At 67.5% G+C, this 111,859-nt stretch carries 97 protein-coding genes, 4 tRNA genes, 6 rRNA genes and 1 riboswitch (2 of these 108 cut by a window edge); of the genes, 57 read left to right on the top strand and 50 right to left on the bottom strand.

Annotation, left to right across the window (positions count from 1 at the left end; all coding sequences use genetic code 11):
• Together ACQZ13_RS04150 and ACQZ13_RS04145 are read right to left on the bottom strand one after the other, a co-directional pair.
• Positions 1–289 carry the start of a hypothetical protein gene (locus tag ACQZ13_RS04150; protein WP_431049965.1) on the bottom strand. Its footprint begins 398 nt before the window's first position, so 289 of the gene's 687 nt are visible here — the first part of the coding sequence; its start codon is at positions 287–289; its stop codon lies off the left edge, out of view.
• A gap of 96 nt (positions 290–385) precedes the next feature.
• Positions 386–1,225 (bottom strand): oxidoreductase, encoded by an 840-nt coding sequence (locus ACQZ13_RS04145; RefSeq protein WP_431049964.1) that lies wholly within the window; start codon positions 1,223–1,225, stop codon positions 386–388.
• 519 nt (positions 1,226–1,744) lie between these two features.
• Between ACQZ13_RS04145 and ACQZ13_RS04140 the strand changes: the two genes are divergently transcribed.
• From ACQZ13_RS04140 to ACQZ13_RS04125, 4 genes are all read left to right on the top strand, one after another.
• Positions 1,745–1,960: a hypothetical protein gene (locus tag ACQZ13_RS04140; protein WP_421037371.1), complete on the top strand. Its 216-nt coding sequence runs from the start codon at positions 1,745–1,747 to the stop codon at positions 1,958–1,960.
• An 85-nt stretch (positions 1,961–2,045) separates the two neighbouring features.
• The gene (infA, locus tag ACQZ13_RS04135) at positions 2,046–2,303 is read left to right on the top strand and encodes a translation initiation factor IF-1 (RefSeq protein ID WP_067278543.1); all 258 of its coding nucleotides are present in this window, start codon (positions 2,046–2,048) and stop codon (positions 2,301–2,303) included.
• Positions 2,304–2,379: 76 nt separating this feature from the next.
• Positions 2,380–2,589, top strand: a complete 210-nt coding sequence (locus ACQZ13_RS04130) for an oxidoreductase-like domain-containing protein (protein WP_431049963.1) — start codon at positions 2,380–2,382, stop codon at positions 2,587–2,589.
• A 222-nt stretch (positions 2,590–2,811) separates the two neighbouring features.
• A complete protein-coding gene (locus tag ACQZ13_RS04125) occupies positions 2,812–3,288 on the top strand; it encodes a hypothetical protein (RefSeq protein ID WP_431049962.1) in 477 nt (158 codons plus the stop codon).
• Here the strand turns inward: ACQZ13_RS04125 and ACQZ13_RS04120 are convergent.
• The gene (locus tag ACQZ13_RS04120) at positions 3,216–4,007 is read right to left on the bottom strand and encodes an HAD-IIB family hydrolase (protein WP_431049961.1); all 792 of its coding nucleotides are present in this window, start codon (positions 4,005–4,007) and stop codon (positions 3,216–3,218) included. The two genes, ACQZ13_RS04125 and ACQZ13_RS04120, sit on opposite strands and share 73 nt — an antisense overlap.
• A gap of 72 nt (positions 4,008–4,079) precedes the next feature.
• Positions 4,080–4,178: riboswitch (S-adenosyl-L-homocysteine riboswitch) on the top strand.
• A 115-nt stretch (positions 4,179–4,293) separates the two neighbouring features.
• On the opposite strand from ACQZ13_RS04120, the gene ahcY reads away from it, so the two are divergent.
• The 4 genes from ahcY to ACQZ13_RS04100 all read left to right on the top strand — a co-directional run bounded on the left by ahcY (position 4,294) and on the right by ACQZ13_RS04100 (position 8,112).
• On the top strand, positions 4,294–5,742 hold the full coding sequence (gene ahcY, locus ACQZ13_RS04115; protein WP_431049960.1) for an adenosylhomocysteinase: 1,449 nt from the start codon (positions 4,294–4,296) through the stop codon (positions 5,740–5,742).
• Between the two features lie 22 nt (positions 5,743–5,764).
• Complete coding sequence (locus tag ACQZ13_RS04110) at positions 5,765–6,496, top strand: TlyA family RNA methyltransferase (RefSeq protein WP_431049959.1); 732 nt, start codon at positions 5,765–5,767, stop codon at positions 6,494–6,496.
• Positions 6,493–7,341: a methylenetetrahydrofolate reductase [NAD(P)H] gene (gene metF / locus ACQZ13_RS04105; RefSeq protein WP_431049958.1), complete on the top strand. Its 849-nt coding sequence runs from the start codon at positions 6,493–6,495 to the stop codon at positions 7,339–7,341. The genes ACQZ13_RS04110 and metF overlap by 4 nt, the downstream gene beginning before the upstream one ends.
• 129 nt (positions 7,342–7,470) lie before the next feature.
• Positions 7,471–8,112, top strand: a complete 642-nt coding sequence (locus tag ACQZ13_RS04100) for an OmpW/AlkL family protein (protein WP_431049957.1) — start codon at positions 7,471–7,473, stop codon at positions 8,110–8,112.
• Between the two features lie 10 nt (positions 8,113–8,122).
• Here ACQZ13_RS04100 and pepQ read toward each other — a convergent pair whose 3' ends face one another.
• The gene (pepQ, locus tag ACQZ13_RS04095; protein WP_431049956.1) at positions 8,123–9,466 is read right to left on the bottom strand and encodes a Xaa-Pro dipeptidase; all 1,344 of its coding nucleotides are present in this window, start codon (positions 9,464–9,466) and stop codon (positions 8,123–8,125) included.
• Positions 9,467–9,508: 42 nt separating this feature from the next.
• A complete protein-coding gene (locus ACQZ13_RS04090; protein ID WP_431049955.1) occupies positions 9,509–10,102 on the bottom strand; it encodes a 5-formyltetrahydrofolate cyclo-ligase in 594 nt (197 codons plus the stop codon).
• A gap of 100 nt (positions 10,103–10,202) precedes the next feature.
• Between ACQZ13_RS04090 and ACQZ13_RS04085 the strand changes: the two genes are divergently transcribed.
• The gene (locus ACQZ13_RS04085; RefSeq protein ID WP_431049954.1) at positions 10,203–10,760 is read left to right on the top strand and encodes a TfoX/Sxy family protein; all 558 of its coding nucleotides are present in this window, start codon (positions 10,203–10,205) and stop codon (positions 10,758–10,760) included.
• On the opposite strand, the gene ACQZ13_RS04080 is transcribed toward ACQZ13_RS04085, so the two are convergent.
• Complete coding sequence (locus tag ACQZ13_RS04080) at positions 10,705–11,067, bottom strand: DUF2917 domain-containing protein (RefSeq protein ID WP_431049953.1); 363 nt, start codon at positions 11,065–11,067, stop codon at positions 10,705–10,707. The genes ACQZ13_RS04085 and ACQZ13_RS04080 overlap by 56 nt on opposite strands.
• Before the next feature lie 126 nt (positions 11,068–11,193).
• On the opposite strand from ACQZ13_RS04080, the gene ACQZ13_RS04075 reads away from it, so the two are divergent.
• Positions 11,194–12,177 carry a LysR family transcriptional regulator gene (locus ACQZ13_RS04075; RefSeq protein ID WP_431049952.1) on the top strand — a complete coding sequence of 328 codons (984 nt, stop codon included), beginning with the start codon at positions 11,194–11,196 and terminating at the stop codon, positions 12,175–12,177.
• A 68-nt stretch (positions 12,178–12,245) separates the two neighbouring features.
• Here the strand turns inward: ACQZ13_RS04075 and ACQZ13_RS04070 are convergent, their stop codons facing one another.
• Positions 12,246–12,863 carry a 5-formyltetrahydrofolate cyclo-ligase gene (locus ACQZ13_RS04070; protein ID WP_431049951.1) on the bottom strand — a complete coding sequence of 206 codons (618 nt, stop codon included), beginning with the start codon at positions 12,861–12,863 and terminating at the stop codon, positions 12,246–12,248.
• A gap of 11 nt (positions 12,864–12,874) precedes the next feature.
• Between ACQZ13_RS04070 and ACQZ13_RS04065 the strand changes: the two genes are divergently transcribed.
• Together ACQZ13_RS04065 and ACQZ13_RS04060 are read left to right on the top strand one after the other, a co-directional pair.
• A complete protein-coding gene (locus ACQZ13_RS04065) occupies positions 12,875–14,992 on the top strand; it encodes a transglycosylase SLT domain-containing protein (RefSeq protein ID WP_431049950.1) in 2,118 nt (705 codons plus the stop codon).
• A 91-nt stretch (positions 14,993–15,083) separates the two neighbouring features.
• Positions 15,084–15,785, top strand: coding sequence for a glutathione S-transferase family protein (locus tag ACQZ13_RS04060; RefSeq protein WP_431049949.1), 702 nt, complete (start codon positions 15,084–15,086; stop codon positions 15,783–15,785).
• Between the two features lie 69 nt (positions 15,786–15,854).
• On the opposite strand, the gene ACQZ13_RS04055 is transcribed toward ACQZ13_RS04060, so the two are convergent.
• Positions 15,855–16,130, bottom strand: coding sequence for a hypothetical protein (locus tag ACQZ13_RS04055; protein ID WP_088404723.1), 276 nt, complete (start codon positions 16,128–16,130; stop codon positions 15,855–15,857).
• Positions 16,131–16,289: 159 nt separating this feature from the next.
• Between ACQZ13_RS04055 and ACQZ13_RS04050 the strand changes: the two genes are divergently transcribed.
• Complete coding sequence (locus tag ACQZ13_RS04050; protein ID WP_431049948.1) at positions 16,290–17,531, top strand: multifunctional CCA addition/repair protein; 1,242 nt, start codon at positions 16,290–16,292, stop codon at positions 17,529–17,531.
• 15 nt (positions 17,532–17,546) lie between these two features.
• On the opposite strand, the gene ACQZ13_RS04045 is transcribed toward ACQZ13_RS04050, so the two are convergent.
• Positions 17,547–18,740, bottom strand: coding sequence for a histidine kinase (locus ACQZ13_RS04045; RefSeq protein WP_431049947.1), 1,194 nt, complete (start codon positions 18,738–18,740; stop codon positions 17,547–17,549).
• A gap of 181 nt (positions 18,741–18,921) precedes the next feature.
• On the opposite strand from ACQZ13_RS04045, the gene ACQZ13_RS04040 reads away from it, so the two are divergent.
• Entirely contained in the window at positions 18,922–20,970 is a 2,049-nt protein-coding gene (locus ACQZ13_RS04040) for an alpha/beta hydrolase family protein (RefSeq protein WP_431049946.1), read from the top strand.
• 54 nt (positions 20,971–21,024) lie between these two features.
• Here ACQZ13_RS04040 and ACQZ13_RS04035 read toward each other — a convergent pair whose 3' ends face one another.
• The 11 genes from ACQZ13_RS04035 to purE all read right to left on the bottom strand — a co-directional run bounded on the left by ACQZ13_RS04035 (position 21,025) and on the right by purE (position 32,737).
• Positions 21,025–22,110 carry a class I SAM-dependent methyltransferase gene (locus tag ACQZ13_RS04035; RefSeq protein WP_431053120.1) on the bottom strand — a complete coding sequence of 362 codons (1,086 nt, stop codon included), beginning with the start codon at positions 22,108–22,110 and terminating at the stop codon, positions 21,025–21,027.
• Positions 22,111–22,250: 140 nt separating this feature from the next.
• On the bottom strand, positions 22,251–24,356 hold the full coding sequence (locus tag ACQZ13_RS04030) for a putative bifunctional diguanylate cyclase/phosphodiesterase (protein ID WP_431049945.1): 2,106 nt from the start codon (positions 24,354–24,356) through the stop codon (positions 22,251–22,253).
• Positions 24,357–25,376, bottom strand: a complete 1,020-nt coding sequence (locus ACQZ13_RS04025; protein WP_431049944.1) for a uracil-DNA glycosylase — start codon at positions 25,374–25,376, stop codon at positions 24,357–24,359. It abuts the gene before it with no gap.
• On the bottom strand, positions 25,373–25,870 hold the full coding sequence (rimI, locus tag ACQZ13_RS04020) for a ribosomal protein S18-alanine N-acetyltransferase (RefSeq protein ID WP_431049943.1): 498 nt from the start codon (positions 25,868–25,870) through the stop codon (positions 25,373–25,375). Before rimI ends, ACQZ13_RS04025 begins: the two co-directional genes overlap by 4 nt.
• On the bottom strand, positions 25,867–26,649 hold the full coding sequence (gene tsaB / locus ACQZ13_RS04015) for a tRNA (adenosine(37)-N6)-threonylcarbamoyltransferase complex dimerization subunit type 1 TsaB (protein ID WP_431049942.1): 783 nt from the start codon (positions 26,647–26,649) through the stop codon (positions 25,867–25,869). The genes rimI and tsaB overlap by 4 nt, the downstream gene beginning before the upstream one ends.
• An 82-nt stretch (positions 26,650–26,731) precedes the next feature.
• Complete coding sequence (locus ACQZ13_RS04010; protein ID WP_431049941.1) at positions 26,732–27,430, bottom strand: OmpW/AlkL family protein; 699 nt, start codon at positions 27,428–27,430, stop codon at positions 26,732–26,734.
• A gap of 30 nt (positions 27,431–27,460) precedes the next feature.
• Positions 27,461–28,858: an alpha/beta hydrolase family protein gene (locus tag ACQZ13_RS04005; RefSeq protein WP_088404715.1), complete on the bottom strand. Its 1,398-nt coding sequence runs from the start codon at positions 28,856–28,858 to the stop codon at positions 27,461–27,463.
• A 254-nt stretch (positions 28,859–29,112) separates the two neighbouring features.
• Positions 29,113–30,051 (bottom strand): SGNH/GDSL hydrolase family protein, encoded by a 939-nt coding sequence (locus ACQZ13_RS04000; protein ID WP_088404714.1) that lies wholly within the window; start codon positions 30,049–30,051, stop codon positions 29,113–29,115.
• A gap of 22 nt (positions 30,052–30,073) precedes the next feature.
• Positions 30,074–31,081 carry an L-threonylcarbamoyladenylate synthase gene (locus ACQZ13_RS03995; protein WP_431049939.1) on the bottom strand — a complete coding sequence of 336 codons (1,008 nt, stop codon included), beginning with the start codon at positions 31,079–31,081 and terminating at the stop codon, positions 30,074–30,076.
• Between the two features lie 31 nt (positions 31,082–31,112).
• Positions 31,113–32,273 (bottom strand): 5-(carboxyamino)imidazole ribonucleotide synthase, encoded by a 1,161-nt coding sequence (locus tag ACQZ13_RS03990; RefSeq protein WP_431049938.1) that lies wholly within the window; start codon positions 32,271–32,273, stop codon positions 31,113–31,115.
• Positions 32,273–32,737: a 5-(carboxyamino)imidazole ribonucleotide mutase gene (gene purE / locus ACQZ13_RS03985; RefSeq protein WP_431053118.1), complete on the bottom strand. Its 465-nt coding sequence runs from the start codon at positions 32,735–32,737 to the stop codon at positions 32,273–32,275. Before purE ends, ACQZ13_RS03990 begins: the two co-directional genes overlap by 1 nt.
• A gap of 193 nt (positions 32,738–32,930) precedes the next feature.
• Here purE and ACQZ13_RS03980 point away from each other — a divergent pair, with 193 nt between their 5' ends.
• Complete coding sequence (locus ACQZ13_RS03980; protein ID WP_431049937.1) at positions 32,931–33,890, top strand: tetratricopeptide repeat protein; 960 nt, start codon at positions 32,931–32,933, stop codon at positions 33,888–33,890.
• 264 nt (positions 33,891–34,154) lie between these two features.
• Here the strand turns inward: ACQZ13_RS03980 and ACQZ13_RS03975 are convergent, their stop codons facing one another.
• On the bottom strand, positions 34,155–34,913 hold the full coding sequence (locus ACQZ13_RS03975; protein ID WP_431049936.1) for a DeoR/GlpR family DNA-binding transcription regulator: 759 nt from the start codon (positions 34,911–34,913) through the stop codon (positions 34,155–34,157).
• Between the two features lie 286 nt (positions 34,914–35,199).
• On the opposite strand from ACQZ13_RS03975, the gene ACQZ13_RS03970 reads away from it, so the two are divergent.
• From ACQZ13_RS03970 to ACQZ13_RS03940, 7 genes are all read left to right on the top strand, one after another.
• Positions 35,200–37,473 (top strand): TonB-dependent receptor, encoded by a 2,274-nt coding sequence (locus ACQZ13_RS03970; RefSeq protein ID WP_431049935.1) that lies wholly within the window; start codon positions 35,200–35,202, stop codon positions 37,471–37,473.
• A 4-nt stretch (positions 37,474–37,477) separates the two neighbouring features.
• The gene (locus tag ACQZ13_RS03965; protein WP_431049934.1) at positions 37,478–38,689 is read left to right on the top strand and encodes an alkaline phosphatase D family protein; all 1,212 of its coding nucleotides are present in this window, start codon (positions 37,478–37,480) and stop codon (positions 38,687–38,689) included.
• Positions 38,686–39,813: an ABC transporter substrate-binding protein gene (locus ACQZ13_RS03960; RefSeq protein WP_431049933.1), complete on the top strand. Its 1,128-nt coding sequence runs from the start codon at positions 38,686–38,688 to the stop codon at positions 39,811–39,813. Before ACQZ13_RS03965 ends, ACQZ13_RS03960 begins: the two co-directional genes overlap by 4 nt.
• Positions 39,810–40,784, top strand: coding sequence for an alkaline phosphatase family protein (locus ACQZ13_RS03955; RefSeq protein WP_431049932.1), 975 nt, complete (start codon positions 39,810–39,812; stop codon positions 40,782–40,784). Before ACQZ13_RS03960 ends, ACQZ13_RS03955 begins: the two co-directional genes overlap by 4 nt.
• A complete protein-coding gene (locus tag ACQZ13_RS03950) occupies positions 40,781–41,614 on the top strand; it encodes a hypothetical protein (protein ID WP_431049931.1) in 834 nt (277 codons plus the stop codon). The genes ACQZ13_RS03955 and ACQZ13_RS03950 overlap by 4 nt, the downstream gene beginning before the upstream one ends.
• A complete protein-coding gene (locus ACQZ13_RS03945; RefSeq protein ID WP_431049930.1) occupies positions 41,611–42,504 on the top strand; it encodes an ABC transporter permease in 894 nt (297 codons plus the stop codon). Before ACQZ13_RS03950 ends, ACQZ13_RS03945 begins: the two co-directional genes overlap by 4 nt.
• A gap of 67 nt (positions 42,505–42,571) precedes the next feature.
• Positions 42,572–43,645, top strand: a complete 1,074-nt coding sequence (locus tag ACQZ13_RS03940) for an ABC transporter ATP-binding protein (protein ID WP_431049929.1) — start codon at positions 42,572–42,574, stop codon at positions 43,643–43,645.
• 6 nt (positions 43,646–43,651) lie between these two features.
• Here the strand turns inward: ACQZ13_RS03940 and ACQZ13_RS03935 are convergent, their stop codons facing one another.
• A complete protein-coding gene (locus ACQZ13_RS03935; RefSeq protein WP_431049928.1) occupies positions 43,652–44,335 on the bottom strand; it encodes a glutathione S-transferase family protein in 684 nt (227 codons plus the stop codon).
• Here ACQZ13_RS03935 and ACQZ13_RS03930 point away from each other — a divergent pair.
• The 4 genes from ACQZ13_RS03930 to ACQZ13_RS03915 all read left to right on the top strand — a co-directional run bounded on the left by ACQZ13_RS03930 (position 44,334) and on the right by ACQZ13_RS03915 (position 47,236).
• A complete protein-coding gene (locus ACQZ13_RS03930; protein WP_431049927.1) occupies positions 44,334–45,656 on the top strand; it encodes a serine hydrolase domain-containing protein in 1,323 nt (440 codons plus the stop codon). The two genes, ACQZ13_RS03935 and ACQZ13_RS03930, sit on opposite strands and share 2 nt — an antisense overlap.
• Before the next feature lie 83 nt (positions 45,657–45,739).
• Complete coding sequence (locus ACQZ13_RS03925; protein ID WP_431049926.1) at positions 45,740–46,276, top strand: molybdopterin-dependent oxidoreductase; 537 nt, start codon at positions 45,740–45,742, stop codon at positions 46,274–46,276.
• Positions 46,243–46,803, top strand: a complete 561-nt coding sequence (locus tag ACQZ13_RS03920; RefSeq protein ID WP_431049925.1) for a nitrogen fixation protein NifQ — start codon at positions 46,243–46,245, stop codon at positions 46,801–46,803. The genes ACQZ13_RS03925 and ACQZ13_RS03920 overlap by 34 nt, the downstream gene beginning before the upstream one ends.
• Before the next feature lie 4 nt (positions 46,804–46,807).
• Positions 46,808–47,236: a TOBE domain-containing protein gene (locus ACQZ13_RS03915; protein WP_431049924.1), complete on the top strand. Its 429-nt coding sequence runs from the start codon at positions 46,808–46,810 to the stop codon at positions 47,234–47,236.
• 96 nt (positions 47,237–47,332) lie between these two features.
• Here ACQZ13_RS03915 and ACQZ13_RS03910 read toward each other — a convergent pair whose 3' ends face one another.
• Positions 47,333–48,448: a calcium:proton antiporter gene (locus ACQZ13_RS03910; RefSeq protein ID WP_431053116.1), complete on the bottom strand. Its 1,116-nt coding sequence runs from the start codon at positions 48,446–48,448 to the stop codon at positions 47,333–47,335.
• A gap of 19 nt (positions 48,449–48,467) precedes the next feature.
• On the opposite strand from ACQZ13_RS03910, the gene ACQZ13_RS03905 reads away from it, so the two are divergent.
• Positions 48,468–49,112 (top strand): YdeI/OmpD-associated family protein, encoded by a 645-nt coding sequence (locus ACQZ13_RS03905; RefSeq protein WP_431049923.1) that lies wholly within the window; start codon positions 48,468–48,470, stop codon positions 49,110–49,112.
• 35 nt (positions 49,113–49,147) lie between these two features.
• Here the strand turns inward: ACQZ13_RS03905 and ACQZ13_RS03900 are convergent, their stop codons facing one another.
• The 4 genes from ACQZ13_RS03900 to ACQZ13_RS03885 all read right to left on the bottom strand — a co-directional run bounded on the left by ACQZ13_RS03900 (position 49,148) and on the right by ACQZ13_RS03885 (position 53,831).
• Positions 49,148–50,344, bottom strand: coding sequence for a GGDEF domain-containing protein (locus ACQZ13_RS03900; protein ID WP_431049922.1), 1,197 nt, complete (start codon positions 50,342–50,344; stop codon positions 49,148–49,150).
• Positions 50,345–50,404: 60 nt separating this feature from the next.
• Positions 50,405–52,231: a carboxyl transferase domain-containing protein gene (locus ACQZ13_RS03895; RefSeq protein WP_431049921.1), complete on the bottom strand. Its 1,827-nt coding sequence runs from the start codon at positions 52,229–52,231 to the stop codon at positions 50,405–50,407.
• A 98-nt stretch (positions 52,232–52,329) separates the two neighbouring features.
• Complete coding sequence (locus ACQZ13_RS03890) at positions 52,330–53,127, bottom strand: DUF72 domain-containing protein (protein WP_431049920.1); 798 nt, start codon at positions 53,125–53,127, stop codon at positions 52,330–52,332.
• Positions 53,124–53,831, bottom strand: a complete 708-nt coding sequence (locus ACQZ13_RS03885) for an ArsR/SmtB family transcription factor (protein WP_431049919.1) — start codon at positions 53,829–53,831, stop codon at positions 53,124–53,126. Before ACQZ13_RS03885 ends, ACQZ13_RS03890 begins: the two co-directional genes overlap by 4 nt.
• A gap of 51 nt (positions 53,832–53,882) precedes the next feature.
• Here ACQZ13_RS03885 and ACQZ13_RS03880 point away from each other — a divergent pair, with 51 nt between their 5' ends.
• The 4 genes from ACQZ13_RS03880 to ACQZ13_RS03865 all read left to right on the top strand — a co-directional run bounded on the left by ACQZ13_RS03880 (position 53,883) and on the right by ACQZ13_RS03865 (position 57,116).
• Entirely contained in the window at positions 53,883–54,875 is a 993-nt protein-coding gene (locus ACQZ13_RS03880; protein WP_431049918.1) for a hypothetical protein, read from the top strand.
• Positions 54,872–55,219: an antibiotic biosynthesis monooxygenase family protein gene (locus tag ACQZ13_RS03875; protein ID WP_431049917.1), complete on the top strand. Its 348-nt coding sequence runs from the start codon at positions 54,872–54,874 to the stop codon at positions 55,217–55,219. Before ACQZ13_RS03880 ends, ACQZ13_RS03875 begins: the two co-directional genes overlap by 4 nt.
• A 189-nt stretch (positions 55,220–55,408) precedes the next feature.
• On the top strand, positions 55,409–56,599 hold the full coding sequence (locus tag ACQZ13_RS03870) for an acyltransferase family protein (protein WP_431049916.1): 1,191 nt from the start codon (positions 55,409–55,411) through the stop codon (positions 56,597–56,599).
• Entirely contained in the window at positions 56,592–57,116 is a 525-nt protein-coding gene (locus ACQZ13_RS03865) for a CreA family protein (RefSeq protein ID WP_431049915.1), read from the top strand. Before ACQZ13_RS03870 ends, ACQZ13_RS03865 begins: the two co-directional genes overlap by 8 nt.
• 55 nt (positions 57,117–57,171) lie before the next feature.
• Here the strand turns inward: ACQZ13_RS03865 and ACQZ13_RS03860 are convergent, their stop codons facing one another.
• On the bottom strand, positions 57,172–58,071 hold the full coding sequence (locus ACQZ13_RS03860) for an oxidoreductase (protein ID WP_431049914.1): 900 nt from the start codon (positions 58,069–58,071) through the stop codon (positions 57,172–57,174).
• 119 nt (positions 58,072–58,190) lie between these two features.
• Between ACQZ13_RS03860 and ACQZ13_RS03855 the strand changes: the two genes are divergently transcribed.
• Both ACQZ13_RS03855 and ACQZ13_RS03850 read left to right on the top strand, forming a co-directional pair.
• Positions 58,191–59,141, top strand: coding sequence for an AraC family transcriptional regulator (locus tag ACQZ13_RS03855; RefSeq protein WP_431049913.1), 951 nt, complete (start codon positions 58,191–58,193; stop codon positions 59,139–59,141).
• Between the two features lie 141 nt (positions 59,142–59,282).
• Positions 59,283–60,137, top strand: a complete 855-nt coding sequence (locus ACQZ13_RS03850; protein WP_431049912.1) for a hypothetical protein — start codon at positions 59,283–59,285, stop codon at positions 60,135–60,137.
• Here the strand turns inward: ACQZ13_RS03850 and ACQZ13_RS03845 are convergent.
• Positions 60,124–60,543 carry a rhodanese-like domain-containing protein gene (locus tag ACQZ13_RS03845; protein WP_431049911.1) on the bottom strand — a complete coding sequence of 140 codons (420 nt, stop codon included), beginning with the start codon at positions 60,541–60,543 and terminating at the stop codon, positions 60,124–60,126. The two genes, ACQZ13_RS03850 and ACQZ13_RS03845, sit on opposite strands and share 14 nt — an antisense overlap.
• A 100-nt stretch (positions 60,544–60,643) precedes the next feature.
• Between ACQZ13_RS03845 and ftrA the strand changes: the two genes are divergently transcribed.
• Complete coding sequence (ftrA, locus tag ACQZ13_RS03840) at positions 60,644–61,591, top strand: transcriptional regulator FtrA (RefSeq protein WP_431049910.1); 948 nt, start codon at positions 60,644–60,646, stop codon at positions 61,589–61,591.
• Between the two features lie 101 nt (positions 61,592–61,692).
• Here ftrA and ACQZ13_RS03835 read toward each other — a convergent pair whose 3' ends face one another.
• The gene (locus ACQZ13_RS03835) at positions 61,693–62,808 is read right to left on the bottom strand and encodes a lactonase family protein (protein WP_431049909.1); all 1,116 of its coding nucleotides are present in this window, start codon (positions 62,806–62,808) and stop codon (positions 61,693–61,695) included.
• Positions 62,809–62,882: 74 nt separating this feature from the next.
• On the opposite strand from ACQZ13_RS03835, the gene ACQZ13_RS03830 reads away from it, so the two are divergent.
• Positions 62,883–64,064, top strand: coding sequence for a GGDEF domain-containing protein (locus ACQZ13_RS03830; RefSeq protein ID WP_431049908.1), 1,182 nt, complete (start codon positions 62,883–62,885; stop codon positions 64,062–64,064).
• Positions 64,065–64,337: 273 nt separating this feature from the next.
• Complete coding sequence (locus ACQZ13_RS03825) at positions 64,338–64,970, top strand: GNAT family N-acetyltransferase (RefSeq protein ID WP_431049907.1); 633 nt, start codon at positions 64,338–64,340, stop codon at positions 64,968–64,970.
• A gap of 34 nt (positions 64,971–65,004) precedes the next feature.
• Here ACQZ13_RS03825 and ACQZ13_RS03820 read toward each other — a convergent pair whose 3' ends face one another.
• Complete coding sequence (locus ACQZ13_RS03820) at positions 65,005–65,841, bottom strand: TetR/AcrR family transcriptional regulator (protein ID WP_431049906.1); 837 nt, start codon at positions 65,839–65,841, stop codon at positions 65,005–65,007.
• Between the two features lie 49 nt (positions 65,842–65,890).
• Here ACQZ13_RS03820 and ACQZ13_RS03815 point away from each other — a divergent pair, with 49 nt between their 5' ends.
• Positions 65,891–66,418: a GNAT family N-acetyltransferase gene (locus ACQZ13_RS03815; RefSeq protein ID WP_431049905.1), complete on the top strand. Its 528-nt coding sequence runs from the start codon at positions 65,891–65,893 to the stop codon at positions 66,416–66,418.
• Complete coding sequence (locus tag ACQZ13_RS03810) at positions 66,409–66,918, top strand: GNAT family N-acetyltransferase (protein WP_431049904.1); 510 nt, start codon at positions 66,409–66,411, stop codon at positions 66,916–66,918. The genes ACQZ13_RS03815 and ACQZ13_RS03810 overlap by 10 nt, the downstream gene beginning before the upstream one ends.
• 47 nt (positions 66,919–66,965) lie before the next feature.
• Here the strand turns inward: ACQZ13_RS03810 and ACQZ13_RS03805 are convergent, their stop codons facing one another.
• Positions 66,966–68,135: a PQQ-dependent sugar dehydrogenase gene (locus ACQZ13_RS03805; RefSeq protein ID WP_431049903.1), complete on the bottom strand. Its 1,170-nt coding sequence runs from the start codon at positions 68,133–68,135 to the stop codon at positions 66,966–66,968.
• A 308-nt stretch (positions 68,136–68,443) separates the two neighbouring features.
• On the opposite strand from ACQZ13_RS03805, the gene fusA reads away from it, so the two are divergent.
• From fusA to ACQZ13_RS03775, 6 genes are all read left to right on the top strand, one after another.
• Positions 68,444–70,576 carry an elongation factor G gene (fusA, locus tag ACQZ13_RS03800; protein WP_431049902.1) on the top strand — a complete coding sequence of 711 codons (2,133 nt, stop codon included), beginning with the start codon at positions 68,444–68,446 and terminating at the stop codon, positions 70,574–70,576.
• Positions 70,577–70,687: 111 nt separating this feature from the next.
• On the top strand, positions 70,688–71,284 hold the full coding sequence (locus ACQZ13_RS03795; RefSeq protein WP_431049901.1) for a hypothetical protein: 597 nt from the start codon (positions 70,688–70,690) through the stop codon (positions 71,282–71,284).
• Positions 71,285–71,542: 258 nt separating this feature from the next.
• A complete protein-coding gene (locus ACQZ13_RS03790) occupies positions 71,543–71,728 on the top strand; it encodes a hypothetical protein (RefSeq protein ID WP_088407757.1) in 186 nt (61 codons plus the stop codon).
• A 66-nt stretch (positions 71,729–71,794) separates the two neighbouring features.
• Entirely contained in the window at positions 71,795–72,046 is a 252-nt protein-coding gene (locus ACQZ13_RS03785; RefSeq protein WP_431049899.1) for a hypothetical protein, read from the top strand.
• A gap of 117 nt (positions 72,047–72,163) precedes the next feature.
• Positions 72,164–73,087 carry an HDOD domain-containing protein gene (locus tag ACQZ13_RS03780; protein WP_431049898.1) on the top strand — a complete coding sequence of 308 codons (924 nt, stop codon included), beginning with the start codon at positions 72,164–72,166 and terminating at the stop codon, positions 73,085–73,087.
• Between the two features lie 4 nt (positions 73,088–73,091).
• Complete coding sequence (locus tag ACQZ13_RS03775) at positions 73,092–73,703, top strand: methyltransferase domain-containing protein (protein ID WP_431049897.1); 612 nt, start codon at positions 73,092–73,094, stop codon at positions 73,701–73,703.
• 61 nt (positions 73,704–73,764) lie between these two features.
• Here the strand turns inward: ACQZ13_RS03775 and ACQZ13_RS03770 are convergent, their stop codons facing one another.
• The gene (locus tag ACQZ13_RS03770) at positions 73,765–74,247 is read right to left on the bottom strand and encodes an Lrp/AsnC family transcriptional regulator (protein WP_088407753.1); all 483 of its coding nucleotides are present in this window, start codon (positions 74,245–74,247) and stop codon (positions 73,765–73,767) included.
• Positions 74,248–74,384: 137 nt separating this feature from the next.
• On the opposite strand from ACQZ13_RS03770, the gene hppD reads away from it, so the two are divergent.
• On the top strand, positions 74,385–75,509 hold the full coding sequence (gene hppD / locus ACQZ13_RS03765) for a 4-hydroxyphenylpyruvate dioxygenase (protein WP_431049896.1): 1,125 nt from the start codon (positions 74,385–74,387) through the stop codon (positions 75,507–75,509).
• 12 nt (positions 75,510–75,521) lie between these two features.
• Here hppD and ACQZ13_RS03760 read toward each other — a convergent pair whose 3' ends face one another.
• Positions 75,522–76,466, bottom strand: a complete 945-nt coding sequence (locus tag ACQZ13_RS03760) for an esterase/lipase family protein (protein ID WP_431049895.1) — start codon at positions 76,464–76,466, stop codon at positions 75,522–75,524.
• Positions 76,467–76,688: 222 nt separating this feature from the next.
• Here ACQZ13_RS03760 and ACQZ13_RS03755 point away from each other — a divergent pair, with 222 nt between their 5' ends.
• Together ACQZ13_RS03755 and ACQZ13_RS03750 are read left to right on the top strand one after the other, a co-directional pair.
• Complete coding sequence (locus ACQZ13_RS03755) at positions 76,689–78,383, top strand: long-chain-fatty-acid--CoA ligase (RefSeq protein WP_431049894.1); 1,695 nt, start codon at positions 76,689–76,691, stop codon at positions 78,381–78,383.
• A gap of 30 nt (positions 78,384–78,413) precedes the next feature.
• Positions 78,414–79,352 (top strand): MBL fold metallo-hydrolase, encoded by a 939-nt coding sequence (locus tag ACQZ13_RS03750; protein ID WP_431049893.1) that lies wholly within the window; start codon positions 78,414–78,416, stop codon positions 79,350–79,352.
• Between the two features lie 70 nt (positions 79,353–79,422).
• On the opposite strand, the gene rrf (ACQZ13_RS03745) is transcribed toward ACQZ13_RS03750, so the two are convergent.
• From rrf (ACQZ13_RS03745) to ptsP, 11 genes are all read right to left on the bottom strand, one after another.
• Positions 79,423–79,535 (bottom strand): 5S ribosomal RNA (rrf, locus tag ACQZ13_RS03745).
• A 168-nt stretch (positions 79,536–79,703) separates the two neighbouring features.
• A 23S ribosomal RNA gene (locus ACQZ13_RS03740) occupies positions 79,704–82,584 on the bottom strand.
• Positions 82,585–82,889: 305 nt separating this feature from the next.
• Positions 82,890–82,965 (bottom strand) — tRNA-Ala (locus ACQZ13_RS03735).
• Between the two features lie 18 nt (positions 82,966–82,983).
• Positions 82,984–83,060: transfer RNA gene (locus ACQZ13_RS03730), tRNA-Ile, on the bottom strand.
• Between the two features lie 180 nt (positions 83,061–83,240).
• A 16S ribosomal RNA gene (locus ACQZ13_RS03725) occupies positions 83,241–84,769 on the bottom strand.
• A 390-nt stretch (positions 84,770–85,159) separates the two neighbouring features.
• Positions 85,160–85,272, bottom strand: a 5S ribosomal RNA gene (gene rrf / locus ACQZ13_RS03720).
• Positions 85,273–85,440: 168 nt separating this feature from the next.
• Positions 85,441–88,321, bottom strand: a 23S ribosomal RNA gene (locus tag ACQZ13_RS03715).
• A gap of 305 nt (positions 88,322–88,626) precedes the next feature.
• A tRNA-Ala gene (locus tag ACQZ13_RS03710) sits at positions 88,627–88,702 on the bottom strand.
• Between the two features lie 18 nt (positions 88,703–88,720).
• Positions 88,721–88,797 (bottom strand) — tRNA-Ile (locus ACQZ13_RS03705).
• A 180-nt stretch (positions 88,798–88,977) separates the two neighbouring features.
• Positions 88,978–90,506: ribosomal RNA gene (locus tag ACQZ13_RS03700) — 16S ribosomal RNA — on the bottom strand.
• The 16S, 23S and 5S rRNA genes sit together here with 4 tRNA genes alongside, the layout of an rRNA operon.
• Before the next feature lie 499 nt (positions 90,507–91,005).
• The gene (gene ptsP, locus ACQZ13_RS03695; protein ID WP_088407725.1) at positions 91,006–92,784 is read right to left on the bottom strand and encodes a phosphoenolpyruvate--protein phosphotransferase; all 1,779 of its coding nucleotides are present in this window, start codon (positions 92,782–92,784) and stop codon (positions 91,006–91,008) included.
• A gap of 131 nt (positions 92,785–92,915) precedes the next feature.
• Between ptsP and ACQZ13_RS03690 the strand changes: the two genes are divergently transcribed.
• The gene (locus ACQZ13_RS03690) at positions 92,916–93,761 is read left to right on the top strand and encodes a GNAT family N-acetyltransferase (protein WP_088407724.1); all 846 of its coding nucleotides are present in this window, start codon (positions 92,916–92,918) and stop codon (positions 93,759–93,761) included.
• 31 nt (positions 93,762–93,792) lie between these two features.
• Here ACQZ13_RS03690 and ACQZ13_RS03685 read toward each other — a convergent pair whose 3' ends face one another.
• The 3 genes from ACQZ13_RS03685 to ACQZ13_RS03675 all read right to left on the bottom strand — a co-directional run bounded on the left by ACQZ13_RS03685 (position 93,793) and on the right by ACQZ13_RS03675 (position 95,117).
• Positions 93,793–94,062, bottom strand: a complete 270-nt coding sequence (locus tag ACQZ13_RS03685; RefSeq protein WP_431049892.1) for an HPr family phosphocarrier protein — start codon at positions 94,060–94,062, stop codon at positions 93,793–93,795.
• The gene (locus ACQZ13_RS03680) at positions 94,059–94,484 is read right to left on the bottom strand and encodes a PTS sugar transporter subunit IIA (protein WP_431049891.1); all 426 of its coding nucleotides are present in this window, start codon (positions 94,482–94,484) and stop codon (positions 94,059–94,061) included. Before ACQZ13_RS03680 ends, ACQZ13_RS03685 begins: the two co-directional genes overlap by 4 nt.
• Positions 94,485–94,598: 114 nt before the next feature.
• A complete protein-coding gene (locus ACQZ13_RS03675; RefSeq protein WP_431049890.1) occupies positions 94,599–95,117 on the bottom strand; it encodes a hypothetical protein in 519 nt (172 codons plus the stop codon).
• Between the two features lie 31 nt (positions 95,118–95,148).
• Here ACQZ13_RS03675 and ACQZ13_RS03670 point away from each other — a divergent pair, with 31 nt between their 5' ends.
• From ACQZ13_RS03670 to ACQZ13_RS03635, 8 genes are all read left to right on the top strand, one after another.
• Complete coding sequence (locus ACQZ13_RS03670; protein WP_431049889.1) at positions 95,149–96,414, top strand: CaiB/BaiF CoA transferase family protein; 1,266 nt, start codon at positions 95,149–95,151, stop codon at positions 96,412–96,414.
• Positions 96,411–97,175: an alpha/beta fold hydrolase gene (locus tag ACQZ13_RS03665; protein WP_431049888.1), complete on the top strand. Its 765-nt coding sequence runs from the start codon at positions 96,411–96,413 to the stop codon at positions 97,173–97,175. The genes ACQZ13_RS03670 and ACQZ13_RS03665 overlap by 4 nt, the downstream gene beginning before the upstream one ends.
• A 367-nt stretch (positions 97,176–97,542) precedes the next feature.
• Complete coding sequence (locus tag ACQZ13_RS03660; RefSeq protein ID WP_431049887.1) at positions 97,543–98,712, top strand: hypothetical protein; 1,170 nt, start codon at positions 97,543–97,545, stop codon at positions 98,710–98,712.
• A gap of 110 nt (positions 98,713–98,822) precedes the next feature.
• Positions 98,823–99,332 carry a TlpA family protein disulfide reductase gene (locus ACQZ13_RS03655; protein ID WP_088407718.1) on the top strand — a complete coding sequence of 170 codons (510 nt, stop codon included), beginning with the start codon at positions 98,823–98,825 and terminating at the stop codon, positions 99,330–99,332.
• A gap of 178 nt (positions 99,333–99,510) precedes the next feature.
• Positions 99,511–101,184 carry an MdtA/MuxA family multidrug efflux RND transporter periplasmic adaptor subunit gene (locus ACQZ13_RS03650; protein WP_431049886.1) on the top strand — a complete coding sequence of 558 codons (1,674 nt, stop codon included), beginning with the start codon at positions 99,511–99,513 and terminating at the stop codon, positions 101,182–101,184.
• Positions 101,185–101,209: 25 nt separating this feature from the next.
• Positions 101,210–104,422, top strand: a complete 3,213-nt coding sequence (locus ACQZ13_RS03645; protein ID WP_431049885.1) for an MdtB/MuxB family multidrug efflux RND transporter permease subunit — start codon at positions 101,210–101,212, stop codon at positions 104,420–104,422.
• The gene (locus ACQZ13_RS03640; protein WP_431049883.1) at positions 104,419–107,604 is read left to right on the top strand and encodes a multidrug efflux RND transporter permease subunit; all 3,186 of its coding nucleotides are present in this window, start codon (positions 104,419–104,421) and stop codon (positions 107,602–107,604) included. Before ACQZ13_RS03645 ends, ACQZ13_RS03640 begins: the two co-directional genes overlap by 4 nt.
• A gap of 15 nt (positions 107,605–107,619) precedes the next feature.
• Positions 107,620–109,107 carry an efflux transporter outer membrane subunit gene (locus ACQZ13_RS03635; protein WP_431049882.1) on the top strand — a complete coding sequence of 496 codons (1,488 nt, stop codon included), beginning with the start codon at positions 107,620–107,622 and terminating at the stop codon, positions 109,105–109,107.
• Between the two features lie 31 nt (positions 109,108–109,138).
• Here the strand turns inward: ACQZ13_RS03635 and ACQZ13_RS03630 are convergent, their stop codons facing one another.
• Together ACQZ13_RS03630 and ACQZ13_RS03625 are read right to left on the bottom strand one after the other, a co-directional pair.
• On the bottom strand, positions 109,139–109,966 hold the full coding sequence (locus ACQZ13_RS03630; protein WP_431049881.1) for a ferritin-like domain-containing protein: 828 nt from the start codon (positions 109,964–109,966) through the stop codon (positions 109,139–109,141).
• Between the two features lie 110 nt (positions 109,967–110,076).
• On the bottom strand, positions 110,077–111,078 hold the full coding sequence (locus ACQZ13_RS03625) for a hypothetical protein (RefSeq protein ID WP_431049880.1): 1,002 nt from the start codon (positions 111,076–111,078) through the stop codon (positions 110,077–110,079).
• 70 nt (positions 111,079–111,148) lie between these two features.
• Between ACQZ13_RS03625 and ACQZ13_RS03620 the strand changes: the two genes are divergently transcribed.
• A protein-coding gene (locus ACQZ13_RS03620; protein WP_431049879.1) for an extracellular catalytic domain type 1 short-chain-length polyhydroxyalkanoate depolymerase crosses the window boundary here: on the top strand, positions 111,149–111,859 show its 5' portion. The gene runs 303 nt beyond the window's last position; 711 of the gene's 1,014 nt are visible here — the first part of the coding sequence; it begins with the start codon at positions 111,149–111,151; the stop codon falls past the right edge of the window.

The raw sequence follows: 111,859 nt of genomic DNA, 5'->3' as shown, positions 1-111,859 counted from the left end.
TGGTCACCTCGGGCGGCGCGACGAAGATTGGCGCGGGCCTGTAATCGCGGCGTTGAAACGGCGTCCAAGGCGCCGGCGGGTCCACGACGATCGATCGATCTTCGATCTCTTTCGGAAGCGCGGTCACCAGGGCGATCTCGATCGAACGCGGCCTCGTGCCGACATCCAGGAACGCCTTGCCGTACCCGAGCCAGAGCAGCACGACGGCGGTCCCCTGCACGAGCAGCGCCGCCGTCCCCGCGATCCTGCGGCGGCCCCGGCCCGCCGGCTCCCAATGCGCCACCGTCATGACGGCGTGCCGCGTACCTGCATCGCGCCCTCCCCGGCCGACGTGTCCCGGGGCGGGATGGTAGCCGCGCCCGGTGACCGCCGGTGGGGTCGCGGATCAGACGTCGTCGCGGTCCAGCGATGCGGACAAGGCGGCGTGCGCCTCGATCTCCGCCGCGCGCAGTCCGAAGGTCTCGCGCGCCATGCCCAGCGCATCCGAGCCCGCCACGAAGTGAAGCGGCGGCTTCGGCATCGCGGCCAGTTCGACGAAGGCGCGTCCCAGCTTCGCCGGATCGCCCGGCTGCTGGTGGTTGTAGGCCTCGTAGGTGGACAGCGGCGGTGTGGGCAGCGTCGCGTAGTCCGCGATCGACGCCGTGCCATAACGGACCGAGCTGGCATCCAGGAAGTCGGTGCGGAAGAATCCCGGCTCGACGACCGTCACGCGGATGTTGAAACCAGCGAGCTCGGGCGCCAGCGACGCGGTGAAGCCGTCGACGGCGAACTTCGTCGCGCAGTACACCGTCGCGCCGTCGAAGCCGCGGAAGCCGCCGACCGAGGCGATGTTCATGACGTGCCCGTCTCGCTGGCGGCGCATCACCGGCAGCACCGCGCGGGTGACGTGCATCAGGCCGAAGACGTTCGTGGCGAACTGACGCTCGATGTCGGCGGCGCTGATTTCCTCGAACAGCCCGAGCTGCCCGTAGCCGGCGTTGTTGACCAGCACGTCGATGCGGCCGAAGCGCGCCACCGCCTGTTCGACCGCGTGGGCGGCCTCGGCTTCGCGGCTGACGTCCAGCGGGAGGCACAACACGTTCTCGCCGTGGTCGGCATACGCCGCCTTCAGCGCGTCGACCTTGCGGCCGGTGGCGACGACGCGGTCGCCGGCGGCCAGCGCCGCCCTGGCAATCTCGAGACCGAAGCCGCGGTTGGCGCCGGTGATGAACCAGATCTTGCTCATGGAGTTCCGTCCTTCAGGGGTTCAGAGGATTCAGGGCCGGCCGGCGGCGGGATGCCGGGGCCGGTGTGGGGGACGGATGAATCCTAGGAACGGGGCGGCGATCGCACGTGCCGGTTCCGGCACACCGCTTGCACGATCCGCCGAAGGCGTGCGCACCGGGCCCCCTCCGCTTCCCCGCACCCCGGGGTGATCCAGGGAGATGCGCGAATCTCGCGCTTGGGCTACAATCGCCGCTTGACTCGCACAAGACCACCCTCTTCAGGTCTTCTTCTGCAGCCCCTCCGGTCCCTCCCAAGGACACTTCTGCGAGCGGCTCGCACCAGCATCACCCCCCGGTTCGTGCGCTTGAGCGTTTCTGGCTTCGGCCTGTCTGTTCGCCATTCGGCTAATCGGCAACTGGTGCCACTTTCCGTGCCCCATCTGTTCGTATCATCGAATGGAGATGGCACACCTTCCCACACCGCGCCAAGACGGTTGCTTATTGCGATTGCCTGTCAAGGCGCACACCTCAAAATAATGATGCAGAACAAACGCATTGAGGTGGGGCGATTCCTTGTCTCACCGATGACCAAACCCCATGCCGACGGCGGCTTCGCCGCGGCCGTCTCGATCCAGTCGGGACGCGGCATGGCCAGCATTGATCGTGTCATGCGATTCGTGCCGACCTTCGAGACCCGCCGCGCCGCGTTGCGCTATGCGGAGACCGAAGGCACCGCCTGGGCGCGCAGCCACTGAGCCGCGCGCCGTTGATATCCAAGGCGAAGGCCTGCGGCAGACCGCGGCTGGCGCCGTTTTCATCTTCAAGCATGGAGCAAGCCGTATGGCCAAGGAAGAACTGATTGAAATGCAGGGTGTCGTCAACGAAATCCTGCCGGACTCGCGCTTCCGCGTGACGCTGGAAAACGGCCATCAGGTCATCGCCTACACGGGCGGCAAGATGCGCAAGCATCACATCCGCATCCTGGCCGGCGACGCCGTCTCCCTGGAAATGTCGCCCTACGACCTGACCAAGGGCCGGATCACCTTCCGTCACCTGCAGCGTTCGAACCACTCGGGCCCGCCGCCGGTCCGTCGCTGACGCGCCTTGCCGCGGGAGGCCTCCAGCCGACCGCGCGGGAGCATCGCCAGCCCAGACCAACGCCTTGACGTCTGCCATGACCGACGTCCAGTCCGATTCCGCCGCCGTCCCGGCCTCGTTCGAGGCGGGAGACGATCCGATGCCCGTGCCGCCGCCGCAGCCGGACATCGATGCGTGCTGCGGCAACGGCTGCGATCCGTGCATCTTCGACCTGCACGATCTGGCGATGGATGCGTACCGACAGGCCCTGCGCGCCTGGAAGACACGCCATCCGGACGCCGGCTGACGATTCTCCGAACCCCACCCGAAGGGCCGCCTCGCGCGGCCCTTTCCTTTTGGGGAAACGCCCCGTTCCGCCCCCTTCCCGACTCCGGGGGTGTTTTCGTTTCGTGACGTTTTCGGGGACATCCCCCGGTTCAGAACCCGCTTCCGAAGGCCGACATCAAGGACAGGCGCCGCGCTTGCCGCAGCGGTGCGGTGCTCCCGCCTTCCGGAGGTCTCGATGTTCATGACCGGCCCGTCCCGCTTCCATGTCGCGCATTCCGACGCGCAAGCCAACCTGCGCTTCGCGCTGGCGCGGTTGAGCACCGATTGGCGCAGCCTGGACCCGTTCGGACTCGAGATCCTGCTGCGGCACCTGCTGATGGCGGAACACCGCTGCATGCCGCATCCCAGCGTGCTGCGCGAACGTCCGACCAACCGCTGGCTGCTGCCGCGGTTGCGCCGTCGGCGGATCGAGGTGGCGGAACGCCTGGTCGCCGTCGGCGGCCGGGTCAGCCATGCCGCGCTGGCGCGTGTGTTGCCGCGCGGCCACGACTGGCCGGGCATCTCGGCGCTGGTCGGCCGGCATGCCTGGGATCCGGTCGAAGGACGCCAGCCGCGCCCGCATCGTCCGGTCGTCGACGAACCGGCCTACCCGCGCGCCGCCAGCAGCGCCCGCGCCACTTCCGCGAAGCCGTCACCGCGTTCGGTCGCGGTCACGTAAGCGGGCGGGTGATCCAGCATCGGCAGGAAACGCGCGATGTTGGCCACGCCCACGGTCAACGGCATCCGTTCGAACATCAGTTGATCGTTCGTCGAATCGCCGACGTACACCCACTCGGCGGGATCGAAGTCCAGGCCCGTCAGCCGCTTCACCGCCCACGACGCGGCCGTCCACTTGCTGTGGTCGCCGATCCAGCCGTTGACGTGGATGGAGCTGACCGTCGCCACCAGCCCGTGCGCGCGCATCCGGTCGCAGACGGCGGCGATCGCCTCGTCGTCCAGCATCGTGAATTCGCTGTGGTCGACGGCGATGTCGGTCAGCCTGCCAGCGCTGTCGCGCGCGAGCACGGCGCCGGGCACCGTCGCGACGATCTCCCGCGCGCACGCCTGCAGTCTGGCGAAATTCTCCAGTCGCGTGGCATCGTCCTGGGCGAATTCGGTCGACAGGCCGTCCCCCTCCCGATGGAGAAGCACCCCTCCGTTCTCCGCCACGATCCCCCGCACGGGCCAGGCCGTCGCGAAGGGCTCGCTCCAGCCGGCGGGACGCCCGGTGATCGCGATGACGGGCACGCCGGCGGCATGCAGCCGGTGCAGCGCGTCCAGCGCCGCCGGCGCGATGGCGCCTTCCGCCGTCAGGGTGTCGTCGATGTCCGTCAGCACCCCGCGCAGGGGGCGCCAGGCCGCGCGGGGGCAGTCGCTGAGCGGGGGGATCGTTCGCATGGGGGGCGATTGTGGCCCCGACCACGATGCCGTCATCCAACCGCCGCACAGAACATGACTACAATCCAGCCCTGTTCCGAGGAGCGTTGCGACCTCCCATCCCATCGAGGCCAGGCTCGGAACCGCCGCGCGGCGACACGTCCGCGGCAATGGCAACCGCGCTCACCCGTCGACCCTTCGCAGGCCGGGTGAGGACCGAGCGGCAGATGCCCCAGCACTTGCCCTCCAAACGCCTCCCCAATCCCCTGATCGCTGGCGTCGACGGCCCTTCCTCGCAGGAGTCCGCATGAACGCCCAACTGAAGCCGCTGGCCCAAGACCAGTACCTGATCAAAGACCTGTCGCTGGCCGACTGGGGCCGCAAGGAGATCAAGATCGCCGAGAGCGAGATGCCCGCGCTGATGGCCATCCGCGAGGAATACGCCGCCGCGCAGCCGCTCAAGGGCGCGCGCATCACCGGCTCGCTGCACATGACGATCCAGACCGCCGTGCTGGTCGAGACGCTGCAGGCGCTGGGCGCGGAAGTCCGCTGGGCCTCGTGCAACATCTTCTCGACGCAGGACCACGCCGCCGCCGCGCTGGTCGCCGTCGGCACCCCCGTCTTCGCCTACAAGGGCGAGACGCTGGAAGACTACTGGGACTACACGCACCGCATCTTCGACTTCGGCGCCAAGGGCACGCCGGGCGAAGGCCCGAACATGATCCTGGACGACGGCGGCGACGCGACGCTGCTGATGCACCTGGGCCAGAAGGCCGAGAAGGATCTCTCCGTGCTGGCCAATCCGGGCAGCGAGGAAGAGCGCATCCTGTTCGCCGCGATCAAGAAGAAGATCGCCGAGGACGGCACCTGGTACACCCGCAAGAGCGCCGAGATCATCGGCGTCACGGAAGAGACGACCACGGGGGTGCACCGCCTGAAGGAAATGTCGGCCAAGGGCACGCTGCTGTTCCGCGCGATCAACGTCAACGACTCGGTCACCAAGAGCAAGTTCGACAACCTGTACGGCTGCCGCGAGTCGCTGGTGGACGGCATCAAGCGCGCCACCGACGTGATGATCGCCGGCAAGATCGCCGTGATCGCCGGCTACGGCGACGTGGGCAAGGGCTCGGCGCAGGCGATGCGCGCGCTGTCGGCCCAGGTCTGGGTCACCGAGATCGACCCGATCTGCGCGCTGCAGGCCGCGATGGAAGGCTTCCGCGTCGTGACGATGGAATACGCCGCCGACAAGGCCGACATCTTCGTCACCACGACCGGCAACAAGGGCGTGATCCGCCATGAGCACATGGCCGCGATGAAGCACAACGCCATCGTCTGCAACATCGGCCACTTCGACAACGAGATCGACATCGCGTCGATCGAGAAGTACGAGTGGGAAGAGATCAAGCCGCAGGTCGATCACGTGATCTTCCCCGGTATTGATGGCAAGCCGGGCAAGCGCATCATCCTGCTGGCCAAGGGCCGCCTGGTGAACCTGGGCTGCGGCACGGGCCACCCGAGCTACGTGATGTCGTCCAGCTTCGCCAACCAGACGATCGCCCAGATCGAGCTGTTCGCGCACAAGGACGCCTACGCCGTCGGCCAGGTCTACGTGCTGCCCAAGCACCTGGACGAGCACGTCGCCCGCCTGCAGCTGAAGACGCTGAACGCGCAGCTGAGCGAGTTGACGGACGAGCAGGCCGCCTACATCGGCGTGTCGAAGTCGGGCCCCTACAAGCCCGATACCTACCGTTATTGATTGACCGACCCGAGACCCGACCATGCGTGCTGACCAGCTGCTTCTCTCCCTTGGCCTGGCGCCCACGCGCTCGGCCGCCCAGCGGCTGATCGACGCGCGCGCGGTCGAGTGGGAAGGTCCCAAGGGCTGGACCGTCGTGCGCAAGTGCGGCGAGGACCTCACCGAGACCACCCCCCTGCGCGTGACGGACGACGCCGAGCTGCGTTACGTCTCGCGCGGCGGGCTCAAGCTTGAAGGCGCGCTGGCCAAGGTCGGCGTGTCGGTCGCGGGCCTCACGGCGCTGGACATGGGCCAGAGCGCGGGCGGTTTCACCGACGTGCTGCTCAAGGCGGGCGCCACGCATGTGACCGGCATCGATGTCGGCCACAGCCAGCTGCACGAGACCTTGAAGGCCGACCCGCGCGTGACCGCCCATGAAGGCATGCACGTGAAGGACTACGTCCCGGCCGAGCCCTTCGACCTGGTCGTGGGCGACCTGAGCTTCATCTCGATGATCGGCACGCTCAAGCACGTGGTCGGCTGGCTCAAGCCGGAGGGCCAGGCGCTGCTGCTGATCAAGCCGCAGTACGAGCTGGGCCCCAAGGCCCTGAACAAGAACGGCATCGTCAAGGACAAGTCGCAGTACGTCGTGCTCAAGGAGCAGGCCCTGGCGGCCGCCGAGAAGCGCGACCTCGTCGTCAAGGGCTGGTTCGAAAGCCCGGTCACCGGCGGCGACGGCAACACCGAATTCTTCATCTGGGTCCAGAAACCATGACGACGCCCAAGACGCCTGTCAGCATCGAATTCTTCCCGCCCAACACGCCCGTCGGCACGGAGAAGCTGAAGACCGTCGTGCAGGAGCTGCGCGCGGTGAACCCGCAGTACTTCAGCGTCACCTACGGCGCCGGCGGATCGACGCGCGAGAAGACGCTGTCGACCGTCGCCGACATCGCCGCGCAGGGCTTCGATGCGGCGCCGCATCTGTCCTGCGTCGGCTCGACGCGCGAGAACATCGCCGAGATCCTGGCGACCTACCGCGACCAGAACATCCGGCGCGTCGTCGCGCTGCGCGGCGACCTGCCCAGCGGCACGGCGACGGCGGGCGAGTTCCGCTACGCGGCCGAGCTGGTGCGTTTCATCCGCGAGACGCAGGGCGCGGACTGGGACATCGAGGTCGCCGCCTATCCCGAGTACCACCCGCAGCAGCGCTACGCGGCGCGCGACCTGCAGTTCTTCGCCGACAAGGTGCGGGCCGGCGCCAGCGGCGCGATCACGCAGTTCTTCTACAACCCCGACGCCTACTTCCATTTCGTCGACGCCACGCGGGCGATCGGCGTGGACGTGCCCATCGTGCCGGGCATCATGCCGATCAACAACTTCTCGCGGATCGCGCAGTTCGCGCAGCGCGACGGCATCGAGATCCCGCGCTGGGTCGCGCTGAAGATGGAAGGCTACATGGACGACGCCGCCTCGGTGCGCGCGTTCGGACTGGATGTCGTCACCCGGCTGTGCGAACGCCTGATCGCCGGCGGTGTGCCGGCGCTGCATTTCTATTCGCTCAACCAGAGCGCGCTCACGCTGGCGTTGTGTGAACGCCTCGGCCTCGCCGCGAAAGCTTGATAAGGCGCAAACGCTTCGCGCTGTCGCAGGGAACCGCTCCGGTTCGCCACCGTTCCTTGTGAACGGTCAAGGTTTTCACGGCGCAGTCCGCGTTCAATCCCGGTCATCCCATTGATCAGGAGTGACCGCATGTCCCGTACCCCCACCCTCGCCTCTTTCCGTGCCGCGATCGTCGCCGGCGTCGCGCTCGCCGCCTTGGCCACCGCGATGGCGCCGGCGGCCCACGCGCAAAGCAGCCCCTGGGTGTTCCGCGCCCGCGCGGTGAACATCGACCCGGCGGAGAAGGACAAGACCGGCCTGGGCCTGTCGCTGAGCCGCAAGACCATCCCCGAGGTCGACTTCAGCTATTTCATGGCGCCGAACTGGGCCACCGAACTGGTCCTGACGGTGCCGCAGCGTCACAAGCTCTACAGCAAGGGCCAGCAGATCGGCTCGGTGAAGCACCTGCCGCCGACGCTCACGTTGCAGTACCACTTCAACCCGGAAGGCAGCTTCCGCCCCTACGTCGGTGCGGGCCTGAACTACACGAGCTTCTCCGACGTCCGCTTCGACCCCGCCGTGCAGACGTCGCTGGCGCCCACCATCAAGAAGAACAGCATCGGCCTGGCGGCGCAGGCCGGCTTCGACGTGATGCTCGACAAGCGGTGGTCGATCAACGTCGACGTGAAGAAGCTTCAGATGGACACCGAGGTCCGCTCCAAGGGCGTGAACCTCGGCAAGTTCAAGATCGATCCGGTGCTGGTGGGTGTGGGCGTCGGCTACCGGTTCTGATCAGCCCAGATCAGCTCAACGCCGCGAACGCATCCCGCGTGAGGTTCTCCGGCGCGCCTTCCGCGCGGCAGGCGACGTCGTCCTCGATGCGGACGCCGCCGAAGGCGCTCAGGTGCTTCACCAGCGCCCAGTCCACGTTCGCGGCCGCGGGCGTCGCGCGCAGCTTGTCCAGCAGCATCGGGATGAAGTACAGCCCCGGCTCGATGGTCACGACCATGCCGGGCTGCAGCACGCGCGTCAGGCGCAGGTACGGATGTCCGTCCGGCTTGGCGATCGTGCCGCCGTCTTCGCCGGCCATGAAGCCGCCGATGTCGTGGACCTGCAGGCCCAGCAGGTGGCCGATGCCGTGCGGCAGGAAGATGGCGGTCACGCCCTGCGCAAGCATCGCCTCCTCGTCCATCTTCACGATGCCGAGCTGGCGCAGCACGCCGGCGGTCTCGCGGTGCGAGGCCAGGTGGATGTCGCGGTAGTCGACACCGGCGCGCACGCGGTCGACCAGTCGCAGCTGCGCGGCTTCCATCGCATCGATCAGCGCCTGGAAGGTGGCGTCGCCGTTGCCGGTCGTGCGCGTGATGTCGGACGCATAGCCGCAGCTGTGCGCGCCTGCGTCCACCAACAGCGACAGCGACTGCGCCGGCGCGCGCTGGTCCTGGTACTGGTAATGCAGCACCGCCGCGTGTTCGTTGAGCGCGACGATGTTGCCGTAGGGCAGATCACGCTCGGCAAAGCCGCAGGCGTCGAGGTAGGCGTTGTGGATGGCCGCTTCGGACAGTCCTTCGCGGAAAGCACGCTGCGACGCGAGGTGCGCCTTCGCGCCCAGCGCCGATGCTTCACGCAGGCGCAGCAGTTCGTAGCCGGTCTTCGCGGCCCGTGCGTAGTGCAGCGGGTTCAGCACCTCGGGCGGGTTGTTCGGGACGATGTCGCCCAGCGCCGCATCCGCTTCGCCGACGATCGCCAGCGTGCCCGGCACCTGCAGGTAGGGCAGCGCCTCCTCCGGCTTGCGAACGACGATCAACTCGAAGTGATCCACCCAGAAGCCGCTCGGCGCCTCGGGCGGCACGTGCCAGTAGTCCTCGGGCTGCACGTAGACCAGTCGCGGCTTGTGCCCGGGACGGATCACCAGCCAGCTGTCCGGATGACGGATCAGCGGCACCCACAGCTTGAAGTGCGGGTTCGGCTGGAAGACGTAGGGACGATCGTCGAGGAAGGCGAACTTCTCGATCCCCGACGCGATCAGCAGGGCGTCGAATCCGCCGCGATGCAGCGCGTGTTCGGTGCGGCGCTGCTGCTCCGCGAGGTGGGCGGCGTAGAGGGCGCTCAAGGTGTTCGGGGCGTGGGGATCAATGGCGCTCATGGCAGGCTCAGGCGGGGCTCAGGGCGGAATTCGAGGCGGTACTCATGCGCGGGAATTCTCCCAGACCACGCCCATCTCGGTCAGCATCGCATCGAGCCGCACGTCGTTCGGCTGGGCGGTCAGCGTCGGTTGGAAACCGTGGCTGAAACCGACGCCGACGACCACCGGCCTGGGCTGGATCTGCGCGATCGTGCGCAGCATGAAGCCGCCGCCGTAGCCCATGCGGATGCCGCCCGGTCCGTAGCCGAGGCAGGGCAGCAGCAGCAGCTCCGGATCGAAGGCCTCGGTGTCCTTGGGCTTGGTGATGCCGGTGGCGTCCTCTTCCATCGGACAGCCGGGATACCAGACGTGGAATCGCAGCCGGCCTTCCTCGCGATCGACGACGGGCAGGCCGATGCGACGGTCGCCGTCGACCTCGCTCCAGCGGTACAGCGCCGGCAGCGGATCGAATTCGCCCTTGATGGGCCAGTAGGCGGCGATGCGCTTTTCCTTGCGGCCGACCAGCCAGACGCGCAGCACGCTCTGGACGACGTCGGCGAGTTCCAGGCGGCCCGGCAGGTCCAGGCGCTCACGGATGAGGCGCTCGCGCAGCGCCTGGCGGTCTTCGGAGATCGGCAGCTTGTCGTTCGGATCCATCCAGCCCATTCGCCTTCCCTTGCGGACCCGACGGGTCCTGGTGCGGGCCATTGTGGCCGCCTCGCGGACAGGGCGCCAGCGCTGATCTAGAGTCCACGCCATGGCACGCACGACCACCACGGGAACCGTCCGCCGCGTCACCGGCGCGGGCGCGGACTTCGCGAATCACTGCATGGAGTTGCTCGCCCCGCTCGGGCCGGTGCTGGCGCGGCGGATGTTCGGCGGCTTCGGGCTGTACGTGGACGGCCTGTTCCTGGCCATCATCAGCCGCGACGAGCTCTACCTGAAGGCGGACGCCGTCAGCCAGTCCCGCTACGTGGACGCCGGCTGCGAGCCGTTCCGGTATTCGAAGACCGGCAAGGACGGGCGACAGGACGTCGCCAGCCTGAACTACTTCCGGCCGCCGGAGGAGACGCTGGAATCGCCTGCGCTCATGCTGCCCTGGGGGCGGCTGGCGATGGAGTCGGCCTTGCGCTCCGCCAATGCGAAGCCGAAGGCCAGGACGCCGAAGAAGAGCGCCGGCACCAGCGCCGAGCCGAGGACCGACACGAAGGAGAAACCGGCCAGGGCGCTGAAGGGCGTCACGACGAAGTCCCCGGCGGTCAGGCGTTCGCCAGGCGCTGGCCGAACAGCTGCCCGAAAGAAGGCAGGCGGCTGACGACGCGGCGCGCCAGCTGGTTGGCGCAGGCCTGCGGCGGCACCATCAGCTGGAAGCGGGCGGTCGGCCAGGCTTCGACGACGAGTTCGGTGCCGCTGGCGACTTCCAGCGTTTCACCGGCCGACAGCCAGAAGTCCTGCGCGGGCAGGTTCAGGTCGCCGCGTTGCGTCACCCAGACGCGACCGTCGAGCACATGCAGTTCACGTCGGCCCGGGCCGATCGGCAGGCTCATGGCCTCGCCCTGTGACAAGGTCCACGCGGCGTCGTCGCGGCTGACCTGGATTGATGACTTTTGCATGACGTTCATGATCGACTCCCGGTCCATCGGGCGGTCCGCGCACCGGCGGCGTTCCTCGTGGACATGGACAGATAGTAGGGTTGACCCGCATGCCGGTCCAATGAGTCTTGCAGCATCGATTGATACCATCCGCTCATGAATCCGACCCGCCATCGCCCGCTCGCCGTCGGTCCGCTGCGCGCCTTCGAGGCGGTGGCCCGGCGGCTCAGCTTCAGCGCCGCCGCCGAGGAGCTCTACCTGACCCAGTCCGCCATCAGCCGGCAGATCCGGTCGCTGGAGGAGGAACTGGGCGCGACGCTGTTCAAGCGCGGCACGCGGCATGTGGAGCTGGCGCCGGACGGCAAGCTGCTGCTGTCGGCCGTGGAGCCCATGCTGGAGCGGCTGGACAGCACCGTGCGCCAGATCCGGACGACGCGCGGGCGGCGCGTGGTGAACGTGACGACCTTCGCGTCATTCGCGTCGTTGTGGCTGATCCCGCGGCTGGAAGCGTTCCAGCGCGAGCATCCGGACATGGACATCCGCGTCTCGGCGCTGGACCAGCTCGTCGAGATCGACGACAGCGAGTTCGACGTCGCGCTGCGCTACGCCGCGCCCAACCGGGTGGCGCCGACGGCGCGGCGGATGTTCGGCGAGATGCTGACGCCGGTGGTGAATCCGTGGGTCGCCAAGCAGGCCCAGGATGGCCAGGGACCGCCGCTGAGCCAGGCAGCCGACCTGCGGCAGTACACGTTGGCCGAAGAGGACGATCAGCGTCCCAGCGGCCTGTTCCTGAGCTGGCGGCGCTGGCTGGCGCTGCACGGCGCGCCGGACCTGCAGCCGCGGCGCTGGATGTACCTGAACTTCACCTACCAGCAGATCCAGGCGGCGGTGTCCGGCCAGGCGGTCGCGCTGGCGCGCCTGCCGATGATCTATGAGGCGTTGGAACGGGGCGAACTGGTAGAGCCGTTCGGCGAGGCCGGCCGCACCGATTGCCCGACGGTGTACTGGCTCATGATGTCGGAGCACGGTCGGGCGCGGCCCGAGGTCGCCGAGTTCGCGCAATGGATCAGCGAGCAGGCGGCGATCACCCGCCGCGCGATCGGCGAGCCGGACCCGCCGGTGGATGAGAACTCGGGCTGAGCCATACTGCCACCGCCGCTGGCCCTCACCCCTGCCCTCTCCCGCAAGCGGGAGAGGGAGTAAGAAGGTCAGGGCGCGATGAGTTCGCGCTCGGTCAGCACCACGGTCAATGCCTGGTCATGCGGCTGCACTTCGAACGCTGCTTCGCAGCAGCTCCAGCCCAAACCGATGGTCGTCACGCCGGGATGCGCCTCGATCCAGCGGTCGAAGTAGCCGCCACCGTAGCCCAGCCGGAATCCTTCCCGTGTGTAGCCCAGGCACGGCACCAGCAGCACCTCCGGCACGAGCACCGGGCCGGTCGAACTGGGGATCCCGCACTCATCCTTGACCGTCGGCTCCTGCCCGTCCCAGCGCCGGAAATCCATTGAGGCCGGTCCGCGATCGCCGGCTTTACGCGCGAAGGGCAGCGCCAATTGCATTTCCCCCCCGAGCTTGTGGGTCGAGGCCCAGGCCGCTGCGTTAAATTCACCCTCCAGGGGCCAGTAGAGGCCGAGGGTCAGCGGCTCGAGCTGGCGCAGCAGTGGAAGCAGCTGCTCGCCCAGCTTGTCGGCCGCGAGACGCGCCTCGGGACCGGCCCACCATTCACGGCGTCGCGCCAGCAAGGCGCGGCGCAATTCGCTTCGCTCATGGGGCCAGGTCTTGCCGGTCGTACCGGCGGCTTCGGGAGCCGTGGGGGAGTCACTCATCGCAGGTCGGCATGAAGTTCGCTCGGATCACTGTAACCGCCCTCGCCGCCGCCACCGTGACCGTCTCGGCCACCGTCGGCGCCCTGGGGGCCCTGGGCGGCCTTGGCCTGGCCGCCGGGGTCGCCGGCACGGCCCTCTTCACGGCGTCGCCCGCCCTCGCGCAGTCGAGCACGACCTTCAACGTCGTGCCCAACGCGCTGCCGCCGCTGCCGGATCTGGTCACCGACGCCCGCGAGGCCTGGCGCGTCCGGGACCGCTCGCGGCTGGCCGCGATGCGCCAGGCCGCCTTCGACCAGCAGCATCCGCTCGCCCCGTGGTTCGACTACTGGGAGCTGAACGCGCGGCTGTCCGAAGCCCAGCAGCCCGAGCTCAACGCGTTCTACGCGCGCTGGCCGGGAGCCTACGTCGAGGACCGACTGCGCAACGACTGGCTGCTGGAGCTGGGACACCGCCGCGACTGGGCCAACTTCCGCCGCGACCACGCCGCCTACAAGATGCAGGACGACCGCGAGGTCGCCTGCTACGTGCTGCTGGCCGACCCGCCGGGACGCGACCTGCGTGACGCCGCGCGCGCCGCCTGGTTCGCGCAACGCGACGCGGACGAGGGCTGCAACATGCTGGCCACCACGCTGCACGAGAACGGCCAGTTCAAGGATTCGGACGTCTGGCGCAAGCTGCGCCTCGTCGTCGAGACCAACAAGCCGCGCGCGGTGAAACAGGCGGGCGCACTGCTGTCCAAGCCCGACCAGGAGGCGCTGGCCGAGCTGATGGACAAGCCCGACCGCTACCTGAAGCGCAAGGCCGCCGCCTCCCCGCGCGCCAAGGCCGAGCTGACGATGCTGGCGCTGATGCGCCTGCTGGCCACCGACTACGACAAGGCCGATGACGACGTGCGCCGCTGGGCGGCCAAGCTGCCCAACGACCTGTCCGCGTGGCTCTGGGCCCAGTACGGCAGACAGGCCGCGCTGCGCCTCAAGGACGAGGCCAACGAGCACTTCGATCGCGCGGTGAAGCTGCAGGCCAAGCTGGGTCCGGTCGAATGGAGCGACGACACGATCAGCTGGATGGCCCGCGCGGCGCTGCGCGGCGACGCAGGCGCCAGCCGGCCCGAGCAGCTGATCGCCGCGATCGCGCTGATGAAGCCGTCGGACCAGAAGGACATCACCTGGCAGTACTGGCGCGCGAAGGCGCAGCAGCAGCTGGCGCCCAACGGCGCGGCCGGCGACGCCCAGCGCCGCGAGTCGCAGGAGACGCTGCGCGCGATCGCCTCGCCGCTGAGCTTCTACGGCAAGCTGGCCGCCGACGAATTGAAGCTGCGCCTGCCCTTGCCGCCGACCCCGGCGGACCTGACCGCGCCGGAGCGCGCGCAGGCGCTGGCGAATCCGGGCATCCAGCGCGCGATGATGCTGCTGGCCGTGGGCCTGCGCAGCGAGGGCCAGCGCGAATGGAACTTCAGCCTGCGCGGCCTGTCGGATCGGGAGCTGCTGTCGGTGGCGCAGGCCGCCTGCGAGCGCGAGCTCTGGGAGCGCTGCATCCAGACCAGCGAGCGCACGAAGACCGAGATCGACCTCGCCCAGCGCTTCCCGATGCCCTACCGCGCGGACGTGTTCAAGCAGTCGACGGCGATGGGCCTGGACCCCGCCTATGTCTACGGCCTGATCCGGCAGGAGTCGCGCTTCATGATGGATGCGCGCTCGCACGTCGGCGCCGGCGGCCTGATGCAGGTGATGCCGGCGACGGCGAAGTGGACGGCCAAGAAGCTGGGCGTCGACTTCAAGCCCGACATGCTGCACGACCGCGACACCAACCTGCGGCTGGGCACCGGCTACCTGAAGCTGGTGATGGACAGCTTCGAGGGCTCGCAGGCGATGGCCGCGGCGGCGTACAACGCCGGTCCGAACCGGCCGCGCCGCTGGCGCGACGGTCCGCAGCTCGATGCCGCGATCTGGACCGAGAACATCCCCATCTGGGAGACCCGCGACTACGTGCGCAAGGTGCTGTCCAACGCGACGATCTACGCGCAGCTGATGGGCCGCGAAGGCGGCACCGTGCTGCGCGAGCGGCTCGGCCGCGTCATCGGCCCGGCCGCGGCGTCGGCGCCGGACATCCCGGCCAACGGCACGAACTGACCCTCAGTCGCTCCACGCGCTTCAGGAACCCCGGGCGCTCCAGGTGCCGGAAGCGCGCGCGACGCCCCTCCTCCACGCAGAGAGATTTCACATGCAGCTGATCATCGGCAACAAGAACTACTCGTCCTGGTCGATGCGCCCGTGGGTGCTGATGAAGGCCCTGGGCATCGCCTTCGAGGAGCGCAAGGTGCGCTTCGACTTCACGCCCGATTCGGCCTTCTACCGCGAAATCGGCGCGGTGACGCCGGCCGGCAAGGTGCCGGTGCTGGTCGACGACGGACTGGCGGTCTGGGACTCGCTGGCGATCGTCGAGTATCTGGCCGACCGTTTCCCCGACAAGGCCGTCTGGCCGCGCGACGCGCGCCAGCGTGCGCGGGCGCGTTGCCTCTGCGCGGAGATGCACAGCGGCTTCGGCCAGCTGCGCAGCCACTGCATGATGAACATCGACGCGGACCTGGCGCCCGTCGGTGCGCGGCTGCTGCAGACCGAGGCCGGCCTGCGCAAGGACCTCGCCCGCATCGTGGAGCTGTGGACCGACGCGCTGACGCAGAGCGGCGGCCCGTTCCTGTTCGGCGAGTTCGGCGCGGCCGATGCCTTCTTCGCGCCGGTCGTGATTCGGGTGACGCGCTACGGGCTGCCGTTGCCGGCGCCGCTGAAGGCCTACACGGATGCCGTGCAGGCGGCGCCTGGGGTGCGCGACTGGATCGCGGATGCGATGGCGGAGAAGGACTTCCTCGACTTCGAGGAACCCTATCGGGACATCAGCGGCCCGGTGCCGGTGCTGAAGCCCTGAAATGAAAAACCGCTTTCGGCGACCTGTGCGGGCAGGTCAGCGAAAGCGGCGAGGTGGGCCGGCGCGAGATCAGTTGTCGCGGCGGCGGCGCACCATGAACCCTGCGGCGAGAAGGCCGCCGAGCATCATGGCTTGGTTCGTGGGCTCGGAAACGAAGGACGGCACGACGGTATCCGCGCCCTCTTGTTCGTTGACATCGGCCAGCTGCGCGGGGGCGGGCTGGCTCTGCCGGGTGAAACTGGTGTCAGCGGCGACGTGCACGGAGTTCGTGTCCGGCGCTTGCTGCTCCTGCGCTTGGGCGGCGAGACCAATTCCGCCCAGCAGGAGGAGAAGAACAGACTTCATTCAAGATACTCCCTACTGCTTTGCCGGCCTGCCTGACTACGTGTCTCTCTCGGTAGCTGGCCTGTTTGAACAGGCACTGGTGTGCAGGTGGCATTGGTGAATATACGGAGAGATAGCCTAAAGGAGGTATCCCCTTTATCAGGGATGCTGCGCCGCAACATGAGTGATCAGATGTATCTCGTCGGGGGGGCTGTCCGGGACGCGCTCCTGGGACTGCCCGTCCAGGACCGCGATTGGGTGATGGTCGGAGCCACGCCCAAGTCCTTGATCGACAAGGGATTTACGCCCGTCGGCAAGGATTTCCCGGTCTTCCTGGACCCCGTGACCCATGAAGAGGTGGCATTGGCCCGGACCGAGCGCAAGACGGCCGCCGGGTACCACGGCTTCCAGTTCCACACGGACCCCGATGTCACCCTTGAGCAGGACCTGGCGCGCCGGGACCTGACCATCAACGCGATGGCCCAGGCCGGGGACGGGAGCATCGTCGACCCGTACGGCGGCCGGCGCGACCTGGAGGGCCGGGTCTTGCGCCACGTGTCGGAGGCGTTCGCGGAGGATCCGGTGCGGATCCTGCGGCTGGCGCGCTTCGCGGCGCGCTTCGGCGACTTCACCGTGGCACCGGAGACGATGGCGCTGATGCGCCAGATGGTCGCCGCCGGCGAAGCCGATGCGCTGGTCGCCGAGCGGGTCTGGCAGGAAGTCGCCCGCGGCCTGATGGAGCGCCACCCGGCGCGGATGATCGAGATCCTGCGCGACAGCGGCGCGCTGGCGCGTATCGCGCCGGAGCTGGAACGGCTGTTCGGCGTGCCGCAGCCCGAGGCGCATCACCCGGAGATCGACACCGGCGTCCACGTGCTGCTGGTGCTGGAGGAATGCGCGCGCGTCGAGGCACCGCTGCCGGTGCGCTACGCCTCGCTGTGCCACGACCTCGGCAAGGGCGCGACGCCCGAGGAGGAATGGCCCCGCCACCTGAAGCACGAGTCACGCGGCGTCGAGCTGGCGGCGGCGCTGTCGCAGCGCTGGCGCGTGCCGTCGGACTGCAAGGAGCTGGCGGAGCTGGTCGCCCGCGAGCACACGAACGTGCACCAGAGCCTGGACTTCAGCGCCGAGGCCCGCCTGCGCCTGATCGAGCGCAGCGACGCGCTGCGTCGGCCGGAGCGCTTCGCGCAGCTGCTGCTGGCCTGCGAGTGCGACGCCCGCGGCCGCACGGGGCTGCATGATCGCCCCTATCCGCAGCGTCAGGCCTTGCTCCACGACCTGCGTGCGGTGCAGTCGGTCGATCAGGCGGCGATCTCCGCCGCCGCGTTGGCGGCCGGCAAGAAGGGCCCAGCCATCGGCCAGGCGATCCACGAAGCCCGCAAGGCGGCGCTCAGGGCGTGTGAGGGCGATCGACCGCGCTGAGGTCGCGTCTGCCTGCTACTGGAGGTCGATCGGTTCTATGACGCCTTCCAAGTAGCTTGAATAGCGCTCATGCAGATGCTTGATCGCGGCGCCCTTGTCGGCCTGAAGCTCCAGTCGCTCCTTGAAGAACTGCAAGCGGGCCCGGTTGTCGTCAAGCACCTGACCCCATGTCTTGATGTAGATCGAGACATTGCCGGTCCTGTGGATGAGGCCGGACGCGGTGTTCTCGCCGATCGTGAACCTGGCTACCGTGTCCACGTCGTCGCCGATCACCCAGAACGCCCATTGGGTGTCCACATTACGGAAGCGCTCATCTGCGGCGACCGAGATCGCGTAACCCATGATCTGAGCGATTTCGTCGCTGCCGACTTTGACCCTGGGCGCCTTGAGCTCGACGATCAGATGAGTCAGGTCGTTGGCGCGATATCGTCGGGTCTGCTTTGAGAACATCAGGTCAACAATGCCGCGTGTCTGGGACACATGCTTGACCGGCGCATCGATCACGATGTCCTCGCCGAGGCGGGACTGGTGCTTGCGCAGCACTTCGGTCAGCGACATGTCGTCGACGGAAAGGTGGAACTCCTCACCGAAGACCCAAGGATTCTCGGCAAGGATCCGATGCAGCTGAGTCCGCTCCTTCAAGCGCTGCTTCGGACCCTTGTCGAAAAGGATCGCTTCCAGGCCATTCAGGAATTTGAGCCGTTCAGAGACGACTTTCGCGCCGTTGATGATCGAGGACAGAGAGTCCTCTCGCAGCAGTTCGGCAAGCACTTCTTGCTGTCGAAGGGGGAGGTTCAGGACCTCCGTCAGGATCAGTTGAAGATCCTCTGGGCCCTTCTCGATGGCCTGTCGAAGCATCCGCAGGTGGAGGGCCTTGCTCTTCGGCGCCGCGTCTTCGAAGTCCGGAAGATGGCGGGCGACATTGAGGGCGACGATGTCGAAAACCTGTCGCTCAATCAACTCGAGCGGGGTCGCCGGTTCATCGTCGGGGAACGGATAGATCTTCTCCGCCTTCCATTCGGCGACGAAGCTGCGAGCTTCTTGCGCCGCGATCGTGCGGAAGTGGCTCCTGTTCAGATCGAACGCCGAACGTCCGGCGATCCTCGACTGAACCTCGATTCGAAATTCTTCTTGCTGCATGACACCTCGCTTCATTCGCGGCTTCGCGCCGATGCGGCGCATTCGAATGGAGAGGTCATTGAACAGCACGAGCCGGGACTCGAACGTCCTCGGGAACGGCCCCCCACTGATGCCAGTCAGTCTCCCTTGAATTCCCACCAACATGGGTCATTCGCGTTGTCGCGCCACGCGCACACCGGAGGACAGCCCCGGGAAAACGACAGGGCAGGAATCGCAGACGCGACGGGCGATCCCCCTACAGTGCCCGCCCATGCCCATCGAACCGAATGAGTCGCCGACGAGCGACGTCCCCGCCGCTGTGCCCTCGCTCGCGCGCCGTCAATGGCTCGCCGCCGCCGCGCTGAATGCGCTGCTGCCTGCCTGGGCGGCCGATCCCGCATCGACCTCCGGCCCCGTGCCGACAGATCCCGCCGACACAGCCGATACGGCCGATATGCCGACGGGCCCCGGCAGGATCTCGATGGCCACGCTCTTCGCCGACCACACGATGGGTCGAGCCAGTCTGTCCTCGGACGGCCGGTATCTCGCGGCCGTCGGCGACGCCGCCGACATGCCGCTCGCTTTCGTCCTCGATCTGACGACGCGCAAGGCGCACTCGGTGACGCCCAACACCCGCGAGGCCGACCGCTGGCGCGCCCGCATCGACGGCCACGCCCGGGACGTGCACTGGATCGGCCCCGACCTGCTGGTCCTGCGGACGACTCGAAGCGTCTCTCTGGTGATGAAGCCGGACGGCACGCTGATCCGCCGGCTGGACGGCGACTTCCTGCAGCGGCTGGCCGATGCGCCCGACGGTGCCGAACGGCTGCTGCTGTCCGAGAAGGAGGTCTTGCACACCGTGAACCTGCGCAGCGGCGCGCGCGCGACGGAGGCGATCGATCTGCCGGACACGCTCACCCACACGGCCTTCGACGTCGACGGCAGGCTGCGCGCGGCGACCACCCGCAAGAGCTCGCGCTGGTCCGGCGATGTCGTCTGGACCCAGTGGTACCGCCCCGCCGGCGGCAAGTGGGAACAGCTGGCACAGGAGAAAGCCGACCTGCCCGCCTGGACACCGATGCGCGCGCTGGAAGACGGCACGCTGGCCGTCTGGACCCGCGGGGACCGGGACGCTCACGCCGTGTTCCGCTACGACACGGCCCGCCGCGCGCTCGGCGAGCTCATGGCGGGCCACGACACCGACGACATCCTCGGCTTCTCCGATCGGGACTCGTCGACCTTCGAGTCCGTGGTCACCGGAGGGCTCAAGCCCGAGAGGATCTGGTTCGACACCCGCTGGGCCCGCGTGCAGAAGGCCGTGGATGCGGCCCTGCCGGACACGGTGAATGTCCTTCTCCGCACGAAGCACGCGCGCGCCACGCCAGAGGGCGCGAAGCTCAGCGGCCACGTGCTGGTCCACAGCTTCAGCGACGTCGATCCGGGCCGCTGGTACTCCCTCGACACGGCGACCCTGCACATGGCGGAAGTCGGCGTGGCGATGCCCGACATCGATCCCGCCGCCATGCGCCCGACCCAGGCCTACCGCTACGCCGCACGCGACGGCCTGAAGGTGCCCGCCTACCTCACGCGGCCGGCCGGCCAGGGTCCGGCGCCGACGGTGGTGCTGATCCACGGCGGACCGTGGTCCCGCGACCACTGGGGCTGGGACCCGGAGGTGCAACTGCTCGCCGCGCAGGGCTACGCCGTGTTCCAGCCGCAGTTCCGCGGGTCGACCGGCTTCGGCGAAGCCTTCCTGCGCGCCGGATACCGTCAGTGGGGGCTGGCGATGCAGGACGACATCACCGACGGCGTGCAGGACCTCATCCGGCGCGGCATCGCGGATCCCGCCCGCATCGCCATCGTGGGCACCAGCTACGGCGGCTATGCGGCGATGTGGGGCCTGGTGAAGACGCCCAGGCTGTACCGCTGCGGCGTCAGCTTCGCGGGGATCAGCGACCTGGCCACCCAGATGAGCAACAACTGGGCCGACGACTCCACCGCCGCGTCGCGCCGGATGTGGCGGGAGCTGGTCGGCGATCCCGACACGGCGAAGGCGTCGCTCGACGCGGTCTCCCCGCTCCGGAACGCCGATCGCATCGAGGCGCCGCTGCTGCTGGTCCACGGCTGGCACGACCAGCGCGTGCTGAGGGAACAGAGCGAGTCCATGCTGAAGGCGCTGCGCCGGCACGGCAAGGCCGTCGAATGGCTGCCGCTGAACACGGGTCACGGCCTGTCGTCGCGCGCCGTCCAGAGGCGCTATTACCGCGACATGCTGGCCTTCCTGGCGAAGCACCTGGCACCGGCGGACGCGAAGGCCTGAAGATCCGCCGGGAACCCGCGCATGACGGACGGGACGTCGTGCCGCGGGGTCGCGTCACAAGGTATGCGACCGATCCCCCGCGCTGAACCCCAGCGCGTCGAAGCCCTCGCCCGGCGCGAAGCCGACGACCTTGAACAGCTCGCCCATCTCGTGCTCGGCGATGAGCCGGTGGGCCATGCCGCGTTGCGCGAGGTCGGCGCCGCTCATCAGGTCGACCAGGCCGCAGTTGATCAGGAAGTTGGCCTGGCTCGTGTAGCCCAGCACCATCAGCCCCGCGTCCTGCCCCGCCAGCGCGATGCCGGTGAAGTTCACATGCGAGGTGATGTCCTTCTGTCCGGGCAGGGCCAGCGGATCGGGGTCGGCGCGGTGCAGGTGGTGGCACATCAAGGTGCCGCCCGTGCGCTGCGGGTGGTAGTACTCCGACTCCGGGAAACCGTAGTCGATGAAGAACGCCGCGCCGCGCTTGAGGCGCTCCGCGAGCGTGCGCACGAAGGCCTCGGCCTGCGGGTGCACCTCGGTCACCGTGCCGGGCACGAAGCCGACATCGTGCTCCGGCGGCGTCGGCGGACGCGCCTCGCCGGGCCGGTCGTCGAAGGACAGCGCGCCCTGCTCGTCCATCGTCACGCCGCGTTGCAGCCAGTGCTGACCGTCCCAGCGCAACACCTCGACGGGGATCGCGTCCAGCAGCTCGTTGGCGACCAGCACGCCGTGGATCTCGTCGGGCCAGCGGTCCAGCCACTCGACGCGCGGCGCGAAGCGCGCGAGCCGCTCGGCCTGCCGCTCGCGCAGCGAGCCCGACAGGTCGACGATGAAGTACTTCGAGACCGGCGTCCCCGCCGCGTCCAGCGTCTCCAGCAGTTGCGCGGCCAATGCGCCGCTGCCGGCGCCGAACTCGATCACCGTGTCGGTGCCGCTGACCGCGAGCGCCTGCGCGACCTGCTTCGCCAGCGCGCGACCGAACAGCGGCGACAGCTCCGGCGCCGTCACGAAGTCCGAGCCCTGCTGCGGCATCGTGCCGAACTTGCGGCGCGCGTTGGCGTAGTAGCCCACGCCGGGCGCGTAGAGCGCCAGGCTCATGTAGCGGTCGAAGGGCAACCAGCCGCCCGCGGCGGCGAGTTCGTCGCGCAGCACGGCGGTCATGGCCGGATCGGTCGCGTGGCCCGCCGCGGCCGAACGGGCAGCGCCATGCGTTCCGGGGGAAGCGCCCTGCGTCTCGTTGGAAGCGCCATGCGGCGCGGACGCCGCGCCGTTCAGGCGGGCGGAATCTGGTGTCTTTGAAGTCATGTGTCGATTCCGGGAAGCGTCGGCTTGCCGCGCGCGGCCAGCCAGGCTTCGAATTCTTCGGCGGGCATCGCCGGCGCGATCACCTCGCCCTGCAGCTCGTCGCAGCCCCACTCGGCCAGCAGGTGCCACTGCCGCGCGTTGCGCACGCCTTCGGCGCCCACCCGCATGCCCAGGCCCTTGGCCATCTGCACCATGGCGCGCGTGATCGCGGCCGCGCCGCGATCGTCCGGCAGCACCGCGACGAAACTCTGGTCGATCTTGAGCTTGTCCAGCGGCAGCCGGATCAGTTGGTTCAAGGCCGTGTAGCCGGTGCCGAAGTCGTCGATCGAGATCGCCAGCCCCTGCGAGCGCAGCGTCTGCAGCAGCTCGGGCAGGCGGTCGATCTCCTCGGTGAGCATCCGCTCGGTGAGTTCCAGCTCCAGCCACTCGCCGGGCACGCCCGCCGTCTTCAGCACGTGCGCCACCGACTTCGAGAAACTCGCCAGCCGGAACTGCATGCTCGACAGGTTCACCGCGATCGGCACCGCCGCGACGCCACGTTCATGCCAGGCGCGCGTCTGCCGCGCCGCCTCGTACATCACCCATTCGCCCAGGGGCAGCATCAGGCGATGGCGCTCGGCCACGACGATGAAGGCGTCCGGCGTCAGCAGGCCGCGCTCCGGATGGCGCCAGCGCAGCAGCGCCTCGGCGCCGACCAGTTCGCCGGTGCGCGCGTCGACCTGCGGTTGATAGAACAGCACGAACTGGTCGGCCGTCAGCGCCTGCGCCAGTTCGGTCTCCAGCACCAGGTCCGCGTAGGCGTTCTCGGCCATCGCGTGTTCGAAGAAGCGGTAGGTCGCGCGGCCCGCTGTCTTGGCGAGGTACATCGCGGTGTCGGCGTGCTGCAGCAGTTCCTCGGGCGAATCGCCGTGCTCCGGATACATCGCCACGCCGATCGACGGCGTCACCGACAGGTCGCGGCCGTCCGCCTGCACCGGCACCTCGACCACGCTCAGCAGCGCGTTGAGCACCGTCTGCACGTCCTTGCGCTGGTGCACGTCCTCCAGCAGCACGACGAACTCGTCGCCGCCGAAACGCGCCACCAGATCGCTGCCGCGCAGCCCGCCGCGCAGCCGCTCGGAGACGGTCTGCAGCACACGGTCGCCTTCCAGGTGACCCAGCGAATCGTTGACCCGCTTGAAGTTGTCGAGGTCGATGAACAGCAGCGCCGCGCGGCGCGCGTTGCCCTGCGAGAGCCGCTCGCGCAGCCGCTCCATGAAGGTCGCGCGGTTCAGCAGCCCGGTCAACGGGTCGTGCTGCGCGAGGTGCTGGATGCGCGCCAGCGCCTCCAGGTGCGGCCGCAGGTCGCGGACGATGGTCATCCGCAGCCGCTCGTTGTTGCGCCACAGCGTGCGCACGATGAATTCGACGTCGATGCGCTCGCCGCTGCGATGCAGGATCGCGGTCGGGTAGCGCGTCTCCCTGCCGCTCATCATCACGTCGCGCACGGTGTCGACCTGGTCCGGCGCAATCATCGACAGCGCCGAGCGCCCCACCAGTTCCTCGAGCGCGTAACCCACCAGCTCGCACAGCGGCGGGTTGACGTCGGTCATCACGCCGTCGCGGTGGAAGACGATGCCCTCCATCGACGCCTGCATGAACTTGCCCATGCGCTCCTCGGAGTCGCGCACGGCCAGTTCCGCCTCGCGGAAGCGGGTGATGTCGGAGATCAGCACGAAGCTGGACTGCACCTCTTCCGAGCCCGGCGGCACGTAAGGGATCAGGTTGACCTCGATCCAGCGGGGGCTGCCGTCGCGGCGCTCCAGCCGACGCTCGTAGCTGACGCTGACGCGATCGCGCAGCACGCGCTGCACGTGAGGCTCGATCTCCTGCGAGGCCTCCTCGCCGATGATCTGCGCGAAAGTGCGGCCCAGCACGCTCACCTCGTCCAGGCCGAAGCTGCGCGCGTACTGGCGGTTGGCGAAGCGGCAGGTGCGCGTGGCGGCGTCGAAGACCGCGATCAGCACCGGCACGTTGTCGGCCAGCAGCCGGAACTGCGCGGCCTGGTCTTCCGCGGACGGCGCCGAACCAGCCGGCGGCAGAGGCGGCACCGGCGCGTTCATTCAGTCCGTCCCGGCCGTCGACGGCGTGACACCCGGGGCGCTCGAAGCTCCCGCGGCGGCGGCGCCGTCCTCGCGCGGAGGCGACTCCTCCAGCGTCTTCAGCGCCAGGCAGAGGTCCTCCCACGCACGCGCCTTGTCCGGCAGGTTGCGCAGCAGATAGGCGGGGTGATAGGTGACGACCAGCGGCACGCCCTGGTAGCGGTGGACGCGGCCGCGCAGCTTGCCGATCGGCTCCTGGCTGCGCAGCAGCTGCTGCACCGCGAAGCGGCCCATCGCCAGGATGATGCGCGGCTGGATCAACTCGATCTGGCGCTGCAGGTAGGGCTCGCACTGCGCCAGCTCCGACGGATCCGGATTGCGGTTGCGCGGCGGCCGGCACTTCAGCGTGTTGGCGATGTAGACCTGCCGCTCCGGCGTGCCCTCGCCGCGGCTCAGGCCGACCGCACGCAGCATGCTGTCCAGCAGCTTGCCGGCGGCGCCCACGAAGGGCTCGCCCTGCAGGTCCTCCTGCTCACCCGGCGCTTCGCCGACGACCATCCAGTGCGCGCGTTCGTTGCCGACGCCGAACACCGTGTTCTTGCGCGACTCGCACAGGCTGCAGGCGCGGCACGAGGCGACCTCGTCGCGCAGGCCGGGCCAGTCCAGCCGGGCAATCGTCTCGCGCGCCAGACCGCGCGCCTGGGCGAGCGCGGCATCGGCCGCAGCCGCGGCCGTCACGGGCGCAGGGGCCGGCGTCGGCTTCGCCGCAGGCGCTCTCACCGGTGCCTCTGCGGCGCGGCGCGGCGCGGGCGGCTCGACGACGGCGACGTCCGACTCACCGGCGGGTTCGCGCGATGCGGGAGCCGCAGCCGGTGCGACGGCGGGTTCGATGGCGCGCGCAGGCGCTGCGCCACGCGACACGGCGGGCGTCGGCGCGGCAGGCGCGACGCTCGCCTCAGGGGCCGCCGCGCCGCCAGCCGGCACCCACAGCTTGAGGCCCATCGCCTCCAGCATCGCGCGTTGACGTTCGTTCCAGCTCATGCGACGGGCTCCGTCAGACGCAGCGTCATGAGGATCGCGTCCTCGCGGCCGTCCGCGCCGGGGTAGTAGCCGCGGCGCAGGCCGCTCTGCACGAAGCCGTAGCGCTCGTACAGCCGGCGCGCGCGGACGTTGCTCTCGCGCACTTCCAGCCACACCTGGTGGCAGCCGCGCGCCCGCGCCAGCAGGCTGAGCGCGTCCAGCATGCGACGCGCGAGGCCCTGGCCCTGGCGTTCCGCGGTGACGGTGATGTTGAGCAGGTGCATCTCGTCGATCACCTGCATCGCGAGGAAGTAGCCGCAGACCCGCGCCTGTTCGTCGCGCATGACGAAGCCGGCGTAGCCCGCGGCCATCGAATCGATGAAGTTGCCGCGCGTCCAGGGATGGCTGTAGGCGACGGCCTCGATGGCCATCACCTCGTCCAGGTCCAGCGCGCGCAGCGGCTGCAGGGACTGCAGCGACGGCGGCCAGGTCAGGTCGCGGGGTTGGGCGCTCATCGGGTGGGCACTCCCTGGGTGTCGGCAGCGGCGGCGTCTGCAGCAGCGGCGTTGCCCGCAGCGAGCGTCGCGGCCTTGGCCGCTTCGCGCTCGGCGGTCGTCAGCGCGACCTTGTCGCGCACGTACAGCGGCAGCGCGTTGGCGGCGTCCTCCGCGAGGCCCGCATCGAAAGCCTGTTGCGCGAGCGCACCCAGCGCGCGGGCGCGCGACACGGTCGTGGGGAAGCGGCGGGCCGCGCCGGTCTCCAGCTCGAAGGCGCCCAGCGCGGAGCCGGCGACGATCGCCGGCGGCTCCTCGCGCCACAGCGCGCGCAGCGGGTCGAGATCGGTCAGCAGCGGTTCGGCCACCGTGGACCAGCGCGCGCCGTTCCAGCGATAGCGGCCGAGGTAGATCTGGTTCATACGAGCGTCCATCGCGACCCACACGTCGAGCTCCGGATCGTCTTCGCCCGCGGCGACGAGCTGCTGCCGCGTGTCCTCGGCCACCAGCATCAGGCTGTCCAGCGCCAGCACCGGCTTGCCCGCGCCGAAGGCCAGGCCTTGCGCGACCGAGCACGCCGTGCGCAGCCCCGTGAAGGCGCCGGGTCCGCGACCGAAGCCGACGGCCTCGACGGCGGACAGCGCCAGACCGGCCTGCTGCAGCAGCGCCATCACATCCGGGACCAGCCGCTGGGAGGCCAGCGCCCCGCCGTCGGCGTCCACAAAAGCAGCATGGCCCTGGCCCACGAGAGCCAGAGCCATGTGTTCGGTCGAGCTATCCAGGGCCAGCAACACGCTCATGTCTGAAGTGTAGTGGCCCGGGACATCGCGGGGCGGGGAGATCCCCCGTCCGCGAGGGGCCCGTGTTCGATCAGAGGTCCGATCAGAACGAGTAACCCAGCGACAGCGTGTACACCACCGGACGGAAGTTGATGTCCGTGTGCAGCTCTTCCACGCCGTCCTTGGTCGTCGTGTACGAGCGCATCTTGCTGCGCACGTCCGCGTAGGCCACGGTGGCGTTCAGCGACCACTGCTTCGTGTAGGCCACGGTGAAGCCCGCGTGGGCGGCCAGGCCCCACGAGTTCTCCAGCGTGATGCGGGTCGGGCCGCCGCTGATCGCGTCGCCGGTGGGCGTGCTGCGCTTCTTCTCGAAGTAGGTGTAGTTCACGCCCGCGCCGACGAAGGGATGGAACTTCGGCAGCCACTCACCGAGGTGGTAGTTGACGAAGGCCGTCGGCGGCATCTGGCGCACGACCGCGATCTGGCCGGCGTTGGCGAGCACGCCGTTGCCGTAGATCTTGTGCGACGGCGGGATGCCCAGCGCCAGTTCCGCGCTCCAGCGCGGCGCGAAGCGGTAGGTGTAGCCGAAGCCCGTGGTGGTCGCGTCGCCGACGCGGATCTGCGCGCCCGGCGCCGGGAACTGGCGGCTGCCGCCTTCCAGCGGGCCGGCCTTGCTGTTCACGTCGATGTGCGCCAGGCCCAGGTAGACCGTGTGCGTGCCGACCGCCGGTTCCTCGGCGCGGGCGGCGCCCGCCAGTGCCATCAGCGAGGCGGCCAGGATGAGGGTGATGTTCTTCTTCATGAATGATGTCTCCGTACTGGTCGTCAACGATTACGGCTGAGCAGCCAGGACCGATTGGAAGAAGCCGCGCGCCAGCGCGTTGCAGAACGGCGGAACCAGCGTGCCGTGATAGGCGCCCTGCACCGCGGCCGCACCGGCCGCACCGCCGCCGGCCGCGGCGGACGTGGCCGCCTTGGCTTGCGCGAAACCGCCCGCGATCGTCGCCGCCGTCACCTGGCCGGCCCAGGCCATGGAGGCCGAGCTCTCCAGGTTGGACGCCGGGTACAGCTTGCCGCGCGAGCCGAAGTCGGCCTGCGCCTGGACCGTGTTGGTGAAGTACACCGTCGGGTCGCCCGAGCCGCCGCACAGCGCGACCGGCGCCTTCGGCGTCCAGCCCAGCAGCGTGTTGGTCACCAGCGCCTTGCGGAAGTTGGAGGTCGGGTACGCCGTCTTGAAGGCCGGGTTCAGCAGGCCGCCGGTACCGAACAGGTTGGTGAAGGTCGGGTCGTTCGGCAGCTTGCCTTCCTGGATCAGCGTGGTGATCGACTTCTTCGACGGGAACAGCGTCTCGGCGGTCGCGGCGTACTGCGACGCGTACACGTCGGTCGGTGCCGCGTAGATGTTGCCGTAGGCCTTCTGGTAGCTGGTCAGCATCAGCGGCAGGAACAGCGTCGCGCCGGCGTTGACCGGGCCGGTGTTCACGATCGTGTCGCTGAAGCCCACCAGGTTGTACGGGCCGGACATCGGCGCGGCGGCGGTGACGGGGAATTCGGTCCCGTAGTCGCGCTCCATCACCTTCTGCGTGGCCATCGCGACGTGACCGCCTTGCGAGTAGCCGGCCAGCAGCAGCTTGGCCGACGGCTTGACGGCGCTCTCGGCGGCCAGGTGGGTCTTGGCGGCGCGCATCGCGTCGATCATCTCGATCGCGGACTGCTCGGCGTTCAGGTAGGTCGTGTACTGCGAGCCCGAACGGTCGTAGCCGAGGTAGTTCGGGGCCACGACGATGAAGCCCTGGGCGGCGTAGAACGCCGCGACCAGCGAGCCTTCGGCGTTGTTCTGGATGTCGGCGATGTTGTAGGCCTGGTCCGTCGTCGTGCCGTGGGCGTAGAGCACCACCGGGCGGTTGCCCGTGCAGGCGGCGCCCGTGCCGGCCGGCACCAGCACGGCGGCGGAGGCGGTGGCCGGCAGGCCCTGGGGATCGCGCGTCCAGTAGTAGACGTAGCGCACGTCCACGTCGCAGGCGGCCTTGCCGCTGATCGGCTGGATGCCCTTGGCCAGGGTGCCCGCGTCGATCTGCACGGCGGTGGCCGCGCCGGCCTTCAGGCCCAGCTCCAGCGTGCCGCGCGCCGGCGGGGGATCGTCGCTCGAAGGATTGCTGCCGCCGCCGCAGGCGCTCAGCATGGCCACGGCGGCCAGCGTCAGGCTGGCCAGTTTGAATTGGCTGTTCATTCGGACTTCTCCAGGGGTTGTCTCCGTCGTCTGCACCGTCCTGGCATCGCGGTCGGCACTAAATCGAACGGTCGTTCGTTTTTCTCAGGGATCACTTTAAGCGCACGTCCGTCGACGCTTACAAAAGGAAAACCCTGACAAGCCACAGCATGCCAGGGTCCTTGGGATGACGGACGCACAACCTGACCCCTTCGAGGCGCGGCTGCAACACTTCCGTCATCAAGCGGCGCGCGATGCGCGCAGGAGATTCGACCTTAGAACGGGTTGTTGATGGCCCGGTTGATGGCCTGCGACGCCATGTTGTTGTGCATGATCGGACCGACCAGGCGGTCGCTGGCCCACATGTGAGTCGCGGAGGTCGCGTTGGCCACCAGCGTCTTGTCGGTGCAGACCGGCGGCAGCGAACTGGCCAGGCAGGCGACGTCGGTGGAATTGGAGGCGCCGTACAGCGTCGGGAAGCGGCTCATCGTGCCCATCAGCTCATCGGTCAGGATGAGGCCGATGAAGTGGCCGTCGTTGCGGATCTTCAGGCGCAGGCCGGCGTTGAAGCGGCGCGACAGTTCGGTCAGCAGCGCGGCGCGGTCGGTGTCGGCGTGCAGCGACTTCTCCCGGATCGCGAACGGCGACAGGCCCAGGTCCTGCACGGTGGACAGGATGGTGCGGCCGTTGGCGTCGGCGATGCGGTTGACCTGCGCGGCCAGTGCCTCGCCGCGCGCCTGGGCGGCGTTGCCCAGCGTGCCGGCGTCCTGCGCCGGGAACTGCGCGTACAGCTCGAGGATGTCGTTGGCGCCGGCCAGGATGCTGACCAGGTCCTTCGGGTTGAAGCCGTCGAGCGCGAACTGGCGGTCGATCTGCGCCTGGACGTCGGCGACCTTGGCGTTCGGGGCGGCGTACATGCGCGCGGTCGGCGTGGCCAGCTTGTCCGGATTGCATTCGGCGAACACGAGGCCGAAGTGGCCCGCGAGCTGCTGCGTCCAGACCTGGTTCAGGGTGCAGGTCACGGCCGACGTGGTCGCGTCGGTGCCGTTGATCGAGTACTTGGTGCCGTCGGAGCGGATGGTGCTCGTCTCATCGCCGAAGGCGAGGACGCGCGTCGGACGGAAGGGGTCGATCTGTTCGCCGCCGCCGCCGCAGGCGGCCAGCATCGCGGTCGCACCCAGCAGCACGGCCAGGTGGCGCTTCACACTCTTCATGAACTCTCCAAATCTCGAAAACTCAGCGGGGCGCGAAAGCCGCCGCCGCGCGGGACAAGCGGTCCCGCACCCCATCCCAGGCGGCCTCTTGCGGGGGCGCCTCGATCCAGATCTCCGTCGCGCCGGCCGCGTCCAGCTCGCGCAGGACGGCAAACAGCTGACGCGCCGCGGCGCGCGCCTGGGCCGGCATGGCCCGGTGCAGCGCCGGAGCGTCCGTCCCGTCAAAGGACGAGCGGGAATATACCGCCAGCCCCGCCGGACGGTCGCCCGACAGCGCTGTACGCAATGCTTCGGAGTCCATCAGCCGGACCGTCGCGCGCGGCGCGTAATGCGCAGCGAGTGTGCCCGACGCGCGTGGCGCCTGGGCGTCGGGCGCGTGTAAAGGGCGACCCGCGGCGGCTTCCAGCTGCTCCGGCGTCAGCACGCCGGGGCGCAGCAGCACCAGGCCGCCGCGGCTGACGTCGACGATCGTCGACTCGATGCCGACGTCGCAGGGGCCGCCGTCCAGCACGGTCAGGCCGGGGTCGAACTCATCGGCCACGTGCGCGGCGGTGGTCGGGCTGACGCGGCCGAAACGGTTGGCGCTGGGCGCGGCCAGACCCTCGACGCCGAGGGCGCGGCACTCGGCCATCAGCGCGCGGAAGACCGGATGCGACGGGCAGCGCAGGCCCACCGTGTCCTGGCCGCCGGCGGCCGCCGCGGCGATGCCGGGCACGCGCCGCACGATCAGGGTCAGCGGGCCGGGCCAGAAGGCCTCGATCAACTGGTGGGCGACCGGCGACAGGTCTTGCCCGAACACGCGTGCGCCCTGCTCGTCGAGCACGTGCACGATCAGCGGGTGGTCGCTCGGACGACCCTTGGCGGCGAAGATCTTCGCCACCGCCTCGTCCTGGTCGGCGCGCGCCGCCAGGCCGTAGACGGTCTCGGTCGGCACGCCCGCCAGTTCGCCGGCGGCCAGCACGCGCGCGGTCGCGCGGACCGCCTCGGGCGACTGGCCGTCGAGCACCTGGAAGCCGGAATCCTTCACCACGTCGTCACCACGCTCAGCAGATTCAGCACGTTCACCACGTCTCGGGCAGGCCGAGCAGCGCGCAGGCGCGTCGGGCGCTGGCGCGGGCATCCTCGGCCGTCGCGCCGATCACGTTCAGATGGCCCATCTTGCGGCCGTGGCGCGCCTGCGCCTTGCCGTACAGGTGCAGCTCGGCGCCGGGCAGCGCCAGCACGCCGGCCCAGTCGGGCGCGCGCTCGCGACCGTCCGCGTCGAACCACAGATCGCCCAGCAGATTCAGCATCACCACCGGCGAATGCAGACGCGGCTCGCGCAGCGGCAGGCCGGTCATCGCCCGGACCTGCATCTCGAACTGCGAGACGTCGCAGGCGTTCATCGTGTAGTGGCCGGAGTTGTGCGGACGCGGCGCCATCTCGTTGACGACCAGGCGGCCGTCCTTCAGCACGAAGAACTCCACGCACAGCACGCCGACGTAGCCCATGCCGGTCGCGATCGCGGCGGCCGAGCGGCGCGCCTGCGCCTGCAGCGCCTCGTCCACGTCGGGCGCGGGCACCTCGGTCACGGCCAGGATGCCGTCGCGGTGCAGGTTCTGCTGGACCGGGAAGGTCACGACCTCGCCGTCGGCGCCGCGCACGACCAGCACGCTCAGTTCCAGCGCCAGCGGCAGCATCTGTTCGAGCACGCAGTCGACGCGGCCCAGTTCATCGAAGGCGGCGGCGAGCTGCGCGCGGTCGGCGACGCGGCGCTGGCCCTTGCCGTCATAGCCGAGCCGGGCGGTCTTGAGGATGCCGGGCAGCAGCGTGTCCGGCACGGTGCCCAGGTCCGTGGCCGCGCCCAGCACGGCGTACGGCGCGCAGGGCACGCCGCTGGCGTCGAAGTGGGCCTTCTCGCGGGCGCGGTCCTGGCAGATCGCCACGGCCGACGCGCCGGGCGCGACGACGCGCACGCGCGCCAGGTGTTCCAGCGCGCGGGCCGGCACGTTCTCGAATTCGGTGGTGATCGCGTCGCAGCGGCGGGCGAGGTCGTCCAGCGCCGCCGGATCGAGGTAATCGGCCTTCAGGTGCTCCTGGGCCACGGCGCCGGCGGGGCTGGCCGCATCCGGGTCCAGCACCACGCAGCGATAGCCCAGCGCCTGCGCGGCATGGACGAACATGCGGCCCAGCTGGCCGCCTCCCAGCACGCCCAGCGTCGCGTCACCCGGCAGCAGCGGCATCAGCGCAGCTCCTCGGTCATCGCGGTGGCGGCGGCGGTCTGGCGCTGGCGGAAGGCATCCAGCTTCGCGCGCAGGTCCGGGTTGTCGCGGGCCAGCACGGCCACGGCGAACAGTGCCGCGTTGCCCGCGCCGGCGTTGCCGATCGCGAAGGTCGCCACGGGGATGCCCTTGGGCATCTGCACGATCGAGTGCAGCGAATCCACGCCCTGCAGATGGCGGCTGGCGACCGGCACGCCGAGCACCGGCACCAGCGTCTTGGCGGCCAGCATGCCCGGCAGGTGGGCGGCGCCGCCGGCCCCGGCGATGATGGCCCGCAGGCCGCGGCCTTCGGCCTGTTCGGCGTAGGCGAACATCTCGTCGGGCATGCGGTGGGCCGAAACCACCCGCGCCTCGAACGGCACGCCGAACTCGGTGAGAATGTCGGCGGCGTGCTTCATGGTCTCCCAGTCACTGCTGGAGCCCATGACCACGCCGATGACGGGGGCGATGTCGGGAGTGGTGGCGCTGCTCACGGGTCGGTCCTCGATCTGTCAAATCGTGAAACCTTGAATTGTAGGCGGGGAGCCTCAGGTGCCGTTCTTGCCGTTCGACGTCCGCCCGACGGTCGTCCGGTCCAGCCACCGTGCCGCCTCCTGCTCCCGCCCCGCTGCCCCCACCATGACCGACATCACCCTCCAGAACTTCGAAGCCGACCTCTTGCAGGCCTCCATGCAGCAGCCGGTGCTGCTGGACATCTGGGCGCCGTGGTGCGGTCCCTGCCGCACGCTGGGTCCGATGCTGGAGAAGCTGGAAGTGGCCTACGCGGGCCGGTGGAAGCTGGCCAAGCTCAACAGCGACGACCAGCCGGAGATCGCCACGCAGCTGAGCCAGGCCTTCGGGGTGCGGTCCATCCCCTTCTGCGTGATGTTCGTCGGCGGGCAGCCGGTGGACGGTTTCGTGGGCGCGATCCCCGAGGCGCAGATCCGCGAGTTCCTGGACCGTCACGTCCCGACCGGCGAGGCGCTGGAGGCCGAGGAGGACCTGGCCGAGGCGCAGGCGCTGCTGGAGGAAGGCGATGCCGACGGCGCGCTGCAGAAGCTGCAGGCGGCGGTGCAGGCCGATCCGAACAATGAGGCGGCGCGCTTCGACCTGATCCGTGCGCTGCTGGAAGACGATCAACTGGAACATGCCAAGGCGGCGTTCGCGCCGGTGGCGCACCAGGCCGCGGACACCATCACGCCGCACGCGAGATTCCAGGCGCTGGCCGCGTGGATCGCTGCGGCGGACCGCGCCGAGCAAGGCCTGGACCCGGCGGCGTTGCAGTCGGCGATCGCGAACAACAAGCGCGACTTCGATGCGCGCTTCGCGCTGGCGCAGGGTCTCTTCGCCGGCCGGGACTTCACCGGCGCGATGGAAGAGCTGCTGGAGATCATCATGCGTGACAAGACCTGGAACGACCAGCTCGCGCGCAAGACCTACGTCTCCATCCTGGAGATCATGACGAAGCCGGCGCCCGCGGCGCACGGAGCCGCCGCGCCGCAGGCGGGCGGGTTGCAGCTGTCGGGCCACAACACCGTCGCCCCGTCCGATCCGCTGGTCGACCAGTACCGCCGCAAGCTGAGCATGGCGCTGTTCTGACCTGACCCCAGGCCCGCTGCCTGCCTAGACCCAGCGCGCTTCGCGCGCCCCTCACCCCCGCCCTCTCCCGCAAGCGGGAGAGGGAGTGAGAATGCACCGAGCCATTCGTAGCAGGATCACTGGGGTGGCCCCCTCTCCCGCAAGCGGGAGAGGGGGTGAGAATGCACCGAGCCATTCGTAGCAGGATCACTGGGGTGGCCCCCTCTCCCGCACTGCGGGAGAGGGTGGGGGTGAGGGCCAGCGGCGGTGGAAGTACTGAACCTCTCAGAACACCACCTGCGCCACCCCGGCGCGGGTGAGCCGATCCAGCTCCTGGGGATCCGCCTCGTTGTCGGTGACCAGCACATCGATGTCCGCGCAATCGCAGACCTGCATCCGGCTGCCTTGTCCCAGCTTGCTGGAATCGGCGAGCAGCACCCGCTGCCGCGCTCTCGCCAGCATCGCCTGCGCGACGGCCACTTCCGCCCACAGATAGCTCGAAGCGCCCTGCCGCGCATCGAGCGCGGTCGGAGAAATGAGCGCAATGTCCACCCGATGCCGCGCGATCTCCGCGACGGTGAACTCGCCGAAGGTCCCTGACGTCTCCGGCACGTAGGCCCCGCCCAGCATCAGCAGCTCGTGCCCCTGGCGCCCGGCCATCGCGTCGCACACCGCGACCGAGTTCGTGATCACCCGCAGCTCCTGCGCCTGGGCCAAGGCCTGCGCCAGCGCATGCGTCGTCGATCCCGCGTCGATGAACAGGCTCATCCCCGGCTTCACCAGCGACATCGCCTGCCGCGCGATCGCCTGCTTCTGCCGGCGACGCGACTGCGCGCGCTCCGCATAGCTGGCTTCGGGCGGCACCTCCGACTGCACCGCGCCGCCGTGCACACGGGCCAGCTTGCCGCCCTGCTCCAGCTCGATCAGGTCGCGCCGCACCGTCTCGCGCGACACGCCGAGCTCGCGCGCCGCCTCGTCGGTGGTGAGGCGGTGCCGCTCCCGCAGCAGCAAGAGGATTTTGTCGTGTCGTTCCTGGGACCACATGGATCGCTCGTTCTCCCTGCAGGTGCCCGGACCGCCCCAGTCCTGTCGATGGGGTCGGCCGTCACCGGACTTCGCATTCACCCAAACCCACGCAGCGCCTTCATGACAGTTTGAGGATTTATTTGTGATGTTGTGGATATCCAGCACCTGAGGCGACTTCGGCTGTGGTTTTTCGTGTTTGTCGTTGTCTTGTCGTGGACGGTTGTGACAGTGCGGTCCGTTCGTTAGTCAAACCGGCTTCTCTGCCGACGTCTCCTCCGACACCTCAACGCACCGAGTCCCCACCATGAAGCACCCGATGCCCACCGCCCTGGTCCTGGCCCTCAGCCTGGCCTACGTCTTCCCCGCCGCCGCTCAATCCACCCCGGCGACCGATGCGGCCAAGGCCGACACGACCGCCTCCTCGTCGTCGTCCGATCGCTCCGAGCTCGAACGCGTCACCGTCTCCGTCGGCCGCGGCCAGCTGCGCTCCGTGCAGAGCCTGAGCCAGACCGAGTTCGACAACGCTCTGGCCGGCAGCAGCCCGCTGGCGACCGTCGCCCGCCTGCCCGGCGTGAACTTCCAGTCCGCCGACGGCCTGGGCAACTACGAGTGGTCGACCCGCTTCACCGTGCGCGGCTTCTCGCAGAACCAGCTCGGCTTCACCCTCGACGACGTGCCGCTGGGCGACATGTCCTACGGCAACTTCAACGGCCTGCACATCAGCCGCGCGATCTCCAGCGAGAACGTCGGCCGCGCCTCGCTGTCGCAAGGCGCCGGCGCGCTGGAAGCGGCCTCGTCCAGCAACCTGGGCGGCACGCTGCAGTTCTATTCGAGCGACCCGCTGCAGCAGTTCGGCTTCCGCGCCTCGCAGACCGTGGGCAGCGACTCCGCCGCCCGCACCTTCGTGCGCGTGGACAGCGGCCGCACCGTGGTGGGCGACTTCTACGTCAGCTACACCAACCAGGACGCCGACAAGTGGAAGGGCGACGGCCAGCAGAAGCAGGAGCAGTGGAACCTGAAGTGGACCAAGGCGATCGGTGAGAGCCGCCTGTCGGCCTTCATCAACACCTCGCGCCGCAAGGAAGTCGACTACCAGGATCTGTCGCTGGACCTGATCAAGCGCAAGGGCGACACGCTGGACAACTTCTATCCGAACTGGAACGCCGCGATCAACGCCGCCAACACGCTGTGCGGCAACAACGGCAGCACCTACGTGGCCGCCTGCGACGACCAGTACTACGCCGGCGCCGGCCTGCGCAACGACGAGCTGTACGGCGTCTCCGCCGACCTGCGCCTGGCGCAGAACATCACCTGGAAGACGACCGCCTACTACCACCACAACAAGGGCATGGGCCTGTGGTTCACGCCGTACCAGGCCTCGCCGGACGGCACCCCGATCTCGGTGCGCACGACCGAGTACGCCATCAAGCGCGGCGGCGTGGTCTCCAACGCCGAGTTCGACCTCGGCGACCACCTGGTCAAGGCCGGCGTCTGGTTCGAGGACAACGACTTCGACCAGGCCCGCCGCTTCTACGCCGCCTCGGCCGGCATGAGCGTCTACCAGTTCCCGAGCAACCCCTTCCTGACGCAGTGGCAGTACGCGTTCAACACGAAGACCTCGCAGTTCTCGCTGTCGGACACCTGGTCGGTCACCAAGGACCTGACCGTCGGCGCCGGCTTCAAGGCGCTGAAGGTCAAGATCGACGGCCAGCTGGAAATGGGCACCAACATGCCGTCGGGCTCGATCAACGCGGAGAAGGGCTTCCTGCCGCAGCTGGGCATCAACTACCGCCTGTCGGCCAACAACGAGCTGTACGGCACGCTGGCCCGCAACATGCGCGCCTACCAGGGCGCCGCGACCGGCACCTCGCCGTTCGCGACGAGCACCGCCGGTTTCGACGCGATCAAGGGCAGCCTGAAGCCTGAAACCTCCGACACCATCGAAGCCGGCTGGCGCACCAGCGGCCGAGGCTACGAAGGCTCGGTCAGCGCCTACCTGGTCAACTTCAAGGACCGCCTGCTGAGCGTGCAGCAAGGCACCGGCATCCAGGGCAACCCGGTCGTGCTGTCCAACGTCGGCGACGTGCGCGCCACCGGCGTGGAAGCGGCCCTGTCCTTCCGCCTGGCCTCGGCGCTGACCTGGTACAACAGCGTGAGCCTGTCGAAGTCGACCTACCGCGACGACGTGGTCAGCGGCACCGACACGATCGCCATCCGCGGCAAGCGCGTGGCCGACGCACCGGACACCATGATCAAGTCGCAGCTGGGCTACGACGACGGCGCGCTGTTCGGCACCATCGGCGTGGACTACATGTCCAAGCGCTACTACTCCTACCTGAACGACGCCTCTGTCCCGGACCGCACGCTGGTGAACGTCAGCGCGGGCTACAAGCTCAAGAACATCTCGATGCTGCGCGAGCTGAGCCTGCAAGGCAGCGTGACCAACCTGTTCGACAAGCACTACATCTCGACGATCGGCTCGAACGGCTTCACGAACAGCGATCCGAACGGCACCTACGCCACGCTGCTGCCGGGCGCGCCCCGTCAGTTCTTCGTGACGCTGACCGGGAAGTTCTGAGGCCATGGCCGGGGACGTCGATGACGTGAAGGGACCCGTGGAAGCGGGCGCCCGGCTGACGCGCCGTCAGCTGCTGGCGGGCTCGCTCGCGGTGCCGATGGCCGCGCCGCTGGCGGGCTGCGCCACGGCGGACCCGGCGACCCCGACTGCCGACCTGGGGACGAAGGTCGATGCAGAAACGCCCCGGCGTTTCCGCGTCGCCTTCGGTTCCTGCGCGAAACAGTCCAAGCCGCAGCCGATCTGGCGGGCGATCGGGGCGACGAAGCCGGACCTGTTCGTCTTCCTCGGCGACAACCTGTACGCCGACGCCCGCGACGAGGCCACGCTGCGCCAGCGTTACGCCGAGTTCATGGCGGTCGAACCGCTGCAGGCGTTCCGGCGTTCGACGCGTCACGTCGCGATCTGGGACGACCACGACTTCGGCGACGACGACGAAGGCGCGGACTACCCGCTCAAGCAGCTCTCGCAGCAGCTGTTCTGCGACGCGTGGAACGAGCCGGCGGACTCGCCGCGCCGGCGCGCGGACGGCATCTACCAGAGCTACGTCTTCGAGGCGCTCGGCCGGCGCATCCAGGTGATCCTGCCGGACCTGCGCTTCAACCGCACGATGCTCACGGCGGATCCGTCGCTGAAGTCGAGCTACGCGGCGATGGTGCTGCGGGCCAAGCTCAGCGGACAGCCGATGACGGGCTGGTACGTGCCCGACCACCGGCTCGAAGCGACGCTGCTCGGCGAGGCGCAATGGACCTGGCTCGAAGCGCAGCTGCGCGTGCCGGCGGACGTGCGGCTGATCGGCTCCAGCGTGCAGTTCGCGGCCGACGGCAGCGGCTGGGAAGGCTGGGCCAACTTCCCGCGCGAACGCGCGCGGCTGGTCGAGCTGATCCGCAGCACGCGCGCCGAAGGCGTCGTCTTCCTCAGCGGAGACATGCATTACGCGGAGATGTCCAGCATCGACGTCGCCGGCGGCTATCCGCTGTGGGACGCGACCTCCAGCGGCCTGACCGAGGTCTGGGACATCCCCACGCCCAACCGCAACCGGCGCTCCGCGGTGATGGCGGAATTGAACTTCGGTCTGCTCGACGTCGAGCCTGTCACCGAAGGGGAGGATGATCTCCGCCTGCGCTTCGCGCTGTGCGACGTGAATGGAAAGGCCAAGGTGACGAAGGAACTGACGCTGTCGGGCCTGCGTTTCCCGGCCAAGGAGAAGACCGCATGACCTTGTCCCGACGCAGCCTGCTGCGGACCCTGCCCGCTTCGCTGCCTGCCCTGGTGCCCGCCACCCTGCCCGCCTCGTTCGGGCTTTTTGCGTTTGAAGCCCTCGCCCAGGCGGCCCAGGGCGGCCAGCCGGCCTCTGCCGCGCTGGACGCGCTGATGACCGCCGCGCGCAAGGAAGGCCGCGTGCACAGCCTGGGCATGCCCGACGACTGGGCCAACTGGCGCGCGACCTGGGCCGATCTGCAGCGGCTCTACGGCCTGGCCCATGTCGACACCGACATGAGCAGCGCCGAGGAGATCGCCAAGATCGAGGCCGAGAAATCCAACGCGAGCGCGGACCTCGGCGACGTCGGTTTCGAGTTCGGCGCGATCGCGAAGGCGCGCGGCATCACGCAACCCTACAAGCCCACGACCTGGGCGCAGATCCCGGACTGGGCCAAGGACGCCGAAGGACACTGGGCGCTGGCGTACACGGGCACGATCGCGTTCGCGGTCAACCGCAAGCGGCTGAAGGACGTGCCGCGGAGCTGGCAGGCGCTGTTCGCGTCCAAGGCGCGCGTGATGATCGGCGAGGTCGGCCGCGCGGCGCAGTCGAACGCAGCGGTGCTGGCCGCCGCGGTGGCGCTGGGCGGCGACGAGACGAAGCTGCAGCCGGCGCTGGCCGCGTTCGCGCAGATCGCCAAGGACAAGCGGCTGATCGGCACCAACGCCACGCCCGCGCTGATGGAACGCGCCGAGGCCGACGTCTTCCTGCTGTGGGACTTCAACGCCCTGTCCTACCGGGCGAAGCTGCCGAACGCGGCGGACTACGAGGTACTGATCCCCTCCGACGGTTCGGTCACCAGCGGCTACACGACGATTCTCAACCGCTGGGCGCCGCATCCGAACGCGGCGATGCTGGCGAGGGAATACATCTTCAGCGACGCGGGGCAGATGAACCTCGCGCGCGGCCATGCTCGACCGATCCGGATCGCGCAGTTGCCGCTGCCGACGGATCTGAAGGCGCTGCTGGTGCCTGAAGCGCAGTACGCGAAGGCGCGTGCGCTGAAGCCGGCCGTCTGGACGGAGGAGGTCAAGAAGCTGCCGCGCGCGTGGCAGCGCGACGTGCTGGGAGCCGCGCGATGAATCAGAACGCCGCCCCGCTTCCCGGCGTCCCGACGAACGCCGACACGCCCACCTCCACGGCAGGCGCTACCTCGGCCGCGCCGGCTGCCGTCCTGCCGGCGTCCTCGTCGTCGCTCGACGCTGCGGCAGAGGCCGCCGCCGCGATTGCGCAGGCCGCGGATCCCGCGCGCAAGCTCGTCGTGCTGCTGGCCGACGGTCTGCGCGCCGACACCGCGCGCGACTACATGGGCTACCTGCAGGCGCTCAACGAGGCGGGTCGCGCGCAGTGGCGCTCGCTGCGCTGCGAGCTGCCGAGCCTGTCGCGCCCGCTGTACGCGACGGTGATCAACGGCGAGCCGCCGCTGACGCACGGCATCCTCGGCAACGGCCAGGCCGGGCAGGCGCTCTCGCACCACCTGTTCCAGCAGTTGGACGCGCAAGGCGTTCCGGCGGCGATCGCCGCGTACCACTGGTTCTACGAGCTGCTGGCGGGCGAGGTCTTCGATCCGCTGCGGCATCGCGACGCGGTGCCTGAGGGCTGCGGCCTCCAGGCCGCGCGCTGGTACTGGGAAGACGACTATCCCGACAGCCATCTGCTGGCCGATGCCGAGGCGCTGCGCCGCGCGCACCTGCCGGTCCAGGGGCCGTCGCTGCTGTTCATCCATCCGATGGGACCGGACCTCGCCGGTCACGTGCACGGCGGCGAATCGACCCAGTACGCGATGAGCGCGCGCAAGCTCGACATGCTGCTCGCGCAGTTGCTGCCGCGCTGGCACGCCGAAGGCTTCGACCTGCTGGTCACCAGCGATCACGGCATGAACGCGGACCGCATGCACGGCGGTCCGCTGCCGGTCGAGCGCGAGGTGCCGCTGGTCTGGGTGCCGCACGACGGCGCGGTGGGTCTGGCGCTGCCGGAACGGCAGACCGCCATCGCCGGCTGGATCCTTGAACGGCTGGGCATCGCCGCCGCCCCGGGAGGCGCGACGGCATGAGCCTGAATGCGCGGACCGCCACGCGGCTCGCCGGTCCCTTGCTGCTGCTGACGGCGGCGGCCCTGCTGCTGCCCTTCGGCTGGCGCGCGATCGCGCTGCTCGTCGACTGCGTCGGCCAGGGCAACGGCTGCGCGATCGGTGAGCTGACCGCCGACACGTACTACCTCGAAGCGGCCTGGAACACCTTGTGGCTGGGCGCGCTGTCCGCGTTGATCGGCCTGGCGATCGGACTCGGCGCGGCGATCGCGCTGCTGCGCGTGCCCAGGATCGAATCCGCAGTCACGCTGCTCGCGAGCCTGGGCGCCAACTTCTCCGGCGTGCCGCTCGCGGTGGCGCTGCTGCTGCTCTTCGGCGCGCAGGGCATCGTGACGGCGGCGATGCAGGCCGCGGGGCTCGCGCCGTGGGTGGATCTGCAGGGACTCGACGGCCTGCTGCTCGCCTACGTCTGCTTCCAGGCGCCGCTGGCGACACTGCTGCTCATCGCGCCGGTGAAGATGCTGGACGGCTCGCTCCAGGACGCGGCCGCGACGCTCGGCGCCGGGCCCGTGCTGTACTGGCGGCGCATCGGCCTGCCGCTGATGCTGCCCAGCTTGGTGGAAGTCTTCGGCTTGCTCTTCGCCAACGCGGCGGCCGCCTTCGCCACGCCCTTCGCGCTGAGCGGCACGGCCGCCCACGTGCTGGCGGTGCGCATCGCCTCGTTGGTCAGCGGCGACATCTTTGCCCAGCCCGAGCTGTCGGCGCTGCTGGCGCTCGTGCTGTTCCTGATGCTCGCCGTGGTCATCGGCCTGACGCGCTGGCTGGCCGCGCGGCTTCGGAAAGGCCGCGCATGAACGCCACATCCCGGTCGACGACGCCGACCCCGTCCACCCGCTCGACCCGCTCGACCCGCTCGTCCGCGTCGTCCGCGTCGACGGCGAACCGTCCCCTGATCTCGACGGCGGCGCTGACGGCGTTGCTGATCGTGGTGCTCGTCCCGATGGCGGCACTGCTGGTGTACGGACTCACCGGACGCTGGGACCGCCACTGGTGGCCGGAGGATCCGACCTGGCGCTGGATCGCCGAGGCCGTCGGCGATCCGCGCGTGCAAGGCGCCGTGCTCCGCACCACCTTGCTCGCGCTGGCGAGCGCGACGCTGGCGTTGGTCTGCGGCGCGCTCGCGACGATTCCCGCCGCGCTCGCCGTCCAGCTCGACGACGGCCCGCGCGCGCGGCGCCTGCAACGCACGCTGGACCTCGTCGCGCTGCTGCCCTTCGCCATCGCACCGGTGGTGATCGCGATCAGCGCGCTGGAGCTCTTCGTCGGCCGCTGGGGCGGCTGGCTGCCGCTGCCGCTGGTCTACGTCGCCGTGGTCGCGCCGACGCTCTTTCCGTTGATCCACAAGACGTTGCAATCGGCGCTTGCGCAGTTGAATGCCACCTCGCTCATCGAGGCGGGTCGCACGCTCGGCGCCAGCGATGGGCACACCGTTCGACGGGTGCTGCTGCCGATGCTGGCGCCGGCGCTGCTCGCCGCGTTCCTCCTCGCGTGGGTCACGGCGGCGATGGAATTCGCGATCGCCAACCTGCTGCTCGGCGGCCAGCTGGAGCTGCTGCAACCGCTGATGAACAGCCTGCGCAACGCCAACGGCCACCAGGCGGCCGCACTGATGGTGCTGGCCTTCGCCGGCGTCGGCGCGATCGTCGCGGCGGTCGTCGCGCTCACGCGGCGCTGGACGTCGTGACGACGCCAACGCGAACGCCAAGTCGACGTCGCCGTCAACGCCTTCCCACTTCCTTGATCCCCGTGCGATGACCTCGAACGCCTCTTCTTCGATCTCCGACGCGACGGTTCCCGAGACCGAACTGCCGCCGCAACTCGCGGTCCGTGGCGCACAGCTCGCGCTGGGTGGCCGTCCGGTGCTGCGCGGCATCGACCTGACGCTGGCGCGCGGCGAGGTCGTCGCGCTGCTGGGCGCGTCGGGCTGCGGCAAGACGACCCTGTTGCGCTCGATCGCCGGACTCCAGCACCTGGACCAGGGGACGATCGCCATGTCCGGCCAGGAGGTGCAGACGCTGCCGCCGCAGCTGCGCGACGTCGGCATGGTGTTCCAGCACTACGCGCTGTTCCCCAACCTGTCCGTGCGCGAGAACATCCGCTTCGGCCCGCTGGCGCGGGGCGAGGAAGCGGCGCTCGTCGATACGCGGGCGGACGAACTGCTCGACCTGATCGACCTGCGCGCGCTGGCCGACCGCCTGCCGCAGGCGCTGTCGGGCGGACAGCGGCAGCGTGTGGCGCTCGCGCGGGCGCTGGCGACGCGCCCGATGCTGCTGCTGATGGACGAGCCCTTCTCGGCGCTCGACGAGCATTTCCGGCTGCCGCTGCGGCGGCAGTTCCGGCAGCTGCAGCGCGAGCTCGGCCAGAGCTGCGTGATCGTGACGCACGATCGCGAAGAGGCTTTCGAGATCGCCGATCGCGTGGCGGTGATGTTCGATGGCGTCATCGCGCAATGCGCCTCGCCGCGCGAGCTGCGGCGTGCGCCGGCGAACCGTCGGGTGGCCGACTTCCTGGGGATCTTCAATCGCCTGGACGCACAGACGCTGGACGGCGTCTGGCGCCGCGACGCGGGCCACTGGATCGCACCCGTCGAGGCGCTGGCGCTCGCCGACGAGCGGCCGTGTGGTGAGGCGTCCTGCGCGGCGCTGCGTTTCACGGCGACGCTGCGGGCGAGCTATCCGGGTCAGCAGCGCGTGGCCTGCGAGCTGGAAGGCCCCGGCGGCCAGACGCTGACGATGTGGCGGCGGCATGAGGATGCCGAACTCGCACCCGGCAGCCTGCTGCAGGTCGCGATCGCCGAGCCGGCGCTGCGGTGGATCGAGGACTGACCGGCGTCAGACGTCCTGAGGACGGTACTCCGTCGGCAGGGCTTCCCGATACGGATAGAACTTGAAGAACGGCCGCGCCTCGTCGAGCGTGCGCACGACCGACGGGCGTTGCATCAGGCGCTCGAAGTACGCGGCGAGCCGCTGCTGCGTCGGTGCGAACGGCACCAGGGTCGTCGCGTAGAACAACGAAGGCGCCGCCGCGCAGTCGGCCATGCTGAAGTGCTCGCCGGCGGCCCACGCGCGATCGGCGAGGCGCTCGTCGAGCATCCCGTAGGCCATCGTCAACGTCTCGCGCGCCTTGGTCACGGCGATCGGATCACGGTCCTCTTCGGCGCGCAACCGATCGCCCACGATCGCCTGCATCGGCAGCATCACGTAGAGGTCGAGCAGCCGGTCCATCAGCCGGACCTCCAGCGCGGCGTCCCCATCCGCCGGCATCAGTTGCTGATCCGGCCCGGCGTATCGCCGGGCGAGATACTCGATGATCACGCTGGTCTCCGGAACGACGCGGTCGCCGTCGACCAGCAGCGGCATCTTGCCGGTCGGCCAACGTGCGAGAAACTCGGCGCGCTGCGCCGGGTCGCCGAGGTTGAGGAAACAGCGTTCGACCTCGATGTCGAGTTCGTTCAAGGCGATCAGCGCCTTGTGGCAGAACGACGACAGCGGATGGAAGTGGAGGCGCAACGCCATGTCATTCACCTGGAGGGAGATTGCCGTGAGAGACAGGTTATCCCAAAGCCCGCGTGGCATCGCCGCATTCTGGTTCGCGCTCACCTTCCGCCTCGCGTCGGGCGCTTTGATCGCGTCGATGGCGATGCTGAACGGATGTGCGCAGAGACCGACCACGACCACTGCGTCTACGGACGCATCTGCAACGGCGACTGCGACCGCGCCTGCGATCGCCGCCGCGACGGTCGCCGACCCTGAGGGCGCGGAATCGCTGATCCGGGCGGCCATCACCTCGGGCGAGGTGAAGGGCCTGGCGATCGCCGTGATCGAGGACGGCCAGATCCGCGCCGTACGCACCTACGGTCATCGCAACGCGGGCGGTCAGGCGCTGCAGACCGGCACGGTGATGTACGGCGCGTCGCTGACCAAGACCGTCTTCGCGTACACGGTGATGCAACTGGTGGACGAAGGGAAGCTGGACCTCGACGCCTCGATCGCGACCTTGCTGGACCGTCCGCTGCCGGACTATCCGAAGGACTCCCGCTACGCCCCGTGGCCGGACCTGCGCGGCGACGAGCGGTGGCGGGCGCTGACGCCGCGGATGCTGCTCTCGCATCGCAGCGGTTTCGGCAACTTCGCCTTCCTGGAACCGGACGGGAAGCTGCGCTTCCACTTCGATCCCGGGAGCCGCTACGCGTATTCCGGTGAAGGCCTGATCCTGCTGCAGTTCGTTCTCGAACAGGGGCGGCTGAGGCTCGATCTCGGTCAGGAGATGCAGCGGCGCGTGTTCGACCGCTTCGGCATGACGATGACGGACATGAAGTGGCGCGCGGACTTCGCCGCCAATCTGGCGGACGGCGTGACGGAGACCCGCCGATGGGTGCCTCACGATCCTCGCAGCCGCGTGCGCGCCGCAGGCTCGATGGACACGACGATCGACGACTTCGCGCGCTTCGCAGCCGGACTCGCGCGCGGCGACGGGCTCTCGCCGCGCAGCCGCGCGGAGATGGTTCGTCCGCAGGCGCCGATCACGACAGCCTCGCAGTTCCCGACGCTGCAGCCCGAGCTGCCAGCGTCGCAGCGGCGGTCGGACCTGGCCGCCGGACTCGGTGTCGTCGTCTTCGACGGCCCCCAAGGGCGCGGCTACTTCAAGGGCGGCCACGACGATCAGACCGGCAACACGATGGTGTGCGTGGAACAACGCCGCGCCTGCGTCGTTCTGCTGTCCAACGACGTCATGGCCGAGCGGCTCTATCCGGCGATCGTGCGACGGGTGCTCGGGGAGACCGGCGTGCCGTTCATGTGGGAGTACGGTCCGAAAGCTTCGAGTTGGGATCGTTGATCGGAACGGCTTCTAGCCCCGCCATATCCAGCGATATATTTCGCCATCGACGCGCAGCCCGCGCGTCGGGATCAGGAGCGTCGATGTCGATCCGTCCTTCCACCCGTCGCGCCGCGCTGGCGGCCGGCGTGGCCTTCACGCTGATGTCGTCGATGGCATCGGCGGTCTGGGCCGCCGGCCCCGTGACCGAGAAGCTCCAGGTCGGCGGCGCCGTGCGCGCGCCGCTGACGCTCACCGTCGACGACCTGCGCACCTTCCCCGCCGACCAGCTCGGGACCTTCACGCTCAAGAAGGAGGTCGACGGGCGCGAGCAGTCCACCACCGTGCGCGGCGTGCGTCTGGCCGCCGTGCTGGAGAAGGCCGGCGTGGTCAGCAAGGATCGCCATGAGTGGAAGTACATGGCCGTGCTCGCGACCGCCAGCGACGGCTACAAGGTCGCCTTCTCCTGGCCGGAACTGACCAACACCGACGTCGGCGCCGGCGTGCTGGTGATCTTCGAGCGCGACGGACAGGCGCTCGACGACGGCGAAGGCCGCATCGCGCTCGTCTCCGGTCGCGACCTGCGCAGCGGACCTCGTCACGTCAAATGGCTGAGCAAGATCGAGATCAAGCCGCTCTGACGCGGCTGCTGTCCGAAGCGCCTCGCCAATGGGACGAGGCGGATCGGACGCTGTTCGCCACCGTCGGCCGCCACGTCCAGTCGCGTACCGACGCGGGGGACTTCCCACCGAATGCGCCGGATCCTGCCGCGCTCACGGGACCGCTCTATCGTTTCCTGCTCGAGCACCGGGCGGCCAGGGACTCCTCGCACGCGCGGCTGTCGGGCTGGTTCGCCAGCGCCTCCATGGGCAGCCACCACCTGTGGCAGGACCTCGGGCTCCAGGAGCGCCCCGAGGTCTCGCGGTTGATGCGGCTGGCGTTCCCCACGCTGCACGACAGCAACGTGCGGAACCTTCGATGGAAACGCCATCTGTTCCTGAGCCTGGGCGAGGCGCTCGGTCGCCCCGGCCTGCGTCCGCCCAAATGCGATGATTGCGGCGACTTCGCCGTCTGCATGGGCGTCGATCAGGCTGCGGCGCCCACATCCGCTCCGACGACGACACCCGCGGCGATCACCCTCCATCCGCTCATCGTCCTCGGAGATTGACCCCATGAAAGCCAGCGCCCGCAACTTCTTCGAAGGCACCGTCGCCGCCGTCCGCGACGGCAGCATCAACGACGAGATCGAGATCGAAACCGCCTCCGGCCTGCGCGTGGTCGCGACCGTCACGCGCGAGAGCCGCAACGAGCTCGGCCTCAAGCTCGGTCGCAGCGCCTTCGCGCTGGTCAAGGCGCCGTCGGTCGTGCTGCTGACCGACGTCGGCAACGCGCGCTTCTCCGCGCGCAACCAGTTCCAGGGCCGCGTGCGGTCCGTGGCGACCGGCGCCGTCAACAGCGAGGTCGTGCTGGAGCTCTCCGGCGGTCAGGCGCTGGTCGCCGTCGTCACCAACGACAGCGCCACCGGCCTGGCGCTCGCGGCCGGCGCCGAAGCGACCGCGATCTTCAAGGCCTCCAGCGTGATCGTCGGCGTCAACGACTGATCACCCTCAGGCCGCAAACGACAGAGCCGCCCTCGGGCGGCTCTTGTCATTGCGTCGCGCCGCACGAGGCGGCGGCGCCTCACGGCATCGCAGCCGTCACGGGAACACCGCCAGGAACAGGAACACGACGAACACCACCATGTGCACCGCCCCCTGCAGCACCGTCGCGCGGCCGCCGCCCAGCGTGAGGCCGCCGACGATGAAGGTCAGGAACAGCAGCACCATGCTCAGCGGCGTCAGCCCCAGCACCAGCGAGTGCGGGAACAACGGCGACAGCACCGCCACCGTCGGGATCGTCAGGCCGATGCTCGCCAGGCCCGAGCCCAGCGCGAGGTTCAGGCTGGTCTGCAGCCGGTTGTGCAGCGCCGCGCGCACCGCCGCCACCGTCTCCGGCAGCAGCACCAGCATCGCCACGATCACGCCCACCAGCGACGGCGGCGCGCCGATCGCCTGCACGCCGCGCTCGATCGTCGGCGCCAGCAGCTTCGCCAGACCCACGACACCGACCAGGCACACCAGCAGCAGCGCCAGGCTGGTGCCGGCCACGCGCCAGCTCGGCGGGGCCGCGTGCGCGTCCTGATCGTCGACGCCGGTCACCGGCAGGAAGTAGTCGCGGTGCCGCACCGCCTGCACGAACACGAAGGCGCCGTAGAGCACCAGCGACACGCCGCCCGCGAACAGCAGTTGGGTGGTGGTGAAGGTCGGTCCGGCCGAGCTCGTCGTGAACGCCGGCAGCACCAGCGTCAGCACCGACAGCGCGGCCAGCACCGCCAGCGTCGGGCTCGTGCCCTCGACGCGGAAGGCCAGCTCCTGATGCTTCCAGCCGCCGACCAGGATGCACAGCCCCAGCACGCCGTTGCACACGATCATGATCGCGGAGAACACCGTGTCCCGCGCCAGCGCATTGGTCGACTCGCCGCCGGCCAGCATCAGCGACACGATCAGCGCCACCTCGATGATGGTCACCGCCACCGCCAGCACCAGCGAGCCGTAGGGCTCGCCCACGCGGTGCGCGACGACCTCGGCGTGATGCACCGCCGCGAGCACCGCGGCGATCAGCAGCACGCTCACCACGCCCAGCACCAGCGTCGAATTGGCGCCGGCCGTCAGGCCCACCAGCGCGAGGATCGCGGCCAGCGGCGCGGCCAGCGACCAGATCGGGAGGGCCGCCGGCAGGCGGGCAAAGAGGGAGTTGGAGCGCTTCACATGCATGGGCCGAGCATAGACCACGATGGTCACGCAGCCTCCGACGCGCTACGCTGGTCGGACCATGCCGACCCTCGATCCCCGCGTCGACGCCTACATCGACCGCGCCGCCCCGTTCGCGCAGGAGCTGCTGCGCCATTGGCGCGCGACCGTGCACGCGCACTGCCCCGACGTCGTCGAGACGATCAAGTGGGGCTTCCCCAACTTCACCTACCGCGACAAGATCCTGACCGGCATGGCCGCCTTCAAGGCGCATTGCTCGATCGGGTTCTGGCACGGCGAGGCGGCCGTCGGCGCCGACCACGCCAAGGGCGGCGCGATGGGCGACTTCGGCAAGCTCACCTCGATCAAGGACCTGCCGCCCAAGGCCGAGCAGAAGGCCATCCTGAAGCGCGCGATGCAGTTGATCGAGGACGGCGTGAAGGCCCGCCCCGCGCGCGCCTCCGCGCCCAAGCCGCCGCCGGAAGTGCCCGACGACCTGGCCGCGGCGCTCCGCGCGAATCCCGCGGCGCAGAAGACCTTCGACGCCTTCCCGCCCGGCCAGCGGCGCGACTACATCGACTGGATCGTCGAGGCCAAGAAGGCCGAGACGCGCGAGCGCCGCCTGGCGCAGGCCGTCGAGTGGATCGCCGAAGGCAAGCGGCGGAACTGGAAGTACGAGAACTGCTGAGGCTCGCAGAGACGAATCCGCAGCGTCGACGGGGCTCAGGCGACGGGAGACTCCGTCCCCAACTCCCAGTTGCTGTCGTGCACCTGCACGTTGTTGCGGCCGCCGTCCTTGGCGCGATACAGCGCGCGGTCGGCGCGCATGAACAGCTGGTCGGCGCTCAACTGACCGCCCGGCTCCGCCACCGCAATGCCGGCGGACACCGTCAGCGTGAAGGCGCGCCCGTCGCCGTCGCACAGTTGCAACGTCGCCACCGCCTCCCGGATCTGCTCGACCAGGCTCCTCGCGCCCGAGCCGTCGGTGGCCGGCAGCACGAGCCCGAATTCCTCGCCGCCCCAGCGGCCCACGACGTCCGAGGCGCGCAGCCGCGCCCGCACCTCCGCCGCGAAGGCCCGCAGCGCGTCGTCGCCGGCGTGATGTCCGTGGCAGTCGTTGACGTCCTTGAAGTGGTCCAGATCCAGCAGCACGAAGGCCAGCGGCGTGCCTTCGCGCCGGCCGCGCTCCAGCTCATGCCGCAGCAATGCGTCGGCGGTCATGCGGTTCAGGCAGCCGGTGAGACCGTCCGTCGAGGCGACCTCCTCCATGCGCCGCGCGATGCGCTCGAAGTTGGCGAGCACGAACCCGAAGCCCGCGCCGATCAGGCAGATGAAGCTGAACAGGAAGGTCAGGCCCTGGCCGAGGCTGCCCTGCATCAGGTCGAGGTACTCGTCTGGATTCGTCAGCGCATGCACGCTGCGCAGCATCAGGCTGGCCGCGGCGGCCACCAGCGTGACGCCGACGGCGCGCAGCGAGGCCTCGCCGCGCCATCCCGGCCCCAGCAGCACGAAGATCGCCGGCAGCAGCAGCACCGCGAAGACCAGCGAGATGGCGCTGGTGCGCAGCGCCAGCGGCCAGGCCAGCATCCAGGCGGTCAGCGCCCAGGCGACCGCGGGGCCGCCCCACCACATCCAGCGCGGCAGCGAGCGCCCCAGCACGTGCCGGTGGATCGCCTCGTTGTAGAACACGATGCCCAGGGCGATCAGCCCGTTGCCGAGCAGCGCGGAGATCCAGACCGGCAGCACCATCCGCGACGCCAGCCCCACGAAGCCGAACAGCAGCGTCCACGAACCCCAGGTCCACACGCCGAGGTCCAGGTAGTGCAGGCGGCTGCGCTGCGCCGCCCACAGCTGCACGCCGAGCATCGCGAAACCGCTCAGCAGCGCCAACATCAGCGTAGGGATGTGGATGGACGCCATGACGCAGGAGTGTAGTGATCGAGGCCCCCGAGCGCCCCCCTACATCGCGGGCGTTGTTCGTTACAAAGGCGTCCGACCCGCGTCAGGCCCTTGTTGGCACGGCGTCGGAACGGCGTCCCCGATCAGCGCGGCGATCCAGTCGCGCGTCTGGCGCGGCGCGATGACGGCATCGATCTCCAGCGTCTCGGCGATCGCCAGCGCCTGACCACGCGCCACCTGCGCGGCGAGCAGGCGTTCGAACAGGGCCTGGCGTTCGGACCCGTCGGGCACGGCGGCCAGCTCCTTGCGGTAGCCCAGCCGCACCGCGCCTTCCAACCCCATGGCGCCGAATTCGCCGCTCGGCCACGAGGCGCAGCCGATCGGGCGATGCAGGCTGCCGCCGGCCAGCGCCATCGCGCCGAGTCCGAACGCGCGCCGCATCACCACGGCGGTCAGCGGCACCGTCAGCGACGCGGCGGCGCGGAACAGTTCGCCCGCCTCGCGCAGTTGCCCGGTGGATTCGGCTTCGGGGCCGACCATGAAGCCCGGGCTGTCGATCAGGCTGACGACCGGCAGACCGAGCCGTTCGCACAGGCGCCAGAAGCGCGCCAGCTTGCGCGAAGCCGCGCCGTCGACCGCGCCACCGAGCACGGCGCAATCGCTCGCCACGACGGCCACCGCCTGGCCTTTCAGATATGCGGCGGCGGTGATCACGCTGTCGCCGCTGCCGCGTCCCAGCTCGATCAGCGAGCCGGTGTCGAAGAGCCGGTCAAGGATCTCGCGCACCGGATAGGCGCGCTGGCGGACTTCCGGAATCGCGTGGTCGAGCGGCGCCTGGTCGGGCTGGTCGGGCTGGTCGGGCGCAGTGACTGCAGGCATGCGGCACATCCAGCCCATCAAGGCGCGCACGTGAGCGGCGGCTTGCTGTTCGTCGTCGACCAGCACGTCGACGACACCCGCCCGCGCGAGTTCCGGCGCGGGGCCGATCTGCTCGGGCTCGAAACGCCCGAGACCGCCGCCTTCAATCATCGCGGGGCCGCCGAGGCCGATGTTGCTGTCGCGCGTGGCGACGATCAGATCGCAGCAGGTCAGCAACGCGGCGTTGCCCGCGAAGCAGCGGCCGGCCGCGACGCCGATCGTCGGCACCTGGCCGGCGAGCGCCGCCAGTCGGGCGAAGGTCGCGACATGCAGTCCGGCAACGACCGGCATGTCGGTGTCTCCGGGTCGACCTCCGCCGCCCTCGGCGAACAGCACGAAGGGCAGCTTGCGGCGCTCGGCGAGTTCGAACAGGCGGTCGGTCTTCTGATGACCGCGGAAGCCCTGCGTGCCGGCCAGCACGGTGGCGTCGTAAGCCATCACGGCAATCTGCCGGGCGTGCAATCGCGCCACGCCCGTCACGACGCCGTCGGCCGGTGTCTGGGCACGCAGTTCCTCGACGGGACGGCGCGCGGCCTGCGCGGCGACGGCGAGCGCACCGAGCTCGGTGAAGCTGCCGGGATCGCAGACGGCATCGACGTTCTCGCGCGCCGTGCGCTGGCCCTGCGCATGCCTCCTGGCGATCGCGTCGGGCCGGGCGTCGTCGGCCAGCAGGGCGTGGCGCTCGCGCCAGGCGCGAATGTCGGCGCGCTCGCCCGTCGTCGACGATTCAACCGCCCTGTCGCGTTGCGCGCGCGGCTCAGCCTCCGCGGACTTCGCCAGGCTCCAGCTCATCAGCGCGTCGCCCTCGCGCACCAACTCGCCCTCATCGGCGAACAGCTCCTCGATGCGACCATCGGCCGGCGCCGGGAGCTCGTGCTCCATCTTCATCGCCTCGAGGCGGACGACGGGCTGGCCGCGTCGCACGACGTCCCCGACGGCGACGAGCCATTGCTGGACGGTGGCGGACGACGGAGCGACGAACGACGGCATGCAGAACCTCCCGGGTGAGCGCCGACTCTAGGCGCCCCGTCGGCGTCGCGCTGCCGCGCAGTTGACAGCGGACGCCGATGCGCCCGCTGCCTCACGACTCAGGACAGGCGCTCGATCAGCGCCATCGCGGCGGCGGGCGCGCGCTCCTTCGCGCCGCTGATGAAGAACACGAACACGTCGCGCGCACGCTTGGGCGGCGCGCGGTCGGCCTCGACCAGCGGCAGCCGGTCGGGTTGGCCGCCGGACTCCCAGCGCGACGCGCTCGCCGCGAGGCCGTCGAGTTCCTCCTCCGTCACTCCGGTCACCAGCTCCGAGCGCGTGCGCATCACCCGCGTGTAGACGAAGTCGGCGGTGAGGTCGGGGATGGGCGGATAGTCGTCGGACTCGGTGAAAACGACGCCCGCGCCGTGCTCGCGCGCCAGCGCCAGGAACTCCGGCGAGCGGAAGCTCTCATGCCGGACGTCGAGCGCATGCCGCAGCGGCACGCCGGCGGATTCCTTGGGCAGCAGCTTCAGGAACGCGCCGAAGTCGACCGGGTCGAATCGTTTGGTCGTCGCGAACTGCCACACGATGGGCCCGAGCTTGGGGCCGAGTTCGGCGACGCCGCTGTCGATGAAGCGGTTCACCGATTCGCCGGCCTCAGCGAGCACGCGCCGGTTGGTCGCGAAGCGGTTGGCCTTGAGCGAAAACACGAAGCCCTCGGGCGCGGTGTCGCGCCACTTGGCGAAGGTGGCGGGCTTGAAGGTCGAGTAGTAGGTGCCGTTGACCTCGATGGCGCTCAGCTGTCGGCTGGCGTATTCCAGCTCGCGCGAGGCGGGCAGGTCCTTGGGATAGAAGGTCTCGCGCCAAGGCTCGAAATTCCAGCCGCCTATGCCCACGTGGATCGAGGTGCTCATGTCGTCGTGTCCTCCAGAAGTCGTTCGAGTCGGGTCTGTCCGCGGCGCGTCACGCGCAGGGCGCGGCTGTCGGGATCGGGGTCCAGCCAGTCCTGCGCCAGCATCGCCTGCAGCCACGCGGCGCCGATCGCGCCGCCCAGGTGCGGGCGACGCTCGCTCCAGTCCATGCAGGCGCAGGCGAGGCGACGGCGACGCGCGCCGGTGGCGGCGGCGACATCGACGCCCAGCCCGCGCAACGCGTCCAGGCCCGTGTCGGTGAAGCGGTAGCCGCGGACCTCGTCGGGATCCGGCGTCATCCATTGCAGGCGCAGCGCGTGGTCGTGCAGGCGGACGCCCCAGTGGCCGGCGAGGTGGTCGTAGCAGCGGCGGGCCTGGCGCAGCGCGGGCGGCGTGCTGGGCTCGAAGCGCGGACGCGGCAGGCCGGCCAGCACCAGCATCGCTTCCAGCGCCTGGCCGACCTCCGGCCCGGCAAGCCGGTAGTAGCGGTGCTTGCCCTGCGCCATGCAGCCGACCAGTCCCTGCCCGAGCAGCTTGGCCAGGTGCGCGCTGGCCGTCGACGCGGCGACGTCGCCGACGGCGGCGAGCTCGGTCGCCGTGCGGGCGTGGCCGTCCATCAGGCAGCACAGCATGCGCGCACGCACCGGCTCGGCCATGCTGGCGGCAATGTGGGCCAGCGCCTCGTCGGCGGTGGGGGCGTCAATCATGCTTCGATGCTAAGCGAAGCGTTCCCGGCAAACCATCGCGAAGATTCCCCCATGACCTCCTCCTGTCCCTTCCATTCGCCACTGCTCGATCCGGATCTGCGCATGCGTCCGCCCGGCGAGCCGTTGCCGCCGCCGCTGCGCGCGCACGGCGGGCCGCTGGCCGACGTCTTCGCGCGCTGGCTGCGTCAGCGCGACGATGCCGCGCATCCTCCGGAGAAGGCGGCGTTGACGCGCGCGCTGATGGCCCTGTCGGACGACGACGTCCGCGCCCATGCGCGGCGGCAGGCTGCGATCGCATGGCAAGGAGACTGGTCGCACTGGTCCTGGGCGGTTCCGGCGTCGACGGTCGCGAGCCTGCTCGGCATCGAGATCCGCGATGTCGACGCGCAGCGACGGCTGCACGCCGCCCTGCGCGCGATGGCGGCGGGCCTGGGTGCGAATGCCGACGCCGACGCGGTCCACGCGGGCGGCGACGCCGTCGCCGCATTGCTGGATGCGCTCGACGATGCAGAGCGTCTTTCGCCGGACGCGCCGCTGCAATGGACCTTGCTCCGCCATGCGGCACCTGACCGATGGACAGACCGCGCCGCGTTCACCGCCAACCGGCTGGCGCTGATCTGGCAGAGCCACGAGGCGGGCACGGCACTGCTCGGGCACGCACTGCTCGAATGGCGGATCACCGGCCGCTTGCCTTCGCGGGACGGGCTGCTCCGCATCGCGTGCGACGGCGGCGCGGTGCGCGTGACCCGGCGCTTCGATGTACGGCAGGAACCCGCCGAGCCGGTGAGCGTGCCCTTGTCCGGCACCGATCATCCCTTCGGCGACGGCGCCCACCGCTGCCCCGGGCAAGGCCTGACACTCACCAGCCTGCACGCGGCGCTGACCTGGCTCTCCGAGCAGACCGGCCTGCGACTTCCGGAGCCGGCCGCAGCGCTCTCGCTGCCCAACATGGACATCCCGCAATTCCTGGACAAGCCGGACGCGCTGCATGACCAGCATGATCAGCATGACCAGCACGATCTGGACAAGGAGCCCCGCTCATGATCGCCGTCATTTTCGAAGTCATCCCTAGCGCCGATGGACGCGACCGATATCTGGAACTCGCCGCCGAACTCAAGCCGCTGCTGCAGGAGGTCGACGGCTTCCTCAGCATCGAGCGCTTCCAGAGCCTCTCCGATCCGGACAAGCTGCTGTCCTTGTCCTTCTGGCGCGACGAGAAAGCCGTGCGCGAGTGGCGCCGCATCGAGGCGCACCGCGGCGCCCAATCGGAAGGCCGCGGGGGCGTCTTCGCCGACTACCGGCTGCGCGTCGCTTCGGTGCTGCGCGACTACGGCATGACCGAGCGGGAACAGGCGCCGGCGGACAGCCGGGAACGACACCGCGCGTAGTTCCCGAAACGCCCGTATCGCCCGGATGGCCCGTAACGCCCGGATGGCCCGTAACGCCCGTAACGCGCCTTCCGCCGGGGTCTCGTCGTCCGGCCCGACGATTTCGTCGCACGATCCGGCCCGGCGCCGGGCGGCGCGCCGAGAATCGCCGCCGCCTACACGACACGGCCTCGAGGCCGGACCCCGCTCATGTCATCCCCTGCCCTGCCCGTCCCGGGTTCGCCGCGCCTGCACGGCCTGGACACGCTGCGCGCCGCGGCCATCCTGCTGGTCTTCGCGTACCACTATCAGGTCTTCGTCAGCGGCGTTCCCACCTTCGGCTGGCTGAGCCGCATCGGCTGGGCGGGCGTCGACCTGTTCTTCGTGCTGAGCGGCTACCTGATCGCCAACCAGCTGATGGGCGGCATGAAGCGCGGCGGGCGGCTCTCGCTGCCGCGTTTCTACGGACGGCGCCTGCTGCGCACGCTGCCCAACTTCTATGTGGTGCTGGCGCTCTACTGGCTGTTCCCGCAGGTGATGGGCGGACGCGAGCCACCGCCGCTGTGGCGCTTCCTGACCTTCACGCAGAACATCGCGCTGACGCCGGGCACCGCGTTCTCGCATGCCTGGTCCCTGTGCATCGAGGAGCAGTTCTACCTGATGCTGCCCGCGGCGCTGATGCTGGGCGCGGCGCTGAAGCGGCGCCGCCGCGCGTTGGCATGGTCGCTGATCGGCGTGCTGACGCTGGCGGCCATCGTCTGGCGCGATCACCTGTGGCGGCTGTATGGGACGCAGGATCCGGCGCTCGGCTACTACCCGCATCTCTACTACGGCAGCCTCGCGCGGCTGGACGAGTTCCTGCCCGGCGTCGCGATCGCGCTGTTGAAGCACGGTCACGCGGACCTCTGGGCGGCGCTGATGCAACGCGCGAAGACGCTGCTCGCGATCGGCGCGGCGGCCAGCCTCGGCATGCTGACGCTGATGCTGCACTTCTACTACATCGACGACTACGGCTACGGTCACGCGATGAGCAGCTGGGGCTACAGCGCGCTCGCCTGGAGCTTCGGTCTGATGGTGCTGGCCGTGCTTGCGCCGCAGGGTCCGTTGGCGCGCGCGCAGATCCCCGGCGCGAATGCGCTGGCACGCTGGTCGTACGCGCTGTACCTGACCCACAAGCCGATCGCCTATGCCCTGGTCAAGCCGCTGGCGGCGATCGGTCTGACGCGGACCTCAGGCTGGACGGTGCCGGTGATCGCGGCGGTCTGCCTGATCGGCGGCTGGCTGCTGTACCGGCTCGTGGAGCTGCCGTTCCTGGGCCTGCGGGACCGCTGGATCCCTTCGCAATTCAGCGACGGCACGCGTGCTACAACCATGGATCCAAGGAGCCCTCAGCATGCGTAGCCCTCGTTTCTCCGGCCGTTCCCGTCCTTCCCGCCGCGCGGCGATCCTCTCCGTCGCCGCTGCGGCGCTGGCGCTCATCGCCTCGGCCTGCACGGCCGCCAGCGCCGAGGAGATCGGCGAAGTGAGCACGGTGTTCAAGTTCATCGGCCCGAACCACAAGATCGTCGTCGACGCCTACGACGATCCCGCCGTCAACGGCGTGACCTGCTACGTCTCGCGCGCGAAGACCGGCGGCATCAAGGGCGGGCTCGGCCTGGCCGAGGACAAGTCGGAAGCGTCCATCGCCTGCCGCGCCGTCGGCCCGATCAGCTTCCCCAAGCCGCTGCCCAAGCAGGAAGAGGTGTTCTCCGAACGCTCCTCGCTCGTGTTCAAGCGGCTGCGCGTCGTCCGCATGGTCGACGAGAAGCGCAACACGCTGGTCTATCTGACCTACTCGGACCGTGTGATCGAAGGCTCGCCGCAGAACAGCGTGACGGCGGTGCCGGTGGATAGGGGGACGGCGATTCCGGTGAAGTGAGCGTCACCCGCAAACGTCACCAGCCGAGGTCACCAGCCGACGTCACTCGCCGACGTCACTCGATCGGCGCGTCCGTGCTGACGGTCACCGCGCGCCAGGTCTCGATGGATTCGTTCATCGAGGCCAGCTTCTGCTGCACCAGTCCGAGCGCATCGCTGCCGAGCAGCAGATGCGCCGGCGGCGGTGCTTCCCCGACGGCGAGATCGACGATCACGCCGGCCGCCAGCGCTGGATCGCCCAGTTGACGGCCGCTCACGGCCTGCCGCCTCGCGCGGATCGGATCGAAGATCGCGTCGTAGTCGGCGATGCCGCGCTCCGATCGCACCATCGACCGGCCCGCCCAATCGGTCCGGAAGGAGCCCGGCGCGATCGCCGTGACGGAGATGCCCAGCGCGGCGACCTCCTTCCCCAGCGCCTCCGAGATCCCTTCCAGCGCGAACTTGCTGCCGCAGTAGTACGCGATGCCCGGCATCGTGATGAAGCCGCCCATCGACGTCGTGTTGAAGATGCGTCCCGCGCGACGGCCGCGCATGAACGGCAGCACCGCCTTCATCATCGCGACCGCGCCGAAGACGTTGACCTGGAACTGGTGCAGCAGGTCCTCCATCGGACTCTCCTCCAGGATGCCCTCGTGGCCGTAGCCCGCGTTGTTGATGAGGATGTCGATCGGACCGATATCCGCCTCGATGGCGGCGATGAGCGGCACTGCGAGATCGAGCGCCGTGACGTCGTGCAGGCGCGCGTGCGCACGGCCGGGGCAGCGCTGTTCGAAGTCGCGCGCCGCCTCGGCGTTGCGCACGGTACCGACGACCACGTGACCGTCGGCCAGCGCGCGGTCCGCGATCGCGCGGCCGAAGCCGCTGCTGACGCCGGTGATGAGGAAGGTCTTGGCGGTCCGCTCCGACGACGGCGAGGGGTCTGTCGCGGCGCTTGCGTTTGCAGAGGTGGTGTTCATGGCTGGGAATGCTAGGAATCCACGGCCCGTTTGCGCAGCCCCAGGGCCCCACGGGTCTTGCCTATTCCTCCATCGCGCCGCCGCCGGGTTCCCTCGCAGACGAGAATCCGCGACATCCCATGACCGCCCCCACTCGCCAGTACCAGATCCGCGACCTGCTGCTCCAGCTCGCTCCTACCGAGGGCTACACCGTGAGCCCGATCGAATCGGTCCGCTGGCTGCGCAGCAACCGCCCGCTCGACAGCACGCCGGTGCTCTACGAGCCCGGCATCGTCTTCGTCTGCCAGGGCCGCAAACGCGGCTTCATCGGCGACCGCACGCTCGTCTACGACGCGCGCCACTACCTGGTGGTGGCCGTGCCGGTGCCGTTCACGATGGAGACCGACGCGAGCGAGGAGGCGCCGCTGCTGGCTGCGTATCTGAGGCTCGATCCGGCGCTGGCCGCGGAGGTCGCGCTGGCGATCGACTACAGCGGCATCGCCCGCGAGGACACGCTACCCGGACCGGCGGCGCCGCTCGGGCTGGAAGCCTCGCCCATGGATGACCGGATCGAGGGCAGCTTGCTGCGCTTCCTCGAAGCGATGGTGGATCCCGTCGAGACGGCGGTGCTCGGTCCGGCGTTGCTGCGGGAGTTGTACTTCCGCGTCCTCTGCGGCGCGCAGGGGGCGACCTTGCGGAGCGTGCTCGGCGAGCGCGGGCATCTGGGTCGCATTGCGTTGGCGCTCAAGCGCATCCATGCGGATTACGCGGAACGCCTCGACGTCTCGCGCCTGGCGCGCGAGGCGGGACTCGGCCTCGCCGCCTTCCATGCGCATTTCAAGGCGGTCACGCAGACCACGCCGATGCAGTACCTGAAGTCGACGCGCCTGCATCGGGCCCGGCTGCTGATGTTGCACAAGGGCATGACGGCTGCCGCGGCTGCGGACCGTGTCGGCTACGAAAGCGCCTCGCAGTTCAGCCGCGAGTTCCGCCGGCTCTTCGGTCGGACGCCGCAGGTGGAGGTCGCGCGCTTGAAGGCCTCGTTCGCCATCCCGGAGCAGGACGACGAGGCGTTCGTGTCCTCTCATTGAGCGGCGTCGGATACCGCGACCGACGCGGCGGCGTCTCACGCCGCGTCATCCAGGGACAGACCGCGGATGACGCGCGACGCCCTCCTCGCTAGCCTGGATCGTCCGGTGCGTGTCGGCATCGGCGCCAGCGAGGAGCCGCCCATGCCCGTCATCACCGTCTTCACGCCCGATGAAGTAGAGAACAAGGAGAACCCGGCGCCGCTCTCCGACTTCAACCGGCAGTTCCTCGCCCAGGGCGATTCGTGGTTCTCGCTGGGCGCGCTGCCGTTGAAGTCCTCGAACCTCTTCGACGGCATGTCGACCGACATCGTCGCCTGCGCCGTCAACTTCGCGTCTCCCGGGGCTGTACTCAAGCGGATGGTGGACGCGACGCGCGAGCGGCGATTCCTCAGTTATCTCAACGGTCCGCTGCGCCAGCCGTGGAGCGCCTTGCTGCTGTCCGGCGGCGGCAACGACCTCATCGACGCCGCCGCCGTCGGTCCTGCCCATCCGCGCGACAAGAGATTGCTCGCCACCCGCGACGAATGGGGACAGGGCATCGCCGAGGACCGGTTCCTCTCCAACGCGGGATGGTCGACCTTCAGCGTCTATCTGGAAGCGGTCGTGAAGCAGATGCTCCAGGAGCGCGACAGGAACGTGAACCGCAGCATCCCGGTGGTGCTGCATACCTACGACCTCGCCGTGCCGCGGCCCTCCGGCGTCGGCTTCGGCAAGGGGCCGTGGCTTCAGCCGTCGCTCGTCACGTTCGGCGTGCCGGAGACCGAATGGGCCGCCGTCGCCGCGCTGATGCTGAGACGGTTGAAGGCGCTGCTCTTCCAGATCGCGGCGACCGTCCCCGACGGCTCCGTGCACGTGGTCAACACGCAGGGCACGCTCACCCCGGCCTCGACCCGCGACACGGGCCCCACCGCGGACTGGGTCAACGAGATCCACCCGACCAAGGCGGGATATCGCAAGCTCAGCGCGCTGTGGAGCCCTGTGCTCAATCAGCTGTAGGCTCGCCGGACTCGACCTCGAAACCCTCGTCGATCCAGCCGGTCAGTCCGCCGATCATCAGCTTCACCGGCCGACCGAGCTTCGCGAGCCGGATGGCGCCGCGGTGCGCGCCGTTGCAGTGCGGGCCGGCGCAGTACACGACGAACAGCGTGTCCATCGGATATGCGGCCATCTTTCCCTCGGTGATCTTGCCGTGCGGCAGGCTCGTTGCACCGGGCACGTGGCCGCGGTCGTAGAGCTCGTGGCTGCGGACGTCGAGCAGCACGAAGTCCTCGACGCCGCGCGAGAACGCGTCGTGCACGTCCCAGCAGTCGGTCTCGAAGCCGAAGGCCTGCTCGAAATGGGCAAGCGCCTGGGCGCTCGGTGCGGCGGGGACGGCGGCGACAGCGGAGAGGGTCGAACTCATCGGAAGTTCCTTCAGCGGAGTGGATCGATGGCGGTCAGTGTCGCGAAGGTCGCCTGCTCGGACGAGTGGCCGGAATGCCGTTGATCGGTAAGATCGCGCCATGCCTCATCTTGTCGCGATCCTGGCCTACGACCGGCTCTGCATGTTCGAGTTCGGCTGCGCCGTCGAGCTCTTCGCGCTCGAACGCCCGGAACTCGGTGTCGACTGGTACCGCCACGCGATCTGCGCCGCGGAGCCCGGCCCGCTGCGCGGTACCGGCGGCGTTCGCGTCGAGGCACCGCACACGCTGGCAATGCTGCGACGAGCCGACACCATCGTCATTCCCGGTTGGCGGGATGCCGCCGAGCGACCGCCCGAGAGACTGCTCAAGGCCGTGCGCGCCGCCCACGCGCGCGGCGCACGGCTCTGCACGATCTGCTCCGGGGTCTTCGTGCTCGCGCATGCGGGGCTGCTCGACGGCAAGCGCGCGACCACGCACTGGCGATATGCCGAGCGGCTCGCGCAGGAGTTCCCGCTGATCGACGTCGATCCGACCGCGCTCTATGTCGACGAGAGGCAGCTCATCACCTCGGCGGGATCCGCGGCGGGACTCGACATGCTCATGCACCTCGTGCGGCGCGATCACGGCCCGCGCGTCGCGAATGCGGTGGCGCAGCGGCTGGTGATGTCGCCGCATCGCGAGGGAGGACAGGCGCAGTTCGTGCCGCGGCCGATGCCTTCGAATGAGGCCAGTCCCATCGCGGTGTTGCAGGACTGGCTGCGCGCGCATCCACGGGACGCGCATACCGTCGCGTCGATGGCCCGTCGGGCCGCGATGAGCGCGCGCACGTTACAGCGCCGGTTCAAGGAGGCGACCGGGCTTGCGCCGCTCGAATGGTTGACGCGCGAGCGCGTCGCCATCGCGAAGGAATTGCTGGAGACGCGTGAGGCGCTCGACGTCGAGGCGGTCGCGGATCTCGCCGGACTGGGCTCACCCGAGTCCATGCGGCGGCACTTCCGGCTGATGGGGCTGCCGGCGCCATCGCGGTATCGACGGCAGTTCGGCTGAGCGATCGAAGGCTCGAACGAGCGGTTCCACGACCCTCACCCCAACCCCTCTCCCGCAATGCGGGAGAGGGGCAAGAGAAAAGACAGCTGACGCTCGGCGGGTCAGCGGAAGACCACGCAGGCCGCGCCCGGCATCGCAATGAAGGTACCGTCGAAGCGCGGCAGCGCCTCGACGTCGAGTCGGAACACGCAGATCTGATGACTGCGTTGCAGGCTGACCCACAACTCGTGTCCGTCCGGGCTGAAGGTCGCGCTTCGCGGGTAGCTGCCTTGCGCCCAGGTCTCGCCGCGCCAGGACGGGCGGCCTTGCCCGTCGAGATCGAAGACGGCGATCGCATCGTGCAGCCGGTTCAGCGCGCACAGCCGGCGGCCGTCCGGCGCGATGAGCAGGTCCGAGGCGTAGCTCAGGCCTTCGAATCCGGGAGGCAGGCTGCTGAGCCGCAGCCGATGCGTCAGTCGACCCGCCTCGTCCAGGCCCAGCCAGTCGAGCGCATTCGCCTGCTCGTTGAGCAGATAGACCTGCGCGTCATCCTGCGGGTGGAAGACGAAATGACGGGGACCGGAGCCCGTCGGGAGCCTCAGGCCATCGAGTTCCACGGGATCCGCTGCGGAGGCGTCGAGTCGCCACACCCTCATCAGATCGCGCCCGAGGTCGCTGGCGAGCATCAGCGGCCATCGCGGATGGCGACGGACCATGTGCGCATGCGCCGGCGCGGCCGGATCGGCAACCGCCTCCGCATGGCCCCTCGGAGCGATGACGCGATCCGTGGGCTGAAGCGCGCCGTCCGCGTCGATCGCGGCACGGCGCAGCGTGCCGTCGCCGTAATGCGCGACCCACGCGTGGCGCGCAGCGTCGCTCGCCCCGGTGTCACTTGCCTCCGCGCTACTCGCCATCGCGTCGAGCACCAGATGCACCGGCAGTTTGCCGCCCGTCGCGTGGCGGGACAGCAGGGTCAGCGTTCCGTCCGCCGCGTCGACGGCCAGAGTCGCCAGCTCGTGGCCGTCTTCCAGGAGCACATGCAGGCGGGTGCCGCCTTCGGCGAGATGCAGCCAGGTCGGACTGCCCGACAACGCTGCCGCCAGTCGGGCATGGACACGCCCATCGGCATCGCGCACCAGCGCGTGAACACCCTCGCATTGCGGCGCGTAGCCGCCGGCGTAGGCGAACGGCAGGCCCTCAGGCGGGATGGAGAAAATCGCGGGGTTGGAAGGGGTCATCGGAGCGCGACTTTACGGCCACAATGCCCTGTCATGACCAGCTCCAGCCCGCCTCGCCGGCGGGTGCCGCGCGTATGCGTTTCGACGTCCCGACGCTGTTCAGCCTGATGCTGATCCAGTCCCTGGCGCTGGCGCTGCTGCTGCCGCTGCTGCTCGGCTGGTGCGACAGCATCGCCGCCCGTCGCGCGCAGCTCAGCGCGGCCGCGCAGGCCGCCGGCTGGGCCCTGCTGCTCCTGCCGCCCGACGGCATGCGCCTGACGGCCATCGTGGCGCTCGGCCTGCTCAGCCTCAGCCTCACGCTGCTGTGGATGGCCGCCGACCGCTGGCTGCCGGGTCGGGCCGGCCGGCTCTTCCAGTACGGCATGCCGGTGCTGGTGATGGTCGGCTACGGCGCGGGCTGGGACAACTACGGGCTGCGCCTGGCCTGGTCCAACGGCTGCATCGGGCTGCAGATGCTGGCGCTGGGCGCCAGCCTGATGCAACCCGTCAAGCGCGGCCCGGTCGGCAACCGGCGCTGGCGGCTGCTGTTCACCGTCAGCCTCGGCCTGCTGGCCGTGCTCAACCTGGCGCGCGCCTACCTGGCCGGCTTCGACACCGCGAACCTGCCCAGCTTCGACGCGCCGCATCCGCTCAACATGGTGTTCGCCGTCGTCGCCAACGTCTGCGTGCTGGCCGCGGCGGTCGCGATCCTCGTGGCCTGGCGCGGCGAGAGCGAAGCCGAGCTGCGCCGCCTCACGCAGATCGACGCGGCCACCGGGCTGTCCAACCGCCGGGCGTTCCAGCAGCGCTCCGTGGACATGATCTCGATGGCTCGCCGCTACAGCGAGCCGCTGATGCTCATCGTCATGGACGTCGACGGCTGCAAGGCGATCAACACGACGCACGGCGAAGCCAAGGGCGACCAGGCCCTCGCGCTCTTCGGCCGCTGCCTGGACGAGCAGAAACGCCTGGGCGACGTCGTCGCACGCATCGACGGCCAGCGCTTCGCCGTGCTGATGGCGCGCTCCGACCTCGTCGGCCCACCCGCGCTCGACCGGCGGCAGCGGGACGCGCTGCTCGAACTCGCGCCGCGCGAGCTCGGCTTCACGCTGGGCTACTCCGCCGGCTGGGCCAAGCTGCGCAACGGTGATCGCAACATCGAGGACCTGCTGCACCGCGCCGAAGCGGCGCTGTATGCCGCCAAACGCCAGGGAAAGGGGCGTCTGTGCGCCGAACCGGGGCTCGAAGCCGAGCTCAGCGTGGCCGTGCCCGCCTGAACGACCTCGGACACGCAAGCCCGCGCACCGCCTGGATGGCTGCTGCAGCCGCCGAGGCCGACGGATCAGACCTCATCGAGAGCCGATGTCCCGCCTCGACCCCTGCGGGCCGTGACGCGGTTCACGCCTGTCGCGCCCACCGCGCGCCAATCGCCCAGTCGATGCGCGCCAGCGCCCGGTTGGCATGACGTTTGCGTCAGGGTTTTCCAGGTCCCCACCGCCATCCACGAGATGGGTCGGGACGTCGTCGTACCAAGACCTGGAGTTCCCGCCATGCATGTCGCCCTCAGCCCCACGGCCGTCCACGCCCGAGCCCCTCGCGCCCTCAATCCGCTGGCCAGCGATGCCGCCGCGTCGCAGCACCTGCAGCGCGCGCCGATCGAGGTGGTCAAGCTGACCTCCCGCGACCTGCAATGGCTGCCCGCCCTGACGACCCTGCTGATCGACAACGTCCACCTCGGCGCCACGCTGGGCTTCCTGGCGCCGCTGTCGCGCTACCAGGCGCTGGACTACTGGCACGGCGTCTTCGCGCGACTGGGCCAGCACCACATGCTGTGGATCGCCTGCGAATCCGAAGGCCCGGGGCGTCTGCTCGGCGCCGTCCAGCTCTCGCTGTGCCCGCTGGCCAATGCGCACCACCGTGGGGAAGTCCAACGACTGATGGTGCACAGCCAGGAACGCAGCCGCGGCGTGGCCGGGCAGCTGATGTCGCGCCTGGAATGCGCGGCGGCGACGCAAGGCCGATTCCTGCTGCAGCTGGAGACCTGCGCCGACTCGCAGGCGGAAGCGGTGTTCGCGCATCTCGGCTGGCAGCGCGCCGGCCAGATCCCCGATCACTGCCACGGCGCCGAAGGCCAGCTGCAGGCCGCCGCGATGTACTACAAGCGACTGCCGCATCTGGTCTGAGCACCGCGCGCGCCTCCGCGTGCATCAGCGCTCGTCAGCGCACGTCGAGCAGCCCCGCGAGCAGCGCCTCGATGCGCCGGGCTCTTGCCGCAACGCCGCCCAGGGCGGCGAGCCCGCCCTGCTCCAGCATCACCAGCCCGTGCAGCCCGGCCCAGAGCGCCGCGGCGCGCGCGGCCGGCAACGCCGCCGGAGCGATCAGCCCGTCCAGGCCCGCGATCAGCGACTCGCGCAGCGCGGCCGGCGTGTCGAGCATCAGCAGCCGGTAGTCGTGCGGGTGCTGCAAGCCCCAGTTCACGAAAGCCCGCGCCACCGCGGCGGCCTCCCCGCCTGAAGCGGCCCCGTCCGCCGCCCCCTGCAGCCGCGTGAGCAGCGTGCGCAGGCTGTCCTCGGCCAGGCGCGCGAGCAGCTCGCCCTTGTCGTGGAAGAAGCTGTAGAGCGTCGCGTGCGAGTAGCCCACCGCCGCGCCCACCTCGCGCAGCGTCAGCGCCTCCGCGCCGCGTTCGGCGAAGAGCTCGCGCGCGGCGGCGAGGATGCCGGCCTCCAGCGCCAACTTGTGCGCGGCGCGCCGCTGCTGGGACGCGGTCGGCGTTGTGCCGGCTCCGACGCCAAGGTCGAGCGCCGCGTCGCCGTCCACGTCGAGATCCAGCTCGCCCTCGTTCATCGCCTTGCGCTGCGCCTGGCGCTTCAACGGCCCTTCCGGTTTGGCCACCTTCTGGCGCACGCGCGGCTGCGGCTTCGCCTGCGGTCGCGCCTGCGCGGCGCCGTCCGGCCTGTCCTGCACGACGCCGGAGGTGTTGTGCAGGCCCTTCGGACCGCTCGGACGCGGATCCGGCATCGTCGCGCGGCCGCCGCTTGTGGATTTGCTAACCATTGGTTAGTATTTGATCGACGGTTTGAATGAAGACTGGACGATGCCACAAATGCCTGCGATTGACCATGCCGACGCGACCTCGACGCGGTCGCTGCTGGAGGCCGTTCCCGTCTCGCATCCCGATGCCGTGCTCCTGATGCATCTGCTCAACCAGCGGTTGGCGTCGCTCAGCGGCGATTCGGGCGCCAGCGGGTTCGAGGCCGCGTCGATGCCGGCGGGACGATCCGTGTTCCTGGTCGCACGGGGCGAAGACGGCGCGCTCCTCGGCTGCGGCGCGGTCCGGCCGCTCGCGCAGGCCGGCGTCGCGCCGGTGGCCGAGCTCAAGCGGATGTTCGCCCGCGACGGCACCCGCGGAGTCGGTATCGCCCTGCTCATCGCGCTGGAGCGCGAAGCGCTCGTCATGGGCTATCGCGCGCTGTGGCTGGAGACGCGGCGCGTCAACGACCGCGCGCTGCGCTTCTATCGGCGGCACGGCTATTCCGAGATTCCCAACTACGGCGGCTACGTCGGGCGCGAGGACGCGGTGTGCCTCGGCAAGACGTTGAACCCGGAACCCAAGGAACCCTCATGGACCTGATCGAACTGCGCGGCACCGACCGCGACTGGATGCCGGCGCTCGGCGAGTTGTTCTTCGACGTCGTCGACGGCGGCGGCTCGCTGGGATTCCTCGAAGACGTCGACGAGGCGCAGATGCGCGAGTACTGGGAAGGCGTGTTCGAGCAGCTCGGACCGCGGCATCGGCTGTGGGTCGCACGCGAAGGCGACCGGGTGCTCGGCACGGTGCAGCTGTCGCTCTGCGGCAAGCCCAATCAGCGCCATCGCGGGGACGTGATGAAGCTGATGGTCCATCGCGACGCGCGGCGCCGCGGCGTCGCCGTGCAGCTGATGGCCGTGCTGGAACAGACCGCGCGGGACGCTGGCCTCAGCCTGCTGACGCTAGACACCGAAGCCGGATCGGCGGCCGAAGCCTTCTACCAGTCGCAAGACTTCCACCGCAGCGGCGAGATCCCGTTCTTCGCCGCCAACCCGCAGGGAGAGCTGCAGGCGACCGCGCTGTACTGGAAGCGGCTGGACTGAACGACAGTCAGCGCTCCGGCGCCACAGCGCCCCTGCGCTCCCGCGCCTCAGCGCGATACGCGCATCAGCTTGCCGCCGTCGGTCACCGTCAGCAACGCGCCGTCGCGCGCCTGGATCACGTCGCGGAAGCGCTCGCCGAGGTCACCGAACATCTTCTCCTTGCCCGTGACGGTGTCGCCGTTCAGCGTGATGCGCCACAGCGCGGTGCCCGCCAGCGAGCCCGAGATCAGCTGTCCGCGCCATTCCGGGAACAGGCTGCCCGTGTAGAACACCAGCCCCGCCGGCGCGACGGAGATCGGCGTCCAGGTCGTGAGCGGCTCGACATAGGCCGGCGCATGCGTGCCCCCGCCGATGCGGCAGGCGTCGCCGACCGGCGAGCCGTACTCGCAGCCGTAGCTCTTGATCGGCCAGCCGTAGTTCTTCCCGGCGCGTGCGATGTTGACCTCGTCGCCGCCTTGCGGGCCGTGCTCGGTGAGCCAGAGCTCGCCCGTCTGCGGATGCAGCGCGGCGCCCTGGATGTTGCGATGGCCGTAGCTCCAGATGCCGGGCTTGGCGCCCGCGGCGAAGGTCGGGTTGTCCGCCGGGATGCTGCCGTCCCGGTTCACGCGGATCACCTTGCCCAGCGTCTGCTGCAGGTCCTGCGACGGGCTGCCCTTCATGCGCTCGCCGGTCGTGATGTAGAGCGTCTTGTCACGCGCGAAGACGAGCCTTGAGCCGTAGTGCCCGGTGCCGTCCACCTTCGGCGCCTGACGGAAGATCACCTGCACGCTGGTGAGGGCGTCGCCTTCCAGCCGGCCGCGCGCGACCGTGGTGCCGGCCTTGCCGGCTTCGGTCCCGGTGCCCGCTTCAGCGTAGGAGAAATAGACCCAGTTGCTGCCCGCGGTCGCGAAGTCCGGATCGATCGTGATGCCCAGCAGCCCGCCCTGGCCGCTGTCCAGCACCTGGGGCACGCCGGTGATCGTCGCCTCGGTCTTGCCGGCCGCGGACAGGCGCACGATCGTGCCGCCCTTCTGCGTCACCAGCAGCCGGTTGTCGGGCAACTGCACGAGGCCCCAGGGGCGGTCGAGCGTGCTGTTCAGCGTCTGCATCGACGGCGCGGCGGCACCGCCGCCAGGTTGGCTGGGCGCGGCGGTGTCGTCGCCGCCCCCGCTACCGCCGCCACAGGCCGTGGCCGCCATCGCGACCGCCAGGGTCGACATCCATTCCGCCACGCTCATGCCCGTTCTCCTTGTGCTGATCGATGGGCCGGTCGAAAAACCGGCCGCCCGCGACGGCGTCACGACGCCGTGAAGACGACGAGTCTAGGCCGGCGCGGAAACGGAGTTGCAAGCGGATGAAATCGGCGCCACCGACCCTGCCTCGTCCCTGGACATCCTCGGGTCATCCTCCCGCCATCGCGGGCAATCGCCGTGCGCGGCCCCGCTCCGGCCGGATGCCCCTGCTTGTGCAGGCCCGGCGCTTCCTCTACGCTGGCCGCAGTCCGGCTCCAGACCCACGTCCAACTCTTGCCTGAGAGGAACGAGCCATGTCCCCCACCCCCTCCTCCGATCCGGAAGGCACGACCGCCGGCAGCCCAGGCGGCGCCGCGCTGCCGCAGCATCCCGGCATCGCGGCGATCCGCACCCTGGCGCTCACCGGCCCGGCCGGCGCCGGCAAGACCTCGCTGGCCGAGGCCCTGCTGCTGAAATCCGGCAGCATCAAGACCGCCGGCAGCATCGAGAAAGGCAGCACCGTCAGCGACCACGATCCGCTGGAGAAGCGGATGCTGCATTCGCTGCAGGTCTCCCAGATGCACATCGCGCACGAGGGTCTGCGCATCCACCTGCTCGACACGCCCGGCGCGCCCGATTTCATCGGGCAGGCGCTGCCGGCGCTCGAAGCGGTCGAATCGGTCGCCGTCGTCGTCAACGCGCAGAACGGCCTGGAGCTGATGGTCCGCCGGATGATGGAGGCGGCCGCGGGGCGCGGCCTCACGCGGCTGATCATCGTCAACCGGATCGATGCGCCGGGCGTCGACGCCCAGGCGCTGCTCGCCCAGCTGCAGGAAGCCTTCGGCCGTGAATGCCTGCCCTTGAATCTGCCCGCCGCGGGCGGGACCAAGGTGCAGGACTGCTTCTTCGGCTGCAGCGGCGAGAGCGACTTCGGCTCGGTCGAAGCCGCCCACCGCGCGCTGGTGGAGCAGGTCGTGGAAGTCGATCCGGATTTCGTCGACCGCTACCTCAACGAGGGCGACGTGCCCGCCACCGAGCTGCACACCCCGCTGGAGCAGGCGTTCCGCGAGGGTCATCTGATCCCCGTGTGTTTCGTGTCGGCACGCACCGGCGCGGGCGTCGCGGAGCTGCTCGACGTGATCGAGAAGCTGCTCCCCAATCCCTATGAGGCCAACCCGCCGCAGTTCATGCGGCGCGAAGGCGACGAGGCGGAACCGCTGCTGGTCTCGATGGATCCGGCGCAGCACGTCGTCGCGCACGTCTTCAAGATCCAGTCGGACCCCTACCTCGGCAAGCTCGCGATGCTGCGCGTCCATCAGGGCACGCTGAAGAAGAACGCCCAGCTCTTCGTCGGCCATGCCCGCAAGGCGGTGCGCGTCGCGCATCTGTTCATGCTGCAGGGCAAGGAGCATGTGGAGATCGAGCAGGCGCTGCCCGGCGACCTGTGCGCGCTGGCCAAGATCGATGAGCTGCATTACGACGCGGTGCTGCACGACGCGCAGGAGGATGAGCATCTGCACCTCGCGCCGATCGCGCTGCCGACGCCGGTGCACGGCGTGGCGATCCGCCCCAGCCGTCACGGCGACGAGCAGCGGCTGTGGGAGGTGCTGTCGCGCCTGGTCGAGGAAGATCCCTGCCTGCGCCTGGAACGCGGCGGCGGCCACGAGGAAGGCCTCGGGCCGCAGGGCGGGGAGACGCTGGTCTATGGGCTCGGCGAACTGCATCTGAGGGTGCTGCTGGACCGGCTCAAGGAGACCTACAAGTTCGACGTCCAGACCCAGCCGCCGCGGATCGCGTACCGCGAGACGATCTCGGCCAAGGCCGAAGGCCATTACCGCCACAAGAAGCAGACCGGCGGCGCCGGGCAGTTCGGCGAGGTGTGGCTGCGCATCGAGCCGCTGGAGCGCGGCGCGGGCTTCGAGTTCCGCGACGAGGTCAAGGGCGGCACCATCCCCGGCCAATTCATGCCGGCCGTCGAGAAGGGCGTGCGGCAGGCGCTGGCGCAGGGCGTTGTGGCCGGCTATCCGGTCGTCGACCTGCGGGTGACCGTCTTCGACGGGAAGCATCATTCGGTGGACTCCAAGGAAGTCGCCTTCATCACGGCGGGCAAACGCGCGCTGATCGCAGCGGTGCGCGAGGCGCGGCCCGTGGTGCTGGAACCCATCGTGCAGGTCGAGATCAGCGCGCCGGAAAACGCCACCGGCGACATCACCGGCGACCTGGCCTCGCGGCGCGGTCAGGTGCTCGGGACGCGCGGCAGCGTGCCGGGACAGATCGGCGTGGACGGGCTGGCGCCGCTGGCCGAGCTCAGCGCCTACCAGAACCGCCTCAACGCGATGACCAGCGGCCAGGGGCGCTACACGATGGTGCTGTCCCATTACGAGGCGGTGCCCCCCAACACCCAGGCCCAGTTGGCCGCCGGCTACCACCTGAAGGACGAGGAGTAGCCCTTCGCGGTCGGCGACCTCCCCCTGCCGTAGCGCTACCACGCCGATGGGCAGGGTGCGAGCCCCGGGGCGGGGCCTGAGCGTTTGTGAACGAAGCTTTATCATTGGGGGATGTGTTCCGCCCACCGAGACGTCGCGCAGATCCGCCTGGACAACGCGATGCGCTTGTTCGACGAGTTTGTTGCCGCCACGATCAAACATCCCGATGCCGCCGCCCTGCGCGGCCTGGAGCGCCGTTTCGCCGAGCGCCTGCAGATCCAGCCCAGTTACTGGAGCCAGATCAAGAGCCGCTCCCGGCAGATCGGCGAACGACTGGCCCGGCAGTTCGAACAGCTGACCCACAAGCCCAACGGCTGGATGGATCAGGAGCACGGCGCGCTCGGTGCTGCGGCGCCGGCGGTCGGTACCTCGCAGGGCAACACGGCTTTATCAAATGCGGGCCGTCCGGCGTCGGCGGACAACTCCCCCAGCCTCCCGCAGGACGATGACGAACGCTTCATCGTCGGCCTGGTGCTGACCTACTACCGCCGGCATCCGCAGCGGGCGCGCACGCGGCTGCTGGACCTGCTGGGCGAGGTGCTCACCCCGCCCGCGCCGAACGCACCGCCCGTGCCGGCGCCCAAGGCGGCCGCCCCGGCGACCTCCGATATCGACGACTGGCACAAGCTGCAGCGCAGCATCGCGCCGCTGAAGTCGAAGAAGCGCTGAGCGCTTCCATCGGCGTCTGCGTCAGCGGTTCGCGCTGACTCTCCTTCCCGCCCTTCTGATCGCGCCTCGCCGGCCAGGCAGGCGTACGCCTGCGCGCGTCCCGTCGCCATGGGACAACGTCCGAGCAAAATCACTTGCGCTTGATAATCAGATGTTTATCATCTGCGCAACTCTTGAGCCCCCGCCGCAACGGCCGCGCTGTCAGGCGCCGTCCCGGGACTCCCCTTCCCTTTCCGTCCGTCATCACAGGAGGCTGCCATGGCCCAGTTCACCACTCCCCGTCCGCGTCTCGCAGTGACAGCGCGCAAGCCGCGCAATCCCTTCGTGGCCCTGAGCCACGGCCGTTCCGCAGGCCGTCACGGCCCCACCGCCGGCGGCCGCCGCCAGCAGGAACAGCAGGCCCTGAAGCGCGCGCTTCAGCGGCACGACGACTTCAGCCCTTGAACGGGTAGCCTCCGACGGAACGGGATGTCTTCCCGGTCCGGCGCAGGCCGCCCAGGGAGACAAGAAATGCAAGAGTTCACCTTGATGCCGGGCCGCATGCATGGCCTGGCCCGCCAGCAGAGCCTCCGCGGCTGGCTGGCGATCCTGCTGCTCAGCGCCGGCGGGCGCCTGATCAGTTGGGCGTGGCACGTCGCGCCGGCGGCGCGCCGCGACGCACCGGCCGAAGGGCTGGAGTTCCATGTCGACGCCGACGGCACCGGCCGGATCTACGTCGACGGCCAACTGCAGGGCACCCTCGCGGGTGTGCAACGGCTGTGATGCCGCTCTGGCTCGCGGTCGCCTTGGCCGCGGTGGGGATCAAGCTCGCAGGGGCCGAGCCGATATACGATGAACAACATTCACCGTGCATCGCCGCCCACGCGACGACCCCGCTTCATGACCCAGAGCGCTCCGCCCGCTGCGTCTGCCCCGTCCGGGAACGGGTCGGGGAATCCGCCGATTCCCTCCCCAGCCCAGCAGGCGACGTTCCAGCCGCTGATCCGGCCCCTGCCGGATCTGGCGGCGTGGACGGCCCGCTTCCGCGACATGGAAATCCCGGTGCTGGCCAGCACGGCCGAGCAGCTGGAACTCTGGCGCGCGAATGAGGACGCGGTCGACGCGCACCTCCTCGGCGAGTTCCTGAGCAAGGACCCGCTGATGACGCTCAAGCTGCTGGCGCATGCCGCGTCGCAGCGCTCCAGCCGGCTGCTGACCGACACCGAGACGGTCACGGCCGCGCTGGTGCTGATGGGCATCACCCCCTTCTTCAAGGCCTTCGGCGAACAGCCGACGGTCGAGCAGCGGCTGGCCGATCGGCCAGATGCGCTCGCCGGCATCCAGCGTGTGCTGCATCGCGCTGAGCGCGCGGCCCGCTTCGCGCTGGGTTTCGCCGCGCACCGCGCCGACCCGGACGCGGCCGTCGTCCACAGCGCCGCGCTGCTGCACGATTTCTCCGAAATGCTGCTGTGGTGCGAGGCGCCTGATCTGGCGCTCGAGATCCAGCGCCGCCAGGAAGCGGATCCGGCGCTGCGCAGCGTCGCCGCTCAGCGCGCGGTGCTCAATGTGGAGCTTGGCGATCTGGAGCAGGCACTGATGCGCACCTGGCATCTGCCGGAGCTGCTCGCCCACATCGTCGACGACAAGAAGGTCCACGATCCCCAAGTGCGCAGCGTGATGCTGGCGGTGCGCCTGGCGCGGCACACCGCGCTGAGCTGGGAGAACCCGGCCGTGCCCGACGACCTCATCGAGATCGGCGAGCTGATGAGTCTCTCTCCGGCTCACACGCTCAAACTCGTCCACGAAGTCGACGGCGTCGTCTGACACCATGGCAGGACCCGATCAAGCGTTCTGGCAACAGCGGTTCGAGACCGGTCAGACCGGCTGGGACCGCGGCGCGCCGCATCCGCAGTTGGCCGCCTGGCTGAGCGAAGGGCTGCTCGGCAAGGGCCAGCGCATCGCGGTGCCGGGCTGTGGCCGCGGCCACGAGCTGGCCGTCCTGGCCCGGGAGGGACTCGACGTGACCGGGCTCGACTACACGCCTGCCGCCGTCGAGGCCGCCCGCGCCAAGCTCAAGGACGAGCATCTGCCGGGACGGGTCGAGCAGGCGGACGTGCTGGCCTGGCGTCCGGATCAGCCGCTCGACCTCGTCTACGAGCAGACCTGCCTCTGCGCCCTGCATCCCGATCAATGGACAACCTACGCCGAGCAACTGCAGCGCTGGCTCAAGCCCGGCGGACGGCTGCTCGCGTTGTTCATGCAGGCGCGTCGCGAAGAGTCCGAACACGGTCAGGTCGTCGGCCCGCCGTACCACTGCGACATCAACGCCGTGCGTGCGCTGTTCCCCCTTGCCCTCTGGAAGTGGCCCGCGCCACCCTACGTGCAACGTCCGCACGAGCGGGGATGGTTCGAACTCGCTGTGGTGCTGGAACGCCGCTGAAGGGGCGCGATTGGCGTTGAGGCTCCGGGTTCGAGCCTAGGACCTTGGACCTCGGGCCCGATCACACCGGCAACGCCGTCGTGTTCTTCAAGCGGTCCAGGACGAAGCTCGTCTTGCAGTCCTGCACGCTGGGATGGCGCAGCAGGGTGTCGCTGATGAAGCGCGCGTAGTGGCTCATGTCCTCGACCAGCACGCGCAGCAGGTAATCCATCTCCCCCGTCAGGGCGGCGCACTCCACCACTTCGGGCCAGGTCTGAACAGCCGCCCGGAACAGGTCCATCGGCGTGCGCTTGTGGCTCTCGGTGTGCTTCTCGAGCCTCACGTTGATGTAGGCCGTGAGCCCGAGTCCGACGCGCTCCGGATTCACCAGCGCCACGTAGGCCGTGATCACGCCGCCCTCCTCCAGCCGCCGCACACGTCGCAGTACGGCGGACGACGACAGGTTGACCTGCGCCGCCAGGGCGTCGTAGGTCATGCGGCCATCGGCCTGAAGGGCGTGGAGGATGCGTCGGTCGATCGCATCAAGCTCGATCTGCTTGTCCATGACGGGATTCTTGCAGGATTCCTGCGCCACCCATCCTCTGGACGATACGGATCGCAGAAATCCTGCGCCCCCCACCTTCTACAGTGACGCCATCGCATTTCTGACCAGATCCCCTTGACCGGGCTTCGGAGACACACATGGCATTCACCCCCTGGGACAACCCGATGGGCACCGACGGCTTCGAATTCATCGAGTTCGCCGCCCCCGATCCCGCGGCGCTCGGCGCGCTGTTCACCTCGATGGGCTTCGTCGCTGTCGCCCGTCATCGCCACAAGGACGTGACCCTGTATCGCCAGGGCGATGTCAACTTCATCATCAACGCCGAGCAGGACGCCTTCGCGCAGCGCTTCGCGCGCATGCACGGCCCCTCGATCTGCGCGATCGCGTTCCGCGTCAAGGACGCCGCCTTCGCCTATCGCCGCGCGCTGGAACTGGGCGCCTGGGGATTCGACAACAAGGCCGGCCCGATGGAGCTGAACATCCCGGCGATCAAGGGCATCGGCGACTCGCTGATCTACTTCGTCGATCGCTGGCAAGGCAAGAACGGTGCGGCCGCCGGCGAGATCGGCAACATCAGCATCTACGACGTGGACTTCGTGCCGCTGCTCGACGCCGACGGCAAGCCGGTGCAGTCGACGCCCAAAGGCCACGGCCTCACCTACATCGACCATCTGACCCACAACGTCTTCCGCGGCCGCATGAAGGAATGGGCCGAGTTCTACGAGCGCCTGTTCAACTTCCGCGAGGTCCGCTACTTCGACATCGAAGGCAAGCTGACCGGCCTGAAGTCCAAGGCGATGACCAGCCCCTGCGGCAAGATCCGCATCCCGATCAACGAGAGCAGCGACGACAAGAGCCAGATCGCGGAATACCTGGACCTGTACCACGGCGAGGGTATCCAGCACGTGGCACTGGGCACCGACGACATCTACGGCACCGTCGAGGGCATGAAGGACACCGGCGTGGTCTTCCAGGACACGATCGAGACCTACTACGACCTGGTCGCCAAGCGTCTGCCGGAGCACGGCGAGAATCTCGACGAGCTGCGCCGCCTGCGCATCCTGATCGACGGCGCCGCACACCAGGGCGCGCCGCACGAACTGCTGCTGCAGATCTTCACCAAGGAAGTGATCGGGCCGATCTTCTTCGAGATCATCCAGCGCAAGGGCAATGAAGGCTTCGGCGAAGGCAACTTCAAGGCGCTGTTCGAGAGCATCGAGCTCGACCAGATCCGCCGCGGCGTGCTGAAGGCCGACGCCTGATCACCGACTGACTCAACCCGCCCGGCTCACCTTCACAGGTGCGCTCAGGGCGGGCTCTTCGAGCAGGTGCAAGGCCCGCTCGAACGCCTGGGGCTCGAACACCAGCTGCAGATGTCCACGCGCCGGGAGGTGCAGGACGCGGGCACCCGGCAGGATGGCCGTCTCCGCCGGGAACACGATCTGGTCGCAGTGCCCGTAGAGGCAATCGAAATGGCTGGCGAACTGCGCCGGCTCATCCCGCGCCATCTGGTTCAGCCATTCCGAGTCGCCTCGCATCTGGCGGGCGTTCTCAGTGGTGCCCAACTTCGCCAGCAGCGTGCCGTGATGCGGCGTGCCCAGCGTCAGGATGCGGTGGATGCGATCGAAGGCGTGACCTTGACTGCGCCACCAGGCGCGAGCGCTCAGGCCACCCATGCTGTGCGCGACGATCAGCGGTGCCAGGCCGGTGCGCTCCTGCAGCGTGCGCATGGCCGCGTCGATCTGAGGGGCGTAGCGGTCGATCGAGCCAAACGCAGGTTCCTGCGTGACTGCGATGAAGGGGACGCCTCGCGCGCGGAACGCCTTCATCCAGACGTTCCACATGCCGCGGTTGCAGTTGTAGCCGTGCAGCAGCACCACGCCGCGGCGACCGCGCGCCTGCGCCGCCTCGGGCACCAGATCGGGCTCCCGGTGCTCGGCCCACGGCTGATACCAGCAGAACACCTTCGTCACGACGACGACCTCCCGCCACCACGCTTGCAGCAGGTCCCCCAGCGGGGCAGTCGGCAGCCCAGGCGCCGGCGGCACGACGCGCAGCACAAGGAAGTGCGGCAGCATCGTCAGCGGAGGTCCGAACACGAACAACGCCAGGACGGCGATGCCGATCGATGCGCCCCAGTGGGCACCCGCCCACACGGCCAGCAGCGGACCGACGATCCAACGGAACAGGGAGAAGAAGCGCTGCAGCCGGCCGTTCATCCGGACTCCCGGGCAAAGGGTCGAGTGTAGAGGCGGGCTCGACCTGAGCGCCGCTTCGGAAAATTCTGAGAACCACGACGCTGCGCCTCGGAAGACCGACGTTGTCCCTCACGTGACGAGCCTGCCTAGGGCATCCCCGCTACGACGAGGCCGTGCCAGCCGCCAGCATCGGCAGTTCCTCCGGGGCACCCCCGCCACACACCAAGAACGCGACGAGGAGACATGACTGCAACGCACACCGACAAGCCCTGGCTGAAGAACTATCCGCCGGGCGTTCCCGCTGAGATCCCCGTCGACATCTATCCCTCGCTGGTGGCCCTCCTTGAGGAGGCCTTCCGAAAGCACGCCCGCCGCGATGCGGCGGCCTGCATGGACCAGCGCCTGACCTTTGCGCAGGTAGACGAACTCTCGTCCGCGCTGGGTGCCTGGTTGCAGCAGCGCGGCTTGAGCCGCGGCGCGCGCGTGGCCATCATGATGCCGAACGTGCTGCAGTACATGGTGACGATCGCTGCGATCCTGCGTGCTGGATATGTCGTGGTGAACGTCAATCCGCTGTACACGCCGCGCGAGCTCGAGCATCAGCTGAAGGACTCCGGCGCCGAGGCGATCATCGTGCTCGAGAACTTCGCCAAGACCTTGTCGGAGGTCATCGATCGGACGCAGGTCAAGCATGTGGTGCTCACCGGTCTGGGCGACATGCTCGGGTGGTGGCGCCGACCACTGATCAACTTCGTGATCCGTCATGTGAAGAAGATGGTGCCGGAGTTCCGGCTCCCGCTCACCGACGGCCGCACCGTCACGCGCTTCAACAAGGCGCTCGCAGACGGTGCTGGCTTGTCGTTGAAGCCGGTCCAGGTAGGCGCAGAGGACCCTGCTTTCCTCCAGTACACCGGCGGAACGACGGGACTGTCCAAGGGCGCCACATTGCTCCATCGCAATGTCGTCGCCAACATCCTGCAGAGTGAAGCGTGGTTCGCGCCCATGCTCAACAAGCTCGGCGACAAGCCCTTGACCATCGTCTGCGCGCTGCCGCTGTATCACATCTTCGCCCTGACAGCGTGCTACATGCTCGGCGCCCGCATGGGGATCATGAATCTGCTGATTCCCAATCCTCGCGATATCCCAGGCCTGATCGCAACCCTGCGGAACTACCGCGTGAACATGTTCCCGGCCGTCAACACGCTTTTCAACGCCTTGGCCAACGATCCCGCCTTCGCGAAGCTCGACTTCAGTGAATTGGTGATTTCGAACGGCGGAGGGATGGCCGTCCAGCAGGCCACAGCAGAGAAATGGGCGCGCATCACTGGTTGTCCAGTCGTCGAGGGTTATGGCCTGTCCGAGACTTCACCGGTCGCGACGGTGAATCGCCTCGATCTCGACCAGTTCAACGGATCTATCGGATTGCCAGTGCCGAATACCGAGATCGCCATCCGCGATGACGACGGGAACGACGTCCCCCTGGGCCAGCGCGGCGAGATCTGCATCCGCGGCCCCCAGGTCATGGCCGGCTACTGGAATCGACCGGAAGACACGGCTCAAGCGATTGGCCCGGACGGCTTCTTCAAGACCGGCGACATCGGCGTCATGGATGCCGACGGCTTCACACGCATCGTCGATCGCAAGAAGGACATGATTCTGGTCAGCGGATTCAATGTGTACCCCACCGAGATTGAACAGGTCGTCAACCTGCACCCTGGCGTGCTCGAATGCGCAGCGATCGGTGTCCCCGATCAACATTCGGGCGAAGCGGTGAAGCTCTTCGTCATCAAGAAGGATTCGGCGCTCGCCGAAGAGGATCTGTCCGCTTACTGCCACAAGCAGTTGACCGGCTACAAACGCCCCAAGTACATCGAGTTCCGGGATGAACTCCCCAAGACCAATGTCGGGAAAATCCTCCGACGTGAACTCCGTCAATAGCACCACGGCCAGACCAGAGCTCTCGCGACGATGAATCAACCACCTCTGCTTCCATCCAGCATTACGGTGCTAGAGCGGGGGTGGCTCTCATCCAACAATGTTCTGCTGCATGGGACTACGCCTGACGAGGGCGCCGTGCTTGTCGATACCGGATATGCATCCCATTTCGAGCAGACGCTCGTACTGGTCGCTGCCGCTTTGCGGTCGACAGAAGCAGTTCGCTTCGTCGCCAATACGCACCTCCACTCTGACCATTGCGGTGGGAATCGCGCGATCTCCGAGCGGTATAGATGCCCGATCCTGATACCGCCTGGCGACTTCACAGCTATAGAGAGTTGGGACGAATCAGCGCTGAGTTATCGGCTGACCGGACAGCAATGCGAGCGTTTCAGTCCTACCGGCAAGCTGCAGCCAGGCCACGTGCTTCAGCAAGCTGGGCGCGAATGGCAGATCCATTCAGCCCCTGGTCACGATCCTCACTCCGTGATCCTCTTCGAACCTGAAAGCGCGACGCTGATCTCCGCGGATGCGCTTTGGGAACGAGGTTTCGGCATCGTCTTCCCTGAGTTGGACGGCGCAAATGCGTTCGCTGAAGTCTCGGCCACGCTCGACATCATCGAAAACCTTCGGCCAAGAGTCGTGATTCCCGGCCACGGCGCACCATTTCAAGATGTCCCAGGAGCCCTGAGCTCTGCGCGCGAGCGGCTCAACTACTTCCAACGTGAGCCAACGCGACATGCGTTGCATGCGGCGAAAGCCTTAACCGTCTTCCACATGTTGGAGGTTCGGCAAAGCTCGGCGGCGGAGCTAATTGCGTGGCTTCAGGCCACTCCAATACTTATCAGCACATGGCAGCGGTTCTTTTCCGCTGAATCGCTTGGCGAATGGACGGCGCAGTTGCTGCAGGACCTCGTGCGGACCGGTGCGCTGCGCCAGGATTCGTCAACGATATCCGTGCGTGGGAGCTAAATCTCGGAAACGATTCAGAAAAGACAAAACCCCTCGATCATTGCTGATCGAGGGGTTTGGCGGTGTATTAACCTGACGATGACCTACTTTCACACGGGAATCCGCACTATCATCGGCGCTGAGTCGTTTCACGGTCCTGTTCGGGATGGGAAGGGGTGGGACCGACTCGCTATGGTCATCAGGCTTGACTGGTTGGCTTGCTGAGGAGCTCAGCAGGCCCAATTCGGTAGAGTCAAATCAGCTTTGGTTTGATTGCGTCTTCAGGTTTGAAGAACGGTTTCGATCAGACATCCCGGGATGGGAGTTGATCTGCGTGACCACTCACCTTGACGTTTTGAGTGTCAAAGTTATAGGGTCAAGCCGCACGGGCAATTAGTACTGGTTAGCTTAACGCATTACTGCGCTTCCACACCCAGCCTATCAACGTCCTGGTCTTGAACGACCCTTCAGGGGGCTCTAGGCCCCGGCAAGACTCATCTTGAGACGAGTTTCCCGCTTAGATGCTTTCAGCGGTTATCTCTTCCGCACTTAGCTACTCGGCGATGCCACTGGCGTGACAACCGATACACCAGAGGTGCGTCCACTCCGGTCCTCTCGTACTAGGAGCAGGCTCTCTCAATCTTGCAGCGCCCACGGAAGATAGGGACCAAACTGTCTCACGACGTTTTAAACCCAGCTCACGTACCTCTTTAAATGGCGAACAGCCATACCCTTGGGACCGGCTACAGCCCCAGGATGAGATGAGCCGACATCGAGGTGCCAAACACCGCCGTCGATATGAACTCTTGGGCGGTATCAGCCTGTTATCCCCAGAGTACCTTTTATCCGTTGAGCGATGGCCCTTCCATACAGAACCACCGGATCACTTTGTCCTACTTTCGTACCTGCTCGACTTGTCAGTCTCGCAGTCAAGCACGCTTATGCCAATGCACTATCAACACGATTTCCGACCGTATTTAGCGTACCTTCGAACTCCTCCGTTACACTTTGGGAGGAGACCGCCCCAGTCAAACTGCCCACCATACACTGTCCCCAACCCGGATAACGGGCCAAGGTTAGAACCTCAAACACACCAGGGTGGTATTTCAACGTTGGCTCCACCTGATCTAGCGACCAGGTTTCAAAGCCTCCCACCTATCCTACACAGATCTGTTCAAAGTCCAATGTAAAGCTACAGTAAAGGTTCATGGGGTCTTTCCGTCTTTCCGCGGGGAGATTGCATCATCACAAACATTTCAACTTCGCTGAGTCTCTGGAGGAGACAGTGTGGCCATCATTACTCCATTCGTGCAGGTCGGAACTTACCCGACAAGGAATTTCGCTACCTTAGGACCGTTATAGTTACGGCCGCCGTTTACTGGGACTTCAGTCAAGAGCTTGCACCCCATCATTTAATCTTCCAGCACCGGGCAGGAGTCACACCCTATACGTCGACTTTCGTCTTTGCAGAGTGCTGTGTTTTTAATAAACAGTTGCAGCCACCGATTCTCTGCGGCCTCATTGGGCTAACCAAGTAAATGGATCACCTACTAAAGGCACACCTTCTTCCGAAGTTACGGTGTCAATTTGCCGAGTTCCTTCTCCAGAGTTCTCTCAAGCGCCTTAGAATACTCATCTCGCGCACCAGTGTCGGTTTGCGGTACGGTCGTCAATAGCTGAAGCTTAGTGGCTTTTCCTGGAAGCAGGGTATCACTCACTTCGTCTGCAAGCAGACTCGTTATCACCCCTCATCTAAGCCCGGCGGATTTGCCTACCAGGCACGACTACAGGCTTGAACCGGGACATCCAACACCCGGCTGAGCTAACCTTCTCCGTCCCCACATCGCACTATTGATCGGTACAGGAATATTGACCTGTTTCCCATCAGCTACGCATCTCTGCCTCGCCTTAGGGGCCGACTCACCCTACGCCGATGAACGTTGCGTAGGAAACCTTGCGCTTTCGGCGAGGGGGCTTTTCACCCCCTTTAACGCTACTCATGTCAGCATTCGCACTTCTGATACCTCCAGCAGGCCTCACGACCCACCTTCACAGGCGTACAGAACGCTCTCCTACCACGCACAGTAAACTGTGCATCCGCAGCTTCGGTAACTGGCTTAGCCCCGTTACATCTTCCGCGCAGGACGACTCGATCAGTGAGCTATTACGCTTTCTTTAAATGATGGCTGCTTCTAAGCCAACATCCTGACTGTTTTAGCCTTCCCACTTCGTTTCCCACTTAGCCAATTTTAGGGACCTTAGCTGGCGGTCTGGGTTGTTTCCCTCTTGAGTCCGGACGTTAGCACCCGGTGCTCTGTCTCCCAAGCTGTACTCTTCGGTATTCGGAGTTTGCATAGGTTTGGTAAGTCGCCATGACCCCCTAGCCTAAACAGTGCTCTACCCCCGAAGGTAATACTTGAGGCACTACCTAAATAGTTTTCGGAGAGAACCAGCTATCTCCAGGTTTGTTTAGCCTTTCACCCCTATCCACAGCTCATCCGCTAGTTTTGCAACACTAGTCGGTTCGGACCTCCAGCACCTGTTACGGTACCTTCATCCTGGCCATGGATAGATCACCTGGTTTCGGGTCTACACCCAGCGACTGAATCGCCCTATTCGGACTCGATTTCTCTACGGCTACCCTATTCGGTTAACCTCGCCACTGAATGTAAGTCGCTGACCCATTATACAAAAGGTACGCAGTCACCCTTGCGGGCTCCTACTTTTTGTATGCATGCGGTTTCAGGATCTATTTCACTCCCCTCCCGGGGTTCTTTTCGCCTTTCCCTCACGGTACTTGTTCACTATCGGTCGATTACGAGTATTTAGCCTTGGAGGATGGTCCCCCCATATTCAGACAGGATTTCACGTGTCCCGCCCTACTCTATTCGTGCCTAGTTCCACAATCGACATTTCTCATACGGGGCTATCACCCGCTATGGCCGGACTTTCCATTCCGTTCTGATATGCCAACTGCTAAAACACGAGGGCTACTCCGATTTCGCTCGCCACTACTTTCGGAATCTCGGTTGATGTCTTTTCCTCGAGCTACTGAGATGTTTCAGTTCACCCGGTTCGCCTCGCACACCTATGTATTCAGTGTGCGATACCTCTAAACGAGGTGGGTTTCCCCATTCGGAAATCTCCGGATCAAAGCTTATTTGCCAGCTCCCCGAAGCTTATCGCAGGCTATCACGTCCTTCGTCGCCTGTAATCGCCAAGGCATCCACCACATGCACTTAGTCACTTGACCCTATAACTTTGACATCCGCAGATGTCGTCAAGGACAGATGCTCAACAACTTGAGCATTTATTTGAGTATCACGCGTTCGCCGTTCTTCAATTTCTACTCTTTTCAGAGTTGAAGTTTGTTGACGCAATCAAATGTCGCTGGCGGCACGGTGCCGGTCACCCCTTTACGAGTGCCCAGGCTTTCCGCCAGCAACGCTGATTCGACTCTACGAATTGTTAAAGAACAACAGCCGACTTAAAAAGTCGAGACTGGCAAACCACAACAGCGCTTGTCCGCTGCTGTGGTTTGCCACCCTGTGAAGTGATTGGTGGAGGATGACGGGATCGAACCGACGACCCCCTGCTTGCAAAGCAGGTGCTCTCCCAGCTGAGCTAATCCCCCAGATCTTGACGATCATCGTGGTGGGTCTGGCTGGATTCGAACCAGCGACCCCCGCCTTATCAAGACGGTGCTCTAACCGACTGAGCTACAGACCCACGCGTTTCTTGCGTGCTCCTGCAATCGCGCCAACCGGCAAGGCCAGCTCGCCAGGCTCACGCGTTTTCTCACTCACTGTTGCGTGTCTACAGCCGATAAGTGTGGGCGCGCTGAACTCGCTTATGTGGACTCGACTCAATTCTCTGACCTAAGCCAGACAACGGTCTCGTCATCTCTAGAAAGGAGGTGATCCAGCCGCACCTTCCGATACGGCTACCTTGTTACGACTTCACCCCAGTCACGAACCCTGCCGTGGTAATCGCCCCCCTTGCGGTTAGGCTAACTACTTCTGGCAGAACCCGCTCCCATGGTGTGACGGGCGGTGTGTACAAGACCCGGGAACGTATTCACCGCGGCAAGCTGATCCGCGATTACTAGCGATTCCGACTTCACGCAGTCGAGTTGCAGACTGCGATCCGGACTACGACCGGGTTTCTGGGATTAGCTCCCCCTCGCGGGTTGGCAGCCCTCTGTCCCGGCCATTGTATGACGTGTGTAGCCCTACCCATAAGGGCCATGATGACCTGACGTCATCCCCACCTTCCTCCGGTTTGTCACCGGCAGTCTCATTAGAGTGCCCTTTCGTAGCAACTAATGACAAGGGTTGCGCTCGTTGCGGGACTTAACCCAACATCTCACGACACGAGCTGACGACGGCCATGCAGCACCTGTGTCCAGGTTCTCTTTCGAGCACTCCCACATCTCTGCAGGATTCCTGGCATGTCAAGGGTAGGTAAGGTTTTTCGCGTTGCATCGAATTAAACCACATCATCCACCGCTTGTGCGGGTCCCCGTCAATTCCTTTGAGTTTCAACCTTGCGGCCGTACTCCCCAGGCGGTCAACTTCACGCGTTAGCTACGTTACTGAGAAGAAACCCTCCCAACAACCAGTTGACATCGTTTAGGGCGTGGACTACCAGGGTATCTAATCCTGTTTGCTCCCCACGCTTTCGTGCATGAGCGTCAGTACAGGTCCAGGGGATTGCCTTCGCCATCGGTGTTCCTCCGCATATCTACGCATTTCACTGCTACACGCGGAATTCCATCCCCCTCTACCGTACTCTAGCCATGCAGTCACAAATGCAGTTCCCAGGTTGAGCCCGGGGATTTCACATCTGTCTTGCATAACCGCCTGCGCACGCTTTACGCCCAGTAATTCCGATTAACGCTTGCACCCTACGTATTACCGCGGCTGCTGGCACGTAGTTAGCCGGTGCTTATTCTTCAGGTACCGTCATGAACCCCCAGTATTAGTAGGAGTCTTTTCTTCCCTGACAAAAGCGGTTTACAACCCGAAGGCCTTCTTCCCGCACGCGGCATGGCTGGATCAGGGTTGCCCCCATTGTCCAAAATTCCCCACTGCTGCCTCCCGTAGGAGTCTGGGCCGTGTCTCAGTCCCAGTGTGGCTGGTCGTCCTCTCAGACCAGCTACAGATCGTCGGCTTGGTAGGCCTTTACCCCACCAACTACCTAATCTGATATCGGCCGCTCCAATTGCGCGAGGTCTTGCGATCCCCCGCTTTCACCCTCAGGTCGTATGCGGTATTAGCTGCTCTTTCGAGCAGTTATCCCCCACAACTGGGCACGTTCCGATATATTACTCACCCGTTCGCCACTCGTCGCCAGGTTGCCCCGCGTTACCGTTCGACTTGCATGTGTAAGGCATGCCGCCAGCGTTCAATCTGAGCCAGGATCAAACTCTACAGTTCGATCTTGAATAAACTCAACGGAATCGAACAAAGACTATTTTCATAGCTTCATTCTTTCTTCCGTGAGCATCTAGCGATTTAACCTTCTCAGGTCGCTCGTCCAGACGCCCACGCTTATCGGCTGTAAATTCTTAAAGAACATCGAAGCAGCTTTCGCTCAAGGCCTCAGCCCGTCGCTTGCTTTCTTCGTCGCGTCGCTGACTTGTCGTCAGCAGCGAAGAGATGAGACTATAAACGAGTTCGTTTGAACTTGTCAAGCGTCTTTCACAATCATTCTCATGATCAGATCGACACCGTCTCAGCCTCAGAGATCAACGCTCCGCGAAGCGCTGATCTCTGCAAGCAGAGAAAGGAACGCCCGGTCATCCGACCGGGCGTCTCCGGATATTAGCCTGACGATGACCTACTTTCACACGGGAATCCGCACTATCATCGGCGCTGAGTCGTTTCACGGTCCTGTTCGGGATGGGAAGGGGTGGGACCGACTCGCTATGGTCATCAGGCTTGACTGGTTGGCTTGCTGAGGAGCTCAGCAGGCCCAATTCGGTAGAGTCAAATCAGCTTTGGTTTGATTGCGTCTTCAGGTTTGAAGAACGGTTTCGATCAGACATCCCGGGATGGGAGTTGATCTGCGTGACCACTCACCTTGACGTTTTGAGTGTCAAAGTTATAGGGTCAAGCCGCACGGGCAATTAGTACTGGTTAGCTTAACGCATTACTGCGCTTCCACACCCAGCCTATCAACGTCCTGGTCTTGAACGACCCTTCAGGGGGCTCTAGGCCCCGGCAAGACTCATCTTGAGACGAGTTTCCCGCTTAGATGCTTTCAGCGGTTATCTCTTCCGCACTTAGCTACTCGGCGATGCCACTGGCGTGACAACCGATACACCAGAGGTGCGTCCACTCCGGTCCTCTCGTACTAGGAGCAGGCTCTCTCAATCTTGCAGCGCCCACGGAAGATAGGGACCAAACTGTCTCACGACGTTTTAAACCCAGCTCACGTACCTCTTTAAATGGCGAACAGCCATACCCTTGGGACCGGCTACAGCCCCAGGATGAGATGAGCCGACATCGAGGTGCCAAACACCGCCGTCGATATGAACTCTTGGGCGGTATCAGCCTGTTATCCCCAGAGTACCTTTTATCCGTTGAGCGATGGCCCTTCCATACAGAACCACCGGATCACTTTGTCCTACTTTCGTACCTGCTCGACTTGTCAGTCTCGCAGTCAAGCACGCTTATGCCAATGCACTATCAACACGATTTCCGACCGTATTTAGCGTACCTTCGAACTCCTCCGTTACACTTTGGGAGGAGACCGCCCCAGTCAAACTGCCCACCATACACTGTCCCCAACCCGGATAACGGGCCAAGGTTAGAACCTCAAACACACCAGGGTGGTATTTCAACGTTGGCTCCACCTGATCTAGCGACCAGGTTTCAAAGCCTCCCACCTATCCTACACAGATCTGTTCAAAGTCCAATGTAAAGCTACAGTAAAGGTTCATGGGGTCTTTCCGTCTTTCCGCGGGGAGATTGCATCATCACAAACATTTCAACTTCGCTGAGTCTCTGGAGGAGACAGTGTGGCCATCATTACTCCATTCGTGCAGGTCGGAACTTACCCGACAAGGAATTTCGCTACCTTAGGACCGTTATAGTTACGGCCGCCGTTTACTGGGACTTCAGTCAAGAGCTTGCACCCCATCATTTAATCTTCCAGCACCGGGCAGGAGTCACACCCTATACGTCGACTTTCGTCTTTGCAGAGTGCTGTGTTTTTAATAAACAGTTGCAGCCACCGATTCTCTGCGGCCTCATTGGGCTAACCAAGTAAATGGATCACCTACTAAAGGCACACCTTCTTCCGAAGTTACGGTGTCAATTTGCCGAGTTCCTTCTCCAGAGTTCTCTCAAGCGCCTTAGAATACTCATCTCGCGCACCAGTGTCGGTTTGCGGTACGGTCGTCAATAGCTGAAGCTTAGTGGCTTTTCCTGGAAGCAGGGTATCACTCACTTCGTCTGCAAGCAGACTCGTTATCACCCCTCATCTAAGCCCGGCGGATTTGCCTACCAGGCACGACTACAGGCTTGAACCGGGACATCCAACACCCGGCTGAGCTAACCTTCTCCGTCCCCACATCGCACTATTGATCGGTACAGGAATATTGACCTGTTTCCCATCAGCTACGCATCTCTGCCTCGCCTTAGGGGCCGACTCACCCTACGCCGATGAACGTTGCGTAGGAAACCTTGCGCTTTCGGCGAGGGGGCTTTTCACCCCCTTTAACGCTACTCATGTCAGCATTCGCACTTCTGATACCTCCAGCAGGCCTCACGACCCACCTTCACAGGCGTACAGAACGCTCTCCTACCACGCACAGTAAACTGTGCATCCGCAGCTTCGGTAACTGGCTTAGCCCCGTTACATCTTCCGCGCAGGACGACTCGATCAGTGAGCTATTACGCTTTCTTTAAATGATGGCTGCTTCTAAGCCAACATCCTGACTGTTTTAGCCTTCCCACTTCGTTTCCCACTTAGCCAATTTTAGGGACCTTAGCTGGCGGTCTGGGTTGTTTCCCTCTTGAGTCCGGACGTTAGCACCCGGTGCTCTGTCTCCCAAGCTGTACTCTTCGGTATTCGGAGTTTGCATAGGTTTGGTAAGTCGCCATGACCCCCTAGCCTAAACAGTGCTCTACCCCCGAAGGTAATACTTGAGGCACTACCTAAATAGTTTTCGGAGAGAACCAGCTATCTCCAGGTTTGTTTAGCCTTTCACCCCTATCCACAGCTCATCCGCTAGTTTTGCAACACTAGTCGGTTCGGACCTCCAGCACCTGTTACGGTACCTTCATCCTGGCCATGGATAGATCACCTGGTTTCGGGTCTACACCCAGCGACTGAATCGCCCTATTCGGACTCGATTTCTCTACGGCTACCCTATTCGGTTAACCTCGCCACTGAATGTAAGTCGCTGACCCATTATACAAAAGGTACGCAGTCACCCTTGCGGGCTCCTACTTTTTGTATGCATGCGGTTTCAGGATCTATTTCACTCCCCTCCCGGGGTTCTTTTCGCCTTTCCCTCACGGTACTTGTTCACTATCGGTCGATTACGAGTATTTAGCCTTGGAGGATGGTCCCCCCATATTCAGACAGGATTTCACGTGTCCCGCCCTACTCTATTCGTGCCTAGTTCCACAATCGACATTTCTCATACGGGGCTATCACCCGCTATGGCCGGACTTTCCATTCCGTTCTGATATGCCAACTGCTAAAACACGAGGGCTACTCCGATTTCGCTCGCCACTACTTTCGGAATCTCGGTTGATGTCTTTTCCTCGAGCTACTGAGATGTTTCAGTTCACCCGGTTCGCCTCGCACACCTATGTATTCAGTGTGCGATACCTCTAAACGAGGTGGGTTTCCCCATTCGGAAATCTCCGGATCAAAGCTTATTTGCCAGCTCCCCGAAGCTTATCGCAGGCTATCACGTCCTTCGTCGCCTGTAATCGCCAAGGCATCCACCACATGCACTTAGTCACTTGACCCTATAACTTTGACATCCGCAGATGTCGTCAAGGACAGATGCTCAACAACTTGAGCATTTATTTGAGTATCACGCGTTCGCCGTTCTTCAATTTCTACTCTTTTCAGAGTTGAAGTTTGTTGACGCAATCAAATGTCGCTGGCGGCACGGTGCCGGTCACCCCTTTACGAGTGCCCAGGCTTTCCGCCAGCAACGCTGATTCGACTCTACGAATTGTTAAAGAACAACAGCCGACTTAAAAAGTCGAGACTGGCAAACCACAACAGCGCTTGTCCGCTGCTGTGGTTTGCCACCCTGTGAAGTGATTGGTGGAGGATGACGGGATCGAACCGACGACCCCCTGCTTGCAAAGCAGGTGCTCTCCCAGCTGAGCTAATCCCCCAGATCTTGACGATCATCGTGGTGGGTCTGGCTGGATTCGAACCAGCGACCCCCGCCTTATCAAGACGGTGCTCTAACCGACTGAGCTACAGACCCACGCGTTTCTTGCGTGCTCCTGCAATCGCGCCAACCGGCAAGGCCAGCTCGCCAGGCTCACGCGTTTTCTCACTCACTGTTGCGTGTCTACAGCCGATAAGTGTGGGCGCGCTGAACTCGCTTATGTGGACTCGACTCAATTCTCTGACCTAAGCCAGACAACGGTCTCGTCATCTCTAGAAAGGAGGTGATCCAGCCGCACCTTCCGATACGGCTACCTTGTTACGACTTCACCCCAGTCACGAACCCTGCCGTGGTAATCGCCCCCCTTGCGGTTAGGCTAACTACTTCTGGCAGAACCCGCTCCCATGGTGTGACGGGCGGTGTGTACAAGACCCGGGAACGTATTCACCGCGGCAAGCTGATCCGCGATTACTAGCGATTCCGACTTCACGCAGTCGAGTTGCAGACTGCGATCCGGACTACGACCGGGTTTCTGGGATTAGCTCCCCCTCGCGGGTTGGCAGCCCTCTGTCCCGGCCATTGTATGACGTGTGTAGCCCTACCCATAAGGGCCATGATGACCTGACGTCATCCCCACCTTCCTCCGGTTTGTCACCGGCAGTCTCATTAGAGTGCCCTTTCGTAGCAACTAATGACAAGGGTTGCGCTCGTTGCGGGACTTAACCCAACATCTCACGACACGAGCTGACGACGGCCATGCAGCACCTGTGTCCAGGTTCTCTTTCGAGCACTCCCACATCTCTGCAGGATTCCTGGCATGTCAAGGGTAGGTAAGGTTTTTCGCGTTGCATCGAATTAAACCACATCATCCACCGCTTGTGCGGGTCCCCGTCAATTCCTTTGAGTTTCAACCTTGCGGCCGTACTCCCCAGGCGGTCAACTTCACGCGTTAGCTACGTTACTGAGAAGAAACCCTCCCAACAACCAGTTGACATCGTTTAGGGCGTGGACTACCAGGGTATCTAATCCTGTTTGCTCCCCACGCTTTCGTGCATGAGCGTCAGTACAGGTCCAGGGGATTGCCTTCGCCATCGGTGTTCCTCCGCATATCTACGCATTTCACTGCTACACGCGGAATTCCATCCCCCTCTACCGTACTCTAGCCATGCAGTCACAAATGCAGTTCCCAGGTTGAGCCCGGGGATTTCACATCTGTCTTGCATAACCGCCTGCGCACGCTTTACGCCCAGTAATTCCGATTAACGCTTGCACCCTACGTATTACCGCGGCTGCTGGCACGTAGTTAGCCGGTGCTTATTCTTCAGGTACCGTCATGAACCCCCAGTATTAGTAGGAGTCTTTTCTTCCCTGACAAAAGCGGTTTACAACCCGAAGGCCTTCTTCCCGCACGCGGCATGGCTGGATCAGGGTTGCCCCCATTGTCCAAAATTCCCCACTGCTGCCTCCCGTAGGAGTCTGGGCCGTGTCTCAGTCCCAGTGTGGCTGGTCGTCCTCTCAGACCAGCTACAGATCGTCGGCTTGGTAGGCCTTTACCCCACCAACTACCTAATCTGATATCGGCCGCTCCAATTGCGCGAGGTCTTGCGATCCCCCGCTTTCACCCTCAGGTCGTATGCGGTATTAGCTGCTCTTTCGAGCAGTTATCCCCCACAACTGGGCACGTTCCGATATATTACTCACCCGTTCGCCACTCGTCGCCAGGTTGCCCCGCGTTACCGTTCGACTTGCATGTGTAAGGCATGCCGCCAGCGTTCAATCTGAGCCAGGATCAAACTCTACAGTTCGATCTTGAATAAACTCAACGGAATCGAACAAAGACTATTTTCATAGCTTCATTCTTTCTTCCGTGAGCATCTAGCGATTTAACCTTCTCAGGTCGCTCGTCCAGACGCCCACGCTTATCGGCTGTAAATTCTTAAAGAACATCGAAGCAGCTTTCGCTCAAGGCCTCAGCCCGTCGCTTGCTTTCTTCGTCGCGTCGCTGACTTGTCGTCAGCAGCGCAGAAGCGAGATTATGAACGATTTCTTTCGAATCCGTCAAGCAGTCAGAGAAATTATTTTCATCGTCGACTGCGAGAATCTCGCCGCCAAACTAGAACCGGCTTTTTGCTGGTTATTCATTCGGCACCTCGGCATACCCTCCGAGGCCGCCGTTCAAAACAATGTCGTGAACAGCGAAGACCGCTAGTCTAGCACGAGTTTTTTCACCCACGCAACTCCCGTCATACGACTTTCATTGAACGTGCGCTGTTCGACCGCTGGAAAGCCGGCGGCGAGGCCCCGTCAGTGGAGTCGAGATTGCGGCGCCAGTGCTTCCAGCGCCACTTTCGCCGGCTCGTCGCTTTCCAGGATGCGGGGAAGCGCTGCCGCCAGTCGCGGCACATCCGCCCGAAGCACACGCTGCTTGACGGAGGGGATCTGCGACGGATGCATCGAGAAGCTGGTCAGCCCCATGCCCAGCAGCAGATCGGTGAAGGCGGCATCACCGGCCATCTCGCCGCAGACGCTGACTTCCTTCCCCGCCGCCCGCGCTTCCCTGATCGAGTTCGCAAGCAACTGCAGAACCGCGGGATGCCACGGGTCATAGAGATGGGCAACCGCCTCGTCGGCGCGGTCGATGGCCAGCGTGTACTGAATCAGGTCGTTGGTCCCGATCGACACGAAGTCCACGTGCTTGAGCAGTTGCGGCAGCATGATCGCCGCGGCCGGCACCTCCACCATCACGCCCAGTTCGATTTCGCCGCGCGCCTGGCCCGCCTCGTCGAGCTGCGCCTTCACGCGCTTGACGGCCTCCTGGACCTGCCGGATCTCCCCCAAGTGGGCGACCATCGGGATCAGCAGCTTCACCTTGCCGAAGGCACTCGCGCGATAGATGGCGCGCAACTGCTGGCGGAACATGCTCGGCTCCGCCAGGCTCCAGCGAATCGCCCGCAGCCCCATGGCGGGATTGAGCACATGCTCGTGCCGCAGTTCGTTGACCGACATCCGGTCCAGCGGCTTGTCGGCACCGATATCGACCGTCCGGATCGTCACCGGCAGTCCCGCCATCGCTTCGACTGCACTCTTATAGGCAATGAACTGTTCTTCCTCGCTGGGCAGGTCGCCGTCGCGGTTCATGAACAGGAATTCGCTGCGGAACAGCCCCACGCCGGTGGCGCCGGACGCCAACGCCGCCACGGTGTCGCCGGGCAATTCAATATTGGCGTGCAGTTCGATGCGCTGACCGTCCATCGTGATGGCCGGCGTATGGCGCAGCCGGGCGAGGCGCGCGTTCTCAAGTTCAGACTGCCGCTGCCGGAAGCGGTATTCCTCCAGCACGATCGGCGAGGGATTGACGATCACCGTACCGGCATCGCCATCGATGATGACCCAGTCGTCCTGGCGGATCAGCCGGGAAGCTTCCCGCGTTCCCACCACGGCGGGGATGGCCATGCTTCGCGCCACGATGGCAGTGTGAGAGGTCTTCCCCCCGATGTCGGTGATGAAGCCCTGGAAGACACTGCGCTTGAACTGGATCATGTCAGCGGGCGCGATGTCCGCGGCCACCAGCAGCAGGGGATCCTCCCCGGCGAAGTCGCGCGCAACGACAGCGGCGGGGCCGCCTGCGGGCGCGTCGTCCAGTTCCGCCGCCAGCGCGGCGAGGATGCGTTCAACGACCTGTTCCAGATCCGCCTTGCGCTCGCGGAGGTAGTCGTCTTCCATCTCGTCGAACTGCCGGGCCAGCACTTCCAGCTGCGCCGACAGCGCCCATTCGGCGTTGTAGTGCCGATCGACGATCCAGTCGCGCGCCGTGTCGACGAGCGCCTCGTCGTTCAGCAGCAGCAGATGGACGTCGAGCAGCGCGTCCAGCTCATGGGGAGCGTCCTCGGGCAACTCGGCCTTCAGCCCCTGCAGTTCACGGGTGACGACGTCGCGCCCGCGGACCAGTCGGGCGTACTCCTGCTCCGCATCCGCGGCGGCGATGAAGTAATGCGCGACGTCGACGCGGCTGGAGGCGACCAGCACGGCGCGGCCGATCGCCACGCCGCGAGAAACGGGAATGCCGAAGACCTGGAAACTCATGCGCCGACTTTAGCAGCGGGGGCCAAAGCCCGAGACCACCACGCGACTGTCACGGTTCGTTCACTTGAAGGTCACCGACGCGTCACCCCGCCCGCTCAGCATCGCGGCCATCACTTCAGCGAGGCTTTGCCATGAGGGATCTGCCGCTGCCTACCCTGCCCTTCTCCGATCTGCGCCCCGCCGAAGCGCCACGGAGGTCACTTCCAGCCAGCTCGCAAGACGTCGCTGTCGAAGCTGCGCGCACTCGCTTCCACGTGGGCTGGGCGCGCACGGAGGACGAAGTCCGCCAGGCCCAGCGCCTGAGGTACCGGATCTTCGTCGACGAGATGGGCGCGCGCCTGAGCGTGCCGGTCGGCGCGCCCGCCGGGCACGACATCGACCTCTTCGACCCCTTCTGCGAGCATCTGCTGGTGCGCACGCTCGACAAGCACGGGCAACCCGGCGAGGTCATCGGCACCTACCGCGTGCTGACGCCGGAGGCGGCCCGCCGCGCCGGCGGCCTGTACAGCGAGACCGAATTCGACCTGACCCGCCTGCGCTCCCTGCGCCCTCGCATGGTCGAGCTGGGCCGTTCCTGCGTCCATCCGGACCACCGCAACGGCGGCGCCATCATGGCGCTGTGGGGCGCGCTCACCGAGTTCATGGTCCGCAACGACCTCGACACGATGATCGGCTGCGCCAGCATCAGCATGCGCGACGGCGGCCACTATGCCGCCAGCCTGTGGCGCCAGCTGGACGCCAGCCACATGGCCGACATCGCCTGGCAGGTGCGTCCGCGACTGCCGCTGCCGGTCGACGAGTTGCGCCAGGACCTGGTGGTCGAACCGCCGCCGCTGATCAAGGGTTATCTGCGGGTCGGTGCGCGCATCCTGGGCCGTCCGGCGTGGGATCCGGACTTCAACACCGCCGACCTGCCGATGATCATGCGCATCGCGGATCTGCCGGCGCGGTACCGGAAGCATTTCCTGGGAGCTTGAGCCCCCACCGGCGAAGTGCCAGGCCTTGCGCTTACTGGCCTTCGCCGAACTTGTCGTTCACGAGCGCCGTGATGGCGTCGTGAGCGGCCTGCTCGTCCTCGCCGGAGGTCTCGAGCTCGACCTCCGCGCCGAGGCCCGCCGCCAGCATCATGACGCCCATGATGCTCTTGGCATTCACGCGGCGGCCGTTTCGGGTCATGAAGACCTCCGCCTTGAATCCCCCCGCCAACTTCGTCAACTTCGCCGAGGCACGGGCATGCAGGCCCAGCTTGTTGCTGATGGTGAGGGTCGACTTGATCATGGGCAGGAAGTTCGGGACGAGGAATTGTTGGAAGCGCAGGGGGCCGTCGCGTCGCACAGGATGCCCTGCGTGCCGCCCTGGCTGGCGCGCTGGACCAGCGCATCCAGCCCTTCGCCGGCGTAGCACAGCGAGCGCCACAGCATCGGCACGTTGACGCCGGTCAGCACCTTCACCTGCTCGCCCTGCAGACGCAGCGCGGCATTGGTCGGCGTGGCGCCGTAGACATCGGTCAGCACCAGGGTCTGCTGGTGTCCGGAGGCGTCGATCAGCGCGCGCGCCTGCGACTCGACGTCGTCCGCACTCATTTCCGGCGTCACGTCCAGCACCCTCAACTGCAGCGAGCAATGCGGGAACGTGTGCTCGGCCACCTGCTTCAGCGCGGTGGCCAGCGGGGCGTGAGCGATCAACAGCAGGCCGGACATGCGCAGCATTATCGTGCGCCGCAGCATGATGCGGGCGTGGCTCGCACAAACCCGCAATCGTGGGGAGGATGCCCGGCCCCTCCGCCTTCATGGCGCCCGCCGTCTGGCGCCCGTTCAGGGTGGCAGCTCGACCGAGCCGAGAAACACGTCCCAGGCCTCCGGATCCAGTCGTTCGCCTTGCATCAGCACCTGATACAGACGCGCGCCGCGCGAGAACACCGCCTGCCGCACCTGCTGGCGAGGCTGTCCCGCGCGGGCCTCGAAGGCCTGCTGGAACGCCTCCGGATCGGAGGCGATGCCCCGGACGCCGAGCGGCGCCGACGCCTGCGGCGCCATCTGCCGGGCGATGCCCTCGTGCATGCGCCGCATCGCGGCGGAGGTGGCCCCGGCGTCGCCGAGATCGGTCCAGGTCAGCGAGAACTGGGCGCCGCGAGCCTTGCAGCTCATCGATCGCACCGACACGCCCTGGCCGGAGGGCCCGGGCTGCGTCCGTTCTTCCCGATCCGGCTTGCAGGGGAACATCAGCTGCACCTGAGCGCCATCCGGGCTGACCTTGCGCCAGTTCAACGCCGGACTGCAGCCGGCGGCCAGCACCAGCGGGAGGATGGAAACAAGCCGGATCGAGGGGCGCATCCGATGATTATGGAGGGGTCACAATGGCCCGATGAGCGAAGCGAACTCCCCCACGCCCTCCGCCATGGCCCTCAAGGGCGTGCGCGTGCTGGATCTCTCCCGCGTCCTGGCGGGTCCCTGGTGCACGCAGACGCTGGCCGACCTCGGCGCCGACGTGATCAAGGTCGAGCGCCCCCCCAAGGGCGGCCATCCCGGGGGGGACGACACCCGCGGATGGGGCCCTCCTTATCTGAAGGACCGGGACGGCCAGGACACCGCCGAGGCCGCCTACTACCTCGGCGCCAATCGCAACAAGCGCTCGGTCGCGATCGACATCGCCAGCCCGCGGGGTCAGGACTTGATCCGGGAACTGGCCCGGCGGGCGGATGTGCTGGTCGAGAACTACAAGGTCGGCGACCTGGCCCGGTACGGACTCGATGCCGCAGCACTGCTGGAGATCAATCCGCGGCTGGTGTTCTGCTCGGTGACCGGCTTCGGACAGACCGGCCCCTACCGGGACCGCGCCGGCTACGACTACGCGGTCCAGGGCCTGGGCGGCCTGATGAGCGTCACCGGCGAGGCCGATGCGCTGCCCGGCGGCGGTCCCCAGAAGGTCGGCGTGGCGGTGGCGGACCTCTTCACCGGCATGTACGCGACGGTCGCCATCCTCGCCGCGCTGCGCCACCGCGACGCCACCGGCCAGGGCCAGGTCGTCGACATGGCCCTGCTGGACACCCAGGTCGCGATGCTGGCCAACCTCGGCGCCAACTACCTGACGACCGGCAAGGCACCGCGTCGCATGGGCAACGCCCACCAGAACATCGTGCCCTACCAGGTCTTCCAGGCCAGCGACGGCCACCTGATCGTTGCCGTCGGCAACGACGGCCAGTTCGTCAAGTTCTGCGAGCTCCTGGGCTTGCCGGAACTCCCGCGCGACCCGCGCTATGCGACCAATGCGCAGCGGGTCCGGCATCGTGACGAACTGGTCCCGCAACTGGCCGCCCGCGTCGCGGAGAGACCGAGACAGCACTGGCTGGATGCCATGGAAGCCGCCAAGGTGCCGGGCGGCGCCATCAACGACCTCTCCGAGGTCTTCGACGACCCGCAGGTCCAGCACCGCGGGATGGTGGTCTCGATGCCGCATCCGCACAGCGATGCGCTGCGGGTCGTCGCCAGTCCGATGAAGTTGTCGGAGACGCCCGTGGCCTACCGATTGCCCCCGCCGCTCATGGGGCAGCACACGGACGAGGTGCTTGCGGAGCTCGGACACGGCCCCGACGCAATCGCCGCGTGGCGGCAAGAAGGGGTCATTGCATGAGCAACCAGGATGAGAAGCACGGTCGAGAGTCCGCCGGCAAGGGCGTGAACATCGTGCTCGTGCACGGCGCCTGGCTGGGCGCGTGGGCGTGGAAGCGGGTGCTCGGACCGCTGCGGGCGGCGGGACATCAGGTCTTCCCGGTGACCTTGAGCGGCGTCGGAGAACGCGCCCACCAGCCGCATGCGGACATCCGCCTGCAGACGCACATCGACGACGTGAAGGCGGTCATCGAGTGCGAGGAACTGAGCGACGTCCTCCTCGTCGGGCACAGCTACAGCGGCATGGTGATCACGGGCGTCGCGGACCAGATGCCGGACCGCATCGCGCGGCTGGTCTATCTGGACGCCGTGGTGCCGGAGCCGGGCGAATCCTGGTCCAGCCGCCACGCGCCGGAGACGCAGACCCAGCGTCGCGAGTTGATCGCGAAGTTCGGCCATCTGCCGGTGACCGAGCCGAACGGCATGGGCCTGAAGCCGGACGACTTCGACTGGATGATGCGCTGCCAGCGTCCGCAGCCCGGTGGTGTCTATGACAGCCCGCTCGACTTCGACCAGGCCGCGTGGCTGAAGCGCCCGCGCACCTTCATCGACTGCAACCGTCCCGCGCTCCTCACAATCGCGGCGGCGCGGGAGCGCGCCCGCGCGCAGCCCGGCTGGGAGCTTTTCGAGATCCCGACGGGTCATCAGGTGATGGTGTCCGCGCCGAAGGAATTGACCGAACGTCTCCTGATGCTCGCAGAGCGCCAGGCCAAAGGGGCCTGACGACCTCCTCGGTCGCGAACCCGTTGAAGGACGGCGGTGGTTGGGGACGGCAAGTCGTGAGGTTTCGGAGCTTGACTCCGGGGGAGAGCCGGACCGAGTTCAGTCCAGTGGACTGAACGACGCCGGCGAGCGCTGGAAGACCAGAGGTCTGACAGCCTCATGACTTGGCGGCCAACGCTTGGCAAAAGCAGGCGATGCCCGTCCGCCATCCGCCCCGAATCCCCGGGCAATCGTGAGCCATTTCACGCCATCCACCCAGGGGGGCGATTGCCCCCGACTCACGGGATGGCCTCGCTTGGGGCTGCACGGAACCATGGCGCCTCCCCTGCCCCGGCATGCCGCCGGAGGCGTACAAGAACGAGAGAGCATGTCCCGCCCGCCCCCTTCCATTGCCGCGCCGTTGGCCGCCAATGACATGGCGCAGCCCCCGAGCGATTCGCAGTGGGGTGAAATCGTCCAGCAGCTCGGTGCCGAGATTGCCGGCCCGTTGAGTGCGGCGCTGGAGCGGATCCACACCTTGATCAGCACGGGCCAGATCGATCGCCAGGGCTTGCGGGCGTTGCGCGATTCGGTGGCGCAGGCGCGCGAGGCGGGCATGGTGAGTCAGCAGCTGGCGCGGCTGGCGTCCGGGCGGCTGCGGTTGTCGCGGGAGCGCGTGCCGCTGACGCAGGTGCTGCGCGGCGTGCTGACGCAGCGGAGCCGTGAGACGCAGGCTCGGGGCATCCAGATCCGGCAGTTGTTGCAGCCGATCGAGGTCCACACCGACGCGTCGCTGCTGTTCTCGCTGCTGAACGCGGTGATGGACTGGGCGCTCGCCAACACGCATTCGTCGTTGGAAATGCGCCTGGATCTGACGCCGTGGCCTGCCAAGGCGCGTCTGATGTGCCGTTTCGCTCACCGCTCGCTGGACCTGGGCAGCGCCCCGTCTGCGGCGATCAACGCTCCGCCGGAGTCGCTGAACTCCCTGCATTGGCGCCTGATCGAGCAGACTGCGTTGACCCTCGGCGCGCTGCCGCTGCGCGAGGACGAGGCCGGCATCACGATGCTGACGCTGGAGTTCCCGCACGTGGCCGGCGACGAGCCCGGCGTCCAGCAAGAACTGGCACCGCCCGCGCGGCCGGACCGGCCCGAGCTGGACGATCCCACGCCCTCGCACAACTCCAAGCCGCTGGCGGGCTGCCACCTGCTGATCGTCTCGCCGCGCCGCGAGGTGCGTCAGGAGATCCAAGGCGCCGTGCGCCACATGGGACTGATCATCGATGCCGTCGGCTCGATGGACGAGGCGCTGCAGTTCTGCGAGGAAGGCCTGCCGCACGGCATCGCCTTCGAGCAGTCGATGCGCGATGCCGACTTCGACCGCCTGCGCGCCGACATCGTCGGCGAGGTGCCCAACTTCAGCTTCATCGAAGTGCTGGACGGCGAGCAGCAGACGCAGCTCTCCACGGCCACCGCGGACCACATGGCGCGGATCTCGCGTCAGAACCTGCAGGATGCCCTGCCGTCGGTGCTGCTCTTTGAACTGTCCAAGGCACTCTGACCCGTCGGGGCCTCGCCCGTCGCGTCGACCCGACGGGTGCCCTGACAGGCTCCTGACTTAAGCCCCACCAAAGTGATGGGCGAACAGCCCCGGGCATACACTCCGGCCCCATGAAGCTGCCTCGCTGGTCCGGACTCCTGCTGCTGGTCGCCGCCGTCGGTATCGGCGCCGGCCTCGCCTATGAGGGCTTGAAGCCCGAACCTGCCCCGCAGGTGAACTACGTGCTGCTCGACGGCTCCAAGCACGCCTCCGTCCAGGCCTGGCCGGGCAAGGTCATGCTGGTCAACTTCTGGGCGACCTCCTGCACCACTTGCGTCAAGGAAATGCCGCAGGTCATCGCGACGCACCAGAAGTACAAGGACAAGGGCTTCGACACGCTGGCCGTCGCCATGAGCTACGACCCGCCGGCCTACGTCGCCAACTACGCGGAGACCCGCAACCTGCCCTTCGGCGTCGCCATGGACAGCACCGGCGAGATCGCCCGCAGCTTCGGCAAGGTGCAGCTCACGCCGACGACCTTCCTGATCAACAAGCGCGGCGAGATCGTCAAGCGCTTCGTCGGCGAGCCCGACTTCGCGGCGCTGCACGGCACGATCGAGAAGCTGCTCGCCGAGAGCTGAGCCCGTCGCGCCCCCACGGACATGCCGCTTTCGAGCGGCATTTTTCATGGCTGCCGCGCACGCCGATCCCCGCGAATACGCGGGTTAGCCCCGACGCTTTGCGATTCTTTTCCTCGGGTACACCAGCCTGCTGTCGCCAGATACTAGGGTAGCGACATAGCAAGCATCGCCCGCCCGAATGAACACGAACAAGAACCTGCCCGGCGTGCCGGGGACCGTCATCTCCCCCCTCTCCACCGCACCGGCGCTTCGGCGACAGCAGGGCCGGTCGACGCCCTGGATCCTCGGCGTGGTCGTGCTGGCCGTTGCGGCCGGCGGCTGGTGGTGGTGGAAGGGCCGCGGCGCCGACGGCGCGGCGGGCGGTCCCGCCTCCGCGGCGAGCGGTCCCGCGGGTGCAGGAGGCCCGGGCGGTCCCGGCGGTCCAGGTGCCGCCGGTGGCGGTCGCGGCGGCCGCTTCGCCGCCAACCGCGTGCAGCCGGTGTCGGTGATGCCCGCGCGGCTGCAGGACATCCGCCACACCGCGGCCGCCATCGGCACGATCAGCGCCTCCAACACCGCCGTCGTGCGCGCGCAGGTCAGCGGCGTGCTGCAGCAGATCCACTTCACCGAAGGCCAGCAGGTCAAGGCCGGCCAGACGCTCGCGCAGATCGATCCGCGCGCCTTCCAGGCCGCGCTCGGTCAGGCCGAAGGCCAGCTCGCCCGCGACAAGGCCACGCTGGACAACGCCCGCATCGACCTGCAGCGCTACCAGGACCTGCTCGCCAAGGACGCGATCGCGCGCCAGCAGGTCGACACGCAGCAGGCCACGGTCAATCAGCTTGTCGGCACCGTCAAGGCAGACCAGGCCGCCGTCGACAGCGCTCGGCTGCAGGTCACCTACAGCCGCGTGCAGGCGCCGATCTCGGGCCGCGTCGGCCTGAAGCAGGCGGACATCGGCAACGTGGTCCAGACCGGCGACACCAACGGCATCGTCAGCATCACGCAGACGCGCCCGATCGCGCTGACCTTCGCGGTGCCGTCGGCGCTGCTGCCGCAGGTCAGCGCCGGACTGAAGGGCAAGACCGCGATGACCGTCGAGGCCTGGAGCCGCGATGCCAAGACGCGTCTGGCCACCGGCAAGCTCGCCACCGCGGACAACGCGATCGACATCGCCACCGACACGATCAAGCTGAAGGCGCTGTTCCCGAACGACGACGACGCGCTCTACCCCAACCAGTCGGTCAGCGTGAAGCTGCAGCTTGCCACCGAGCAGAACCGCCTGGCCGTGCCGGCCGCCGCGGTGCTGCGCGGCTCGCAGGGCTTCTACGTCTACGTCGTCGGCGCGGACAACACCGTCTCCACACGGGTCGTGCAGACCGGCGCGGTCGACGGCGACTGGATGGCCGTGGACGGCAAGATCGAGCCGGGCGAGCGCGTCGTCATCGACGGCGTCGACCGCCTGCGTGAAGGCGCGAAGGTCGAGGTCATCGCCGCCGATCCGAAGCAGCGCGCCGGCGCCAATGCGGCGCCGCGTCGCGGTCGCGGCGCGAGCGCGCCGGGCGGTGCCGGCTCCGGCGCCTGGGGCGAAGGTCGCCGGGCCTCGGGCAGCTCGGGCAGCTCGGGCGCATCGGCGCCGCAAGGCGCCGCGAGCGGCTCCGGCAATCCGGCCGACGCCGCGCTGCGCGCACCGACCGCCGAGGCGCGCAACGACGCCGCACAAGCCGGCGGCGAACGTCCGGCCTGGCTGGACCGTCTGCCGCCCGACGTCCAAGAGAAGGTCATGAAGATGAGCCCCGCCGAGCGGGAAGCCTGGATCGCCGAGCGCCGCGCCGAACGCGCCAAGCGGCAGGCGGCGTCCGGCGGCGGCAACTGATCGCCGGGGGCAACAGGCCATGGCCATGAACCCGTCCCGTCCCTTCATCGAGCGGCCGGTCGCGACCTCGCTGCTGATGCTGGCCATCCTGCTGGCCGGCCTGCTGGCCTACCGGCTGCTGCCGCTGTCGGCACTGCCGGAGGTCGACTATCCGACCATCCAGGTCACGACGCTCTACCCGGGCGCGAGCCCCGACGTCATCTCGACCACCGTCACCGCGCCGCTGGAGCGCCAGTTCGGCCAGATGCCCGGGCTGAGCCAGATGACCTCGTCGAGCTCGGGCGGCGCCTCCGTGATCACGCTGCGCTTCTCGCTCGGCCTGTCGCTGGACGTCGCCGAGCAGGAAGTGCAGGCCGCGATCAACGCCGGCAGCAACCTGCTCCCGAGCGACCTGCCGATGCCGCCGGTCTACAGCAAGGTCAACCCGGCCGACGCGCCGGTGATGACGATCGCGGTGACCTCGCCGTCGCTGCCGGTGATCAAGGTCCACGACCTGGTGGAGAACCGCCTCGCGCCCAAGCTGTCGCAGGTGGACGGCGTGGGCCTGGTGAGCATCGCCGGCGGCCGACGCCCCGCCGTGCGCATCCAGGCGAACCCGCGCGCGCTCGCGGCGCTAGGGCTGTCGCTGGACGACGTGCGCAGCGCCATCGCTTCGGCCAACGTCAACCAGGCCAAGGGCAGCTTCGACGGCTCGCAGCGCGCGTCGACCATCGACGCCAACGACCAGCTGCGCTCCGCCGCCGAGTACCAGAACCTCATCATTGCCTGGAAGAACGGCAACCCGCTGCGGCTGAGCGACGTCGCCGAGATCGTCGACGACGCCGAGAACCTGCGCCTGGCCGCCTGGGCCGACACCACGCCCGGCGTGATCCTGAACGTGCAGCGCCAGCCCGGCGCCAACGTGATCCAGACCGTCGACCGCGTGAAGGCGCTGCTGCCCAAGCTGCAGGGCACGCTGCCGGCTTCCGTCGACGTGCAGATCCTGTCCGACCGCACGACGACCATCCGCGCCTCGGTCGACGACACCGAGATCGAGCTGCTGCTCGCGATCGTCCTGGTCGTCGCGGTGATCTTCCTGTTCCTGCGCAGCGGCAGCGCCACGCTGATCCCCAGCGTCGCGGTGCCGCTGTCGCTGATCGGCACCTTCGGCGTGATGTACCTCGCCGGCTTCTCGATCAACAACCTCACCCTGATGGCGCTGACCATCTCGACGGGCTTCGTCGTCGACGACGCGATCGTGATGATCGAGAACATCGCCCGCTACGTCGAGGAAGGCGACTCGCCGATGGAGGCGGCCATCAAGGGATCGAAGCAGATCGGCTTCACCATCATCTCGCTGACGGTCTCGCTGATCGCGGTGCTGATCCCGCTGCTCTTCATGGGCGACGTCGTCGGCCGGCTCTTCCACGAGTTCGCGATCACGCTGGCCGTGTCCATCCTGATCTCGGCCTTCGTCTCGCTGACGCTGACGCCGATGATGAGCGCACGCCTGCTCAAGCCCGAGGTGGAGCAGAAGCACTCGCGCCTGGGCACCTGGTTCGGCGAGAAGTTCGAGGCCATGATCCAGGCCTACGGCCGCGGCCTGGACTGGGTGCTGGACCGCCCGGTGCTGACGCTGCTGGGCTTCTTCGCGACGCTGGCGTTGACCGCGCTGCTGTACGTCGTCGTGCCGAAGGGGTTCTTCCCGGTGCAGGACACCGGCCTGCTGCAGGTCATCACCGAGGCCACGCAGAGCACCTCCTTCGACGCGATGAGCGAGCGCCAGCAGAAGCTCGCCGAGGTCTTCCTGAAGGATCCCGACGTCGACCACATTGCGTCCTTCATCGGCGTCGACGGCGCCAACGCCTCGCTGAACACCGGCCGCATGCAGATCACGCTGAAGCCCTTCGCGTCGCGTCACGCGTCGGCGACCGAGATCATCGCGCGGCTGGGCGACGCGAACCGGCAGGTGCCGGGCATCACCGCCTACATGCAGCCGGTGCAGGACCTGACCATCGAGGACCGCGTGTCCAAGACGCAGTACCAGTTCCTGCTGAGCTCGCCGGATTCCGGCGACCTGCAGAAGGCCAACGACCAGCTCCTGGAGCGGCTCAAGGCGCTGCCGCAACTGGCGGACGTCGCCAGCGACCTGCAGAACCAGGGTCTGCAGGCCTGGGTGCAGATCGACCGCGAGGCGGCCGGCCGGCTCGGCGTGACGATCGCGGCGATCGACACCGCGCTCTACAACGCCTTCGGGCAGCGGTTGATCTCGACGATCTACACGCAGTCCAGCCAGTACCGCGTCGTGCTCGAAGCGGCGCCGGAGTTCCGCAGCGGTCCGCGCGCGCTCGAAGGGCTGTACGTACCCGGCAGCACGACGGCGACCAACGCCGCCGGCACGACGTCGACGACCTCGGTGCAGGTGCCGTTGAGTTCCGTTGCGCAGATCGTCGAACGACCCGTCGCGCTGGCGATCAACCATGTCGCGCAATTCCCCGCGGCGACCATCTCCTTCAACCTGCCCCCGGGCGTCGCGCTGGGCGACGCCGTCAAGGCCATCAAGACCGAGCAGGCCAACCTCGACCTGCCCATCAGCGTCGAGACCAGCTTCCAGGGCGCGGCGGAGGCGTTCAGCAACTCGCTGTCGAGCACGCTGTTCCTGATCCTGGCGGCGGTGGTCACGATGTACATCGTGCTGGGCGTGCTCTACGAGAGCTACATCCACCCGGTCACCATCCTGTCGACGCTGCCGTCGGCCGGCGTCGGCGCGCTGCTGGCGCTGCTGCTCGGCGGGCTGGACCTGGGCATCATCGCGATCATCGGCATCGTGCTGCTGATCGGCATCGTCAAGAAGAACGCGATCATGATGATCGACTTCGCGCTCGAAGCCGAACGGGAACAGGGGCTGGAGCCGCGCGCCGCGATCCACCAGGCCTCGCTGCTGCGCTTCCGCCCGATCCTGATGACGACGATGGCCGCGTTGCTGGGCGCGCTGCCGCTGATGCTGGGCACCGGCGTCGGCCATGAGCTGCGGCACCCGCTGGGCGTGACCATGGTCGGCGGCCTGATCGTGAGCCAGCTGCTGACGCTGTTCACGACGCCGGTGATCTACCTCGGCTTCGCGCGCATGGCGCAGCGCTGGCGCGAACGCCGCGGCGTGAAGCGCGAAACGCGCGCCGCCGAGGAACGCCGCGGTCCCGACGCGCCGCAGATCGCCGATCCTGCAGGACCGACCGGTCCGGGCGGAGACCTGCGATGAACATCTCCGCGCCGTTCATCGCGCGGCCGGTCGCGACGACGCTGATCACGATCGGCATCGCGCTGGCGGGGATGCTCGGCTATCACTTCCTGCCGATCGCGCCGCTGCCGCAGGTGGACTTCCCGACGATCTCGGTGTCCGCCTCACTGCCGGGCGCGAGCCCGGACACCATGGCCGCGACCGTCGCGACGCCGCTGGAGCGCGCGCTGGGCAGCATCGCCGGCGTCACCGAGATCACCTCACGCTCCGCGCTCGGATCGAGCAACGTCACGCTGCAGTTCGACCTGAGCCGCGACATCGACGGCGCCGCGCGCGACGTGCAGGCCGCGATCAACGCGGCGCGCACGCTGCTGCCGACCGGCATGCCGAGCAACCCGACCTACCGCAAGGTCAACCCGGCCGACGCGCCGATCATGATCCTGGCGCTGACCTCGCAGACGCTGACGCGCGGCCAGATGTACGACACCGCCTCGACGGTGCTGGCGCAGCGGCTGGCGCAGGTCGGCGGCGTCGGGCAGGTCAACGTCGGCGGCGGCGCGTTGCCGGCGGTGCGGGTCGAGCTCAACCCGGACAAGCTGGCGGCCAACGGCATCTCGCTGGACCAGGTGCGCCAGGCCATCACCAACACCAACGCCAACCGACCCAAGGGCGCGGTCGAGCAGTCCGGCCGCTACTGGCAGGTCGGCGCCAACGACCAGGCGCGCACCGCGGCCGAATACGCGCCGGTGGTGCTGTCCTACCGCGACGGCGCCGCGCTGCGGCTGCGCGACGTGGCGGACGTGAGCGACTCGGTCCAGGACGTGCGCAACTACGGCGCGTCCAACGGCCAGCCGGCGATCCTGCTGTTCATCCAGAAGGAGCCGGGCGCCAACATCATCGAGACGGTCCAGCACGTGCGCGAGCTGCTGCCGCGCCTGCAGGCCTCGATCCCGCCGGCGATCGACCTCAAGGTCATCAGCGACCGCACCCCGACCATCCGTGCCTCGCTGGACGAGGTGCAGCGCGCGATGGCGATCGCCGTCGGCCTGGTCATCCTCGTGGTGCTGCTGTTCCTGCGCAGCTGGCGCGCGACGCTGCTGCCCGCGGTCGCCGTGCCGGTCTCGCTGGCCGGCACCTTCGGCGTGATGTACCTGTGCGGCTACAGCCTGGACAACCTGTCGGCCATGGCGCTGACGGTGGCCACCGGCTTCGTCGTCGACGACGCGATCGTCGTGCTGGAGAACATCACCCGCTACATCGAGCAGGGCCTGCAGCCCGTCGAGGCCGCCCTGCGCGGCGCGCGCGAGATCGGCTTCACCGTGATCTCGATCAGCCTGTCGCTGGTGGCGGTGTTCATCCCCATCCTGCTGATGGGCGGCGTCGTCGGGCGGCTGTTCCGCGAATTCGCCGTGGTGCTGTCGGCCTCCATCCTGGTGTCCATGATCGTGTCGCTGACGACGACGCCGATGATGGCCTCGCGCGTGCTCAAGCCGCGCAAGGAGCCCGAGCCCGGCGCGGCGACCAAGCGCAAGGGCTGGTTCGCGCGTGCCGCCGGCCGCTTCAATCGCGGGCTGGCCCGCGGCTATCGGCGTTCGCTGATGTGGACGCTGCGGCACCAGCCGGTGGCGCTGCTGTCGCTCGTCGCGGTGGTCGCGCTGAACGTGCATCTCTACGGCGCGATCCCCAAGACCTTCTTCCCGCAGCAGGACACCGGCGTGCTGATCGGCGGCGTGCAGGCGGACCAGGGCAGCTCCTTCGAGATGATGCGCAAGCGGGTCGACCGCTTCATGGAGATCATCCTCTCCGATCCGGCGGTCGAGAACGTCAACGGCAACACCGGCGGCGGGCAGCGCAACGGCGCCAACTTCTACATCACGCTCAAGCCGCTGAAGGAGCGCAAGGTCTCGGCCGACCAGGTCGTGAACCGGCTGCGCGACAAGATGGCGCACGAGCCCGGGGCCAACCTCTTCATGGTGCCGGTGCAGGACATCCGCATCGGCGGGCGGCAGGCCAATGCGCAGTACCAGTTCACGCTGCAGGCGGACGACCTCGAAGTCCTGCGCGAATGGGAGCCGCGCGTGCGCAACGCGCTGTCGCAGCTGCCGGACCTGACCGACGTCAACACCGATCAGCAGGACAAGGGCGTGCAGACCTCGCTGGTCATCGACCGCGACGCGGCCGCGCGGCTGGGCGTGACGGTCAGCACCATCGACACGACGCTGAACAACGCCTTCGGTCAACGCCAGGTCGGCGTCATCTACAACCCGCTGAACCAGTACCGCGTGGTGATGGAGCTGGCGCCGCAATACCTGCAGGGGCCGGAGACGCTGCGCAAGCTCTACGTCACGAGCAGCTCCGGCGCGCAGGTCCCGCTGTCGGCCTTCAGCCGCGTCGAGACGACCAACACGCCGCTGTCGGTGAACCACCAGAGCGGCTCGCCGGCGTCGACGATCAGCTTCAATCTGCCCGAGGGCGTCTCGCTGTCCCAGGCCACGGACGCGATCAACAACGCGATGTCGGAGCTGGGCGTGCCGGTGTCGGTGCGCGGCACCTTCGCCGGCACGGCCAACGCCTTCCAGGACGCGTTGAAGTCGCAGCCCATCCTCATCGGCGCGGCCATCATCGCGATCTACCTGGTGCTGGGCATGCTCTACGAGAGCCTGGTCCATCCGGTCACCATCCTCTCGACGCTGCCGTCGGCGGGCGTGGGCGCGCTGCTGGCGCTGATGATGTTCAACACGGAGTTCTCGATCATCGCGTTGATCGGCGTGATCCTGCTGATCGGCATCGTCAAGAAGAACGCGATCATGATGATCGACTTCGCCATCGCGCGGCAGCGCACGACGACGCACCTCACGGCCGGCGCGGCGATCTTCCGAGCCGCCAAGCTGCGGCTGCGCCCGATCCTGATGACGACCTTCGCGGCGATCTTCGGCGCGGTGCCGCTGGCGCTGGGCAGCGGCGACGGCGCCGAGCTGCGCAAGCCGCTGGGCATCGCCATCGTCGGCGGCCTGATCCTGAGCCAGGTGCTCACGCTGTACACGACGCCGGTCGTCTTCGTGACGATGGAGCGGCTGCGCCAGCGCGTGATGAAGCGCCGCGCAGCCAAGCGCGCCGCGAACGCGGCCAAGGCCGGCGGCGCGCCAGACGCCGCTCCCCCGATGAATCCCGAGCCGCCCGCGGCTCCGACCCTGCAGGGCTGAAACATGCAGACAGACATGCGCACAGACATGCAGACCCCGATGATGAAGAACGCCTCCTCCGTCTCCGCCACACGCCCGCGCACGGCCCTCAACACCCTCGCGGCGGCAGCGGCGATGACGGCGCTGATCGCCGTGATGAGCGGCTGCGCGGTGACGCGCGTCGATCCGCCCGCGCCGGTCGCGGCGCCGGCACAGTTCAAGGAGGACGCGCTCTGGAAGCAGGCGCGCCCCGCCGCCGCCGAGCCGGTCCCCGAGCAGTGGTGGACGCTGTTCGACGACCCGGTCCTCGACGACCTGCAGCGTCGGCTGGTGATCGGCAACGAGAACCTCAAGGCGGCGGTCGCCCAGGTGGAAGGCGCCCGCGCCGCGCTGGAAGCGAGCCGCTCGGCCTTCTTCCCCACGCTGTCCGCAGGCTTCTCCGGCACGCGCAGCAAGAGTCCGGACGGCAACGTCACCAACGGTTCGATCAACCGCGGACCGACCAACAGCGTGCAGGCCTCGCTGAACGCGAGTTGGGAGCCAGACCTCTGGGGACGGTTGCGTCTGGCCAGCGAAGGCGCGAACGCCTCGCTGCAGGCGAGTGCCGACGACCTTGCCGCGGCGCGGCTGAGCGCGCAGGCCACGCTGGCGCAGACCTACTTCTCGCTGCGGACTGCGGAGGCTCAGGAAGCCTTGTACGACCGCAGCGTGAAGTCGTATCAGCGCTTCCTCGACCTGACGCAGGCGCGCTACCAGAGCGGCGTTGCGGCCCGCAGCGACGTGCTGCAGGCGCAGACGCAGCTGCGTTCGGCCGAGGCGCAACTGCTGGAGACGCGCTCCACGCGCGGCCAGCTGGAACACGCGATCGCGGTGCTGCTGGGGCTGCCGCCGTCGGCGCTCGATCTGACGAAGAGCGCGACGCTGCCGAAGCCGCCGGCGGTACCAGAGATGCTGCCCTCGCAGCTGCTGGAGCGCCGGCCCGACATCGCCGCCGCGCAGCGGCGCGTGGCGGCGGCGTACTCGCAGATCGGCGTCGCGGACGCGGCGTACTTCCCGTCGCTGACGCTGTCGGGCAGCGCCGGCTATCGCAACAGCACGCTGAGCGATCTGCTGTCGGCGCCCAACCTGTTCTGGTCGCTGGGGCCCTCGCTGGCGCAGGCGATCTTCGACGGCGGTCAGCGCAAGCTGGCGAGCGCGCAGGCGCGCACCAGCGCCGAGGTCGCGACCTCGACCTACCGCCAGACCGTGCTGACCGCGCTGCAGGAGGTGGAGGACAACCTGATCCTCACCGATCACCTGCGCGAGGAAGCGCGCCTGCAACAGGAAGCGCTCGACGCCGCGCAGCGCAACCTCGAGCTGGTGACGGACCAGTACCGCGCGGGCACGGTCTCATTCCTGGACGTCACGACGGCGCAGAACAGCGCCTTCAATGCGGAAGCCTCGCTGCTGTCGGTGCGCAACCGCCAGCTGGCGGCGATCAACCTGCTGCTGAAGAACGTGGCGGGGCGCTGGACGCCGGCCTGAGGCCGCGCTCAACGGAACGCTTCAACGCGCGTCACGTCAGCAGCACACGGCGGCCGATGGCCGCGAGCGGACGCTCGACCACCCGCTGCACGCCGGGGCGCAGCAACAGCGGCTTCAAGGTCATGCGCACGGCCAATCCCATCGGCAGGTTCGAACTGACGAGCTGGATGGCGTCCTTCGTCAACTGCTCGGCGTTGGCGATAGGCGCCGGACCGCCATCGGCGGCGCCCGTGCGCAGGCGTCCGTTCACCGCATGCCTCAGCGCGATCGACGCATCCTCCTTGCGCAGCTCCAACGCGCGACGCACCAGCGCGGCGAGCACCTGACCGCGGTGCAGCCCTTCGACCTCACGGTACTTGCGGAAGAAGGCGAAGAAGTGCTTGTAGTGCTGCACCTCGTCGCAGCGGATGCGCCAGAACAGGTCGCGCAGCACCGGCTCGTCGCACGCCTGATGCAGCGCCTGGTAGTAGGTGGTCGTGCCCATCTCGACGATGCAGCGCGCCACCATCTCCTGGCCGCGCGTCGGTTCGAGCTCGTCCATCGTGCACAGCCGCGCGTACTCGTCGAAGAAGCCGGCATACGCCGTCTCCCAGTCGAAGCCCGGCCACACGTGCCGCACATAGGCCTTGAGCGCGGCGCCGTGCTGGAGCTCCTCCGGCTCCCACTGCTCGCGCAGCCAGGCGCCGACCTCGGCATCGTCGGCGAAGTGGTCGATCAGGTTGCGCGTGTACATGTCGCTGCCGCTCTCGATGAACGAGGCGCTGCAGACCAGCAGGAAGAGCGCGTCGTGCTCGCGCACGCGCTCCGGCTCGATGCGGGACCACGGGAGGTCCGCCAGGGACCAGCGTGTCGAAGACATGGGGGCGATCATGCCAGCGGATGCGGCAATCGGTGTGCGGGCCCCGTTAACGCGGCAGGGCGCGCTCCGATGAAAGCGCCGATGAACGCGATGAAGCCTCAGTGGACGCGTCAAAGCCCGTCGATGCAGCTCTTCAGCGACGGCAGCGCCAGCACGAGCAGCGCGATCAACCAGCCGCCCGCGGCGAACCGGCGTCGAGGGACCTCCGCAGGGGCCGCGTAAAGCACGCCGACCGGCCGCCCCTCCTTCTCCCAGCGCTTCGCCTCCGGCGACGCGTCGAACAGCGCGTACCAGCGTCGCACGTTCTCCATCGACGTGACGACATGCAACCAATCAGGAAACTGCGCCGTGAGGATCCGCAGCTTGGACATGTCCTCCATCAGCAGGCGGCGGCTCGGATCCTTGCCGTCGCGCAGCCGCCTGACGATTTCCGCGTAGACCTCGAAGACGTCACGCGAGAGCGCGAAGAAGTAGTCCCGCTGCATGATCGCCGCGTGCAGGAACTCGCCGACCTGTCCCAGCGTCTCCAGGCGACGGAAATCCCGCTGCCAGTCGAAGACGCGGATCGCGGGCAGCAGCAGGAACTGGTGTCCGGGCTGCCAGCCGTTGGCGAGGAGGATCGCCACCCGCATCTCGAAACGCGCCGGTGCATCGATGCTCGCCAGCCGCGGATCCCGCAGTGCGGCGGTCAACGCCGCTTCGGCGGAGGCTTCGCTGTCGACCTCGGCGGACAGCTTCGCGTTGAATTCGTCGAACACGGCCTGGTCCGGATCGTCGCTTGCCTCGATGGCATCGAGGGGTGCGGGCACCGCGACAGTGTTCGCGATGTGGTCGACAGGGACGTCCTGTTCGCTGCTCGCGCCGAAGTCCGCTTCCTGCGCTGGTGCCGGTGCTGCTTCCGGTGCCGGGTCTTGCCGCACGCCTTGCCGATCGCGTTCGGCGACCCATTGCAGCGCGGATTGGTAGTGCTCGCGCAACGCGTGGAAGGCCTCGACCTCGGTCTCGTGATCGATCGCCTTCAGCCGCCGCGCGTAAGCCCGGCGCACGTCGCGGTCGGTGGCCTGCGCGTCGATGCCCAGCGCGGAGAGGAAGTCGGGAGTCGTCGCGCTCACGTCTTGTTTGTCGAGTTCACGGTCGATTCGCCGCGGCCGGAGAATAGCGCAGCCCCTTGATGGATCGCCCATGCCCAAACGCTCCTCCACCGCCGCCCTGCGCAAGGCCTGGAACAAGGGCCTGCGCGCCGTCACGGGTCAGGTCGTGCGCGCGGCGACGAAGGTCGCCCGCGATGCCACCAAGGACGCCATGCCCGGCCTGACGAAGACGCCACCGCATCCGTCGCCCGGTCTCGGCGACTGGCTGTCCGGCTTGGCGACCGCACGCGCCGGCATGCGGCGTTTCCGGCTCTTCCGGCCTATCGGGTTGAGCGCGGGCGAACGCCCGCCGCTGATCGTGATGCTGCACGGCTGCGGACAGGATCCGGCCGGCTTCGCGCGCAGCACGCGGATGAACCGGCTTGCGGCGCGCGAGCGCTTCCTGGTGCTCTATCCCGAGCAGAGCCGGCTCGCCAATCCGCAGCGTTGCTGGAACTGGTTCGAGACCGAGTCCGGCCGCGCACAGGGCGAAGCCGCGCTGATCCTCGCCGCCATCGACCAGGTCTGCCTGCTCCACGGCGCCGATCGCGAGCGCGTGGCCGTCGTGGGGCTCTCCGCGGGTGCGGGCATGGCGGCGCTGCTGGCGACGTTGCATCCGGAACGCTTCCAGGCCGTCGCGATGCATTCGGGGGTACCGCCGGGCCTGGCGAGTTCCGCGACGACGGCGCTGCGTGCCATGCGCGGCAACGCCGGCGCCGCCGTTGTCGATGGCGGCACGGCATGGCCGCCGCTGCTCGTGATC

Source organism: Roseateles sp. L2-2 (genome assembly GCF_050613215.1).
Classification (GTDB): domain Bacteria; phylum Pseudomonadota; class Gammaproteobacteria; order Burkholderiales; family Burkholderiaceae_C; genus Roseateles; species Roseateles noduli.
This window is presented reverse-complemented; position numbering and strand designations above follow the sequence as displayed.

Bases quoted from the DNA above. Each gene is read 5' to 3' on its own strand.
- ACQZ13_RS04130 (WP_431049963.1), top strand. From the start codon at position 2,380: ATGACCGACGTCCAGTCCGATTCCGCCGCCGTCCCGGCCTCGTTCGAG.
- ACQZ13_RS04110 (WP_431049959.1), top strand. From the start codon at position 5,765: ATGCGTGCTGACCAGCTGCTTCTCTCCCTTGGCCTGGCGCCCACGCGC.
- ACQZ13_RS04035 (WP_431053120.1), bottom strand. From the start codon at position 22,110: ATGACCGCCGTGCTGCGCGACGAACTCGCCGCCGCGGGCGGCTGGTTG.
- ahcY (WP_431049960.1), top strand. From the start codon at position 4,294: ATGAACGCCCAACTGAAGCCGCTGGCCCAAGACCAGTACCTGATCAAA.
- ACQZ13_RS03660 (WP_431049887.1), top strand. From the start codon at position 97,543: ATGTCCCGCCCGCCCCCTTCCATTGCCGCGCCGTTGGCCGCCAATGAC.
- ACQZ13_RS03860 (WP_431049914.1), bottom strand. From the start codon at position 58,071: ATGAACACCACCTCTGCAAACGCAAGCGCCGCGACAGACCCCTCGCCG.
- ACQZ13_RS04050 (WP_431049948.1), top strand. From the start codon at position 16,290: ATGAGTGATCAGATGTATCTCGTCGGGGGGGCTGTCCGGGACGCGCTC.
- ACQZ13_RS03820 (WP_431049906.1), bottom strand. From the start codon at position 65,841: ATGGTTAGCAAATCCACAAGCGGCGGCCGCGCGACGATGCCGGATCCG.
- ACQZ13_RS04125 (WP_431049962.1), top strand. From the start codon at position 2,812: ATGACCGGCCCGTCCCGCTTCCATGTCGCGCATTCCGACGCGCAAGCC.
- ACQZ13_RS03975 (WP_431049936.1), bottom strand. From the start codon at position 34,913: ATGTGGTCCCAGGAACGACACGACAAAATCCTCTTGCTGCTGCGGGAG.
- ACQZ13_RS04080 (WP_431049953.1), bottom strand. From the start codon at position 11,067: ATGAACGTCATGCAAAAGTCATCAATCCAGGTCAGCCGCGACGACGCC.
- ACQZ13_RS04100 (WP_431049957.1), top strand. From the start codon at position 7,471: ATGTCCCGTACCCCCACCCTCGCCTCTTTCCGTGCCGCGATCGTCGCC.
- ACQZ13_RS03795 (WP_431049901.1), top strand. From the start codon at position 70,688: ATGTGTTCCGCCCACCGAGACGTCGCGCAGATCCGCCTGGACAACGCG.
- tsaB (WP_431049942.1), bottom strand. From the start codon at position 26,649: ATGAGCGTGTTGCTGGCCCTGGATAGCTCGACCGAACACATGGCTCTG.
- ACQZ13_RS03900 (WP_431049922.1), bottom strand. From the start codon at position 50,344: ATGGCGTCCATCCACATCCCTACGCTGATGTTGGCGCTGCTGAGCGGT.
- ACQZ13_RS03945 (WP_431049930.1), top strand. From the start codon at position 41,611: ATGAACGCCACATCCCGGTCGACGACGCCGACCCCGTCCACCCGCTCG.
- hppD (WP_431049896.1), top strand. From the start codon at position 74,385: ATGGCATTCACCCCCTGGGACAACCCGATGGGCACCGACGGCTTCGAA.
- ACQZ13_RS03825 (WP_431049907.1), top strand. From the start codon at position 64,338: ATGCATGTCGCCCTCAGCCCCACGGCCGTCCACGCCCGAGCCCCTCGC.
- ACQZ13_RS03990 (WP_431049938.1), bottom strand. From the start codon at position 32,273: ATGCCGCTGCTGCCGGGTGACGCGACGCTGGGCGTGCTGGGAGGCGGC.
- ACQZ13_RS03640 (WP_431049883.1), top strand. From the start codon at position 104,419: ATGAACATCTCCGCGCCGTTCATCGCGCGGCCGGTCGCGACGACGCTG.
- ACQZ13_RS03885 (WP_431049919.1), bottom strand. From the start codon at position 53,831: ATGATTGACGCCCCCACCGCCGACGAGGCGCTGGCCCACATTGCCGCC.
- ACQZ13_RS04000 (WP_088404714.1), bottom strand. From the start codon at position 30,051: ATGAAGAGTGTGAAGCGCCACCTGGCCGTGCTGCTGGGTGCGACCGCG.
- ACQZ13_RS03970 (WP_431049935.1), top strand. From the start codon at position 35,200: ATGAAGCACCCGATGCCCACCGCCCTGGTCCTGGCCCTCAGCCTGGCC.
- ACQZ13_RS03940 (WP_431049929.1), top strand. From the start codon at position 42,572: ATGACCTCGAACGCCTCTTCTTCGATCTCCGACGCGACGGTTCCCGAG.
- pepQ (WP_431049956.1), bottom strand. From the start codon at position 9,466: ATGAGCGCCATTGATCCCCACGCCCCGAACACCTTGAGCGCCCTCTAC.
- ACQZ13_RS03635 (WP_431049882.1), top strand. From the start codon at position 107,620: ATGCGCACAGACATGCAGACCCCGATGATGAAGAACGCCTCCTCCGTC.
- ACQZ13_RS03645 (WP_431049885.1), top strand. From the start codon at position 101,210: ATGAACCCGTCCCGTCCCTTCATCGAGCGGCCGGTCGCGACCTCGCTG.
- ACQZ13_RS03955 (WP_431049932.1), top strand. From the start codon at position 39,810: ATGAATCAGAACGCCGCCCCGCTTCCCGGCGTCCCGACGAACGCCGAC.
- rimI (WP_431049943.1), bottom strand. From the start codon at position 25,870: ATGAGCGCCCAACCCCGCGACCTGACCTGGCCGCCGTCGCTGCAGTCC.
- ACQZ13_RS04145 (WP_431049964.1), bottom strand. From the start codon at position 1,225: ATGAGCAAGATCTGGTTCATCACCGGCGCCAACCGCGGCTTCGGTCTC.
- ACQZ13_RS03655 (WP_088407718.1), top strand. From the start codon at position 98,823: ATGAAGCTGCCTCGCTGGTCCGGACTCCTGCTGCTGGTCGCCGCCGTC.
- ACQZ13_RS04065 (WP_431049950.1), top strand. From the start codon at position 12,875: ATGAAGTTCGCTCGGATCACTGTAACCGCCCTCGCCGCCGCCACCGTG.
- ACQZ13_RS03775 (WP_431049897.1), top strand. From the start codon at position 73,092: ATGGCAGGACCCGATCAAGCGTTCTGGCAACAGCGGTTCGAGACCGGT.
- ACQZ13_RS03780 (WP_431049898.1), top strand. From the start codon at position 72,164: ATGACCCAGAGCGCTCCGCCCGCTGCGTCTGCCCCGTCCGGGAACGGG.
- ACQZ13_RS03980 (WP_431049937.1), top strand. From the start codon at position 32,931: ATGACCGACATCACCCTCCAGAACTTCGAAGCCGACCTCTTGCAGGCC.
- ACQZ13_RS03810 (WP_431049904.1), top strand. From the start codon at position 66,409: ATGGACCTGATCGAACTGCGCGGCACCGACCGCGACTGGATGCCGGCG.
- ACQZ13_RS03690 (WP_088407724.1), top strand. From the start codon at position 92,916: ATGAGGGATCTGCCGCTGCCTACCCTGCCCTTCTCCGATCTGCGCCCC.
- ACQZ13_RS04075 (WP_431049952.1), top strand. From the start codon at position 11,194: ATGAATCCGACCCGCCATCGCCCGCTCGCCGTCGGTCCGCTGCGCGCC.
- ACQZ13_RS03790 (WP_088407757.1), top strand. From the start codon at position 71,543: ATGGCCCAGTTCACCACTCCCCGTCCGCGTCTCGCAGTGACAGCGCGC.
- metF (WP_431049958.1), top strand. From the start codon at position 6,493: ATGACGACGCCCAAGACGCCTGTCAGCATCGAATTCTTCCCGCCCAAC.
- ACQZ13_RS03960 (WP_431049933.1), top strand. From the start codon at position 38,686: ATGACCTTGTCCCGACGCAGCCTGCTGCGGACCCTGCCCGCTTCGCTG.
- ACQZ13_RS03685 (WP_431049892.1), bottom strand. From the start codon at position 94,062: ATGATCAAGTCGACCCTCACCATCAGCAACAAGCTGGGCCTGCATGCC.
- ACQZ13_RS03755 (WP_431049894.1), top strand. From the start codon at position 76,689: ATGACTGCAACGCACACCGACAAGCCCTGGCTGAAGAACTATCCGCCG.
- ACQZ13_RS03965 (WP_431049934.1), top strand. From the start codon at position 37,478: ATGGCCGGGGACGTCGATGACGTGAAGGGACCCGTGGAAGCGGGCGCC.
- ACQZ13_RS03880 (WP_431049918.1), top strand. From the start codon at position 53,883: ATGACCTCCTCCTGTCCCTTCCATTCGCCACTGCTCGATCCGGATCTG.
- ACQZ13_RS03835 (WP_431049909.1), bottom strand. From the start codon at position 62,808: ATGACCCCTTCCAACCCCGCGATTTTCTCCATCCCGCCTGAGGGCCTG.
- ACQZ13_RS03670 (WP_431049889.1), top strand. From the start codon at position 95,149: ATGAGCGAAGCGAACTCCCCCACGCCCTCCGCCATGGCCCTCAAGGGC.
- ACQZ13_RS03630 (WP_431049881.1), bottom strand. From the start codon at position 109,966: ATGTCTTCGACACGCTGGTCCCTGGCGGACCTCCCGTGGTCCCGCATC.
- ACQZ13_RS03850 (WP_431049912.1), top strand. From the start codon at position 59,283: ATGCCCGTCATCACCGTCTTCACGCCCGATGAAGTAGAGAACAAGGAG.
- ACQZ13_RS03675 (WP_431049890.1), bottom strand. From the start codon at position 95,117: ATGCGCCCCTCGATCCGGCTTGTTTCCATCCTCCCGCTGGTGCTGGCC.
- ACQZ13_RS03875 (WP_431049917.1), top strand. From the start codon at position 54,872: ATGATCGCCGTCATTTTCGAAGTCATCCCTAGCGCCGATGGACGCGAC.
- ACQZ13_RS03785 (WP_431049899.1), top strand. From the start codon at position 71,795: ATGCAAGAGTTCACCTTGATGCCGGGCCGCATGCATGGCCTGGCCCGC.
- ACQZ13_RS03890 (WP_431049920.1), bottom strand. From the start codon at position 53,127: ATGAGCACCTCGATCCACGTGGGCATAGGCGGCTGGAATTTCGAGCCT.
- ACQZ13_RS03665 (WP_431049888.1), top strand. From the start codon at position 96,411: ATGAGCAACCAGGATGAGAAGCACGGTCGAGAGTCCGCCGGCAAGGGC.
- ACQZ13_RS04025 (WP_431049944.1), bottom strand. From the start codon at position 25,376: ATGAGCTGGAACGAACGTCAACGCGCGATGCTGGAGGCGATGGGCCTC.
- ACQZ13_RS03845 (WP_431049911.1), bottom strand. From the start codon at position 60,543: ATGAGTTCGACCCTCTCCGCTGTCGCCGCCGTCCCCGCCGCACCGAGC.
- ACQZ13_RS04040 (WP_431049946.1), top strand. From the start codon at position 18,922: ATGCCCATCGAACCGAATGAGTCGCCGACGAGCGACGTCCCCGCCGCT.
- ACQZ13_RS03870 (WP_431049916.1), top strand. From the start codon at position 55,409: ATGTCATCCCCTGCCCTGCCCGTCCCGGGTTCGCCGCGCCTGCACGGC.
- ACQZ13_RS03905 (WP_431049923.1), top strand. From the start codon at position 48,468: ATGGTCACGCAGCCTCCGACGCGCTACGCTGGTCGGACCATGCCGACC.
- ACQZ13_RS03770 (WP_088407753.1), bottom strand. From the start codon at position 74,247: ATGGACAAGCAGATCGAGCTTGATGCGATCGACCGACGCATCCTCCAC.
- ACQZ13_RS03650 (WP_431049886.1), top strand. From the start codon at position 99,511: ATGAACACGAACAAGAACCTGCCCGGCGTGCCGGGGACCGTCATCTCC.
- ACQZ13_RS04085 (WP_431049954.1), top strand. From the start codon at position 10,203: ATGGCACGCACGACCACCACGGGAACCGTCCGCCGCGTCACCGGCGCG.
- ACQZ13_RS03855 (WP_431049913.1), top strand. From the start codon at position 58,191: ATGACCGCCCCCACTCGCCAGTACCAGATCCGCGACCTGCTGCTCCAG.
- infA (WP_067278543.1), top strand. From the start codon at position 2,046: ATGGCCAAGGAAGAACTGATTGAAATGCAGGGTGTCGTCAACGAAATC.
- purE (WP_431053118.1), bottom strand. From the start codon at position 32,737: ATGGGCTCCAGCAGTGACTGGGAGACCATGAAGCACGCCGCCGACATT.
- ACQZ13_RS04070 (WP_431049951.1), bottom strand. From the start codon at position 12,863: ATGAGTGACTCCCCCACGGCTCCCGAAGCCGCCGGTACGACCGGCAAG.
- ACQZ13_RS04055 (WP_088404723.1), bottom strand. From the start codon at position 16,130: ATGAAGTCTGTTCTTCTCCTCCTGCTGGGCGGAATTGGTCTCGCCGCC.
- ACQZ13_RS04030 (WP_431049945.1), bottom strand. From the start codon at position 24,356: ATGAACGCGCCGGTGCCGCCTCTGCCGCCGGCTGGTTCGGCGCCGTCC.
- ACQZ13_RS03915 (WP_431049924.1), top strand. From the start codon at position 46,808: ATGAAAGCCAGCGCCCGCAACTTCTTCGAAGGCACCGTCGCCGCCGTC.
- ACQZ13_RS04090 (WP_431049955.1), bottom strand. From the start codon at position 10,102: ATGGATCCGAACGACAAGCTGCCGATCTCCGAAGACCGCCAGGCGCTG.
- ptsP (WP_088407725.1), bottom strand. From the start codon at position 92,784: ATGAGTTTCCAGGTCTTCGGCATTCCCGTTTCTCGCGGCGTGGCGATC.
- ACQZ13_RS04010 (WP_431049941.1), bottom strand. From the start codon at position 27,430: ATGAAGAAGAACATCACCCTCATCCTGGCCGCCTCGCTGATGGCACTG.
- fusA (WP_431049902.1), top strand. From the start codon at position 68,444: ATGTCCCCCACCCCCTCCTCCGATCCGGAAGGCACGACCGCCGGCAGC.
- ACQZ13_RS03760 (WP_431049895.1), bottom strand. From the start codon at position 76,466: ATGAACGGCCGGCTGCAGCGCTTCTTCTCCCTGTTCCGTTGGATCGTC.
- ACQZ13_RS03895 (WP_431049921.1), bottom strand. From the start codon at position 52,231: ATGCCGTCGTTCGTCGCTCCGTCGTCCGCCACCGTCCAGCAATGGCTC.
- ACQZ13_RS03935 (WP_431049928.1), bottom strand. From the start codon at position 44,335: ATGGCGTTGCGCCTCCACTTCCATCCGCTGTCGTCGTTCTGCCACAAG.
- ACQZ13_RS03680 (WP_431049891.1), bottom strand. From the start codon at position 94,484: ATGTCCGGCCTGCTGTTGATCGCTCACGCCCCGCTGGCCACCGCGCTG.
- ACQZ13_RS03910 (WP_431053116.1), bottom strand. From the start codon at position 48,448: ATGCATGTGAAGCGCTCCAACTCCCTCTTTGCCCGCCTGCCGGCGGCC.
- ACQZ13_RS03830 (WP_431049908.1), top strand. From the start codon at position 62,883: ATGCGTTTCGACGTCCCGACGCTGTTCAGCCTGATGCTGATCCAGTCC.
- ACQZ13_RS04060 (WP_431049949.1), top strand. From the start codon at position 15,084: ATGCAGCTGATCATCGGCAACAAGAACTACTCGTCCTGGTCGATGCGC.
- ACQZ13_RS03930 (WP_431049927.1), top strand. From the start codon at position 44,334: ATGTCATTCACCTGGAGGGAGATTGCCGTGAGAGACAGGTTATCCCAA.
- ACQZ13_RS03925 (WP_431049926.1), top strand. From the start codon at position 45,740: ATGTCGATCCGTCCTTCCACCCGTCGCGCCGCGCTGGCGGCCGGCGTG.
- ACQZ13_RS03950 (WP_431049931.1), top strand. From the start codon at position 40,781: ATGAGCCTGAATGCGCGGACCGCCACGCGGCTCGCCGGTCCCTTGCTG.
- ACQZ13_RS03815 (WP_431049905.1), top strand. From the start codon at position 65,891: ATGCCTGCGATTGACCATGCCGACGCGACCTCGACGCGGTCGCTGCTG.
- ftrA (WP_431049910.1), top strand. From the start codon at position 60,644: ATGCCTCATCTTGTCGCGATCCTGGCCTACGACCGGCTCTGCATGTTC.
- ACQZ13_RS03805 (WP_431049903.1), bottom strand. From the start codon at position 68,135: ATGAGCGTGGCGGAATGGATGTCGACCCTGGCGGTCGCGATGGCGGCC.
- ACQZ13_RS04120 (WP_431049961.1), bottom strand. From the start codon at position 4,007: ATGCGAACGATCCCCCCGCTCAGCGACTGCCCCCGCGCGGCCTGGCGC.
- ACQZ13_RS03750 (WP_431049893.1), top strand. From the start codon at position 78,414: ATGAATCAACCACCTCTGCTTCCATCCAGCATTACGGTGCTAGAGCGG.
- ACQZ13_RS04140 (WP_421037371.1), top strand. From the start codon at position 1,745: ATGCAGAACAAACGCATTGAGGTGGGGCGATTCCTTGTCTCACCGATG.
- ACQZ13_RS04005 (WP_088404715.1), bottom strand. From the start codon at position 28,858: ATGAACAGCCAATTCAAACTGGCCAGCCTGACGCTGGCCGCCGTGGCC.
- ACQZ13_RS03920 (WP_431049925.1), top strand. From the start codon at position 46,243: ATGGCTGAGCAAGATCGAGATCAAGCCGCTCTGACGCGGCTGCTGTCC.
- ACQZ13_RS03865 (WP_431049915.1), top strand. From the start codon at position 56,592: ATGCGTAGCCCTCGTTTCTCCGGCCGTTCCCGTCCTTCCCGCCGCGCG.